The sequence below is a fragment of the Bacillus sp. ABR genome (assembly GCF_056172715.1).
The window spans coordinates 519,042-634,384 of the sequence record NZ_JAOYSL010000001.1 but is presented as its reverse complement, the minus strand read 5'-3'; the positions used below and the strand labels follow the sequence as shown (position 1 = coordinate 634,384).

105 protein-coding genes and 1 other annotated feature (1 of these 106 only partly in view) are annotated in these 115,343 nt (G+C 40.5%); of the genes, 23 read left to right on the top strand and 82 right to left on the bottom strand.

What is annotated here, in order from left to right; genetic code table 11:
- Nucleotides 1–142 precede the first annotated feature (142 nt).
- The 10 genes from OIT90_RS03105 to OIT90_RS03060 all read right to left on the bottom strand — a co-directional run bounded on the left by OIT90_RS03105 (nt 143) and on the right by OIT90_RS03060 (nt 9,928).
- Nucleotides 143–1,537 (bottom strand): C40 family peptidase, encoded by a 1,395-nt coding sequence (locus tag OIT90_RS03105; RefSeq protein ID WP_058837575.1) that lies wholly within the window; start codon nt 1,535–1,537, stop codon nt 143–145.
- A gap of 363 nt (nt 1,538–1,900) precedes the next feature.
- Entirely contained in the window at nt 1,901–3,361 is a 1,461-nt protein-coding gene (locus OIT90_RS03100; RefSeq protein WP_144490035.1) for a tetratricopeptide repeat protein, read from the bottom strand.
- Nucleotides 3,362–3,492: 131 nt separating this feature from the next.
- A complete protein-coding gene (gene hisIE / locus OIT90_RS03095) occupies nt 3,493–4,122 on the bottom strand; it encodes a bifunctional phosphoribosyl-AMP cyclohydrolase/phosphoribosyl-ATP diphosphatase HisIE (protein ID WP_058837573.1) in 630 nt (209 codons plus the stop codon).
- Nucleotides 4,119–4,877: an imidazole glycerol phosphate synthase subunit HisF gene (gene hisF / locus OIT90_RS03090; protein ID WP_047201833.1), complete on the bottom strand. Its 759-nt coding sequence runs from the start codon at nt 4,875–4,877 to the stop codon at nt 4,119–4,121. Before hisF ends, hisIE begins: the two co-directional genes overlap by 4 nt.
- On the bottom strand, nt 4,874–5,611 hold the full coding sequence (gene hisA / locus OIT90_RS03085; protein ID WP_058837572.1) for a 1-(5-phosphoribosyl)-5-[(5-phosphoribosylamino)methylideneamino]imidazole-4-carboxamide isomerase: 738 nt from the start codon (nt 5,609–5,611) through the stop codon (nt 4,874–4,876). Before hisA ends, hisF begins: the two co-directional genes overlap by 4 nt.
- Nucleotides 5,608–6,246, bottom strand: a complete 639-nt coding sequence (gene hisH / locus OIT90_RS03080; protein WP_058837571.1) for an imidazole glycerol phosphate synthase subunit HisH — start codon at nt 6,244–6,246, stop codon at nt 5,608–5,610. Before hisH ends, hisA begins: the two co-directional genes overlap by 4 nt.
- Nucleotides 6,246–6,830 (bottom strand): imidazoleglycerol-phosphate dehydratase HisB, encoded by a 585-nt coding sequence (hisB, locus tag OIT90_RS03075; protein WP_024423560.1) that lies wholly within the window; start codon nt 6,828–6,830, stop codon nt 6,246–6,248. The genes hisH and hisB overlap by 1 nt, the downstream gene beginning before the upstream one ends.
- Nucleotides 6,830–8,116, bottom strand: coding sequence for a histidinol dehydrogenase (hisD, locus tag OIT90_RS03070; RefSeq protein ID WP_126682339.1), 1,287 nt, complete (start codon nt 8,114–8,116; stop codon nt 6,830–6,832). The genes hisB and hisD overlap by 1 nt, the downstream gene beginning before the upstream one ends.
- Nucleotides 8,113–8,760, bottom strand: coding sequence for an ATP phosphoribosyltransferase (gene hisG, locus OIT90_RS03065; RefSeq protein WP_058837569.1), 648 nt, complete (start codon nt 8,758–8,760; stop codon nt 8,113–8,115). The genes hisD and hisG overlap by 4 nt, the downstream gene beginning before the upstream one ends.
- Nucleotides 8,753–9,928, bottom strand: a complete 1,176-nt coding sequence (locus OIT90_RS03060; RefSeq protein WP_474892240.1) for an ATP phosphoribosyltransferase regulatory subunit — start codon at nt 9,926–9,928, stop codon at nt 8,753–8,755. Before OIT90_RS03060 ends, hisG begins: the two co-directional genes overlap by 8 nt.
- A 233-nt stretch (nt 9,929–10,161) precedes the next feature.
- Between OIT90_RS03060 and OIT90_RS03055 the strand changes: the two genes are divergently transcribed.
- A complete protein-coding gene (locus tag OIT90_RS03055; protein WP_058837567.1) occupies nt 10,162–10,953 on the top strand; it encodes a C39 family peptidase in 792 nt (263 codons plus the stop codon).
- Nucleotides 10,954–10,993: 40 nt separating this feature from the next.
- Here the strand turns inward: OIT90_RS03055 and OIT90_RS03050 are convergent, their stop codons facing one another.
- From OIT90_RS03050 to hprK, 8 genes are all read right to left on the bottom strand, one after another.
- On the bottom strand, nt 10,994–11,626 hold the full coding sequence (locus tag OIT90_RS03050) for a DsbA family protein (protein WP_106025585.1): 633 nt from the start codon (nt 11,624–11,626) through the stop codon (nt 10,994–10,996).
- 45 nt (nt 11,627–11,671) lie between these two features.
- Nucleotides 11,672–12,313, bottom strand: a complete 642-nt coding sequence (locus tag OIT90_RS03045) for an NAD(P)-dependent oxidoreductase (RefSeq protein ID WP_474892239.1) — start codon at nt 12,311–12,313, stop codon at nt 11,672–11,674.
- Between the two features lie 87 nt (nt 12,314–12,400).
- Nucleotides 12,401–12,829 carry an Rrf2 family transcriptional regulator gene (locus OIT90_RS03040; protein WP_024423567.1) on the bottom strand — a complete coding sequence of 143 codons (429 nt, stop codon included), beginning with the start codon at nt 12,827–12,829 and terminating at the stop codon, nt 12,401–12,403.
- A 69-nt stretch (nt 12,830–12,898) separates the two neighbouring features.
- Complete coding sequence (locus tag OIT90_RS03035; RefSeq protein ID WP_039181684.1) at nt 12,899–13,417, bottom strand: acyltransferase; 519 nt, start codon at nt 13,415–13,417, stop codon at nt 12,899–12,901.
- A gap of 1 nt (nt 13,418) precedes the next feature.
- A complete protein-coding gene (gene ppaX / locus OIT90_RS03030; protein WP_106025583.1) occupies nt 13,419–14,069 on the bottom strand; it encodes a pyrophosphatase PpaX in 651 nt (216 codons plus the stop codon).
- Complete coding sequence (locus OIT90_RS03025; RefSeq protein ID WP_039181688.1) at nt 14,066–15,010, bottom strand: nucleoside recognition domain-containing protein; 945 nt, start codon at nt 15,008–15,010, stop codon at nt 14,066–14,068. The genes ppaX and OIT90_RS03025 overlap by 4 nt, the downstream gene beginning before the upstream one ends.
- 19 nt (nt 15,011–15,029) lie before the next feature.
- On the bottom strand, nt 15,030–15,854 hold the full coding sequence (gene lgt, locus OIT90_RS03020) for a prolipoprotein diacylglyceryl transferase (RefSeq protein WP_039181691.1): 825 nt from the start codon (nt 15,852–15,854) through the stop codon (nt 15,030–15,032).
- Nucleotides 15,855–15,865: 11 nt separating this feature from the next.
- A complete protein-coding gene (gene hprK, locus OIT90_RS03015; RefSeq protein WP_024423572.1) occupies nt 15,866–16,798 on the bottom strand; it encodes an HPr(Ser) kinase/phosphatase in 933 nt (310 codons plus the stop codon).
- A 177-nt stretch (nt 16,799–16,975) separates the two neighbouring features.
- Here hprK and nagA point away from each other — a divergent pair, with 177 nt between their 5' ends.
- From nagA to OIT90_RS03000, 3 genes are read left to right on the top strand one after another with little or no spacing between them, the layout of a single operon-like run.
- Complete coding sequence (gene nagA / locus OIT90_RS03010; RefSeq protein WP_247543797.1) at nt 16,976–18,166, top strand: N-acetylglucosamine-6-phosphate deacetylase; 1,191 nt, start codon at nt 16,976–16,978, stop codon at nt 18,164–18,166.
- The gene (gene nagB / locus OIT90_RS03005) at nt 18,166–18,891 is read left to right on the top strand and encodes a glucosamine-6-phosphate deaminase (protein ID WP_216431242.1); all 726 of its coding nucleotides are present in this window, start codon (nt 18,166–18,168) and stop codon (nt 18,889–18,891) included. Before nagA ends, nagB begins: the two co-directional genes overlap by 1 nt.
- An 18-nt stretch (nt 18,892–18,909) precedes the next feature.
- The gene (locus OIT90_RS03000) at nt 18,910–19,635 is read left to right on the top strand and encodes a GntR family transcriptional regulator (protein ID WP_144490021.1); all 726 of its coding nucleotides are present in this window, start codon (nt 18,910–18,912) and stop codon (nt 19,633–19,635) included.
- A 30-nt stretch (nt 19,636–19,665) separates the two neighbouring features.
- Here OIT90_RS03000 and OIT90_RS02995 read toward each other — a convergent pair whose 3' ends face one another.
- The 5 genes from OIT90_RS02995 to OIT90_RS02975 all read right to left on the bottom strand — a co-directional run bounded on the left by OIT90_RS02995 (nt 19,666) and on the right by OIT90_RS02975 (nt 25,641).
- Complete coding sequence (locus tag OIT90_RS02995; RefSeq protein WP_474892238.1) at nt 19,666–23,520, bottom strand: lamin tail domain-containing metallophosphoesterase family protein; 3,855 nt, start codon at nt 23,518–23,520, stop codon at nt 19,666–19,668.
- Between the two features lie 94 nt (nt 23,521–23,614).
- The gene (locus tag OIT90_RS02990; protein WP_024423577.1) at nt 23,615–24,001 is read right to left on the bottom strand and encodes a phage holin family protein; all 387 of its coding nucleotides are present in this window, start codon (nt 23,999–24,001) and stop codon (nt 23,615–23,617) included.
- A complete protein-coding gene (locus OIT90_RS02985; protein ID WP_024423578.1) occupies nt 24,002–24,196 on the bottom strand; it encodes a PspC domain-containing protein in 195 nt (64 codons plus the stop codon).
- Between the two features lie 6 nt (nt 24,197–24,202).
- Nucleotides 24,203–25,294: a DUF4097 family beta strand repeat-containing protein gene (locus tag OIT90_RS02980; protein WP_474892237.1), complete on the bottom strand. Its 1,092-nt coding sequence runs from the start codon at nt 25,292–25,294 to the stop codon at nt 24,203–24,205.
- Between the two features lie 11 nt (nt 25,295–25,305).
- Nucleotides 25,306–25,641, bottom strand: a complete 336-nt coding sequence (locus OIT90_RS02975) for a membrane protein (protein WP_041088094.1) — start codon at nt 25,639–25,641, stop codon at nt 25,306–25,308.
- A gap of 197 nt (nt 25,642–25,838) precedes the next feature.
- Between OIT90_RS02975 and OIT90_RS02970 the strand changes: the two genes are divergently transcribed.
- Nucleotides 25,839–26,069, top strand: a complete 231-nt coding sequence (locus OIT90_RS02970) for a hypothetical protein (protein WP_034281058.1) — start codon at nt 25,839–25,841, stop codon at nt 26,067–26,069.
- Nucleotides 26,070–26,103: 34 nt separating this feature from the next.
- Here OIT90_RS02970 and uvrA read toward each other — a convergent pair whose 3' ends face one another.
- From uvrA to OIT90_RS02955, 3 genes are all read right to left on the bottom strand, one after another.
- Nucleotides 26,104–28,980, bottom strand: a complete 2,877-nt coding sequence (gene uvrA / locus OIT90_RS02965) for an excinuclease ABC subunit UvrA (protein WP_341084669.1) — start codon at nt 28,978–28,980, stop codon at nt 26,104–26,106.
- Nucleotides 28,981–28,987: 7 nt separating this feature from the next.
- A complete protein-coding gene (uvrB, locus tag OIT90_RS02960; protein WP_058837556.1) occupies nt 28,988–30,973 on the bottom strand; it encodes an excinuclease ABC subunit UvrB in 1,986 nt (661 codons plus the stop codon).
- 279 nt (nt 30,974–31,252) lie between these two features.
- Nucleotides 31,253–31,498 carry a CsbA family protein gene (locus OIT90_RS02955; protein WP_025093987.1) on the bottom strand — a complete coding sequence of 82 codons (246 nt, stop codon included), beginning with the start codon at nt 31,496–31,498 and terminating at the stop codon, nt 31,253–31,255.
- A 281-nt stretch (nt 31,499–31,779) separates the two neighbouring features.
- Here OIT90_RS02955 and OIT90_RS02950 point away from each other — a divergent pair, with 281 nt between their 5' ends.
- The 8 genes from OIT90_RS02950 to OIT90_RS02915 all read left to right on the top strand — a co-directional run bounded on the left by OIT90_RS02950 (nt 31,780) and on the right by OIT90_RS02915 (nt 43,048).
- The gene (locus tag OIT90_RS02950; protein WP_474892236.1) at nt 31,780–34,311 is read left to right on the top strand and encodes a PEP/pyruvate-binding domain-containing protein; all 2,532 of its coding nucleotides are present in this window, start codon (nt 31,780–31,782) and stop codon (nt 34,309–34,311) included.
- Nucleotides 34,312–34,401: 90 nt separating this feature from the next.
- On the top strand, nt 34,402–34,974 hold the full coding sequence (locus OIT90_RS02945) for a TetR/AcrR family transcriptional regulator (protein ID WP_126682352.1): 573 nt from the start codon (nt 34,402–34,404) through the stop codon (nt 34,972–34,974).
- 40 nt (nt 34,975–35,014) lie between these two features.
- Complete coding sequence (locus OIT90_RS02940; protein ID WP_260774906.1) at nt 35,015–36,349, top strand: MFS transporter; 1,335 nt, start codon at nt 35,015–35,017, stop codon at nt 36,347–36,349.
- 276 nt (nt 36,350–36,625) lie between these two features.
- The gene (locus OIT90_RS02935; protein ID WP_039181725.1) at nt 36,626–37,609 is read left to right on the top strand and encodes a YncE family protein; all 984 of its coding nucleotides are present in this window, start codon (nt 36,626–36,628) and stop codon (nt 37,607–37,609) included.
- Entirely contained in the window at nt 37,606–38,292 is a 687-nt protein-coding gene (locus OIT90_RS02930; protein ID WP_251181040.1) for a response regulator transcription factor, read from the top strand. The genes OIT90_RS02935 and OIT90_RS02930 overlap by 4 nt, the downstream gene beginning before the upstream one ends.
- Nucleotides 38,289–39,704: a HAMP domain-containing sensor histidine kinase gene (locus OIT90_RS02925; RefSeq protein WP_059377554.1), complete on the top strand. Its 1,416-nt coding sequence runs from the start codon at nt 38,289–38,291 to the stop codon at nt 39,702–39,704. Before OIT90_RS02930 ends, OIT90_RS02925 begins: the two co-directional genes overlap by 4 nt.
- A 205-nt stretch (nt 39,705–39,909) precedes the next feature.
- Complete coding sequence (locus OIT90_RS02920) at nt 39,910–42,024, top strand: ArnT family glycosyltransferase (protein WP_474892235.1); 2,115 nt, start codon at nt 39,910–39,912, stop codon at nt 42,022–42,024.
- 31 nt (nt 42,025–42,055) lie between these two features.
- A complete protein-coding gene (locus OIT90_RS02915; RefSeq protein WP_039181735.1) occupies nt 42,056–43,048 on the top strand; it encodes a glycosyltransferase family 2 protein in 993 nt (330 codons plus the stop codon).
- A gap of 44 nt (nt 43,049–43,092) precedes the next feature.
- Here OIT90_RS02915 and OIT90_RS02910 read toward each other — a convergent pair whose 3' ends face one another.
- Nucleotides 43,093–44,442 carry an amino acid permease gene (locus tag OIT90_RS02910; protein WP_059377561.1) on the bottom strand — a complete coding sequence of 450 codons (1,350 nt, stop codon included), beginning with the start codon at nt 44,440–44,442 and terminating at the stop codon, nt 43,093–43,095.
- 74 nt (nt 44,443–44,516) lie between these two features.
- Nucleotides 44,517–44,741: a binding site (T-box leader), on the bottom strand.
- Between the two features lie 89 nt (nt 44,742–44,830).
- On the bottom strand, nt 44,831–45,505 hold the full coding sequence (locus tag OIT90_RS02905) for an NAD(P)H-dependent oxidoreductase (RefSeq protein WP_126682356.1): 675 nt from the start codon (nt 45,503–45,505) through the stop codon (nt 44,831–44,833).
- Nucleotides 45,506–45,736: 231 nt separating this feature from the next.
- Between OIT90_RS02905 and OIT90_RS02900 the strand changes: the two genes are divergently transcribed.
- On the top strand, nt 45,737–46,102 hold the full coding sequence (locus tag OIT90_RS02900; protein WP_474892234.1) for a winged helix-turn-helix transcriptional regulator: 366 nt from the start codon (nt 45,737–45,739) through the stop codon (nt 46,100–46,102).
- Between the two features lie 10 nt (nt 46,103–46,112).
- On the opposite strand, the gene OIT90_RS02895 is transcribed toward OIT90_RS02900, so the two are convergent.
- The 3 genes from OIT90_RS02895 to ctpB form a co-directional block, all read right to left on the bottom strand.
- A complete protein-coding gene (locus OIT90_RS02895) occupies nt 46,113–47,300 on the bottom strand; it encodes a PDZ domain-containing protein (protein WP_474892233.1) in 1,188 nt (395 codons plus the stop codon).
- A 68-nt stretch (nt 47,301–47,368) separates the two neighbouring features.
- A complete protein-coding gene (locus OIT90_RS02890) occupies nt 47,369–47,722 on the bottom strand; it encodes a swarming motility protein SwrAA (RefSeq protein WP_003212923.1) in 354 nt (117 codons plus the stop codon).
- Between the two features lie 344 nt (nt 47,723–48,066).
- A complete protein-coding gene (gene ctpB / locus OIT90_RS02885) occupies nt 48,067–49,515 on the bottom strand; it encodes a carboxy-terminal processing protease CtpB (protein ID WP_039181746.1) in 1,449 nt (482 codons plus the stop codon).
- A gap of 153 nt (nt 49,516–49,668) precedes the next feature.
- Between ctpB and OIT90_RS02880 the strand changes: the two genes are divergently transcribed.
- On the top strand, nt 49,669–50,409 hold the full coding sequence (locus OIT90_RS02880) for a sulfite exporter TauE/SafE family protein (protein WP_024423598.1): 741 nt from the start codon (nt 49,669–49,671) through the stop codon (nt 50,407–50,409).
- A 49-nt stretch (nt 50,410–50,458) separates the two neighbouring features.
- On the opposite strand, the gene OIT90_RS02875 is transcribed toward OIT90_RS02880, so the two are convergent.
- From OIT90_RS02875 to OIT90_RS02855, 5 genes are all read right to left on the bottom strand, one after another.
- Nucleotides 50,459–51,721, bottom strand: a complete 1,263-nt coding sequence (locus OIT90_RS02875; RefSeq protein ID WP_474892232.1) for a murein hydrolase activator EnvC family protein — start codon at nt 51,719–51,721, stop codon at nt 50,459–50,461.
- Between the two features lie 110 nt (nt 51,722–51,831).
- On the bottom strand, nt 51,832–52,722 hold the full coding sequence (gene ftsX / locus OIT90_RS02870) for a permease-like cell division protein FtsX (RefSeq protein ID WP_039181755.1): 891 nt from the start codon (nt 52,720–52,722) through the stop codon (nt 51,832–51,834).
- Nucleotides 52,715–53,401: a cell division ATP-binding protein FtsE gene (gene ftsE, locus OIT90_RS02865; protein ID WP_024423601.1), complete on the bottom strand. Its 687-nt coding sequence runs from the start codon at nt 53,399–53,401 to the stop codon at nt 52,715–52,717. Before ftsE ends, ftsX begins: the two co-directional genes overlap by 8 nt.
- 382 nt (nt 53,402–53,783) lie before the next feature.
- On the bottom strand, nt 53,784–54,113 hold the full coding sequence (cccB, locus tag OIT90_RS02860) for a cytochrome c551 (RefSeq protein WP_058837547.1): 330 nt from the start codon (nt 54,111–54,113) through the stop codon (nt 53,784–53,786).
- 48 nt (nt 54,114–54,161) lie between these two features.
- Nucleotides 54,162–55,010 carry a YitT family protein gene (locus OIT90_RS02855; protein WP_024426245.1) on the bottom strand — a complete coding sequence of 283 codons (849 nt, stop codon included), beginning with the start codon at nt 55,008–55,010 and terminating at the stop codon, nt 54,162–54,164.
- A 189-nt stretch (nt 55,011–55,199) separates the two neighbouring features.
- Between OIT90_RS02855 and OIT90_RS02850 the strand changes: the two genes are divergently transcribed.
- A complete protein-coding gene (locus OIT90_RS02850) occupies nt 55,200–55,934 on the top strand; it encodes an alpha/beta fold hydrolase (RefSeq protein ID WP_268464342.1) in 735 nt (244 codons plus the stop codon).
- A gap of 16 nt (nt 55,935–55,950) precedes the next feature.
- Here the strand turns inward: OIT90_RS02850 and OIT90_RS02845 are convergent, their stop codons facing one another.
- From OIT90_RS02845 to degS, 24 genes are all read right to left on the bottom strand, one after another.
- Nucleotides 55,951–57,744, bottom strand: coding sequence for a M3 family oligoendopeptidase (locus tag OIT90_RS02845; RefSeq protein WP_369879976.1), 1,794 nt, complete (start codon nt 57,742–57,744; stop codon nt 55,951–55,953).
- A gap of 124 nt (nt 57,745–57,868) precedes the next feature.
- A protein-coding gene (gene prfB, locus OIT90_RS02840) for a peptide chain release factor 2 (protein WP_098677688.1) occupies nt 57,869–58,970 on the bottom strand; the annotation gives its coding sequence in 2 pieces (ribosomal slippage) (nt 57,869–58,897 and nt 58,899–58,970; 1,101 coding nt in all).
- Between the two features lie 67 nt (nt 58,971–59,037).
- Nucleotides 59,038–61,563, bottom strand: coding sequence for a preprotein translocase subunit SecA (gene secA, locus OIT90_RS02835; protein WP_034281086.1), 2,526 nt, complete (start codon nt 61,561–61,563; stop codon nt 59,038–59,040).
- 198 nt (nt 61,564–61,761) lie between these two features.
- Nucleotides 61,762–62,325 carry a ribosome hibernation-promoting factor, HPF/YfiA family gene (gene hpf / locus OIT90_RS02830; protein ID WP_024423608.1) on the bottom strand — a complete coding sequence of 188 codons (564 nt, stop codon included), beginning with the start codon at nt 62,323–62,325 and terminating at the stop codon, nt 61,762–61,764.
- Nucleotides 62,326–62,513: 188 nt separating this feature from the next.
- Nucleotides 62,514–64,199, bottom strand: a complete 1,686-nt coding sequence (locus OIT90_RS02825) for a methyl-accepting chemotaxis protein (RefSeq protein ID WP_047201869.1) — start codon at nt 64,197–64,199, stop codon at nt 62,514–62,516.
- Between the two features lie 33 nt (nt 64,200–64,232).
- Entirely contained in the window at nt 64,233–64,613 is a 381-nt protein-coding gene (locus OIT90_RS02820) for a DUF8042 domain-containing protein (protein ID WP_039181775.1), read from the bottom strand.
- Between the two features lie 13 nt (nt 64,614–64,626).
- Complete coding sequence (fliT, locus tag OIT90_RS02815; protein WP_126682362.1) at nt 64,627–64,968, bottom strand: flagellar protein FliT; 342 nt, start codon at nt 64,966–64,968, stop codon at nt 64,627–64,629.
- Complete coding sequence (gene fliS, locus OIT90_RS02810; protein WP_024423612.1) at nt 64,965–65,369, bottom strand: flagellar export chaperone FliS; 405 nt, start codon at nt 65,367–65,369, stop codon at nt 64,965–64,967. The genes fliT and fliS overlap by 4 nt, the downstream gene beginning before the upstream one ends.
- 17 nt (nt 65,370–65,386) lie before the next feature.
- Nucleotides 65,387–66,916, bottom strand: a complete 1,530-nt coding sequence (locus OIT90_RS02805; RefSeq protein ID WP_126682363.1) for a flagellar hook-associated protein 2 — start codon at nt 66,914–66,916, stop codon at nt 65,387–65,389.
- Between the two features lie 20 nt (nt 66,917–66,936).
- Complete coding sequence (gene flaG, locus OIT90_RS02800; protein WP_039181788.1) at nt 66,937–67,278, bottom strand: flagellar protein FlaG; 342 nt, start codon at nt 67,276–67,278, stop codon at nt 66,937–66,939.
- A 161-nt stretch (nt 67,279–67,439) separates the two neighbouring features.
- On the bottom strand, nt 67,440–67,664 hold the full coding sequence (gene csrA, locus OIT90_RS02795) for a carbon storage regulator CsrA (RefSeq protein WP_060698451.1): 225 nt from the start codon (nt 67,662–67,664) through the stop codon (nt 67,440–67,442).
- Nucleotides 67,658–68,092 (bottom strand): flagellar assembly protein FliW, encoded by a 435-nt coding sequence (gene fliW, locus OIT90_RS02790; RefSeq protein ID WP_041088051.1) that lies wholly within the window; start codon nt 68,090–68,092, stop codon nt 67,658–67,660. Before fliW ends, csrA begins: the two co-directional genes overlap by 7 nt.
- A 27-nt stretch (nt 68,093–68,119) precedes the next feature.
- The gene (locus tag OIT90_RS02785) at nt 68,120–68,698 is read right to left on the bottom strand and encodes a DUF6470 family protein (protein ID WP_095409672.1); all 579 of its coding nucleotides are present in this window, start codon (nt 68,696–68,698) and stop codon (nt 68,120–68,122) included.
- Nucleotides 68,699–68,744: 46 nt separating this feature from the next.
- Complete coding sequence (gene flgL / locus OIT90_RS02780; RefSeq protein ID WP_041088047.1) at nt 68,745–69,653, bottom strand: flagellar hook-associated protein FlgL; 909 nt, start codon at nt 69,651–69,653, stop codon at nt 68,745–68,747.
- Nucleotides 69,654–69,662: 9 nt separating this feature from the next.
- Nucleotides 69,663–71,183 (bottom strand): flagellar hook-associated protein FlgK, encoded by a 1,521-nt coding sequence (flgK, locus tag OIT90_RS02775; RefSeq protein WP_126682364.1) that lies wholly within the window; start codon nt 71,181–71,183, stop codon nt 69,663–69,665.
- 15 nt (nt 71,184–71,198) lie between these two features.
- Nucleotides 71,199–71,681 (bottom strand): flagellar protein FlgN, encoded by a 483-nt coding sequence (locus OIT90_RS02770; RefSeq protein WP_024423619.1) that lies wholly within the window; start codon nt 71,679–71,681, stop codon nt 71,199–71,201.
- Nucleotides 71,682–71,699: 18 nt separating this feature from the next.
- A complete protein-coding gene (flgM, locus tag OIT90_RS02765) occupies nt 71,700–71,963 on the bottom strand; it encodes a flagellar biosynthesis anti-sigma factor FlgM (protein WP_024423620.1) in 264 nt (87 codons plus the stop codon).
- Nucleotides 71,964–72,042: 79 nt separating this feature from the next.
- Nucleotides 72,043–72,462, bottom strand: coding sequence for a TIGR03826 family flagellar region protein (locus OIT90_RS02760; protein WP_039181808.1), 420 nt, complete (start codon nt 72,460–72,462; stop codon nt 72,043–72,045).
- A gap of 56 nt (nt 72,463–72,518) precedes the next feature.
- A complete protein-coding gene (locus tag OIT90_RS02755) occupies nt 72,519–73,175 on the bottom strand; it encodes a ComF family protein (RefSeq protein ID WP_323128416.1) in 657 nt (218 codons plus the stop codon).
- 26 nt (nt 73,176–73,201) lie between these two features.
- Nucleotides 73,202–73,495, bottom strand: coding sequence for a late competence protein ComFB (gene comFB, locus OIT90_RS02750; RefSeq protein WP_039181811.1), 294 nt, complete (start codon nt 73,493–73,495; stop codon nt 73,202–73,204).
- 49 nt (nt 73,496–73,544) lie between these two features.
- Nucleotides 73,545–74,942, bottom strand: a complete 1,398-nt coding sequence (locus tag OIT90_RS02745; protein ID WP_143252282.1) for an ATP-dependent helicase ComFA — start codon at nt 74,940–74,942, stop codon at nt 73,545–73,547.
- A gap of 120 nt (nt 74,943–75,062) precedes the next feature.
- Nucleotides 75,063–75,905 (bottom strand): DegV family protein, encoded by an 843-nt coding sequence (locus OIT90_RS02740; protein WP_039181815.1) that lies wholly within the window; start codon nt 75,903–75,905, stop codon nt 75,063–75,065.
- Nucleotides 75,906–76,121: 216 nt separating this feature from the next.
- On the bottom strand, nt 76,122–76,811 hold the full coding sequence (degU, locus tag OIT90_RS02735) for a two-component system response regulator DegU (RefSeq protein WP_008348273.1): 690 nt from the start codon (nt 76,809–76,811) through the stop codon (nt 76,122–76,124).
- Nucleotides 76,812–76,875: 64 nt separating this feature from the next.
- Nucleotides 76,876–78,051 (bottom strand): two-component sensor histidine kinase DegS, encoded by a 1,176-nt coding sequence (gene degS, locus OIT90_RS02730; protein WP_003213166.1) that lies wholly within the window; start codon nt 78,049–78,051, stop codon nt 76,876–76,878.
- A gap of 221 nt (nt 78,052–78,272) precedes the next feature.
- Between degS and OIT90_RS02725 the strand changes: the two genes are divergently transcribed.
- Together OIT90_RS02725 and OIT90_RS02720 are read left to right on the top strand one after the other, a co-directional pair.
- Complete coding sequence (locus OIT90_RS02725; RefSeq protein WP_012011434.1) at nt 78,273–78,941, top strand: YigZ family protein; 669 nt, start codon at nt 78,273–78,275, stop codon at nt 78,939–78,941.
- On the top strand, nt 78,926–80,017 hold the full coding sequence (locus tag OIT90_RS02720) for an LCP family protein (protein WP_034623744.1): 1,092 nt from the start codon (nt 78,926–78,928) through the stop codon (nt 80,015–80,017). The genes OIT90_RS02725 and OIT90_RS02720 overlap by 16 nt, the downstream gene beginning before the upstream one ends.
- Before the next feature lie 35 nt (nt 80,018–80,052).
- Here OIT90_RS02720 and OIT90_RS02715 read toward each other — a convergent pair whose 3' ends face one another.
- The 14 genes from OIT90_RS02715 to OIT90_RS02650 form a co-directional block, all read right to left on the bottom strand.
- Nucleotides 80,053–81,120, bottom strand: a complete 1,068-nt coding sequence (locus OIT90_RS02715; protein WP_034660156.1) for a glycosyltransferase family 4 protein — start codon at nt 81,118–81,120, stop codon at nt 80,053–80,055.
- Nucleotides 81,121–81,254: 134 nt separating this feature from the next.
- The gene (gene tuaH / locus OIT90_RS02710) at nt 81,255–82,454 is read right to left on the bottom strand and encodes a teichuronic acid biosynthesis protein TuaH (RefSeq protein WP_099663648.1); all 1,200 of its coding nucleotides are present in this window, start codon (nt 82,452–82,454) and stop codon (nt 81,255–81,257) included.
- A gap of 17 nt (nt 82,455–82,471) precedes the next feature.
- Nucleotides 82,472–83,227 carry a teichuronic acid biosynthesis protein TuaG gene (gene tuaG / locus OIT90_RS02705; RefSeq protein ID WP_144490005.1) on the bottom strand — a complete coding sequence of 252 codons (756 nt, stop codon included), beginning with the start codon at nt 83,225–83,227 and terminating at the stop codon, nt 82,472–82,474.
- Nucleotides 83,228–83,251: 24 nt separating this feature from the next.
- Nucleotides 83,252–83,929: a teichuronic acid biosynthesis protein TuaF gene (gene tuaF / locus OIT90_RS02700; protein WP_047201880.1), complete on the bottom strand. Its 678-nt coding sequence runs from the start codon at nt 83,927–83,929 to the stop codon at nt 83,252–83,254.
- Nucleotides 83,930–84,001: 72 nt separating this feature from the next.
- Nucleotides 84,002–85,459: a teichuronic acid biosynthesis protein TuaE gene (gene tuaE, locus OIT90_RS02695; protein WP_106025565.1), complete on the bottom strand. Its 1,458-nt coding sequence runs from the start codon at nt 85,457–85,459 to the stop codon at nt 84,002–84,004.
- Nucleotides 85,460–85,498: 39 nt separating this feature from the next.
- Nucleotides 85,499–86,428 (bottom strand): NAD-dependent epimerase/dehydratase family protein, encoded by a 930-nt coding sequence (locus tag OIT90_RS02690; RefSeq protein WP_144494044.1) that lies wholly within the window; start codon nt 86,426–86,428, stop codon nt 85,499–85,501.
- 14 nt (nt 86,429–86,442) lie between these two features.
- On the bottom strand, nt 86,443–87,780 hold the full coding sequence (gene tuaD, locus OIT90_RS02685; RefSeq protein ID WP_058837530.1) for a UDP-glucose 6-dehydrogenase TuaD: 1,338 nt from the start codon (nt 87,778–87,780) through the stop codon (nt 86,443–86,445).
- A 79-nt stretch (nt 87,781–87,859) separates the two neighbouring features.
- Nucleotides 87,860–89,044 (bottom strand): teichuronic acid biosynthesis protein TuaC, encoded by a 1,185-nt coding sequence (tuaC, locus tag OIT90_RS02680; protein ID WP_474892231.1) that lies wholly within the window; start codon nt 89,042–89,044, stop codon nt 87,860–87,862.
- Nucleotides 89,041–90,492 carry a teichuronic acid biosynthesis protein TuaB gene (gene tuaB / locus OIT90_RS02675; protein ID WP_474892230.1) on the bottom strand — a complete coding sequence of 484 codons (1,452 nt, stop codon included), beginning with the start codon at nt 90,490–90,492 and terminating at the stop codon, nt 89,041–89,043. Before tuaB ends, tuaC begins: the two co-directional genes overlap by 4 nt.
- A gap of 18 nt (nt 90,493–90,510) precedes the next feature.
- Nucleotides 90,511–91,170, bottom strand: coding sequence for a sugar transferase (locus OIT90_RS02670; protein ID WP_034281119.1), 660 nt, complete (start codon nt 91,168–91,170; stop codon nt 90,511–90,513).
- A 199-nt stretch (nt 91,171–91,369) separates the two neighbouring features.
- Nucleotides 91,370–91,969 (bottom strand): prolipoprotein diacylglyceryl transferase, encoded by a 600-nt coding sequence (locus OIT90_RS02665; protein WP_228280141.1) that lies wholly within the window; start codon nt 91,967–91,969, stop codon nt 91,370–91,372.
- Between the two features lie 202 nt (nt 91,970–92,171).
- Entirely contained in the window at nt 92,172–93,662 is a 1,491-nt protein-coding gene (locus tag OIT90_RS02660) for an N-acetylmuramoyl-L-alanine amidase (RefSeq protein ID WP_474892229.1), read from the bottom strand.
- A gap of 23 nt (nt 93,663–93,685) precedes the next feature.
- Nucleotides 93,686–95,794 carry a SpoIID/LytB domain-containing protein gene (locus tag OIT90_RS02655; protein ID WP_474892228.1) on the bottom strand — a complete coding sequence of 703 codons (2,109 nt, stop codon included), beginning with the start codon at nt 95,792–95,794 and terminating at the stop codon, nt 93,686–93,688.
- 24 nt (nt 95,795–95,818) lie between these two features.
- Nucleotides 95,819–96,142: a hypothetical protein gene (locus OIT90_RS02650; RefSeq protein ID WP_058837525.1), complete on the bottom strand. Its 324-nt coding sequence runs from the start codon at nt 96,140–96,142 to the stop codon at nt 95,819–95,821.
- Between the two features lie 182 nt (nt 96,143–96,324).
- Here OIT90_RS02650 and tagU point away from each other — a divergent pair, with 182 nt between their 5' ends.
- On the top strand, nt 96,325–97,245 hold the full coding sequence (tagU, locus tag OIT90_RS02645; RefSeq protein ID WP_039181856.1) for a polyisoprenyl-teichoic acid--peptidoglycan teichoic acid transferase TagU: 921 nt from the start codon (nt 96,325–96,327) through the stop codon (nt 97,243–97,245).
- Between the two features lie 33 nt (nt 97,246–97,278).
- Here the strand turns inward: tagU and wecB are convergent, their stop codons facing one another.
- On the bottom strand, nt 97,279–98,418 hold the full coding sequence (gene wecB / locus OIT90_RS02640) for a non-hydrolyzing UDP-N-acetylglucosamine 2-epimerase (RefSeq protein WP_474892227.1): 1,140 nt from the start codon (nt 98,416–98,418) through the stop codon (nt 97,279–97,281).
- Between the two features lie 264 nt (nt 98,419–98,682).
- Here wecB and galU point away from each other — a divergent pair, with 264 nt between their 5' ends.
- Nucleotides 98,683–99,564, top strand: a complete 882-nt coding sequence (gene galU, locus OIT90_RS02635; protein ID WP_008343198.1) for a UTP--glucose-1-phosphate uridylyltransferase GalU — start codon at nt 98,683–98,685, stop codon at nt 99,562–99,564.
- Nucleotides 99,565–99,789: 225 nt separating this feature from the next.
- Here galU and tagH read toward each other — a convergent pair whose 3' ends face one another.
- Nucleotides 99,790–101,391, bottom strand: a complete 1,602-nt coding sequence (gene tagH, locus OIT90_RS02630) for a teichoic acids export ABC transporter ATP-binding subunit TagH (RefSeq protein ID WP_461198699.1) — start codon at nt 101,389–101,391, stop codon at nt 99,790–99,792.
- 19 nt (nt 101,392–101,410) lie between these two features.
- Nucleotides 101,411–102,238, bottom strand: a complete 828-nt coding sequence (locus OIT90_RS02625) for an ABC transporter permease (RefSeq protein WP_059376465.1) — start codon at nt 102,236–102,238, stop codon at nt 101,411–101,413.
- 309 nt (nt 102,239–102,547) lie between these two features.
- Here OIT90_RS02625 and OIT90_RS02620 point away from each other — a divergent pair, with 309 nt between their 5' ends.
- On the top strand, nt 102,548–105,553 hold the full coding sequence (locus OIT90_RS02620; protein WP_474892226.1) for a CDP-glycerol glycerophosphotransferase family protein: 3,006 nt from the start codon (nt 102,548–102,550) through the stop codon (nt 105,551–105,553).
- Between the two features lie 146 nt (nt 105,554–105,699).
- Here OIT90_RS02620 and OIT90_RS02615 read toward each other — a convergent pair whose 3' ends face one another.
- From OIT90_RS02615 to tagD, 3 genes are all read right to left on the bottom strand, one after another.
- On the bottom strand, nt 105,700–107,982 hold the full coding sequence (locus OIT90_RS02615) for a CDP-glycerol glycerophosphotransferase family protein (RefSeq protein ID WP_474892225.1): 2,283 nt from the start codon (nt 107,980–107,982) through the stop codon (nt 105,700–105,702).
- 43 nt (nt 107,983–108,025) lie between these two features.
- The gene (locus OIT90_RS02610) at nt 108,026–109,492 is read right to left on the bottom strand and encodes an alpha-glucosyltransferase N-terminal domain-containing protein (RefSeq protein WP_474892224.1); all 1,467 of its coding nucleotides are present in this window, start codon (nt 109,490–109,492) and stop codon (nt 108,026–108,028) included.
- A gap of 97 nt (nt 109,493–109,589) precedes the next feature.
- Nucleotides 109,590–109,979, bottom strand: coding sequence for a glycerol-3-phosphate cytidylyltransferase (gene tagD / locus OIT90_RS02605; RefSeq protein ID WP_008343212.1), 390 nt, complete (start codon nt 109,977–109,979; stop codon nt 109,590–109,592).
- Between the two features lie 359 nt (nt 109,980–110,338).
- Between tagD and OIT90_RS02600 the strand changes: the two genes are divergently transcribed.
- Nucleotides 110,339–111,109, top strand: a complete 771-nt coding sequence (locus tag OIT90_RS02600; protein WP_039181899.1) for a WecB/TagA/CpsF family glycosyltransferase — start codon at nt 110,339–110,341, stop codon at nt 111,107–111,109.
- A gap of 11 nt (nt 111,110–111,120) precedes the next feature.
- Nucleotides 111,121–112,311, top strand: a complete 1,191-nt coding sequence (locus OIT90_RS02595) for a CDP-glycerol glycerophosphotransferase family protein (protein WP_126682379.1) — start codon at nt 111,121–111,123, stop codon at nt 112,309–112,311.
- A gap of 17 nt (nt 112,312–112,328) precedes the next feature.
- Here the strand turns inward: OIT90_RS02595 and OIT90_RS02590 are convergent, their stop codons facing one another.
- Nucleotides 112,329–114,959, bottom strand: coding sequence for an N-acetylglucosaminidase (locus OIT90_RS02590; RefSeq protein WP_144494034.1), 2,631 nt, complete (start codon nt 114,957–114,959; stop codon nt 112,329–112,331).
- Nucleotides 114,960–115,083: 124 nt separating this feature from the next.
- Nucleotides 115,084–115,343: the 3' portion of a mannose-6-phosphate isomerase, class I gene (manA, locus tag OIT90_RS02585; protein WP_144494032.1), read on the bottom strand. It continues 691 nt past the right edge of the window; only the last 260 of its 951 coding nucleotides appear in the window; the start codon falls outside the window, past its right edge; its stop codon occupies nt 115,084–115,086.

Genomic DNA, 115,343 nt, shown 5'->3' with positions numbered 1-115,343 from the left:
TCTTAGCTTTTATTCCTTACCCATATCCTATTAAATCTGCGGGGAATAAGCGAATCATTTGCTCATATCTTCAAAAAAAGAAAAAGCTTCCTTAAACTGCTGTTTAAGGAAGCCTGTTTACGGTTATATAAAAAGTAATGATTTATTCAACGACTCTTCTTACAACGCCTTTGAATGCTTTTTTCCAGTATACGTTGCTCATCGAGTCAACTGAAACACCGCGAGAGCTGTTATCGTTCAAGAATGTACCGTTTCCTAAGTAAATACCAACGTGTCCATTTACTTTATACGTATCAAAGAACACAAGGTCTCCGCGTTTCATGTCAGATGCACTTACAGCTCTTCCTTTACCTACAAGCGAATCTGTTGTTGTACCGCCAACTGGTCCAAGGTTGATACCTGCTGATGCAAATGCCCAGCGAACGAATGAAGAACAGTCAAAACGACGTGCGTCAATATCGGCTTGTGATCTGCCGCCGCCCCATTTATATGGAGATTGTCCAACAATAGTAGAACCTGTGCTGATTGCACCTTCAATTCCGCCTACGTTACTGCTGACAGGTGATCCACCGCCAGTAGATGGCTTCTTGCTTGGTGAACTGCTGTTGCTGTTATTATTGTTATTGTTGTTATTAGATGACCCGCTGTTACTTGAAGACGGGCTGCTATCGTTATTTGAGCTGTTGTCTTCCGCTTGAACACTAGCTTGACGCTGCTGCTGTTGTCTTTGCGCTTTTTCTTCTTTTGCTTTTTGAGCTGCTTCTCTAGCTTCTTTTTCAGCTTGTTTTTGTGCAGCTACTGTTGCGTCCTTTTCAGATGCAATGCTGTTAGCCTCACTGTTTAACTCGCTGATTTCAGAAAAAGCACTTCCTTTTTGCTTTTTCACTTGCTTGAATAGCTTGTCTTTTTCATCAAGCTGTTTATTCAAGTCTGATTGAAGTGTTTCAAGCTTTGCAAGTGTGCTTTGCACATTTTCAAGCTTTGTGTTTAATTCGTTTTCAGACTTTTGAAGCTCTGCTTTGTCTTTTTCCTGCTCTTTAATGATTTCACTGTCTGCGTTGATTAGTGTAGAAACTGCACCTGCACGGCTGATGAAATCGCTAAAGCTTTTTGCTCCTAGTAATACATCTATGTATTTCGTAGAACCGCCGCTCTCTTGAAGGGCACGTACACGCTTTTTCAAGAACTCGTTTCTTTCTTCAATACGTTTTTCTGTATCAGCAATTTCTTTTTTCAGTGCTTTGATTTCTTTTTTTGTTTTTTCATTTTCTTTTTGTTTTTCTTCGATTTGATCACTTGTTTTTAAAGCTTTCTCATCAATATCTTTAAGCTTTTGTGCAAGTGCCTCTTGTTTTGCTTCAAGCTTTGAAAGCTCTTCTTTTTTCTTTTGAAGATTCTTGTTTACCTCAGATTGCTTGCTGTCTAGTTCTTGTTTCTTTTGTTCAAAGTTCTGTGCGTTTGCTTCATGTGTAAATGGAATAAATAAACCGCTCGCTCCGATCACCGAAGCTAAACCGAAAGTAATAAACTTTTTCACAAATAGTTCCTCCTTTGACAATTTCCCAAGCGACATTAGAAAGCAGCAAATTCTCTGCGACCAATCTGTGCTCTCTATGTCTTTCTTCCTGATTGTTCAGTCAGATGTTGACCAGATTGTTTCATCACTGGGTGTTTCATTATGTATAGTAAAATATTTAAATATCTATCTTTGTTTTAATCCACGATTTTCATTATACATGAGACATCGACAAAATGAGCTAATATTTTTATTACATTTATGTTTCAAAAACATGTCGTGATTGTCATACTTCGCCAATTCCTTGCAAATCCCACCTTTTTATCCAAGAAAAAAGCATGACCTTTTCGGCCATGCTGGGATGTTCTGAATCTATTTACCTATTTAATCAATTAACGTACAGATTTCTCGTTCGTATTTTGACAGTGTTTGAACACTGATTTGAAAAGCAGACGCAATGTCTTTTTTGCTGACAGCTGATTCTTCTTGTTCATTCATCCATAGATAATAAGATGCTGCTGCCCAGGCAGGCGCATTTTTCTTATCAATACCAGAAGCACGTGCCTGCTGAATAATATGGAATAACCAAAAATAAGGCATATGGCTGTCAGGCTGAACGGCTTCCTCTAAACTGGATGCCGCCTGTTTTGCAAAAACTGCATCTTCTGAAAAAGACTTTTCTTTCATTTCATCTTCATACAAAAGCAGTTCTATGAATTGCTGTTCAAAGGCCGTTTTCGCTGCACGTGCATCAAGGACAGACTGCAGAACGTCACGTTCTCCTTTTTGTTTGCTGACATAGTACGCAGTCAGACGTTCCTCAATCGAGACCATTGGCTCAGTCTCCTCAGGTTTATCCTGCCACGGCTTGATCTCATCTGCGTCGATATCTTCTTCGACCATCTTATCCCAAACCGTTTGGGCGAGCGTTTTGTGGCCTGTATGATAGGCTGCGCTTGCAAGCCAGTATAAAAATGTACTATCTCCCTGAAAACCTGTTTTGTACAAAGAATAAAGCCATTTAAAGGCCCATTCAAATTCTCCTACAAGGGCAAATGTTGCACCAAGCTTATAACGCTGTTCACTTAGTATTGGATACACGTGCGTTAATTGCTTCGCTAACTTGTTGACCTTCTCTTCTTCTTTTTCATAATGGTAGAAGACTAGCTGATTGCAAAGGGCATGCAGATTACCGGGATTTTCATGAAGGACCCGGTTCAACATTTCTTTCGCCTGATGGATTCGGCCAGAATAAAAATAGGCCAAAGCGAGATTGTTATACGCTGACCAAAATTCTGGATACTCAACAATCATCTGTTCCAGCATCTCAATGGCTTCATCGAGTCTGCCGCTTTCAAGCAAATGGTTTGCTTGATCCTGCTTCACAATCAGGTCATCCTGATCATAAGGAAAATCTTCGTCCTCTTCGTCGCTCATATCGAGCAGGTCCAGGAGATCGTCATTTTCATCCGCAAATTCCCCGTTCTCTTCCAGTGCGGCATAAGCAGTAGCTGATTTATATGCCTCTTGAAATAGTCCGAGATTGGCATAATTATTGGCTTTAAAGTAGTGACACTCAGACATGTTTTCATCGATGTGTTCGAGGATGAAATCAAGCAGTTCGTTTGATTGCTGGTAATGACCCATTTCAGTATAAATAATGGCAAGCTGTGACAGCATTTCTACATTTTCAGGCTCAAGTACGATGGCCCGCTGTATTAGCTTACTTGCCCTAGACAAATTTCTTTCTCTATATGCTTTAAGACCTTTATGAAAAAAGTAATGCCCATCTTGAAAAAGCTGGACGACTTGTGTGTGATTATTTTGAGAAGTGTATTTACTCACCGATACCCTCCATTTCGAACAGTGTACCGTGTGTAGTATAACATACTTCACCAGTCGTCACATAGAACAAAAGGAAAGGAAGGATTTGTTTTTCATTTAAAAATAAAAAGCCTGGGATATCCCCCGGCTTTTCATTCACCTTGATGACGCTTTTTTAATACCTTTAATACATCATCAAGCGGTAATTGCTGTTCACGTAATAGCACAAGAAGATGATAGAGGAGGTCCGCTGTTTCCCATTTCAATTCTTCTTGATCCCGGTTTTTCGCTGCAATGATCACCTCAGACGCTTCTTCCCCTACCTTTTTCAGGATTTTATCGACCCCTTTTTCAAATAGATAGGTAGTATAAGCACCTTCAGGCATTTCCGCCTGACGCTTTGCAATGACCTGTTCAAGTTCATTTAATATCGCAAAACGATCCTGCTCTTCGCTTTGACGCTTTACGCCTTCTTCCGAAAAACAGCTATAGCTGCCAGTATGACAGGCTGGGCCGCTTGGCGCGACAAGGACAAGCAAAGCGTCCTTGTCGCAGTCATATCGGATAGAACTCACTTGCTGGGTATGTCCGGAGGTGGCGCCTTTGTGCCAAAGCTCGTTTCTCGACCGGCTATAAAACCATGTTTCACCTGTCTCCAGCGTTTTTTCATAGGATTCTTGATTCATATATGCCAGCGTCAGTACTTCCTTACTTTGAGCATCCTGTACAATCGCAGGAATCAGGCCTGCTTCATTAAAAGTTAATTCATTTGCCTGTTTCATCTGACCTTCACCCCGTGTTCTCTCAAATATGTCTTTACCTCGTGAATGGAGGTTTCTTTGTAATGGAAAATGGAGGCTGCTAATGCTGCATCAGCTTCTCCTTTTGTAAATGCCTCCAGCATATGCTGGGCATTGCCAGCGCCGCCAGAAGCGATAACTGGCACAGTGACTGCCTCTGATACAAGCTTTGTCAATCGATGATCAAAGCCTGTCTTTTCACCATCGGCATCCATACTTGTCAGTAAAATCTCTCCTGCACCTCTTTGCACAGCTTCCTTCGCCCAGTCGCTAACCTCTAAATCTGTTTGACGGCGTCCCCCGTGTGTATAGACCATATATGCTTTTTTCTCTTCATCGTATTTTGCATCAATTGCGACAACGATACACTGGGAGCCAAAAAAGTCAGCACCTTCTGAAATCAGTTCTGGCCTTAACACAGCTGCTGTATTGACAGATACTTTGTCTGCACCCGCTCTTAATATACGCTTCATGTCATCAAGGTGGTTAATCCCGCCTCCTACCGTAAATGGTATGGCAAGAGTGGACGCGACTTGTTTAACCACATCCACCATCGTTTTCCGGCCTTCATGCGACGCAGAAATATCTAGAAAGACAAGTTCATCCGCCCCTGCCTCATCATAGATCTGCGCTAATTCTACCGGATCACCAGCATCCTTTAAGCCTAGGAATTGCACTCCTTTGACAACACGCCCTTCCTTCACATCAAGACATGGGATGATTCGTTTTGTCATCATATGCGGTCAAGCCCTTCAAATGCTTCCGCTAAAGTAAACTGCTTCGTGTAAAGTGCTTTTCCAATGATCGCACCAGACACACCAGTTTCTTTTTGCGCTGACAGCTTTTGAAGATCAGCTACCGCGCTGACACCGCCTGAAGCAATCACTTGTTTGCCGGTTGCTTCTGCTAAGCGAACCGTGCTTTCCACATTGGGACCAGACAGCATGCCATCCATTTGAATATCGGTGAAAATAAAGACCTCTGCGCCTTCCTTTGCCAATTCCCTGCCGAGCTCCTCTGCCTTCACTTTAGACGTTTCAAGCCACCCTTCAGTCGATACAAAGCCATTTCGCGCATCAATCCCAATTGCGATTTTCTCTCCATATTGCGCCAGCATTTTTTTCACAAAGGCTGGGTTAGATACAGCTGAGCTGCCAAGTATCACTCTATCGACGCCGCTCTTTAAATAAAAAGCAACGTCTTCTTCTGTCCGAATACCGCCGCCGATTTGTACCTTCACATCTAAAGAAGATGCAATCGCCAGCACATGCTCATGATTGACACGTTTCCCTGCTTTTGCACCATCTAGATCCACAAGATGAATCCACGTTGCTCCATCCTTCGCAAATTTCGCGGCCATGTCGAGCGGTGAATCTCCATAAATGGTTTCTTGATCATAATCACCTTGTACAAGACGTACACATTTGCCATTTCTCATATCAATCGCTGGATATAATGTAAACTCACTCATTTGCTCACCCTCTGTTCGTTTGCTAATTGAATAAATTGTTTGAGCAGCGCCATTCCCGTTGTACTGCTTTTTTCAGGGTGAAACTGTGCACCAAGCACATTTCCCTTGCCAACGATTGCTGGTACTTGAACACCATAGTCCGCGCTTGCTAATTGCTCATCTGGGTTCATATCACTCACATAATAAGAGTGAACAAAGTATGCAAATCCTTCTGGTACACCGTCAAACAATGGGGAGGGCTGATGAAATGTGAGCTCATTCCACCCCATATGAGGTACCTTCAGCCTTTTCCCGTCCTGATCACGATCTTTTAAAAGAACGACACGCCCTTTTAACAGCCCCAATCCTTTTGTGCGGCCTGCCTCTTCGCTTTCTTCAAATAACAGCTGCATGCCAAGGCAAATGCCGAATAACAGCTTTCCTTCCTGCACAACTTGATGAATAAACGCCTCAAGTCCAGTCTCTTTTAACAGCTGCATTGCATCACGAAACGAACCAACTCCGGGCAAAATATAAGCATCTGCTTTTTTCAGCTCCTCCACATCAGAGGAAACGATATAACGGGCACCTGCTCGTTCCAGTGCTTTTGATACGCTGAACAAATTTCCCATTCCGTAATCAATGACTCCGATCATTAGAGCATCCCCTTTGTCGAAGGAATTCCTTTCACACGTGGATCAATGGTTGTTGCTTCATCTAAGGCACGTGCCATCGCTTTAAAAATGGCTTCAATCATATGGTGTGTATTCGTTCCGTAGTGAACAATGACATGAAGGTTGATCCGGGCTTCAAGTGCAAATTTCCACAGAAACTCATGTACTAGCTCTGTATCAAAGGTACCTACCTTTTGACTTGGAAAGGCCGCTCTCATTTCCAAATGAGGACGATTGCTTAAATCGACCACGACCTGGGCAAGAGTTTCGTCCATCGGAACAAAGCTTGAACCATACCGCTTAATTCCCTTTTTATCGCCTAACGCTTCCTTAAACATTTGCCCGAGCACAATGCCGATATCTTCTGTTGTGTGGTGATCATCAACATCCGTATCTCCTTTCGCATCGACGGTCAAATTAAAGTGTCCATGCTTCGTAAATAAATCAAGCATGTGCGTCATAAAAGGGACGTCTGTTTGAATATCCGCTTTTCCTTCTCCATCAATTTCTAGCGCTAATGAAATGTTCGTTTCATTTGTTTTTCTCGCTGTTTTCGCCTGTCTCATTACGATTCCTCCCGCTTTCTCGCTTCAATCGACCTTGCATGTGCTTCAAGCCCTTCTAATCTGGCAAAAGCGGCAATGCTTTCCCGGTGTGTTTCAAAGGCCTCTTGACTATATGAAATAATGCTCGTTTTCTTTTGAAAATCAGTCACACCAAGCGGGCTGGAGAATCGAGCTGTTCCGTTTGTTGGCAGCACATGATTCGGCCCTGCAAAATAATCGCCCACCGGCTCTGGACTATAGCGTCCTAAGAAAATCGCACCCGCATGCTTGATTTGACCAAGAAGTGATTCTGGATATGCTGTCAGCACCTCTAAGTGCTCTGGTGCTAATTGATTGACGACGTCTACTGCACGATCAATTGATTCTGTCACGTAAATATGGCCATGATCTTGAATGGATTGTGCTGCGATTGATTTTCTCGGCAAAGTATCAAGCTGCTTTCTGACTTCAGCCTGCACGCTTTCAGCAAGTGTCTTAGACGGTGTTACCAAAATACTAGATGCAAGGGCATCATGCTCTGCCTGCGAAAGTAAATCCGCCGCTACCTCATGTGCGACTGCTGTTTCGTCTGCTAGAACTGCAATTTCACTTGGACCTGCAATCATATCAATATCTACCTGACCAAATACTTCCCTCTTTGCCAGCGCTACATAAATGTTCCCTGGACCTGTGATTTTATCAACAGGCTTGATGCTTTCCGTTCCATAGGCAAGTGCCGCAATCGCCTGTGCACCGCCCATTTTATACATCTCAGAAATACCAAGCTCCTTCGCCGCAGCCAAGACAGCGTCAGAGAGACGTCCATCTTTCCCAGGAGGTGTCACAAGAACGATTCGTTCAACGCCAGCGACTAGCGCAGGGATCACATTCATTAAGACGGATGATGGATAGGCAGCTGTTCCACCCGGGACATACACACCTACCGCATCAAGCGGTGTCACCTTTTGACCAAGCATTGAGCCGTCCTTTTGGTGATAAAACCAAGAAGAGGTCAGCTGGCGCTCGTGGTATGTGCGAATATGCTTGATAGCCGTTTGGATAATCTGAACCATCTCTTTATCCAAACGTTCGTAAGCTTCTTCCATTTCACCTTCTGTGACAAGCGGATGTTCAATCAACACGCCATCGAATTGCTTTGTAAAAGACCGTACAGCTTCATCACCATTTGTTCTCACTTCTTGTATAATGCGCTGAACAGCCTGACGCTGCTCTTCTGTTCCTGTATCTAAAGTCCGTTTGAGTGAGAGAGTATCTGTCTCACCTTCTTGTATGCAGGTGATGTTCATGATGATTCCTCCTCTTCTCCTTCAATAATTCTTGCAAGACGCTGTGCCATTTCATCGATCACCGTATCCTTCATCCTGTAGCTCACAGGATTGACAATAAAACGTGACGTGATATCACAAATATGCTCCGTTTCCACAAGTCCATTTTCCTTTAGTGTTTGACCTGTAGAGACAATGTCAACAATGCGATCGGCAAGCCCAATGAGCGGTGCTAATTCAATGGAACCATTCAGCTTAATGATCTCCACCTGCTCCCCTTGCTCTCTAAAATAGGACGATGCGACATTTGGGTACTTTGTTGCCACACGCGGTGCGACACCACCCCAGCTCGCTCCTGGCAAACCAGCAACAGCTAAATGACATTTACTAATGTTTAAATCGAGCACTTCGTACACATCACGAGCTTCTTCGAGCATGACATCCTTCCCTGCAATGCCAACATCCGCCACACCGTGCTCTACATAGGTGGTCACATCCATTGGCTTAGCTAAAATAAAGCGGAGGTTTTCTTCTGGTACATCTATGATTAATTTTCTTGAATCCTCGAATTCCTCTGGCAGCTGGTACCCCGCCTGTCTTAACAGCCCGGCTGCTTCTTCAAATATCCGGCCCTTTGGCATCGCCATCGTCAACACTTTACCCATTTCGCTCTTCCTTTCTAGCGCCGATAAAATAAGTCACCTGTTCAAATGCCTTGGTCATCGCGTCAATATTTTCAATCCCCGCTAAGTCTTGCAGGACGATCTTTTTCCCTTTTGACCGCTCCTTTTCTGCAAAAGCAAAAGCTTCAAGTCTTTGTTCTTTGCTAAAAATCACAGCTTCCTGCGGCTCATTGATCTCTTTCGCATCCAGCGCTTCAAGAAGACGGTCTAGTCGAAGCCCGAACCCTGTAGCTGGTGCGGGTGCATTAAAATGAGCAAGTAATTGATCATATCTACCGCCACTTCCGATGACCGATCCAACATGATCAGCAAATACTTCAAACAAAATACCCGTATAATAGCTCATATGACTCACCATGCTTAAATCTAAACGGATATATTCTGTACAGCCGTAATCTTCAAGTGTCTCCCATAGCGACTTTAGCTGTGCGAGCACCTCTTTTCCTTCTTGTGAAACGACGATTTCCTCTGCCCGCTCTATCACTTCTTGGCCGCCTCTTAACTCTAAAAGCTGTAACAGCCTCATTTTATCGATGGAGGAAAGCGGTAATTGTTTCACATGCTGTCGGTATCCTACATAATTCTTTTCATATAAGAAGCGGCGAAGGACGTTTGCACGCTCTGTATTTCCGAGTACATCGACAAATAACGTCTCTGCTAAAGCGACATGCCCGATCGCGATTTTGAAGAACCTTAGCCCGGCATTTTTTAAGGCAAATACGGCAAGTGCGATGACTTCAGCATCTGCACTAATCGAACCATCACCAATCAATTCAATTCCGACCTGCTCAAATTCTGATGGTCTTCCGCCTTCTCTTTCCTGCGCACGAAACACACTCGCTGCATACCCGACACGAAGCGGATACGCCTGTTCATGAAGCTTAGAAGCCGCCACCCTTGCAATCGGACCTGTCATATCAGGTCTCAGTACAAGGGTTTGCCCGTTTTGATCAAGAAGTTTAAAAAGTTGTGTATCAGTAATCGCCGATTGCACACCGACTGTATCGTAAAATTCAAGCGTTGGTGTCTCCATTAAACGGAAACCCCAACCATTCATAACATCTGTTAAAGAATGTCTCACTTTTTTCTTCGTCTCATACAATCCAGGTAATGAATCCCGCATACCATATGGTTTCTCAAACATAAACATGTTCTTCCGCACCTCCAACACATTAAAACAAAAAATTCCGAATCCTTTAGTTCGCTAATATGATAATATGCTAACAAAATAAAGTGATTAAATCAATCATTTTTATTTCTCTCTATTTTCATCAACATATTCTGGAATTATTACATTCAAGTGACACCTGTGCCTTTTCTGCATGTTCGGTGAAGGAACGTGCTATAATACTTAAAAATATTGAATAACACAGGAGATTAACAGTGAAGTTCATCCAGACATTAATCTTAACTTTGTTGTGCGCATGTCTTGTTTATTTCGGCTTTATATACGTTTCACAAATCGACCAAGTCAAGAAAACAGCTTCGCCGCAAGAAGCAGCAAAAAAAGAAAACGATACGGCACTCGCGGCTGAAGAAACTCGTTCAACAAAAAAAGCAGAAACCACACATCATTCACTAAAAGGAAGCAAAAAAGCCATGGACGTCATTCTCTACAATCAAATGGATGCACCAAGGCTTTATAATGGATGCGAAGTCACGAGCTTAGCGATGCTGCTTCATTACAGCGGCTATGAGCACGTAACGAAAAACGCATTGGCAAATGAAATCAAACGTGTTCCGCTCAATTATGAAAATGGCTTAAAAGGTGACCCTCATGACGGATTTGTAGGCGATATGGAGAATGGACCGGGTCTTGGGGTTTACCACGAACCGATTTATCAGCTTGCGAAAAAATACGCGGGCGATCAAGTTGTCGACTTAACCGGAAAGCCTGTTAAAAAGGCCATCTATCAGTCACTTGAAAAGGGCTATCCTGTCTGGGTGATTACGACATCCACCTTCGACAAAACCGATAACATCGAAACTTGGAATACACCAAATGGCAAAATAGATGTAAGCTTTAATGTGCATAGCGTAGTCATCACAGGCTATGACAAGGAGCATGTCTACTTGAATAACCCATATGGAGAAAAGAATCAAAAGGTCGACCGTGATCAATTTGAAGATTCTTGGGAACAGATGGGCAGTCAGGCGATTATCATTAAAGCGTAAAAAACAACCTCTATCCGCATAGAGGTTGTTTTTAAATGATTTATTTTTCTAGAAATTCCTTTAGGCGGTCTTCAAGCTTTTCAGCCGTCATTGCACCTCCGCCCAAGCTGAAGTATTCATCCCCTCTTTTTAATAAAAGTGTAGGATAGCCATTCACATGAAGTTGATGAACCTTCGCAAAGTCAGCATATGCATCATTGAACACTTCTTTTGTTTTCATACGTTCAATGACTGCGTCAGGATCAAGATCATGCGCCAAAGCGATCTCCCGATACGTTTCCTCATCACTCAGACTTTTTCCGTCTTGATAAAAAGCCTTTTGCATCGATGAAGCCAAGTACAATGAACGCTCAGGTGCGATGGATCTTAATGCAGAAAAACCAATGGCCGCAGCCTCAGAGTCTAAAAGAAACGTTCCGTTTGCTAGCAGCTTCTGATAACGTTCACCAAACTCGACACCAGTCAGCTGACTAATACGCTGATTTGCTTCTGGGATGTGTGGATAATCTTTTATCGGTAGACTCCTTTCCCCTACAAATAAACCACCCGACACAAGTGTTAGTGATATCTCCGGATGATTTTCATGCAAAGTGCGGATACTGTTTGAAAATCCATAACACCAGCCACAATACGCATCCCATACATAAATGAAAGACAATTCTTGCTCGTTCATACGTTAGATTCCCCATTTATCATTTTTAGGCGGCCATGAAACTGCTTATTCAGCTTCAGATACAACGGTAAAACGTTCTCCAACATGGGCTGCCTGCTCCACTTCATCAACCAGTGCAATGGCGTAGTCAGCATAGCTTACATAGCTGTCACCTTTAGAATTGACAATTAGATTGTCTTTCCCTTTCACGTATGAACCTGTACGTTTGCCAGCTGGATTAAAGAATGCGGCAGGGCTGAGGAATGTCCATTTTAATCCCTCTGACTGTTGAAGATCTTTTAGATTTTCTCTTTGCTGAGAAGCAGTAGGCACATACTCCTTCGGAAATTCTGGTGTGTCCACAAGTCTTGTTGTTTTCGCCTCATCTACAAATAGACTTCCTGCTCCGCCCACAACGATTAAACGAGTCTCAGGTGTTTCTTTTAAAATATCAATCAGCTTTTTCCCAGCTTCTACGTGAAGATGCTCCTGTCCAGGGGGTGCGCCAAATGCATTCACAATCACATCAAATCCTTTGATGTCATCTGCTTGCAAGTGAAACACATCCTTCTCAAGAACAGCTAGTGATGAATCAGTCATTTTTTGTGCATCTCGGACGATTGCCGTTACTTCATGTCCTCTTGATTGAGCCTCTTTCACAATTTCTTGTCCTGCTTTTCCTGTTGCGCCAATAATTCCAATTTTCATGTTAACTCCTCCTACAATATGGTTTTATGTTGATAAAGAAAGGTGTAACTATTTCGGTTACAACAGAGGTAAAAAAAATTGAATTGATCATCCAATTTTTTTGATTAGCACATGCGTTAGTTCACTTAATTTGATCTCAGCAAGTACTTGCTCCATCGCACTTTGAGCGCGGCATAAAATTAATTCAAGCACCGCTTGAATATTTGCACCGATCGGACAGTCAGGATTTGGGCTTTCATGAATTTGAAACAATTCACCCTCATCTACGACTTCAACCGCTTTATACACATCGAGCAATGTGATGTCGTCTTCACTGCGGTTCAGCTGCGAACCACCTTTGCCAAGACTCGTTGAGATTAGGCCTGCTTTTTTCAATTTACTCATAATGCGGCGGATGACCACTGGGTTTGTATTCACACTTCCTGCGATATCCTCCGATGTCTGTAAAGATCCTTTTTCAAGTGATAGCAAGGCCAGAATATGGACAGCGACAGTAAATCTGCTGCTGATTTTCATGTTTTCTCACCTCTGTTGTAATCATTATAGTTACACCATGTCACATTGTCAACAAAAAAGTCTGCCGAGCTACTCAGCAGACTTAGATTGACGTGCTTCCATTTCTTCCTTCGTATAAATCATACGCATTGGATTTCCTCCAACAAATGAGCCTGCTGGCACATCCTTATGAACAAGTGTACCAGCCGATACGATTGCTCCATCCCCAATGGTCACACCAGGTAAAATAGTGGAATTAGCTCCAATTAAGACTTCATCACCAATATAGACTTCCCCAAGTCTGTACTCTTTAATCAAATACTCATGGGATAAGATGGTTGTGTTATAACCGATTACACTATTTCGACCGACGGTGATTTTCTCAGGAAACATCAGATCAACCATCACCATTAAGGCAAACGCAGTATCCTCGCCGACCTTCATACGAAGAAAAGTTCGGTATATCCAATTTTTCATTCCCATAAACGGCGTGTACCTTGCCATTTGAATAAAAATGAAATTTTTCACCACTTTGAAAAAGGGAACTGTCCGATAGACTTGCCGCAGCGAATTGACCCCTTTTACTGGATATCGATCTGTTTTTCTCAACTTAATCAGCTCCAACAATCGCCAGGAGATCACTCATTTTCTTCAGCATGAAGTCAGGGCGATGCTTTAAAAGGGCCTCTTCTCCTTTAATAGACCAAGCCACACCTGCCGTTTTTGTCCCTGCCGCTTGACCAGACAAAATGTCATGATAATTATCACCAACCATCACCGCTTCATGCGGATCACTGCCAAGCTTTGATAATGCAAGCTGAACAGGCTCCGGATGCGGCTTCTCATTTTGTACATCATCGAGCGTCACAATGACCTCAAAGAACGGCTCTAAACCGGTCAGCTTCAATCCCATTAAAACCGTATCCCGTATCTTCGTTGTGACAATACCGAGCTTAAATCCTCGATCCTGCAGGACTTTCAATGTGTCTAAAACGGTCTCATATTCAGTCACAAGCAGATCATGCTGCTTATGATTAAACGTGCGGTACATCTGAATCATGTCATCCGTCAACTCAGGATCCATCGCAGAGAATGTATCAAACAAGGACGGACCAATGAAATGAAGAATATCCTCACGGCTGTACTGACCAGGGTAATAATGGTCCAGCGTATGCTGAAATGAAGCAATAATTAATTCATTTGTATTGATTAATGTGCCATCTAAATCAAATAGCACTGTGTTGATCGTCGATTCGTTCATATGGCTTCCTTTCTAACAGCTGCATGTTCCCGCTTCCGCCAAATATAGCTAATGGCAGCTGTCAATAAAATTGCAGAAATCAGGCGGATCACAAGAAGCGGCCATACTGGAATACCAAGTGGAATAAAAACCAGCGTATCTTCGACCACCGCATGGCAGGCAACGAGGAAAATAAAAGCTAGGGTTAAGTCCTTTTTACTCACACCGTCCTCTTCCACTGCCTTCATCATCACGCCGGCTCCATACGCCAGACCAATCGTTAATCCAGCCACCATTGTCATAGACGTATTTTCTTTCATCCCAAGCATTCTAGTAAAAGGTGACAGCCACTTAGACAGTGTATGAAGCCAGCCTAAATCTCTCATGAATTGAATGATGATCATGAGCGGGATAACGATACAGGCAAGCTGCAGCACACCGAGTACTGCTTTTTGTATAGCAAGAAGAACGATCATGTACCAGCTGGAAGGCACATCAGCCGCCTGAGCTGCACTCAAAAGTCCATATTGCGCCGGCTCCTCGCCTCCCTGCCAAACGAGATGAATGACAATAGCAGAAATAACAGCAAGACTGATTCTAACCAGCAAAATCACAGATACTCTCAGTCCAACCTTTGCCGCCACTGTCGATTCGATGATCAGGTTATGGCAAAAGGACAGCATCACTGCCAAAATAAACACTTCCTTCACAGGAAGCTCTAATGTCAAAATGGCTGCAATTCCCGCATACAAATTCAGCATGTTTCCTAATACAAGCGGAATCGCTGCTTCCCCCGAAAGACCAAACAGCCCCATAAATGGCTGAATGAATCGGATAATCCAATCCATGACAGGCGTATGCTGCAAGATACTGACGAGAATAGTTACTGGAAAGATAACTTTGCCAAGAGTCCAAGTTGTCGATAGCCCTGCTTTCAAGCCGTTTTTCCATGTCTCTCTCATCTCTTCTCATCCCCCCTGCTTAATTCGATGAATTGTTCTCTTTATACGGAATTGATGCGTATCCTTTCATTCTTCTAAAGAAAATCAGTAGAACAGCCACTGCGAATATCGCAATCGAAATCATCTGTGCGATTCGAAGATGTTCTGTCAGCATTAAGCTGTCTGTTCTCATCCCTTCAATGAAGAAACGGCCGATTGAATACCAAATTAAATAAGACAAGAAAATTTCGCCTCTCCGCAGCGAAGTTCTCCGTAATAAAATCAATATGACAACACCGGCAAGATTCCATAATGATTCGTATAAGAACGTCGGGTGATAATAGGTACCATCAATATACATTTGATTAATGATAAACTCAGGCAGATGCAAATTTTCTAAAAAGGCTCTTGAAACCGCCTCACCATGCGCTTCTTGGTTAATAAAGTTCCCCCAGCGCCCAATTGCCTGCCCTAGTAAAATACTAGGTGCTGCGACATCAGCTATTTTCCAAAACGATACCTTTCTCACTTTTGTAAAAACGATGGCTGTCAGCACAGCACCAATCAGCCCGCCGTGAATCGCAATTCCACCATTCCAGATTTTAATGATTTCGTTTGGATGCTGCTGATAGTAATCCCATTCGAAGGATACATAATAAATTCGGGCACAAATAATCGCGATTGGAATGGCGAATAAGATTAAGTCAATAAACAGATCTTTATTGATTCCTCTTTTTTCACATTCTCTCAGTGCGAGCCAGAGTCCAAGCAAGGCTCCGACCCCAATAATCACACCATACCAATGAACCGAAATAGGTCCGAGCTGAAAAGCGATCGGATCAATTGGCTGAATTGCTTCGTTCATATAGTCAACTCCTATTCATCTTGGCCATTGTCTTCAATGACATCGGCAAGTTTACTTGTAAATTGTTCTGCTGCATTATGCCCCATACGTTTCAGCCTGAAGTTCATCGCAGCCACTTCAATGATAACCGCTAAGTTTCGACCTGGCCGCACAGGGATCGTCAGCTTCGGCACATCTGTATCAATAATTCTCATTTTCTCTTCTTCAAGTCCTAAACGATCATACTGTTTGCCTTGTTCCCAAAGCTCCAGATTCATCACAATCGTAATTCTCTTATAACTTCTGACAGCGCCTGCTCCAAATAAGGTCATCACATTAATAATGCCTAACCCGCGGATTTCTAAAAGATGTTCAATCAGCTCTGGTGCACTTCCGACTAACGTATCCTGATCCTCTTGACGGATTTCTACGCAATCGTCTGCAACAAGGCGATGTCCCCTCTTCACTAATTCTAAGGCTGTTTCACTTTTTCCTACTCCGCTTTTCCCAATTAATAATACACCTACACCATATACATCGACGAGCACACCATGAATGGCAGTCGTTGGTGCCAGCTTACTTTCTAAAAAGTTGGTCAATCGACTTGAAAGTCTTGTCGTTTTTAGGCTAGATCGTAAAACGGGCACGCCATTTTCATTTGATGCTTCGATTAATTCCTTCGGCACATCACGATCTCGAGACAAAATAATGGCAGGGGTAATATCTGTACAAAGAGACATCATTCTCTGCTTTCGTTCGCGTTCTGGGAGCTGTTCAAAAAAAGAAAGCTCTGTTTTCCCTAAAAGTTGAACTCTTTCTTTTGGGTAATATGTAAAATAACCAGCCATTTCAATACCTGGTCTGGAAAGATCACTGATTGTAATGGGACGATTAATCCCTTCTTCCCCACTTACCAGTTCAAGATGAAATTGTTCCATTATGTCCTTCGTACGAACTTTCGGCACGCTTCTTCCTCCTTTTATCACAGGCGATTCAGAAATACAGCTCTATTTTATCACTTTCAATGATGAACCCAAAACAGTATTTTATCCTGTTCCTGTTTCACCGCCCTCACTGGTATAGACAACTATACTTAAAAAGAGTAAACTTAAATGAAAGATAACGAATAAGGGGGCTCAAACATGAGCGGTTCTTTATTGCTCTCCAATATTCATATTGTGACTAAGACAAAGATCATTGAAAACGGTTTTGTCGGTTTACGCGATGGCAAGATTGACTATATTTCAACATCACCACCGACAGGAAATTATGAAAAAGTATATATTTCCCGGGAAAACTTTTATTTACTCCCTGGAATGATTGATATTCACATCCATGGTGGATATGGTGCAGACATGATGGATGCGACAGCAGAAGCGATGAATACACTCGCTGACAACCTTCCATCAGAAGGAACGACAAGTTTTTTAGCGACAACCATTACACAAAACCATCATGAGATTGAGCAGGCACTTAAAAATGTCGCTCAGTGGAAACAAAGTAATGAAGAACAAGCAGGAAGTCAGGCACAATGTCTAGGAATCCACCTAGAAGGTCCATTTATTTCTAAAGATAAGGCAGGGGCACAGCCTGTTCAATGGATTAAACAGCCCGATATTCCGCTTTTTAAAAAATGGCTGGATGCAGCTGAACAGCTAATTCGAATAGTCACGTTTGCGCCTGAGGAAGACACACATTTTGCTTTTCTGTCCCTGTTACAGGAAAAGAACATGATCCCTTCTATTGGACATACGAATGCCCATCACGACATGATAAATTTAGCAGCTAAGCATGGTGCACGCCATGTAACGCACCTTTATAATGCACTGAGTTCGTTTCAGCATCGTGAACCGAACGCTGTAGGTGCTGCTCTTACGAATGAGAACCTTTATACCGAGCTGATCACAGATGGGATTCACTCCCATCCTCTTTCCATCAAGCTTGCGTATTTGGCAAAAGGAAGTGATCGTTTAATCATGATCACAGACTCGATGCGTGCAAAAGGGCTCGGTAATGGAACGTACGAATTTGGCGGTCAGACGGTCACAGTCAGCGGCGAAAAAGCATTGCTGGAAGATGGTACACTTGCAGGATCGATTTTGCGAATGAAAGATGGCGTCAAACGGATGAAACAGCTCACAAATTGTGAGTGGACAGAGATTGCGAAGATGACCTCAACCAATGCAGCCGCTCAGCTGGGACTTGATCAACAGCTCGGTTCCATCGAAATTGGAAAACTAGCAGATTTGGTGATTTGGGATGAATCTGGTGAACTGATGATGACGATCTGCCGTGGACAAATCGTCTTTGAAAAAAAGGAGGCCAACCACTAATGAACATCATCGAATTTGAAAGCAAGGAGCAATTAGGAAAAGAAGCAGCCGCCATTATTGCACATGCAATAGCTGCTAAACCCGATGCCGTACTCGGCCTAGCAACGGGCGGTACACCTATTGATACTTACAAAGAGTTAATTAAACTTCATCAAGCACATCAATTGTCTTTCAAGCAAACAAAAACAATCAATTTAGATGAATATGCAGGGCTTGATCCAGAACACGAAAATAGTTATATGACCTATATGAAACGTCATTTATTTGACTATATTGATCTCCCTCAGAGTCAGTATTTTCTTCCAAATGGCAATGCAGCTCACTTAGAAAAGGAATGCTTAAGATATGACCAGCTTATTGAGGATGTAGGTGGCATCGATCTTCAGCTCCTTGGAATTGGTCAAAATGGACATATCGGTTTTAACGAACCTGGTACCCCTTTCAACTCAAAGACTCATGTCGTGCAATTAGATGAGAACACGAGACAGGCTAACGCAAGATACTTTTCTTCTATTGATGAGGTACCTACTCATGCGATCACAATGGGAATTGCGAGCATTCTTTCAAGTAAAAAGATTCTCCTTCTTGCTTCGGGAAAATCAAAAGCGAAAGTGATACAATATTTAGAACAGGCAGAGATTCATCCAGACTTCCCAGCATCTGCACTGAAACTCCATGAAGATGTAACAGTTTTGATTGATCGAGAAGCTGGATCACTACGCTAAAAACGAGAGGATTTTCACATGTTTATTGATAAGCAGTCACCTATTCCGATGTACCATCAGATTATGGAGAACTTGAAAAAGCAGATTGAGGATGGAACATTAGCACCTGATACACTCATTCCTTCTGAAAGAGAATATGCCGAACGCTTTGGTATTAGTCGAATGACTGTCAGACAAGCCTTATCGAATCTTGTGAACGAAGGATATTTGTATCGACAAAAAGGTAAAGGCACCTTTGTTAGCCGAAAAAAATTTGAACAGCCGCTTCAAGGCTTAACAAGCTTTTCAGAGGATATGCGGCAGCGAGGGCTCAAAGCATCAAGCCAGCTGATTGACTTCAAAAAAACCGCATGTCCAGAGCACTTGCTGACAGCCTTACAACTGTCAACTAGTGATGATGTCTTTGAACTAAAACGGATACGCCTTGCAAATGATGAACCGATGGCGATTGAAACGAGCTATATCCCTGAAAGATTTGCAGGAGATTTAACAAAGGAACATTTAACTGGCTCTTTATATGAATATATAGAAACTCACACTGGTCATGTCATTGCTCATGCCAAACAGGAGCTTGAAGCCAATGTTGCCTCAAAGGAAGAAGCACACTTGCTGTCTATTTCAACAGGCGATCCTGTACTGTCCATAACAAGAACGACTTTTTTTCAACAAGACGTTCCATTTGAGTATGTAGTTTCCGTTTATAGAGGGGATCGTTACAAGCTCATTCATACAATGGAAAGATAAACAGTGCCCCTGACACGGAGCACTGTTTTTTTATTTCCTAAGAAATTTTGTTTCGTCATCATCTTTTGTATGAATTTTCCATATTGGTGAAATGGCTTTTCCTTGGAAACGATCTTTTGCTACAGTGTACCAATAATAATCTTCATTTGGCTTTAAGCCCTTCCACTCAAAGCTCGCTTTTTTGCCGCTTTTTACGCCGCGCGCTTCTCCTAAAAGAACATTCGTGTACACATTGAGTTCAAAATAATTGGTTTTGACAGATTTCATTTTCGGTGTCAAATCCACATCGATTGAAAATTCATCTTGATCTCCATACGTTTTAGGATCGTAAAAATGCTCTTTATTCAAGTAAGGTGAATATGTTGTAAAATGAAGTTGATTTTTTTCTTGATCCGCTGTTATGACCCTCATAAACCCTTGCCCACCTTCAGGTCCTGACTGATAATCGGCAAGTATTTGATATACTTTCCTGTCTGCTTTTCCATCATGGTCATCATCAAGCTCATCTACTTTCCTGCTGGCTCCATGGTAGTGGCCGCTAAATACTGCCACAATATTAGGATGGCGTTTCACCACTTGGTGGAAGATGAGCTCGCCAATCGGGCTTCGGTTGCCGCTCACTAACAAATACTCATGGAAATTTAAAATGACAATACGATCTGGATGCTCAGAAATCACGCGGTTTAACCAATCAATTTCATCCTGCTTAATCCCCCAGCCCATGTACACCATCATATAATCATTGCCGCCGGCAGAGATGAGATCATAATGACCTTTATTGTTTCGATAGGATTCACCATAGTAAGGCTTATCAGCAAAGCGTTTTTCCCCGAAATATTTCCCGTATTCCGCATATAAACCGTCCTTGTGTCTAACATCATGATTTCCTGCTAAAACACCATAGGGAATGTGATTCTCATCTAATACACGCATAAATGTATCAGCACGGTGCCATTGCTTATCCTTTGAATCATCCACAATATCGCCTGTATGGAACACATATTGAATGTTTAATTTCTCCCTCTGATCTCTGATCCATTCGACCATTTGTTTAAAGATATGAGGATAGCTCTTTGCATAATATTGAGTGTCAGACATCCACACCATCTTATACGGCTTTTGCGATTTGCTGATTTCATCCTGTACTAGCAAATCAAACGTTTGATTCCTCATGTACTGTCTCACTGACAGCAGCCCTTTTAGGTAAAATTCCTTTTGATCCTTCGCAAAGTGATGAGTGATTTTATCCCACTTTTCCTGCTGGTGATTCCATGCGTACATTGTCACCTTTCTCCCCGACAATGAACTCCCTTTCCATACAGCTTCGACGACATCCTTTTCGCGCACATCATGATGAACCTTAATTTGAAAACGATGATAAGGAAAACGTTGTAAATCCTTCGTTTCAACTGCCTTCCCATCAACAAATGCAATGCGGTTCCTTTCTTGATCAGAAAAAATCATTTCTCCTTTTTGAAGAAAACTCTTTGGCGGCTCTGTCTCTGCTGCATACTTAAAAATCTTCATTGAAGGATGCAGCGATGTATATTGATAGGCACGATAAAAAGAGTAATCTAACTTATCATTGGTTGGATCCTTGGTTAGCACAGTTTGCTTTGATGATTTCATTTTCGTCTTATCTGCCACCCGTTCTGGTGTTTCTGGATGCTCATGTACGGTCTTGAACTCTTTTTTCAACGTCGACATGTTCCCAGCAGCGTCTTTTGCTTTGATCATAAACGTGTGCTTCCCAGGCTTTAATTCACTAGAGGACGTCTGATATGGCAAAGAAACTGGTTTGCCATCTACATACGCCTTCAACTCCTCTATGTCACTCCAGCGATCCGTTACTTTTGCTTTTAATGTAAAGGCGCCTTTATATTGATCCTTTGCTTGTACGTTGGTCTTAATTCTCGGCCCAGTGTTATCAACTTTCACACGTACTGAAGCATGCTCGTCTGAGGTTTTGGCCTCAATTAGGTGTGGCCCTTCTTTCAGCCTTTTTGTATCCCACTTTATATAGGTTGAGACATAAGCCTCTTTTGGAATCTCAAATTGAAACGTTCTAACCTTTTTTGCGTTCCCGCTGTCTCCCATTCTCCATTCCTTTTGCGGCTTCGCATTGATTGGCTGAATTTGTGTTCCATTCGATAAGATCATCCTGACGTTTTTCAATTCAAAATCATCATGATTCTCTCCAGGGAGCCTGTCTATCGGAGAAGACTTTGTGCCAGCGTGGAATGAGATCGTTTGGAGACCTGCCTTTTTTATCTCTTCTTCTGGTATTGGCATTGTATAGGTACGGTACACTTTTGTCGAATCATCAAAAACAGAAAGTAAACGCTTACCTATAGACACCCCATTTTTAAAATATAAATTTGTTCCTTTGACATCAAATGCGATATATGGATCTGCTTCAAGGGCAGCGGATACTTGCTGATTCCGTTTTCCATCAATCCGTAATTCGATGCTTTTTTTCTGATCAGACGTTGCCTTTAATGAAAATAACCCTGAAACCGTATCTCCCTCTTCTACATTGAATCGGAGACCGTGGGCTTTGCTAACCTGCTCAACATCAACCGTTTTTTTCAACGTTTTGGCTTCATTTTCGCCATCTGACGCTTCAAGCTGATATTCCAATTGTTCCTTCCCAATCAACTCAGGTGAATAAATAATATGATGAAATAACCGGTCATTTTGGTCTTTTTGCAGCAGTATTTCCTTGAACGCTTCTTTTCGATTCGTTCGATAACGCAGCTTGACGGTTTTCACGGCCTGATCATCCTGGACATCTGCTTTAATCTCTACGCTTTCAGTTGGTTTCACCGGTTTCCTTATCGTCATATCTTCAATCACAGGTTTATGGATATCTTGAGAAATTTCCTTTTTCTCAGATGGAATTTGTGCTTTTAGCACTTTACCTGGAGTGGGCTCTTCCTCAATTTTCGAAATCAGCTTCGTCTGCGTCGTACCATCCATTGGATACTTAAACAGCAAGGATTTATGCTCGCTAAACCATGATGGCTTCAAACGAAATGCGGCAGAAGAAATCTCTTCACCTATATTTGTTGTGATCGAAACAAGACGAGATTTAGAGTTGGACAGCCCTTTGCTCTCGATAATGGTTAGATGCTCGCCCTCTTTTAATTGGCTTTTGTACATGGCATTAAAGTCCGCTACAGTTAAATGCTCCTGCCCTTTTTTTCTCAGCCAAAAAACATAAGGTTTTCCAGGTGAAATGGTGATTGGATTTTTATGAAAGGAATATACATCATCCAATTCGATACCCTGTGTGGGATTGCGGTAGCGGAGCTGATAATGTTTAAGTGAGATAGGCGCATGTGTCGTGTTATACACTTCGATAAACTCAAAAGCATCTTTGCCTTTTCGGTTTTTTGAATTAACGACAATTTCTGTGATGAATAAGTCCGGAATATGCGAAAGATCCTCTTCAAATCCATTTAAATGAACCGATTTCTCTGCTGTTTTGATCACTGATTTTTGCGTAAGGAACTCAGTATAGTAATGAACGGTTGGATTCCATAATTGATCTGGCGGAATTTTCGCTGTAAATTCTGGCTTCATTCCGGGCAGCCGTTCCATTGGAATCAAGCGATACCCCAGTTCATCACTTTGTTTATAATACAAGTTCGCAGACAAAATCTGTTCTTGGTCACTAATGGACGCACGAAACTGAAGGTCATGGCTTTTTCCTTGAACCGGGCGGACATCCACATGAAATTGATCAAAGATAAAAGGCGAAAAAGGCTTGTCCGGTACATTCACTTCTGTTTGAAGAAAAGGCCTTGCTGAAGCAGGCTGACTGAAACAAAAAAGAATGATAAAAAAACATAAAAGCATGATTTGTCTGCTCACGTTCACCATCTTGCACCGCCTCCCTTCGGATATTGTGTCTCCTGAAGGTGGTTTTTATGTCAGATGGAACGGAGAAACGATACAAATTTGCACAAAAAAACCGTTAGCTTTTTTTCGCTAACGGCTCTACGATTCCTTTTTGTATCAACAGATGGAAAATGGACAAAATAACAGCCATCCAAATGGCCGTTCCGAATCCATCAATGTTAAAGCTATCTCCCATAAAGCTCGATGTCATCATGAGTGTAATGGCATTGATGACAAATAAGAACAATCCTAGAGAAAGGACGGTCACTGGAAGCGTTAAAATGATCAAAAACGGCTTCACTAAAATATTGAGCAAGGACAAAATGATACTTGCCACAATGGCTGCGCCAAACCCTTCAATATACACGCTCCCGAGCCCAGGCAGAATGCCTGAATCAAAATATCCAGCAATGACGATTAAAAGTAATGCATTTACTAAAATACTGACGATCCATCTAAGCATTTATTTAGTGCCTTCTTCCGGAACAACAAAATACCAAATGAAGTAGATCAGAAAGATCGGCATAAATGCTGTCAAAAATCCGATGATGACTGTTAAAATGCGAAGCAGCGATGCATCAACACTTAAATATTCCGCAAGTCCACCAACAACACCCGCTATTTTTTTATCTGTTGCTGAACGATAAAGCTTCTTCATGTAGAATCACTCCTTGTCTGATTGGTGCTTTACTTGTATTGAGCCTGTTTTTGTTTCTGCAAAAATGGATATACTGTGTGCCGCTTGTTGATTGGCTTTGATCATTTTCTCTTTTTGTAATGTTTCATTTTTTTCTTTAATCATCTCTACATCAAGTAAATCGTGAGAGATAGACCCGAGATTGCTTTTCAGCTCAGCGGTCACTGCACATGCGCGCGGGATCTGAACGTCCACACTGCCTGTTGTCGTTTTCGCATAGATGGAACGGCACTTTTCATCTGACAGCTGAACCGCAATATTTCCGTTAAAGCTTTGGGCATCAATTGATTCACTTTTCCCGCGCAGGTCTATGAGCCCATTGATGGTTTCTACTTCAATCATACCACACTCGTGATCTGCCAGTTTGATTTGTCCGTTTGCTGTTTCAATTCCGACTTTTTCTGCCTGTAACGAGGCAAAAGAGACAACACCATTTGTGGTTTTCGCGGCAAGTTCTTTTGTCTTTAGCTTTTCCCCGCGAATCGGCCCATTAAACAGCTTGACCTTGATCTTATCGTATTGGATACGCGGTACGTATAAAGTAACATTGACTTTCATCGTCTTCTTTTCGGTTCGAATAAAAAATTTATCCCCTTCAAGCCCGCAGTCCAATTGATTGAGAAATTGCTGCCTTGCCTGCTCTCCATCCTCTGCACGGTAGATTTTCGCATGACACTCTGCTCGAATATCTCGATCGTCCCAAGGCATCACGTTGAGGCTGCCGTTCGCTAATTGAATATCTAAATGAGAGAGCGATGCGTCTTTGAACTGAAAAATATGCTCAACATCAACGGACTGTCCAAAGTTCAAATCAAGATCCACGTCTTTTACCTTTTTCACCGCAGTATCTAACCAGCCAAACAGCTTTGCCCCAAGATTTTCGGTGCCGTTTCCTTTACTCTCTGCTCCAGCTTTTTCTTCATGAAAGGTGTGATCATCCGTAGACTTTTCTAATGAGACGGACTGACCTTCTTCTAATTTTTCTAACAGCGTAATTGCTTCTTTTGCTGATAATACCCCGTCTTCTACTAATTTTAAAATTCGTTCTTTTTCATTCATACAAAGCCCTCCTAAGATTTGATGGATTGAAGTACTTTAATACCTTGAATGATATTCCAAATGACAGAGATCAAAAAGCCAATGGCTACTAAAAAAGACAAGATGAACACCGTCATGACTGGAATGAGCGAGTCGCCTGCCTGTGTCGCCAATAAAAACGGGATAGACCCAAAAACCAATAGAATGCATGCTGCGACCGGCAAAAGATGTGACCATAATGCCCGCATCGCATGCCGTTTCGTTTCCTTTTGGTCTACTACAAAAACCGCCACGATCGGTACGATAAACGGCATAAAAAATACACTAAAGTAACAAATAGAAGCAATAATCGACTGATCTCTATTCATATATATTCGCTCCTTCATAACGAAAATTCCTTTCTAACTCATACGTTTATTGCGTATAAAAAGTTTCAAAATCATTCGATTTACATATGACCTTAGACACAAATTATTTCTTTTTGCACCTAAGAGTAGATTCTTCACAGATTACCCTTTAAAATATGTTGAAAAGATGGTGATTATCATTATAGGGGGTAATTATTTTGACAGATCATCATAATTCAAACCACACGGCTCAAACGCTTTTAGACCTTATACAGAAACAGAAAAGCATGAACAGCGATATGATCAAGGAGCTTGAGACCATTCATCCGTCTCATCCAAAGTATGGTGATATCCGTTATTTAAAGGTACTGCTCGACAGCAGCAGCACGCATATTTTAAAGGATTTAACGCACCTCAGTAATTTAATGCCGAAGGAAGATGTGCAATAAAAGAAAAACCCCTCGATAAAAAGAGGGGTTTTCTTTATGAAGAAGTCACACTTTCTGTTTCTTTGACCAGCTGTTTCATACGCTTACGGTCACGCTCTAAAATAGGCTTCAAGTATTGGCCTGTGTAAGATGCTTCTTCTTTTGCAATGTCCTCAGGAGTGCCAGAGGCAATGATCGTTCCGCCGCCTGCACCGCCTTCTGGTCCGAGATCAACGAGGTAATCAGCAGCCTTGATAATGTCAAGGTTGTGCTCAATGACCAGCACCGTATCACCGTTCTCAACCAAACGCTGAAGCACTTTTAATAAACGGGCAATATCATCCACATGCAGACCTGTTGTCGGCTCGTCCAAAATGTAAAGAGACCTTCCGTTTGAACGGCGGTGAAGCTCAGATGCCAATTTCACGCGCTGCGCCTCTCCTCCGGACAATGTCGTTGCAGGCTGTCCAAGTGTAATGTATCCAAGCCCCACATCATAAATCGTTTGAAGCTTCCGCTTAATTTTCGGGATATTCTCGAAAAATTGGAGTGCGTCCTCCACCGTCATTTCCAGCACATCAGCAATGTTCTTCCCTTTATATGTGACCTCAAGAGTTTCACGGTTATAACGTTTCCCGTGACACACTTCACAAGGTACATACACATCTGGCAAAAAGTGCATTTCAATTTTAATGATGCCATCCCCGCGGCACGCCTCACAGCGCCCGCCTTTGACGTTAAAACTGAATCTGCCTTTTTTATAACCTCTTACCTTTGCTTCGTTGGTTTGTGCAAACACATCCCGCACATCATCAAAGACACCTGTATACGTGGCAGGGTTCGATCTCGGTGTACGGCCAATTGGAGATTGATCAATATCAATGACCTTATCCAAATGATCCATTCCTTTGATTTCTTTGTGCTGCCCTGGCTTCGCCTTCGCTCTGTGCAATTTTTGTGAAAGTGATTTTAATAGAATTTCATTCACAAGCGTACTTTTCCCTGAGCCGGATACTCCAGTCACAGCTGTAAAGACGCCAAGAGGAAACTTCGCATTCACGTTTTTCAGGTTGTTTTCTTTTGCACCTTTTATCTCAATATAGCGGCCGTCAGGCTTTCTTCTCTCGATTGGCAGCGGAATAAATTTCTCACCTGATAAATATTGTCCTGTTAATGATTTCGGATCCTTCATGACTTCTTCTGGCGTTCCAGCTGAAATCACTTCTCCTCCATGAACTCCTGCTCCAGGTCCAATATCTATTAAATAATCAGCGGCAAGCATGGTATCTTCATCATGCTCGACGACAATCAGTGTGTTCCCGATGTCGCGCATGTTTTTCAACGTCCCAATCAACCGGTCATTATCGCGCTGATGCAGACCAATGGATGGTTCATCTAATATATAAAGAACACCTGTCAGCCTTGACCCGATTTGAGTGGCCAGACGAATCCGCTGCGCTTCTCCACCTGATAGTGTGCCAGCTGACCGGCTCAAATTCAGATAATCTAATCCCACATTATTTAAGAAAGACAAGCGCTCTTTGATTTCACGCAAAATGAGCTGGGCAATCTGCAAATCTTTCTCAGACAACTCGATTTTTTCATAGAAATCAAGGGCATCAGAGACAGACAAATCGGTGATTTCTCCGATATGCTTGCCATTGATGAGAACCGCCAGCGTTTCTTTTTTCAGACGATATCCTTTACATGTCGGACATGGCTGATTCGCCATATATTTTTCCATTTGCTCACGAATATAATCAGAGCTGGTTTCTTTATAGCGTCGTTCAATATTACGAAGAACACCTTCAAACTCAATTTCATTTTCACGTACCTGTCCAAAATCATTTTCGTATTTAAAATAAATCCGTTCAGATCCGCTTCCATATAAAATTTTATCGAATAAATGCGATGGGATATCTTTCACAGGAATGTCCATGTCGATGCCATAATGTGTACATACGGCCTCAAGAAGCTGAGGATAGTATTGCGAGCTTTGCGGCTCCCATGGTGCAATGGCATGCTGACGTAAAGTCAGATCCTTATTAGGAATGACAAGCTCAGGGTCGACTTCTAGTTTGGAACCGAGCCCATCACAGCTCGGGCAGGCACCAAAAGGACTATTAAATGAAAACATTCTCGGCTCAAGTTCACCAATAGAGAACCCGCAATGCGGACAAGCATGATGTTCGCTGAATAACAGCTCTTCTTGTCCAATCACATCAATCATCACTCGGCCTTCACCTAGCCGCAGCGCGGTTTCAAGTGAGTCAGACAGACGAGCAGCCACGCCTTCCTTCACCACGATACGATCAATAACCACTTCAATGGAATGCTTCTTGTTCTTTTCAAGCTCGATATCTTCTGAAAGGTCTTCCATCTCTCCATCGACTCTCACTCGCACATAGCCCTGCTTCCGAATTTGATCAAGTACTTTCACATGTGTTCCTTTGCGGCCGGAAACAACTGGGGCAAGCACTTGTAATTTCGTTCTTTCAGGATAATCTAAAATACGATCTGTCATCTGCTCAATCGTTTGTGACGTAATTTCAATCCCATGTATAGGACAAATCGGTTTTCCGACTCGAGCATACAAGAGACGCAAATAATCATAAATTTCAGTAACAGTACCAACTGTTGATCTAGGGTTTCGGCTCGTCGTTTTCTGATCAATACTAATCGCCGGAGAAAGACCTTCAATGGCATCTACATCCGGTTTATCCATTTGCCCAAGAAATTGGCGTGCGTACGCTGAAAGAGATTCAACGTACCTGCGCTGACCTTCTGCATAAATGGTATCAAAGGCAAGCGACGATTTTCCTGAACCAGATAACCCCGTAATGACCACTAGCTGGTCACGCGGGATATTCACATCAATATTTTTAAGGTTGTGGGCTCTAGCACCTTTCACCTCTATTCGTTCCATAGCCATCAGGCAATCATCCTTCCGCTTTTAGCTCTAGCAATAGATCTCTTAATTCTGCTGCTTTTTCAAAATCAAGCGCTTTTGCTGCATCTTTCATTTCCATCTCGACTTTTTCGATCACTTTTTCTCTTTCTTTTTTGCTCATTTTCGAAAGCTTTGGTGCTGCTTTTGTTTCGTATTCTTCCGAATCCTCATGTATCTTTGTTGCCTTAATAACATCTCGAATTTTCTTATGGATGGTTTGTGGGGTAATCCCAAATTTCTCGTTATATGCTTCTTGCTGTTCTCGTCTTCGCTTCGTTTCTTGAATCGCAATGTCCATCGATTTCGTCATATTGTCTGCATACATAATGACCCGGCCTTCTGCATTTCTCGCTGCACGGCCAATCGTCTGGATGAGGGATCTTTCAGAGCGCAAAAAGCCTTCTTTATCCGCATCTAAAATGGCCACGAGCGACACCTCTGGAATATCCAGTCCTTCACGAAGAAGATTGATTCCAACAAGCACATCATATTTACCGAGACGCAAATCACGGATAATCTCAATCCGCTCAAGGGTCTTAATTTCTGAATGCAGGTAATTCACCTTGATTCCGATTTCTTTTAAGTAATCTGTGAGATCCTCAGACATTTTCTTCGTTAGTGTGGTCACAAGCACACGCTCATTTTTCTCAATTCGTGCATGAATTTCTCCAATTAAGTCATCAATTTGTCCTTCAATTGGGCGCACCTCAATAATTGGATCAAGTAATCCTGTTGGACGAATAATTTGTTCCACAACCTCAGGCGTTTTCTCAAGCTCGTATGGACCAGGCGTTGCTGATACATGCACGATATGATTGATATGCTTTTCAAACTCATCAAAGGTGAGCGGTCTGTTATCAAGTGCTGATGGCAGGCGGAATCCGTGATCAACCAACACTTGTTTTCTCGCTTGGTCTCCGTTGTACATGGCGCGGATTTGCGGAATCGTCACATGCGACTCATCGACAACAATCATAAAATCATCTGGGAAATAATCAAGCAGTGTGTAAGGTGTTGAACCAGGAGGACGCAAGGTCAGATGTCTTGAATAATTCTCGATCCCTGAACAAAAGCCCATCTCTCTCATCATCTCAAGGTCATATCTTGTCCGCTGCTCAAGGCGCTGCGCCTCAAGTAATTTTCCATTTTCGCGAAGCTTTTCAAGCTGTTCTTCTAGCTCTTCTTCAATATTGATAATGGCTTTTTCCATTTTTTCTTCTCTTGTGACGAAGTGAGATGCTGGGAAAATGGCCACGTGGTCACGATCACCAAGTATTTCTCCGGTCAGCGCATCCACTTCACGAATACGTTCAATTTCATCACCGAAAAACTCCACTCTGATACAATGCTCATCTCGTGAAGCAGGAAAAATCTCAACGACGTCTCCTCTGACTCGGAAGGTTCCGCGCTGAAAATCTATATCATTACGAGAATACTGAATATCCACCAGCTTACGAAGGAGCTGATTGCGTTCAATCTCCATTTCAGTGCGCAAAGACAGTACAAGCTCTCTGTATTCCTCTGGCGAACCTAAGCCATAAATACAGGACACACTGGCAATGATGATGACATCCCTTCTCTCAAATAACGAGGACGTAGCCGAGTGTCTCAGCTTATCAATCTCATCATTGATGCTGGCATCTTTCTCAATAAATGTATCGGTCTGAGGTACATATGCCTCTGGCTGATAATAATCATAGTAACTCACAAAATATTCAACAGCATTATTCGGGAAAAATTCCTTGAATTCGCTGTATAACTGACCGGCAAGTGTCTTATTATGCGCAATGACAAGAGTCGGTTTGTTCACTTCTTTGATCAGGTTGGAGACAGTAAAGGTCTTTCCCGTACCTGTAGCACCTAACAGCGTTTGATGCTGTTTCCCCTGATGGATCCCCTCAACAAGCTTTTCAATCGCCTTTGGCTGATCTCCTTGGGGCTGATAGTTAGAAACTAATTCAAAGCGGTCACTCACATCAAAGCCTCCGTTTCGTTACGAAATCTATCTAATGAATATATTATCATAAAAGAACACAAAAATACGAACTAAAGTTCGGCTCTCACTTGATTTTTATTTCCAATACAGTCATACCCTCTCTCCCTTGGCAAATAACCCTCTTAAGAAAACCTTCCTTTCAGTATGGAACATTTTGGAGTGAGATATTCGATGAGCAGAAAAAGAAAGCTGTGCTTACTAGAAATCGTAAGCACAGCTCTTGTTTAAAACATGTCAGCTTTCAGCATTGAGATAACATCATTGATGTTTTTCAGCTTTTTCTCTCTTTTCGATTTCTTTTTTAGCCATAAACAAAGCCCCAGCTACTAAAGAAATAATATCTAATCCCACAATAAAGTAGGTTTCTGTATAGCCTTTCATATACGAAGCAAATAAAAGCGCTGCTGTTAACGCAATGCCTACGTAATGATTATAAGTAACCTTTGAAAATAAAATAACGAGCAGGAAAGGAAAAACTAGTGCAAATATGGCTTTTGTAATCACAAAAACCCTCCCTCTTCATGGTCTACTTCCTTGATTATAGTAAAGATTGGCATATTGAACAATTCACAGTTTTCAATTTTGCCTTTTTTCTTCATGTTCGGAGACTTTTGTTTTAGAAATAGAAGAAAATTAGTGAGATTGTCCCCTTTGTAAAGATAGGTCTTTCCGTCTTTGACAATAACATCCAATCAATTCTATGATTAAAATGATAGTGCGCACTATCATTTTGAAAAATAGAGAGACATACAAATCATTGGCTATTTGGATAAGGGGGCATTCCCATGTATTCAGTTTTATTTCATGCGGCTGAAGAATCCGCATCACTCACAGGGGCAAAAGGCCTGAATTTAATCAAATTAAACAATCACGGCCTGCCAGTCCCAGATGGATTTATTATTAAAACCAACAGCTTTGAAAGCTTTCTTTCATATCACAATCTGCAGTCAGCAGAACAAAACCTTTCTCAAAAAATCAAAGAAGCATCGTTTCCTTCACAAATGGAAGCAGAGCTGATTTCGTCCTTTCAATCCTTGCGGAAGACTTATCCCTCAGTTGCAGTACGATCCTCTTCTGTTGCTGAAGATCTCGAAGGCGCCTCGTTTGCAGGACAGTACGAGACCTATTTAAATATCAAAACTAATGAAGAATTTTTACAGGCGGTCAAAGAATGCTGGTCTTCTTATTTTGCAGCGAGAGTCACAGAATATAAGGAAGAGATGAATGAAAACGAGGAAGAGATGCCGCTTATGGCCGTTGTCGTTCAAGGATTGATCCATTCTGACGTCTCCGGTGTCATCTTTAGTGAGAACCCCATATCGGGGAAACCAAATGAAATGATGCTGACCGCAAGCTACGGATTGGGAGAAGCAATTGTCTCCGGTCTTGTGACACCAGACACGTTTATTGTAGATAAAGAGAACTTTTCGATTGAAAAAACACTTGGGGCGAAAGAGCTACAAATTGTTCCTTTCCAAGAGGGTGTCATCGAGGAACCAGTAGCGGAGGAAATGGCTGGCCAGTTTTGCTTAAACGATGATCAATTGATAGAAATCGCACAAATCACAAAACAAGTAGAAGAACTTTTCGGACATGGAGTCGATATCGAATTTGGAATTGCAGATGGGTCGTTTTATTTACTTCAAGCGAGGCCGATTACTACAGCTCTCCCAAAAGCAGTAAATGAAACAGCGGGTGCTTCTTTTCAAATGAAGCCAGATGAGCTTCAGGAATTCTGGATTTCAATGGATGATCATATGCCTGGTCCAACGAGCCCTCTTTTCTCAAGCCTGATCATACCAGCCTTAAAAAGCGGGATGAAGAAAAATGGAGAAAAGTATCAAGTACCTGATATGAACATCAAAGATATTAAGCTTTACAGAGGCCACTTATACTCAGCACCGTCACTGCCAGAAGCGCAAGAGGGAGCTGCACCCGTTTTTGATGAACGTATATTTGAGCTATTTCCGCATTTAAGTGAACGGATGTATGAGATTCTAGAGAAAAATTTCTTTCCATTTTACGAAAAACTCGATCGCCAAATGAATGAACCTATGACCATTGAAAAAGCCATCATCGGCTTTGAAGAATTAAAGGATTTTTACATTCAAGCATATGATGATCATTTTGATATCGTCACACCGCAAGTCATACTATCATCTATCATTGAAGACATGCTTGTAACATATACCGGTGATCAAACACAAGTCGTCTTGCTGCACGAAATGATGATAGGCGTGATGAACAAATCTCTTGAAACAGACAAGCTGCTATCTGATATAGCAAAGGATGTCCTTCAAAATCCAGAACTTCATCAGGCATTTATTCATCATGAAAAGAACCCGGACCTGTTATACGCACTCAATCACTTCGAAAAAGGGAAACATTTCATTTCGAAATTGGAGGATTTTCTCCAAGTTTACGGCTGGCGATCTGTTAAAAGTCATGACCTTACGGATGAGACTTGGGTAGAAAACCCGGAGTTTATATTAGATATCATCAGAAATAACATCCAGTCCCAATGTGATTTTGATGAAGAATTTGCAAAAGCAGTGATTAAAAGACAAGAGACGTATAAACATTTTATGAGTCAAGTGAAGGATGAGTCGTTTAAAACAAAATTTGAGACGCTGTATCAATTTGCCCTTCAAGCAGCGAATATCCGAGATGACCACCACTTCTACATTGATGCAATGTTAGATGCAAAAGCCCGGGTATATCTATTAAAAATTGGTGAGCTTCTCGCAAAAAAAGGAGCCATTCCTCATCAAGAAGATCTTTGGTATCTCTACGATGAAGAGGTACAAAAAGCGCTCACAACGTCTATCTCATTCGATTCGGTTATCCAGCAAAGAAAAATGGAAATGAAAGAAAATGAAGCCATTCAACCACCTGCTTACACCGGCACTCCAACTGAAGCTGAATTGCAGCAAGTGGAAAGAATGCTTGGTTCATTAAGAGAAAATGAACACAACACACACGATGTGATCCATGGAATTGGTGCATCCAGCGGTATTGTTTCTGGAAGAGTAAAAGTCATTACATGTGCTGATGAATTTTCACAATTTCAAAAGGATGATATTTTAGTTTGTAAAACGACCACACCTTTATGGACGAGCTTATTTAGAGATGCGAAAGCAGTCATCACCGATGCTGGAGGCATTTTATCTCATTCAGCTATTATTGCAAGAGAGTATATGATGCCAGCTGTCTTAGGTACTAGAATAGCAACTGAAACACTTCAATCCGGTGACCTTGTGACAGTAGATGGCAGCAATGGGCGCATTCAGATATTAAAGCAGCATTCGCGTTCATAAACTTATCATTTTGGATGATATTGGCGCTCATAGATTTTATCGGTATACTTACTTTGTTGCAAACACATTCATAACCTGAGGTGAGTATGCTTGTTAAAATCTACAAATCAACGAATCATTCGCGCAACAATGGATTTATTAACTGAAAAGGGCTATCAAAAAACAACAACCAAAGAAATAGCAACAAAAGCGAATGTGAGTGAAGCAACTATTTTTCGCAACTTTAAAAACAAACGCGGCGTCATTGCTGCCATTATGAAAATGAAATCAACACCGACAAAAACCCTAGAAGCAGAATTTAAAGGCGATTTATACACCGATTTAAAGTTTCTCGGCACCTATTTCCTTGAAGATTTGACTTCCAAAAAAGAATTTATTTATATCAGCATGCGAGAACCGGCTATGTTTAAGGATTTAACCAGTCATGAAAAGATATATCCTCAAGAACTAAGAGAAATGCTGATACAATATTTCAAAAAGATGGGTGCCGAGCATCTTGTATTAAAAGGAAAAGAAGACATTTATGCAGACATCTTCATTAGTACGTATTTTGGATTTTTCATTCAGCAGCTAGAGCAAGATCTACAACTCGTGCTCACACAAAAAGAAGATTTTATTGAGACATGCACACACATTTTCATGAGAGGAATTTCTCCCGCTTAAAGGGTGAAATTCTTCTTTTTTACAAAAGGTGGTATACACATTGAGGTTAAAAAAAGAGAGTTTGGTCATCTATTCTTTGTTGCTTGGAGCTATACTAGTTCCAGTCAACTCAACGATGATCGCTGTCGCTCTATCATCCATATCAACTTATTATAATCAATCCCTTTCAAACATCACTTGGGTTGTCACAATTTATCTTATTGTCATGGCAGTCACTCAGCCTATCGCTGGTAAGTTAGGAGATATATATGGACACCGGCGAATGTATTTAATTGGGGTCATGCTCTTTTTAATTGGCTCGATTGGATGTGCTTTAGCACCTAATCTAGCTTTTCTTATCACTTTTCGTTCCATTCAAGCAGCTGGTGGTGCTATTTTAACACCGAATAGCATTGCATTGATTCGTGCAACAGTATCCCCCGAAAAACTGTCTAAAACAATGGGATACTTTGGGTTTGGAGCCGGTATTGGTGCCGCACTTGGACCTTTTATTGGTTCGATTCTTATTCAGAGTTTTGATTGGCACTCTATATTCTTTGTAAATATCCCATTCTTGTTCCTTACACTTGTGACCGGCGTATTACTCATTCCAAAAATAAACCATACACGCTTACAAGCAAATGTGGACATCATTGGTTCATTGTACTTAACCATCGGGATTGCCACACTCATTCTATGCACAAAAAGCCATTTGCTAAATGAATACTTGATCTATGGAATTCTAGCGTTGATCGTCATTCCATTATTCTTTATACATGTACGGAAAGTAAAGAATCCGATCATCGATTTATCGCTTTTTAAAAACAGTTCATTTACAAATGCAAACCTGTCGATCATGCTAAGTAATTTTGTTATGTATGCCATCCTTCTAATTATGCCGCTGTTTATGGAGCAACAACTTTCACTGTCTCATACACAAAGCGGTATCATTCTATCGGTATTTTCTCTTTGCATGTCTATTAGTGGCTTGCTAGGGGCAAGACTCCATCCGAAAAAAGGCGCGAAAAAAATGATTGGCTTTTCATTTATCTGTCTCACTTTATCAGGGATCATGTTAATCACACTCAGTCAGTATCCTACCTTACCACTGCTTATCGTGACACTTATCGCGGGTGGAATTTCATCAGGGATTGGAATGACTAGTATGCAGATGGCTTCTTTAACGTCTGTTGATCAAAGCTTATCCGGTTCAGCATCTGGTATTTTCTCTACCTTTCGATATTTTGGCAGTATCATTTCGTCTACATTGATTGGGATCATGAGTGGTTTTCAATCTTTATTTATTGTATTAATGGGCGCAGGCATTCTTGGTTTCTTTTTATCTCAACGTGTAAAAACAAAATCAACCTCCCCATCATCTGAACATTCCGCCTAATGGCTCCCTTGCTCTATGTCTATTTAGAGCGGGGGAGTTTTTCATCATTTGTATCACTGTAAGCTATAGCAAGTGCATCTATCAAATCCTGAAAATCATCTTTTAAAGAAGGAAAAATGGCATTTGGACAGACAAAAAAGGAACTTCAGGTGCAAATTGTCTCCCCTCACTCACCTAAAAACTCTTTTTCATTCTTTTCAGCATAGATAACTTCAATTTTTTTTCACAATTTTTGTGGTATGATTTTGAAAATAGAGAACGCAAAGGAGCGGAAGAATGGAACGTATGAAATATGTTTTAATCTGTTTATCAGCTCTACTTTTATTCTTGACAGGCTGTGGAAAAGAACAGCAATTTACACCGCCAGGCAGCTCTCAATCGATCGCTGTCATCTCTCAATTAAAAAAAGCCTCCTTTTCAATAGTTGATATACAAAAAAATAAAATGCTCTCTTCTGTGGATTTAAAACACCCACTTACTGATCTTATTCAAATCAATAAAGACGTCATCATCGCTACAAGTAAAGAGGGAGAATCCCTTATCGAAATCAATCTAAAAAATGGGACAGCAACAGATTATATGAATGTGGATAAAGGGCTGACTTCCCTTACATATGATGCAGCTTCTCATACATTAATTGCTGCAAATTCGCAGAAAAATGTCGTTTATTTTATTGATACGAAGAGTAAAAAAATAAAATCAACTGTGAAAACCGGAAAATTACCTTCTTCTATGACACTTTCTTCATCAGGTGTTTTATTTGTTTTAAATGCAGAAAGTCATACTGTCTCAGTCATAGATATTAAAAAGGAAAAAAATATACGTACGTTTTCTGTACTTGAACGGCCTTCTGGGATTCATTTTGATGGACAGTCCATTTGGATCGGCGGCCATGGTAAACAAGGTACCTTAAATAAGAGTATTCTTGCTTATGACCCTAAAACTGGCAAAAAACAGCGAGAAATAAAGCTAGGCGTTATGCCTGTTGCATTTTTTCCAGAGAAAAATTCTTCTACTTTATATGTACTATGTCATGGAGATCATACGCTATACAAAGTAGATACCAAAACAAATAAGCAGCTTGCTTCTGTTGAAACTGGTCAAAATCCGAATTATATCACCGCTGATACGACATCAATTTATGTGAGTAACTTGGATGACAACTCAGTATCCATCATCGATAAACACTCACTTATTATGAAAAATCAACTAAATGTCCCATCAGGACCTTATGCTATCGTGTTGGAGGAAAAGAAATGAAGGAACAAATGCGTATTTTAATCGTAGATGATGAGCTTGATATGCTTGAGTTAATCGGGTCTTTTTTAAAGAGACATGGCTTTCACATTACTACTGCGAATAATGGAAAAGATGCCTTGTATCAGCTTGAAAAGGAATCTATTGACCTTGTTGTATTAGATATCATGATGCCTGACATGGATGGATTTGAAGTCTGTCAGCGTATTCGACAAACATCTCAAATTCCAATTTTATTTTTAACAGCAAGGAGTTATGAGGAGGACCGAATTAGAGGACTTGAAATTGGAGCAGATGACTACATCATGAAACCTTTCAGTCTACGTGAGCTAGCAGCAAGAATTGAAACAACCCTGAGACGAATTAGAGGTCTTTCACTAAAGCGCAGCCGAATACAGATTGGTGACATGGAGATTGATCAAGATGGCAGACAAGTTTACCTCCATCAACAGCCCGTTAATTTAACAAGAAGAGAATTTGATTTACTCATGTTTCTTTTGCTCAACCAAGGACAAGTGTTTTCAAGAGAACACCTTTATCAAAAATTGTGGGAATCACATTCAACGAGCGGCTCTTTAAGAACAGTCGATACACATATCAAAACGCTGCGACTGAAATTAAAGGAAGCAGAACGATATATTAAAACCGTTTGGGGTGTCGGCTATAAGTTTGAGGAGGAAGGATGAAGCCATTATCGATTAAAAAGAAAGTACTCTTCTTAATCCTTGCAGTGATCGGAATCGTTGCAGCCTCAGCGCTTGCCCTTACTTTTTACTTATACCAGCATTTATATATTGATAAACAGATCGATTCCTTAAGTTTGCAAGGTAAGAAGCTGGCAGAAATCTATCACACACACGGGAAAGACAAGTATTTTACCGACAGAATGAAATGGGCAAATGACTCAAGTCAGGCGAACGTTATTTTTACAGATGATCCAATGGAACTTTCAAGTGGACTTCCTTTTGATACGGACACAAATGACAATCTCATTACGTTCAAGGAACGCCAAAAGCTCCTTCAAGGTGAAACCGTCGTGTTAATTAGAGAACACCCGAAGTTTCACCAAGATATTCTTGGCATCGCCATTCCTGTTTTCTCAAGCAATGATGATCTATCGGGAACTATTTTCCTCTCCATGCCCTTATCAGATGTATATGAACCCTTTGTTCAAATTAGATTGACGCTTGGTATATCCATCTTATTGATTATGCTCCTGATATTCTTGATCGGATATAAGAGCTCCAATAAAATTGTGCAGACCATTAATAAAATGAAAGAAATTGCAATAGAAATGGAATCTGGTGATTTTTCAAAACGAATGGCCGTAACCAAAAAAGGAGATGAGTTAAACCAGCTTAGCCGCTCCTTTAATAAACTGTCTTCAACTCTCGAAAAAGTTGAACAGCACCGCAGAGAATTTCTTGCGAATGTCTCTCACGAACTTAGAACGCCTTTAAGTTATATGAAAGGCTATGCAGAAGGAATTGAAGAAGGGATCATTGATCAAAAGAAAGGGATGCAAATCATCCAAGATGAGGCCTCACGTTTAAGCCGTCTTGTGCACGATCTTTTAGATCTTGCACAGTTAGAAGGAGACTCTTATCCACTAACGATGGAGCCAATTGTCTTTGCACAGCTGATCCACGATGTTCTTGATCAAATGGCATTCGTCGCTGATAAGAAAAGCATTACTTTCAAACGAACGCTTGAAGAGGATTGTATTGTTTATGGTGATAGCGACCGTCTCCAACAAGTGATACGTAATTTACTGGACAATGCCATTCATTACACGCCATCTGGGAAATCAATATCAATTGAATTACAAGTTCACCAAAGTGTTGCTGAATTAAGAGTGACTGACGAAGGCAATGGTATTCCAAAAGAAGATCTTCCACATGTTTCTGAGCGATTTTATCGTGTCAATAAAGCACGAACAAGAAAAGATGGCGGCTCTGGCCTTGGACTAGCCATTGTCTATCAAATCATCAAAAAACATCATGGGACATTCGACATTCAATCTGAGCCTGGGTTTGGTACAACAGCTATCATTCAACTTCCCAATGCTCCATTCAATGAGAGCTCACCTACTCTATAGCTACTCACATATTTTACTCTCATTGGAATCACTATTTTATCTGATAAATTCAGTATCCATAGAACTTTCTACAACTTGAACAGCTCTTTTCATTAAGAGCTGTTTTTATTTCTAAAAAATAAAAAAATGGCCTTTTTTTATTAACATTTTATTCATATTTGCTTGTTACACTTTTTTCAAGTGAAGAAAAAGGAGTGACATGCTTTTGATCAGACGTTTTCAGAAATTTGATATTTATTTATTTTTCATATTGATCTTATCTGCCATCTTAAACATTTATAACATTTGGGAAGATGATACGGTGAATGCGTATTATACTGCGGCTGTCACAAGTATGATGCAAAGCTGGCATAATTTCTTCTTTGCTTCATTTGATCCAGCAGGATATGTCACGGTGGATAAACCCCCGCTCACCTTCTGGCTGCAAACGATGAGTGCCAAAATTTTTGGTCTCCATGGATGGAGCGTCATCTTGCCTCAAGCTTTAGCAGGCATTGGATCTGTTTATCTGATCTATCGTCTTGTCAAACCAACTTTTGGTCAAGCAGCGGCAAGATTAGCGGCACTTATCATGGCGTGTACACCTATTGCGGTTGCTGTATCTCGAACAAATAATATTGACAGCTTACTTGTCTTTATACTTTTACTAGCAACAGGAATGATGTTCAAGGCTGTAAAACAGCAAAAGGTTCTTTGGGCGATTGTTTCGTTTGCGATGATTGGCGTCGGCTTTAATACAAAAATGCTACAAGCCTATATGATCGTACCAGCACTCATTCTTTTTTACATCATTGCCTACCGAACGACATGGAAGAAAAAGTTGTTATCACTGATGATTTCAATGATTGTTCTTTTAGGTGTATCTGCTTCTTGGTCTATCGCTGTTGATCTCACTTATAAAGACAATCGCCCTTATATGGGATCAAGTCAATCGAACTCAGCACTAGAATTAGCCTTTGGTTACAACGGTCTTCAGCGGTTGACTGGTCAACAGTCTGGCGGGGGAGGTGGCACAAATCAGGGTGAGGGACAGCCACCTTCACAGCAGGGTGATCAGCAAAATGACAATGATTCATCCACCATGCCTCAGCCGCCATCTAATGGAAATCAAAACAACTCAGACAATTCAAACCAATCATCCAGTCAGGAACAGCCTTCAATGCAAGGACCACCAAGCAGTGCAAACGGCACAACACCACCTGATATGCCATTTGGCGGTAATGGTGATGTACCGCCAAATGGCGTGGGCGGAAAAATGGGAAATGGCTCCGGCATGTTTGGTACAGGAACCAAGGGACCGCTACGTCTGTTCCAATCTGAACTATCCGATCAAATCAGCTGGCTGCTTCCATTTGCAATCTTCGGTGCGATTGGTATCTTCTTCTCGACTGCCTTTGAAAGAAGACGTCTCAATACAAAACAAAAAGAAACTCTATTTTGGTTAGCTTGGCTTATACCTGTTGCTGCATTTTTCAGTGTAGCAGGATTTTTCCATCATTATTATTTGATCATGCTGGCACCACCAATTGCTGTATTAGCAGGAGCCGGATGGGTTTCGATGACACAATTGCTTCAAACAGGAACTGGGTTTAAAAAATGGCTGCTTCCATTTGCGATATTCGTTACAACAGCATTTGAAATCTTTATCCTATCCACTTTTACAAGCACGATCGGTCTTGGACTAAGCATTGCAGTCGGTATCATTGGTGTTGGAACAATCCTTTCTCTGCTTTTGATAAAAGGGAAAGAAAAACGAAAACAATTCGTGTCTCTCATCGCCATCCTCGGCATGCTGGTTGCACCACTATACTGGGCAAGCACACCTCTTCTTTATGGAGGAAATAGTATGCTTCCAGAGGCTGGTCCTCAGCTTGCCACTTCAAGTGGCAGCATGAGTTCACAAGTCAATGAAAAGTTGATCAGCTATCTTGAGAAAAACAATACGGGAGAAGAGTTCCTATTCGGAACAACAGATGCAACCACTGCTTCACCTTACATTATTAAAACAGGAAAAGCTGTTATGGCATTAGGTGGATTTAGTGGATCTGATAACATTCTCACACTTAGTGAATTCAAACAGCTCGTCAAAGACGGCAAAATCAAATACTTCTATCTTTCTGGTATGAGAGGCGGCAGCTCTGACATTCTAACCTGGATTCAAAAAAATGGCAAAGAAGTATCTGCTTCTAAATGGCAGTACAGCTCTACATCCAAAACGAACCAGCAAACAGACAGACAACAATCAGAACAAAATGATCAGTCAAATGGACGAATGGGCGGAATGGAGAGCGGCACTCTTTATGAACTATCCGTTGATTAATTCATCTATTAAAAGGGAGGAACGATCACTGATGGAAAAGAACATACAATATTCTATTGTAGTCCCAGTCTATAATGAAGAACTTGTGATCCATGAATCCTATCAGCGACTGAAAACAGTCATGGATTCGACGGGAGAAGCATACGAGCTTCTCTTCGTTAATGACGGTAGTATGGATCGAACAGCTGAACTAATTAAAGGGTATTCCCAAAACGATCCGAAGGTAAGACTCATTGATTTCTCACGTAACTTCGGACACCAAATTGCAATTACAGCTGGGATGGATTATGCAAAGGGTGAAGCTGTCATCGTGATAGATGCAGACCTACAAGATCCGCCTGAATTGATATTAGAGATGATCGCAAAATGGAAAGAAGGCTATGAAGTCGTATACGCCGTGCGCACCAAACGAAAAGGTGAAACTTTTTTCAAAAAGCAAACCGCTTCTCTTTTCTATCGCGTTTTACGTCAGATCACCGAAGTAGATATCCCAATCGACACCGGTGACTTCAGGTTAATGGATCGTAGAGTGTGCCATGAAATGAGAAAAATACGAGAAAAAAATCCATTTGTTCGCGGTCTAGTCAGCTGGGTAGGTTTCAAACAAATTGCAGTAGAGTACGTTCGAGATGAACGTCTAGCAGGAGAAACAAAATATCCGCTCAAAAAGATGCTTAAGCTCTCGATGGATGGAATCACTTCCTTTTCCTATAAACCTTTGAAGCTAGCAAGTATAGCAGGAATTGCCCTTTCCGCTATCGGATTCATTTCAATGTTTCTTGTACTTTACTTAAAGCTTTTTACAAACAGCACCATTACAGGATGGAGTTCATTAATTGTCATACAGCTGTTCTTTAGCGGCATTATCCTCTTTATGCTCGGAATGATTGGGGAATACATCGGCCGAATCTACGACGAGGCAAAAGATCGACCACTTTACATCGTAAGAGAGAGTTACGGGCTTCAGTCAAAGCCACATCCTGTTCAACCCCCTGTTCATTTCAAGCAATACAAACAGCATTAAAAAAGCGTGTGAGACCTGTTTCAAGGTCCCGCACGCTTTTTGTATTAAGCAGCAGTTTCAAACCGCTTTCTGTTAATGAAGAAAGAAAGAGTAATCATCAGATAAATGCCCATTGTGACCATTGTTTGGACAATTGGAGTTGTTGACACAACGCCGATGAAAATGGCAATGATCGCAATCACAGAAAACCATGTTGTAAAAGGATACAGCTTCACGCGATATCCTCCTGGTTCTGCTACACTTCGAGATTTTAAATGCCCGACAGCAATAATAAACCAGATGAATAAGACCGTATAGCTTAAAGATCCCATTAAATAATTAAAGGTTTGACTTCCTACAAAAAGAGAAATCAATACAGCGGCATACAATGTAGATGTACACACTAGGATTGCTCTAACAGGCACCTGCTGTTTTGATAGCTTTGAAAAGCCCTTCCATACTCGTCCATCCATCGCTTGCGTATAAAGTACCCTTGAGGATGCGTACAGCCCAGAGTTCATAGAAGACAAGATCGCTAGTAAAATGATACCGTTCATGATGTCACTTGCATATGGCACGCCAATCGTTGCAAACACGGTGACGAATGGACTCACTTGCTCATTGTTTACTTGATTCCAAGGAATCAAGCTGACGATGATGAAGAACGGCAGTACATAGAAACCGATGATTCGTACAAATGTACTTTGAATAGCCTTTGGGATGACTTTTTCAGGGTTTTTTGTTTCTGCTAATGTGACCCCAATCATTTCCGTCCCGCCATATGAATACACCACAACAAGCATAGCCGCAATTAAGCCGCCCGTTCCATTCGGGAAGAATCCTCCGTGGCCGGTTAAGTTGGATAATCCCGGTGCTGCATGCTGACCAAATGAGACAAAAAGCATGGTTAACCCAATGATAATAAATAAAATAATGACAGCAATTTTAATAGAAGCTAACCAGTACTCCGTCTCAGCAAACATTTTAACGGAACAAACATTGATCAATGTCACAACAAGTGAAATGATTAACACAAGTATCCAAATCGGCACCTGTGGGAACCAGTACTGAATAAAGATCGCAGATACGATCGCTTCTGCTGCAATGTTCAGCACCCACATTTTCCAGTATATCCAATCTAAGAAATAGGCCGGATATTTGCCTAACACAGGTTCAATTAAATCACGAAATGTTCTTGCACCAGGTCGTGCAACCGTCATTTCAGCAAGTCCTTGCATAATAAATAATAAAATAAGACCACCAATCATATATGCCAAAATGACAGCAGGACCTGCGATATCAATAGCAGAGCTGCTTCCTTTAAAAAGACCAGCACCAATTGCACCGCCAAGTGCGAGCATCATAATATGCCTTGACGTCATTGTTCGTTTTAACTGCACATGTTCCTTTTCCATTTTCTTTAGCTCCTTTAAATTTGAATCTTCAGACAAATATAAGATAAAAGCATATAAAAAGGCCAGTCATCTCCTGAAGAGACGACTGACCTTGCAACCGCGTTACCACTCTAATTGATTCAACCCTAGCTGAATCCAACTTAAAACCCGTTAACGGAGGTCACACGTAAAGACTTACTATTCATTCAGTCTTACCGCTCTTTGAGCGAGTTCAATGATTCGTTTTACTGCGTTGCACCAACCCGCAGCTCTCTTAAAAAACGGATGTTCATCTACTATTCTCAAGTCAAAGCGTTTATAGTCCATTTGTATATTCATCAAAGATTTTATTTTTTAAATATACTGACTAACCACGCAATTGTCAACATCCTTTTTCAGACATTCTCTTTTAACGAATCCAAACAGCTACTTCTTCCATCGGACGGCGCGTTTTGCCGCGCTTCGGCTCGGTCACACGATAACCAAAGGCTGCCATGACAGAAATATCATACTGACCATCCTCAAGCAGCCCTTCTTCATCTAGAATGCGATGAATCTCATCGTAGCTGAATCCCTCGACTGGGCATGAATCAATGCCAATTTGTGCAGCGGCTGTCATCATGTTTCCAAGGGCAATATACGTTTGTTTTGAAGCCCAATCAAAGAGCGTACGTTCATTTTCTAACAAATGAAGATCATTCTCTTGGAATTCTTGGTAGCGTCCCTTCACCATCTCGAACGTTTCGTCTGTCATTCCTTTGATTTGCTTGTTGATGTATTCTGCATATGCTGAATCATAACGGGCGTCTGTTCTTGCCAAGATGATCACAAAATGGCTCGCAGTCGGAAGCTGCTTTTGCGCTCCCCATGTATACTCTTTTAATTTTTCTCTAAATGCTTCATTTTGAACAACGAGGAACTTCCAAGGCTCAAACCCTACAGAGCTTGGGGAAAGTCTTCCTGTTTCTAAAATAAACGCAAAATCATCCTCTGATATTTTTTTCGCTGGATCAAACTCTTTTGTCGCATGGCGGAACTCATACGCCTCAATGATTTCTTTTTTTAATTGTTCTTTGTCTCGCATTGTATTCATCCTTTCTATTAATAACCAATTAGGGTGTGTGTTTCATCAATCCATTTTCTTTCCATTCACATATAGAAATTGTTATGATAAGAAAACAAACAGCCCGAATGTGTGATGTGATATCTCTATGGTATAAGAAAAGCTTCGGGTGATTCAAGTACGCACATTTTTGTTCGTTAGGTACCATCTTGTTCGTATATCACCAAATTTGCCTTAGAAAGGAGTCTTAAGATGAGTGCACCATCCAATCCAGTCAGTATTGTTAATTATGGCTGTCCCGTTTCAGTGACGACAAGTGTCATCGGAGGGAAATGGAAAGGAGTGATCCTTTATCATTTGACTTGCGGACCAAAACGCTACAATGAATTGCGCCGGCTTCTGCCAAGAATTTCTCAGCGTGTCCTCACACTGCAATTGCGTGAGCTTGAACAAGACGGCGTCGTTCATAGAGAAGTCTATGAGGAGGTCCCCCCTCGTGTCGAATATTCACTCACTTCTCTCGGAAATACCTTAAAGCCTATCATCTTCGCCATGCGTGAATGGGGCGAATCCTATGGGAAAGAAGCGCGCCCAAAAGAAAAAAGCTGCCATCTCTAGCAGCTTTTTTTTAAGATGAAATTGCCGTTTGTTCTTGCTGTGGATCATCCTTTACAAACAGGATGCCAAGCTGATGATGCTCCCCTTCATAAGAAGCCCGTTTCTCAAATCTTGTCTGACCATTTAAGCCAATGATCTCGAGCTTTGTTAGAGCACGATTGGTTTGAAGGGCTTCATAAAATTCCGAAACGGTTTTTACCTCAATTCCATTCACTTTTGTAATGACCTCTCCGATCTCAAGCTTTAAATCAGCCGCTGGTGTATTTGGAATAATTCCTAGCACCATCAGCCCTTGATTACGCTTAGAGAAGTAGAACGGGGCAGCATTGTCATTGACCCTCTGCTTCCATGAGAGAAAGGCTCTTCCTATCACCGCAATCAATACAGCTCCCCAAGCAATCGGTTCAAACCAAATACTTGCAGCACCTAATAAGGCGACAGCGAGTCCGAGCATGAGAATACGCCGCGCTGTAATTTGAATACTAACAATTGGCAGTGAGCCTTGAATTCTCTGACCGAATCCGATGATATAAGGAATCAAAATAAATGAAAAGCTTTGATCATGCACTTGAAGCACCGGCCACCATGGCAGAGAAGAAGTGAATTCACCTGCCGGCATCAGCAAAACAAGCGGTAAAAGCCACAGACGGTTTGCCCGCTGCTGACCAATTAAAAGTCCTCTCGCACTCATCACCATAGCAGGCGATGTACGTAAATGCGCCGTTCGATAGGCTAGGATCCCCTCGGTCATTAATAAAAGTCCTAGCAGAATGACAACGGCTGATGCATTCATCATTGAGAGCTGCGGCAGCCAAGAATGACTCACTTGGAAATGCATCAGTCCAAGTGCCACAATAAAACTGAAACCGAGTGTGTATGCAGACGAAAGCGCACTCGCCTTAAAGAATAAAGAGAAAACGATGGTCATCGCTGCAATCAGCACGATGAATCCAGGGGGGAGGGCAATCCCTAAGCCTACTGAAATGACGGATAGGCATATCCCTAGAATCCATCCCTTTGAATATGTAAATTTAAGTTCATCGTATACATCTTCTATTCTTGTTTGAAACGCTTTTCTCTCCCGCTTTACGCGGATGTAGCCATGCAATAGGCTGATTAATATCATGAAATAAAAAAGAGGATGGATTAAAAACAGACCGACCGCTTTTAATCCGGCTCCCATCCACTCCGAGCTCATTATCGTTCACCGCCCAAGTCAAGCATTTTCTCTTATTCTATCAAATAAATCGATGCTTGACATCAGGTTTATTTCTCCTGATTCATCCAAAGTGTGACATTCGACAGTGAAAAATCTTTTAAGTAGTGATTGACATCTACATCTAGTATGCCGCCGAGCAGCTGCATCGACCTCTTGATGTCGGTTAAGTTTATACCAAGTCTCTTATGATTATCCATTAAATAATTGAAGTATATCTCAGCACAGTCTTCATCGATTTCGTCGACTGATTCTACCGTTGTGTAATTGACCAAGTACCTGCTTAACAGCATGAGCAGACTTAATGCCTTTGTAGCGGAAAACGTCACATCTTTCGAACGACTCTTAAGTTCCTCTACCAACTCGTAATATTTTTTCTCTCTCACAATACTTGCCCTTTTCAATTGTGTACCCCCATTTACTAGTTCTTTTAAGAAAAGCGCAAACCTCGGTACAGCTTAATGCTCAAGCTGAATATCCGCAAAAAATAAAATATTTAAAATGAGTGCTACTTTTTATTGTAAGAATTATTTATGTAACATACAACTTTCAAAAGTTTCATTTTCATGACATGTTTAAATCAACAGAAAGTCTCTTATATACATATGTTATCGGGTAAAATCGAAGGAATGTTATGTTTTTTGTAAAATAAATGAATATATTTCTCGATATAATTTATTTTTAATCATAAATTATTACATGTTCATGACACTTATGAACCAAAAAAAAGAGGCTATTATTCGCCTCTTTATTTTTTAAGATATAGTGCTTTTAGTGCAGTCTGTAATTGAAGGTCATTTTTTTCGTATGATTTCACTTCATCCACCATTTTGTTCATCATTTCCGCTGTTTTCAAATCAATGACACCTGATTTATCGAGATTGTATGTGCTTTGGAAGGCAAGTACGGCCTTTTTCGTTTCTTCATCAAAGTATCCATCTACTCTGCCAGGGTCAAATGACAATCCCTTTAACAGCGTCTGGGCTTGTCTCACTTCCTCATTGTTCATATCAAGCTGAAGCGGTTCTTTTAGCTGAAGCGGACCTGCGGTAAAGTAATCTGGCTGATGAATTGCAATTGTCGGTACGACGCCTTTTTTGTGAATCCAATTGCCTTTTGGGGTGAGCCATTTATACAGCGTTAATTTAATATTACTTCCATCTCCCATCGGAACCGCCTGCTGCACAGTTCCTTTTCCAAAGGAGACATCACCGACGACTTCATACTTTCCGGCTTCTTTCATGGCTCCAGCAAGTATTTCCGAAGCGGAAGCACTGCCTTTATCAATTAAGACGTTGACTGGGTAAGGCTTTTGTTCTTTCAGTTTTGAAAAATATCGCTTCCGGTCGCCATTCCGTTCTGCGATTTGAATATAGGGCTGATCCTTCGTAATAAAATGCTTCAAAATATCTTCCACACTTTGCAGATAGCCGCCAGGGTTTCCTCTCACATCCAGTACAAGGCCTTCTATGCCCTTTTTCTCGAGCTGTTTCAGGCTTGACGTGAAATCCTTCGCCGTATCTTCAGAGAAGCTGGAGATCGCAATATAGCCTGTTTTATGCCCATTGACCTCTTTTACAGAGGAAGTCACTGTTTCCAGCGGGATTTCCTCTCGTTTGATATGGAACGTTAGCTCTTTTTCAATCCCATTTCGTTTGATTGTTAAGGCGACAGACGTTCCTTTTTTCCCTCTTATTTTCAGCACAGCATCGTTTAAGCTTTTTTCTTTCATCGGTTCACCGTCAATGCTGATGACTTCATCTTTCGGCTTTAGACCCGCTTTTGCCGCAGGGGATTTTTTAAAGGCTGAGACGATAATGATTTTTCCTTCATCCATCCCCACTTCTGCCCCAATTCCCTCAAAGGAAGAATCAAGCGAATCAGAAAATTGCTTTGCGGTTTGCTTGTCCATGTATACTGAATATGGATCGTTTAACGTCGAAAGCATTCCTTGGATCGCGCCTTCAAGTAGCTTTTGCCGATCCACTTCCTCTACATATTCATTCGAAATAAGGTCATAGGCTTTCTCGATCTTTTCCATCCCATTCTCTTTCGCCTTATCACTTGATTGAGCTTGTCCAGCCATTGCAGCAGCTGCTTGCGGTGACTCCGCATGAGTTCCTTCTTTATGCGTCATCACACCTGCACTTATTAAGAGAACGACACTTGCCATAATAGATGCGATTTGTTTTTTCATATTTGGCCTCCTTCTTCAACTCTTCCTGATGACCTGAGTTATTATATGCCAGAAGAAGGGATTTCATGTAAAGACATTCTCCCGTGAAGGCTTGACGAATCATTTTATTAGGTGTAATTTTTATTTTGTTATGATTGAGAAGGAGTCTTCGCTATGTATATTATCTTGACGATGCTTTTATTAGGAATTTTATTAGGTTTTGTAGGAGCAGGCGGGGCGGGATTTGTCATCGCATTGCTTACATTAATTTTTGATATCCCTATCCATACAGCACTCGGGACGTCATTAGCCGCTATGGCATTTACGACACTATCAGGTGCATATAGCCACTACAGGGAAGGGAACATTCAGTTGAAATCTGGTTTGATTGTCGGGGCTCTGGCTTGTATTGCTTCTTTTGCCGGGGCTAAGGTCGCTCCTTTTATTCCAGAAGAGAGTCTGCACTATTTAACAGCAGGGATGCTTTTTTTATCCGCTGTTTTTATGATGATCAAACTATTTGTTCTTAATGAAGAGGCTGAGCAGCAGCCGCTTTCTTCACGCCAGCTGATGACAAGAGGCATTATTTTAGGCCTTGTGTCTGGAATGCTGTCAGGCATGTTTGGTATCGGGTCTGCACCGTTTATTCAAGTAGGACTTTTGATTTTACTGAAGCTGTCGATTCGGCAAGCTGTTGGCACGACGATGCTTGTCATTATTCCGATTTCCATCGGCGGTGGAATTGGATATATTTCAGAGGGCTATGTTGATTTTATCTTGCTGATCCAAATATTAATTGGAACCGTCTTAGGCGCATTTATAGGCGCGAAATTCACACGCCTTGCACCGAAGCTCTTATTGAAATCAGCTGTTCTGTTAACACCTATTATTGCCGGGTTACTGCTGTTATTTTAATTCTATCTATACAAAAAAAGCCGATAACGTCATGTTATCGGCTTTTTGATTAGCGGATATATTGCGCTGGATTGACTGCATTTGATTTCGCGCCATTCCATAATCCTTTATGAATTTCAAAATGAAGATGCTGACCATACGATTGGCCGGTATTTCCCATATAGCCAAGGAATTGTCCTTGTTCAACTCTCTGTCCTGTTGACACACTTCTTGTAGACAGGTGGGCGTATACAGTTTGATATGTCTGTCCATTGATATTGTGCGTAATGAACACAACATTTCCGTAGCTCGATGAGTAGCTTGAGTTTGTGACGGTTCCAGATGCTGCTGCATAGACAGGAACTGTGCCTTTTGCTGCAATATCTAATCCGAAGTGGTTTCCGCCAGAACGTCCGCCAAAGCCAGATGAGAAACGCCCTGCAGCTGGTTTAATAAAGCCTGAGCTGCTTGCTGGTGTATCAGATACTTGATCTGAGCCGCCGCTACGAGGTGCAGGTGCATTTTTTTCAGCTGCTTGTTTTGCTTTCGCCGCTTCTTCCTTTTGACGGTGTGCTTCCTCAGACTTCACAGCCGCTTTTTGGTTCGCTAGAATTTCTTGTTCATTCTCAAGCTTGCCTAGTTCATCATGTGCATGATTTTTTTTATCTGTCACATCACCTAAAATGTGTTCTTTTTCTTTGTGCTTCTTAGATAAATCTTTTTTCAGTGCTTCTAACTCTTTCAGAGATGTTTCAAGTCCACTTAGCTGATTATTTAGCTCTGCTTCTTTTTGCTCCACCAGCTTTAAATCATTTTCATGTTCTGTAATCATGTCTTTGTCTGCTTCGACAATCGTTGTGACAGCCCCAACACGACCGACAAAATCACTAAAGCTGTGAGCACCTAGCAGCACATCTAAATAGTTGATCGTACCGCCGCTTTTTTGCATAGAACGAATTCGGTCTTTGAAAATGGCTTTTCTTTTTTCAATTCGCTCATTGATGACTTGAATGTCTTTTTTCAGCTGTTTGATCTCTTGCTTCGTTTTTTTAACTTCTTTCTCTTTTTCAGCGACTTTTTCAGTTGCAGTACTTACCTTTTGGTCAATTTGTTCAATTTCTTTCTTGAGCTTTGATTCTTTCTTTTCAAGCTTTGCCAGCTCTGACTTCTTCTTCTTCAAGTTTGATTCAGTCTTCGATGTTTTCTCTTCGATTTGTTGACGTTTTTGATCTAGGTCTTCGTATGCGAATGCACGATTCTCGTTCCCTGGAATGTATAGCCACGTTGTTCCAATAAACGCTGCCATTCCAGCCATCATCAGCTTTCTTTTCAAAACGATATTCCCCTCCCATGACAACTGTCGACATGAAGAGCCGACCGGATGAATCGGATCAACCGGTCACATCTTCTATAGAATCCTCGAATGCTGCCATCAAAATATATTTATACTTTTAAGAATTTACGGATAGACGTTAAGCTTCCCCATACCCCAATGATTGCACCGATCACTAGCAGGATCAGTGATACTTGATAGACAAATGGGTTGTATGGAAGCATTGAAATAAATGAGCCCTGTACTCTCGGTGCGACCCAGCCCACTGCATATTGATACGTGCCAAGCAATAGAGCAATAGGTATAATGGAGCCAAATACACCAAGCAATAATCCTTCAATGAAGAATGGCCAGCGGATAAACCAGTTCGTTGCACCTACCAGCTTCATAATCTCAATTTCTTTACGTCTAGCAAAGATCGTAATTTTGATCGTATTGGAGATTAAGAACATAGCTGTAAATAACAGCCCAATAATGAGCACAATGCCGACATTACGCGCTACTCCGACTACATTAAAGAGTCGGCTGACCTCTTCTTTCCCATAGGTTACTTTATATGTACCCTTTAGGTTTTCTAATTTCTTCGCTACTTTTGGTGTATCGTGAGGATCTGTTGTTTTCACAATGAACGCATCGTTTAATGGATTTTCTTGATCAACAAGTCCCATGGATTGTCCATTTTCTCCGAAGCTTTTAATCAAAGCTTTCAGTTCGTCATCCTTAGATGAGTACTTCACATTACTGATTTCAGGAATCTTTTCAATTTCTGCTTTTAATTCATCCTGCTGCTTTTGATTCGCCGTTAATTCGATTAATACTTTTACTTCTACTTCTTTTTCAGCGTTCGATGCCATGTTATTCAAGTTGAGCATAATCACAAGGAAAACCCCAACTAAAATCAATGTGACAGTAACCGCACTAATTGATGCAAAAGTCATCCACGTGTTTCTTCCTAGTGAACGGAAGCTCTCACGTAAATGCCGCGAGAGAGTTTTAATCATAAATTCCGTACTCCCCTCTTGCTTCGTCACGCACAATCATTCCATCTTCGATTGCGATGACGCGTTTCTTCATGGTGTTTACAATTTCTTTGTTGTGTGTCGCCATAACCACTGTTGTTCCGCGGTTATTAATCTCTTCGAGCGTCTTCATGATTTCCCAGGAAGTGTCTGGATCAAGGTTTCCTGTCGGCTCATCTGCAATGACGACCTCAGGGCTATTGACGATCGACCGAGCGATAGATACCCGCTGCTGTTCACCGCCGGACAGCTGGTCAGGAAATTGGCGCGCTCTGTGCTTTAGCTGGACTAGATCGAGAACGTCAAGCACTTTTTTCTTAATGATATGAGGCTGTTCACCAATCACTTCAAGAGCAAATGCAACGTTCTCAAACACTGTAAGAGTTGGAAGCAGCTTGAAATCTTGGAATACTACGCCAATTTCTCTTCTTACGTAAGGAATTTCTTTTTCCTTCATTGAACCTAAATCTTTGTTATTAATTAAGATTTGCCCTTTGGTTGGCTTCTCTTCACGATACATCATTTTGATGAAAGTGGATTTACCAGCACCACTGGGACCAACAACATACACAAACTCTCCTGGATGGATAGAGACATTGATTCCATTGATCGCCTTTACGCCATTAGGATAGATCTTGTAGACTTCCTTCATTTGAATCATGTAATCACCTAATCTTTTCTTATTCGCTGACTAACAGCTTATCATGATGTTTTGACACTTCTCGTCAAAAAACGTTATGTATGGTTACGCACATACCCTTCGATACTTACTAGCAATTTATGTCCTTTTCATCCAAAAAGATGAAAAAATTGAATCGTCTCATTTTCAACAACTCCAATTATACGTCATGAATCGACGCAATGGTATTACATTTATATTTCAAAACTTATAAATAAAAGGTAAATAGAACAACCAAAACCGAAAAACGTGCCTTTATACCCTTATTTTTTAAATAAAATTTAATATAATGCGCTTTCATACTATTCAAAAGTCTTTTTCTACATATAAAAAACAAAAAAACCTTGTCGATTAGACAAAGGTTTTATTTTTTCTCTGCAAGCCATTTTGCTACTTCTTTTGCTTGCTTCTCATCTACCATTCCGCTTGGCATAGAGCCTTTACCGTTTTGCGCAATATCTGCGATTTGGCTTTCATTATATTTCTTCCCTACTTCTTTCAGGCTTGGTCCGCCTCCGCCAGATAGGTCTTTCCCATGACAGCCAATACAGTTTTGCTGATAGATTTCCTCACCACTGCTCACAGATGAAGCACTTTTGCTGCCTTCTTTTTCGCTGCTGCTTGAATTTCCTCCACAAGCCGCGAGAACAAGAAGCATTGCTGCAAATAGCATCGTTAATCCGCTTTTTTTCATCTATTTCCCTCCCTTACAATCATTTGGTCAACGCTATTATATCCTTGTTTATGCCCTTTTAAAACCCTCACCAAGCACCTCTTTTGCATCCATTACAATGACAAATGCTGATGCATCGATTGCTTTCACCACTTGTTTCAACTTTGTGAATTGTGACTGCCCAACGACACACATCAAAATTGGGCGGTCATGATCGGTATATCCTCCGACTGCTGAGATCTTCGTCACACCGCGGTCAATTTGATCAAAAACCGCCTGTCTGACCTCATCTTCATGCCCGGTAATGATCATCGCCATTTTCGAATGACTGAAGCCAGCCTGTACCACATCAATCGTTTTACTCGAAATAAACACACCAATAACCGCGTACAGCCCCTCTTCGATTCCAAAGACTGTCATTGCAGCCAGAACAATCAAACCATCCATCATCGCTAAGCATGTGCCTAGCGTGAGTCCGGTGTACTTATTGATGATTTTGGCAGCGAGTGCCGTTCCACCTGTTGATCCATTCCCAAGGAACACGAGCCCTATACCGATTCCAATGACCACACCGCCAAAAATAGCTGCCAGCAGCGCTTCATGTGTGACAGGTGCAATATGTCTTGTGACAAACACCATGAAAGGTAAAAAAATCGAGCCGACGAGTGTTTTCACTCCAAATGTACCGCCTAATAAATAAAAGCCAGCAATAAACAACGGAATATTGAGCCCCCATTGCACATACGCTGCTTCAAAGCCGAATGACTGCATAATGGTACTAATTCCGCTCACACCGCCTGCTGCAATCTGATTCGGCAATAATAACGTATTAAATCCAATCGCCACAATGGCAGATCCGATTAAAATGAACAAATAATTTTTCACTTCGATCCAAAATTGTGAATGTCCCTGCTTCATGTCTTTCTTCCTCCGTTACTTCTGAATGCACACCTATTTTAAGCCCTCTTAAAACGATTGTAAATAACAGCCAAATGCAGTGCTAATGGATTAATACTTTATCACACAGACGGATCAGCGTACTTGCCGGTTGGCATAGGAGTAAATGATGGTATATTTAATATGTACATGAGAAAGAAGGGGCATGCGATGAAGAAAATACTGAAGATAACAGGTATGACATTACTTGCACTGATCATCTTAGCTTTTGGTGCTTTCTATATATGGAGCCGCTTTACATACGGACCATCAGAAGCATTAAAAAAACAGGTGAACATGGAGCAAGTGGAACATAAAAACGATGTTTATACTTTTAAAGCATCAAAAAGTGATACTGGCATCATTCTCTATCCTGGGGCAAAGGTGGAACCACTTGCGTATGCCTATATTGGGGATACGCTGATGAAAAAAGGCTACTCTGTCTTTATCCCTGACATGCCATTTTCTTTTGCGATCTTCAATACAAACAAAGCGCAGGACATCATCAAAGATCATCAAACGATCAAACACTGGTATATTGGCGGACATTCACTTGGCGGAGCAGCTGCCGCTATGTTTGCAGAAAAAAATCAGAGCAAGCTAGATGGACTCTTTTTCCTAGCATCTTATCCAGCATCAGATGACCTGAAACAATCGTCACTAAAAGTCCTCTCTATTTCAGGTGAAAAGGATGGGCTGGCAACACAAGAGAAAATCAAGAAATCGAAAGCAAATCTGCCGTCTCAAACCGTTTATCATGAAATAAAAGGCGGGAATCATGCGCAATTTGGCATGTATGGCAAACAAAAAGGGGATCAGCCGGCGGACATTCCAGCCCTGTCGCAGCAAAATGATCTCATTCAGACAATGCTGGATTGGCTGAAGCCAGCAAAAAAGCTCCCATAACGGGAGCTTTTCATTTTTATTTTTTCGTCACTTCTAAAAATTCTTCAGCATCTGCTACAGCCAAACGAATGGCTTCTTCCCAAAATGCTTTTTGGGTAAGGTCAACGCCTAGATGCTTTTTAGCTAAATCTTCCACTGTCATTGAAGCAGTATCTTTTAATAATGCAATGTATTTCTCTTCAAACGATGTACCAGCCTGCAATGCTTTTGCATAAATTCCTAACGAGAACATGTATCCAAAGGTGTATGGGAAATTATAAAATGGAACATTCGTGATATGGAAATGCAGCTTAGACGCCCAGAAATGAGGATGGTATTCATCTAATGAGTCACCAAACGCTTCCTTCTGCGCTTCGACCATCAATTCATTCAATCGGTCAGCCGGCACTTCTCCTTGTTTACGCTCTTCATAAAATCGCTGTTCAAACAAGAAACGAGATTGAATGTTCATGAAGAATGCTACACTGCGCTGCAGCTTATCCTCTAACAAGCTGAGACGCTCCTCTTCATTTGCCGCTTCTTTTAATGAAGCATCAGCTACAATCATTTCCGCGAAGGTGGACGCTGTTTCAGCTACATTCATTGCGTATTTGCGATTCAGAATGCGAACATCCTGCATCACGTCCTGATGGAACGAATGACCAAGCTCATGCGCTAGTGTCGCCACATTGGATGGACTACCTGAGAAGGTCATAAAAATGCGTGATTCTCCGCTGTCAGGGAAATTTGTACAAAAGCCGCCTACCCGTTTGTTTGGACGGTCCTCAGCTTCTACCCAGCGTTCGTTAAAGGCTTTTTCTGTAAAAGCAGCGAGCTCTTCTCCAAATCCAGCGAAATGTTTCACAATAAAAGCAGCTGCTTCTTGATAAGGATAGATTTTGGTCTCACTGCCGATAGGAGCCCCAACATCGAACCAGCTCAGCTTATCCACTCCAAGCATCTCAGCTTTTCGGTGTAAATAATCAATGAATGGCTGCTTATGTTCATCAATCACAGACCACATTGTATCAAGGGTTTCTTGTTTCATACGGCAAATTTCAAGCGGCTCTTTTAAAATGTGATCCCAGCCTCTTGCTTCATACACTTGCAAACGAAAACCAGCAAGGTGATTGAGCGTACTAGCAAATAAATGTTCATCCTGTGTCCATGCATGCTCTAGGTTGTGGTAAACGGCCTTTCTGACTTCACGATCGGAATCATCCATTGCATTTTCCGCTTGGCCTACAGAGATCATCTGCGTTTCACCATGCTGTTCAAACGGAATGGTAATTTTATTCACTAAGCTGGAATAAAGCTCATCCCACGCATGGTACCCATCTACAGCCAGCTTTTGGATCAGTGTTTCTTGTTCAACAGGTAATTGATCCTTCACACGGTCTCTTCGCTCATTTAATATGTAGTGGACATCTGAAAAGGCTGCTGAATTCATCAGTTCTTCCCACTTGTTTGCAGGAATAGCAGCAAGCGCTTGATCAAACAGTGCAAGGATGGTTCCTAAATCCGCTTCTAGCTTGGCAATCGTACCTCGAAGGCTGCCTGCTTTCATATCCTTCGTATTTTGAGCTTGGAGGCAGGATACAAATGAACCTGCTTGAGACAATTTTTTATATGTAGTTTCATACGTGTCAAGGACAGACGTTAATTTGCTTTCAATGTGTGTATCTTCTTTTGAAAAGGCATCCACCTTTTGTCGTAATTCATCTAATAGCTGCTGAATGGTTTGCAGGTATGTCTTAAATTCTGGTGAAGAACTGCCTCCTTTAAAAAAGGCATCTAAATCCCACGTTTCTTGCAATGGTGTTAATCCCAAAATATTTCCCCCTTTATTTGCTAATTTCATCATACAAAGGATATAGAATCAGTATGTCGTAAGTATTCCTTTATATTCATTATATTTTCTCACAATTAAAAAAACCCGGCAAGAAGCCGAGTTTTTATGATAATTTCGAACGTAGGTATGCATCGATAAATGAATCTAAATCTCCATCCATCACCGCTTGAACATTTCCCATCTCCGTATTGGTTCGATGGTCTTTCACAAGAGAATAAGGGTGGAATACATAAGAGCGAATCTGGCTGCCCCAGCCAATTTCTTTCTGCTCTCCTCTGATTTCATCCAATTCTGCCTGCTGTTCTTCGATCCGTTTTTGATAAAGTTTCGATTTCAACATTTTCATCGCACGTTCTCTGTTTTTGATTTGTGATCTTTCTGTTTGGCACGTCACGACGACATTGGTTGGAATGTGTGTAATACGAACAGCAGAGTCCGTCGTATTAACGTGCTGTCCGCCTGCACCGCTTGCACGATACGTATCTACCTTGATATCCTCTGTGCGAATATCAATATCAATTTCTTCATTGAATTCCGGCATAACATCACATGAAACGAAGGATGTATGTCTACGGCCAGATGAATCAAAAGGAGAAATACGGACCAAACGATGGACACCTTTTTCTGCTTTTAAATAACCGTACGCATTATGCCCTTTGATCAGCAATGTCACCGACTTAATTCCTGCCTCATCACCTGGAAGGTAATCAAGCGTTTCGACCTTAAAGCCTCTGCGCTCTGCCCAGCGAGTGTACATTCTCAGAAGCATAGAACCCCAGTCCTGTGATTCGGTACCGCCTGCACCTGGGTGAAGCTCCAGAATGGCATTGTTTTTATCATAAGGTTCGCTTAAGAGAAGCTGCAGCTCAAATTCGTTAAATTGCTTCGTTAAGTTCTTCAGCTCTTTTTCAAGCTCTGCATGAAGCTCTTCGTCATAATCTTCCTTTAATAAGTCATGCGTCATTTGCAGCTCTTCATGCGATTCACTGAGCTCATGATAGGAATTCACAGAATCCTTCAGTGCATTGGCTTCATTGATAACGCCTTGAGCCTTTTGCTGATCATTCCAAAAATCAGCCTCTGACATCGTCGCTTCAAGCTCTGCGATTTTAGCTTCTTTTGTTTCTAAGTCAAAGAGACCCCCTAAAATCAGCTAGCCTGCTAGCCATATTTTCAAGCTCTTGTCTAATTTCTACTAATTCCATATCCTTCACCTCATAGATGTATGGGGGCTGACATGAATAGAAAGAGGTTTTCACCTCTTTCCATTACTTATTCTGTCTTCCCATGACAATTTTTATATTTCTTGCCGCTTCCGCAGTGACATGGAGAGTTTCGTCCAATGTCTACGACTTTACGTACCGGCTTTTTCTTCACTGTCTTCTCCTCATCGCCCTCTTGTGGCTGATGAGCCGTTGTTTGACCTTGAACCACTTCTTCGCGTTCTAGGTTGTTTTGGATTTCTGATTTCAAGACATACTTGGCCACATCATCTTCAATTGAAGCAACCATATGCTCAAACATCGCAAATCCTTCCATTTGGTATTCACGTAGCGGATTCGTTTGTGCATACGCACGTAAATGAATACCTTGACGCAGCTGATCCATTGCATCGATATGGTCCATCCACTTCGAATCCACCGCACGAAGAACGATGACTTTTTCAAATTCACGCATTTGTTCTTCGCCAAATGTTTCTTCTTTTGCATCGTATTTTTCTTTAATACGATCCATGATGAAAGTTGTGATTTCATCTGCTTCTTTACCGAAGATATCTTTGACCGTGATGGCACCTTCGTCTAAATAGTTCGTGTTGATTAATTCAACAAGACCATCTAGTTTCCATTCTTCAGGCAGCTCTTCTTTTGGCGTATAAGATCCCACAGCACGCTCAATTGAAGATTGGATCATATTGATGACAATTGATTTTAAGTTGTCGGAATCGATGACTTCAAAACGCTGTTTGTAGATCACTTCACGCTGTTGACGAAGCACATCGTCATATTGCAGAAGCTGCTTACGGGAATCAAAGTTGTTCCCCTCTACACGTTTTTGCGATGATTCAACGGCTTTAGACACCATTTTACTTTGGATTGGTGTAGAGTCATCCATGCCAAAGCGGTCAAGCATTGCCATCGTTCGCTCTGCACCAAATCGGCGCATCAATTCATCTTCCATGGATAGATAGAATTGGGTAATCCCTGGGTCTCCTTGACGTCCAGAACGTCCGCGAAGCTGGTTATCAATCCGACGTGATTCATGACGCTCTGTCCCGATAACAGCCAGACCTCCAAGTTCTTTTACACCTTCGCCAAGCTTGATGTCTGTACCACGTCCTGCCATGTTTGTCGCAATGGTCACAGCACCTTTTTGACCAGCCTCTTCAATAATTTGTGCTTCACGCTCATGGTTTTTCGCGTTTAACACTTGATGAGGAATGCCTTTATTTTTAAGCAGCTTAGAAATAAGCTCAGATGTCTCAACTGCTACTGTTCCGACAAGAACTGGCTGTCCTGTCATATAGCGCTGCGCAACATCCTCAGCCACTGCTTTAAATTTACCATCCATTGTGCGGTAAATTAAATCAGGTCGGTCATCACGAACTACTGGTTGATTGGTCGGGATTGACACAACCTGCATGTTGTAAATGTTACGGAATTCTTCTTCTTCCGTTTTTGCTGTACCAGTCATACCAGATAACTTTTCATACATACGGAAGTAGTTCTGGAACGTAATTGTTGCTAGTGTCATGCTTTCGTTCTGCACTTCAAGACCTTCTTTTGCTTCGATGGCTTGATGCAGACCTTCACTATAACGGCGTCCTTTCATTAAACGTCCTGTGAAGGAGTCAACGATGACTACTTGGCCTTCTTCTACCACGTAATCCACGTCTTTTTGCATCGCAACATGTGCTTTCAGCGCCTGAGCGATGTGATGGTTGAGCGCGACATGTTTGACATCAAACAGGTTCTCGATGCCGAATGCTTTTTCCGCTTTCGTCATTCCGCTTTCAGTCAGCTGCACACTTTTTGTTTTAATATCATACGTGAAATCATCTTCAATTTTTAAAGTGCGGACAAATGCATTGGCTTGTACGTAAAGCTTTGTTGATTTCGCAGCTTGTCCAGAAATAATAAGAGGTGTTCTCGCTTCATCAATTAAAATGGAGTCAACCTCATCGATCACAGCATAATGAAGTGGTCTCTGAACCATCTGCTCTTTGTAGAGCACCATGTTATCTCGTAAATAGTCAAAGCCGAGTTCATTGTTTGTTGAATACGTGATATCAGCGGCGTACGCTTCTCTTTTTTCATCTTTGTCTAAGCTGTTTAAGTTTAAACCGACCGTTAAACCAAGGAATTCAAAAATTTTGCCCATTTCCTGCGCATCACGGCTTGCCAAATATTCGTTGACTGTCACGATGTGGACGCCTTTTCCAGAAAGAGCATTTAAGTAAACAGGCATCGTGGATGTCAATGTTTTCCCTTCACCTGTTTTCATTTCAGCGATGTTGCCTTCGTGAAGCGCGATCCCCCCCATAAGCTGCACCTTAAATGGGAACATTCCTGTTACGCGGCGGGAAGCCTCGCGAACCGTAGCAAATGCTTCAACCAACAGGTCATCCACGGATTGTCCTTTTTCAAGTTTTTCTTTAAATTCAATCGTTTTATTTCGTAAAGCCTCGTCAGATAATTTTTCAAAATCTTGAGCGAGAGCTTCGATTTCATTTGCCTTTTTTTCATATCGGCTGATCGTACGTTTCGTAGGATCAAACACTTTGTTTAAGATTCCAAGCATATAATAACGCTCCTCTATTTCATGCAATTTTTCGGCATGTCCAAAAGTTTGACAGGTCCATATTTACCTGCATTTATCATACCATACCTTCTTTCATTTCCAAAGAATTTGCCATAATTTCGCACAAAAAACCCGCCCCTTATGAAAGGAACGGGTTTACTTTATTTAGGTTGTTTTTGAATCAGCATAAACTGATATTTAAGCGTTTGGCTCAATGAGTCCATATTTACCGTCATTTCGGCGATAAACCACATTGGTCAAATTTGTCTCAGCATTTGTGAAAACGAAGAAACTATGACCTAACATGTTCATTTGGAGAATGGCCTCTTCGCTATCCATCGGCTTTAAGTTGAAACGTTTTTGTCTGACGATTTCTGTTTCATCAATCTCTTCGTCATCTTGAACTGCTACTTCAGCCGTACCATTTCCTCCAGCAAATAAGTGCTTTTTGGCACCTTGCTCGCGGAATTTACGGTTTACTTTTGTTTTGTGCTTTCTAATTTGACGTTCTAATTTACTGGCTGCTAGGTCTACTGCATTGTACATATCCTCATTATGCACCTCAGCTCGAAGTGCTAGATCAGTCATTGGAATGGTAACCTCAACTTTAGATTCTTGATCGTTGTAAAACTTCAAGTTCACGTTGACTGAAGCATCAACATCTGTCTCAAAATAACGCTCCAGCTTTCCAATTTTTTTCTCGACATGATCTCTTAGTGCAGGTGTTACGTCGATGTTTTCTCCTCTGACATTGTAATTCATGTAAAGAACGCCTCCTTTAAAATTAAGGATATGTAAACCTATTTCTACTTTTCCCTCCTTTTCTCCTGCTCAAACGTAAAAAAAATGTGAATATTTATTGAAATTTGTCGAATTTTGCGGTGCTTCAACTGTTTCTTGATAGGTGATGAATATATATTCGTCTGATTCTTGAAAAAGACCAGCGCACATTAAATGGTAAAAGATGAAATCGATGTTTTCAGCGATTGAGACAAGGATTTTAAATCCTCCGCAGCGGCTTTCATCTCTTCATTGGCCGCTAATGATTCTTCAACAGCAGCAGACATGTATTCTGTTTCTTCTGAGTTTCGTTTCGCACCTTCTTCAATGACACCAACCGTTTGAGAAATTTCCTCTGTACTAGCAGAAATTTGTTCTGCAGTGGCTGACAGCTCTTCGGCTTTCATTGAAATATCACGAATAGATTCCAGGATTTCATGGAAGCTCTGTTCAGATAATTGTGATACTTTTACACCCTCTGCTACATCCCGCTCAACCTTCGTCATCGATTGCGATGACCTTTCTGTATCTTTGTTCACGTTCTCGAGTAATTGACTAATTTGATCTGTCAGCTGACTAGATTCTTCTGCCAGCTTCCTCACTTCATCTGCTACAACTGCAAAACCTCTTCCATGTTCTCCCGCTCTTGCTGCTTCTATGGCTGCGTTTAAAGCAAGTAAATTCGTCTGGTCAGCAATGGCATGGATATGACCTAACAGACCTTGAATGCCTGTAAACTGCGCTTGTACATTGGCCATTGTGGAATGGTGTTCATTCACAGACTCTTTAATAGAACTCATTTGTTTCACAAATTGTTGAATAAGAGCGGCACCCTCTTCAGCCTTTTCAGTCACTGAAATTGAGTGACCCGAAACATCGGACGTGTGTACAGCTGCGTTTTGCATGCCAGTCGATACTTCTTGAATGGCAGAGGCGACTTTTCCGACCGCATCTGATTGTTCACGTGAAGCTTCACTGACCTGTTCGATCGAGCTAGATGTCTGCTCACTAGCCGATATCGTTTGACTGATGGTTTCCTCAAATTGAGCAGCAGAATCAGCAAGCTGTCTTGATCCGCTTTGCACCTGCAAAATAAGCTGACGCAAATGAGCCGTCATTTGATTAAAGGCTGTGCCGAGCTGACCAATCTCATTTTTAGAGGTCACTTCAATCTCTTCAAGGGTCAGGTCACCATCTGCCATCCTTCTTGCGGCATTTGTGACAGAAACAATTGGTTTTGTCATGCGATGAACGAATCTGACACCAATCACCAGAAAGCCAACAATAATCGCTGCACTGACCAAAATGAGTGTAAGCAATAATTGATTACTATCTTGATTGAGCTGATTGATTTTTTGATCACGTTGTTTTAGCTGGTTTTGAGCGAATTCTTTTGTAAAGGTATGTATTTCTTGTTCGATAGGTTGTAATTCTTGAGTGAGGCGGGTGTTGAATTCTTTTTGATTTTGCATATTTAATGAATTAAATAATCGATTCGTTGAGGTGTAGTAGAGATAATTTTTTTCTGAGATTTGATCTAATAGATTTTTTGCTTGTTTGACCGTACTTAATTTTGAAGCTTCTGTTGTTTTCTTATTAATATCTTCATATGTTTGCTCAATTTTCTGCAAATTTTCAGCATCTTGGACGACGACATATGTTTTGATCTGTGCTTCCTGCTTTTGCAGAAGCGCCTCTAATTCCAGCGAGGTCTGATAAAGCTTCACTTCCTTGCTTAATAACGCTTTATAGGATTGATCTGTTTTGTAATAGAGAAAGCTTGAGAATCCTAACATACTGACAAACAATACACATATGACAATAAGCCCAAATAAAAATTGATTTTTTAGTCTCATAATTTCCTCCGAATGGTCTGAATTGGACAAAAATTAATGAATGACATACGGCCTCATACAGGCATGTATTTCATCCATCCACTTTCTATATTCAGGTATAAAATATGATTTCAGGAATGATTGGAAGTGATTTGAAGGGAATGTATAGAAAGCTAGTATATCAAAACTTAAAAATATTTGATCAAACGAACGAATCGTTTTGGCAAAGTGTTCATTTTCAATAATTGAAAGCAGAAGGGGGTGTGTTGTGTCTAAATGAAAGAAGGCATGGATCAGATCATTAAAGATCCGATCCCCTTCTGTTTTGTCAAAATCCTTCTCAATTTCATCTAAATATTTTAGACTCTCTTCTATCGTGTATAGAAGTTCATAATATGTGGTTAATAAAATATAGTCATTTGAACGATACGCCACAGGTCTCACCTATTTATTTCCGTTTATCGTAATATACGCCGTCACTTGTTATGGGCTGGTATGGATTTTGATAATTCAGCTGTTTTGTTTTCTTTTTTTGAATGGCTTGAATATCTGCTTTTATCCCATTTTGGATAACCGTTAATTGCTTCGCCATCTGTTGATCTGTTTGTATGATTTCTCGGATTTTCTCTTTTTCTTGATCCGTCAATTCATGCTTTATATCTCTCATTAATTCGTCTCTCTCAATTAAAAAGGCATCAAAGTCTTCAACCAGTGTCTCACTTTGTGGATTTTCCGCTATTTCTGCTGCCATTTTTAATGTTTGATCACGCAGCTGGTCCACAATACTCATAGAGAGCCCCCGATAGAGTGGTGACGGCCTTTTCGATCGGTTTGAATGACTTCCTTCCACGCATCACGGAAATCAGTTACGTACTCTTCTACTTCATTCAATATCTCTTCGTCATTTTGAAGATTAGCTTCTATCAGTCTGCGATAAATGTAATCATACATACTTGCCATACTCTTTGATACGTCATAGGAACGATTTAAGGTGACATTTAATTCTTGAATGATGTTTTGAGCCTTTTTCAGGTTCAAGTTTCTCGTTTCTGCATCCTCTTTTTGAATGGCATGCTTCGCTATTCTGATGAACTTTAAGCAGCCTTCATAAAGCATAAGCGTCAACTCGGCAGGTGTTGCGGTCTCAATAGAATTTTTCTGATAGGCGGCATAAGGGTTCTGTATTGCCATATGTTATAAACCTCCAATTATTGTCCAAGCAGTTGAGAAAGGTAGCCAGATTGGTTGTTTAGCTTTTGAATTGCACTATCCATGGCGTTAAACTTTTTGTAGTAACGGGCTTCAACCATTTTTAAACGATCTTGGAATGTACTCATTCGTTTTGTCAAAGAATCAAGGTCCTTACCAAGTCCGTATTCCTTTAATTCCATTGTTGTGCTTCCCGCCTTTGTTTGAATGCTCTTCGTGAAGGCAGTTAAGGAATTTTTGACACGATAAATGATTCCTTGTTCTTGATATTGCTGCTGTGCTTTGTCTTTATCTTTTGAATCCACATTTAAACTACCCGAGATAAACATTTGTCTGACTTTCTCCGGGTCTTCTTCAATGGCTTTTCTTAATTTCTCTACTCCATTTATATCTTTACTAAATTCCAGCTTTCCGCCATCTTTATACTTGGATGATGTCTCAATACCGATTTGTGTGAGTTGGATTTTATTCGCATCACTTGTCGTAATATTAGCATACAAATCACTTCTTATTTTAGAGGCACCAGATCGTAAAATGGAATCACTTCTCAGCAAGCCAGACTTCGCAGTCGTTTCCCATAGCTCTATTTCTTTTTCAGACATCCCTTTTTTCTCTTCAGCCGTTAATGGTTGATAGTCTCTGTTTTTCTTTTCATTGACTTTACCATTAATCTGCTCAACGAGCTCATTGTATTTATCAACAAATTGTTTAATTTTGTCATAGATTGCATCCACATCTGTTGAAACGTTTAAGCTGACAGGCTGATCCGTTGTTCCTTTAAGTTCGTACGTAATATCAGCCTGTGTGAATGTATTGTTGTTATTTTCCATTTTCAGACCATTAATCTCGTATTGCGCTTTCTGTCCTTGAGTGGTCGCAACTAATTTGTTATCTCCATCTACTTGGAAGCCTAATTGCGTTAAAAATGAAGCTGAATTGCCATCAGCTGCTTTAATACTGACACCCTCACCAGTTGTCCGAGAAGTAAGAGCAATTGTATCCACGTAGTTAGTGCCATCAGAGATTTGGCCTTTGTAAGCCGTCACACCTAATTGCGCGCTGTTCAGCTTTTTCACGATGTCATCGATTGTATCGGAATCAGAGGTATTGATCGTCACCATTTTCGGTTTTGTTGAATCTGGTGTCGTCACTTCAAACGTAAACGTGCCATTTGCTGGTGTAAATCCAGATGTACCAGAGGATTTGAAGACAGAAGCTGTCGCTAGTTGAGTGACATGAATAGAGCCAGAGGTCGCATTTGTTGACCCAGTTGCTGTGACAGCAGATTCATTAGAGCTTGTTACCTTTTTTGCGCCATATGTACTTGGACGCGTTAAGTTTAAACTGTTGATCAAATCATCTAATTCTTTGATTTTCGAGTTAACCTCGCGATAGCTGTCTCTTTGCCATTCAAGTGTTTGTTTCTGGCGTGTCATTTTATCAAGTGGTGCCTGCTCCGTTTTCATCAGCTTTGATACGATTTCATCAATATCGAACACATTTGAAAATCCAGTAATACGATTGACCATTGTTTATGTTCTCCCTTCATTTACATTCTTTTATCTACAAATAAACCGACAATTTCTGTCATTGCCGCATAGAAATCAAGCCATTCCTTGGAAGGAATTTCTCTAATAACTTCTTCTGTTTGGTTATCTACGACTTTGACATAATATTCATTGAGTTTTTCATGTAATTCAAATTGAAGATGAAATTGAGTAGGTTCAATCAGCTTGTTTGCGCCTTGAAGCGTTTTTTCAATTTCTTCTTTTGAAACAGCCCTGCCATTTGCTTGTGAGTCAGAGTTTACATTGTCATTCTGGTTATTAGAAACACGGGTTTGAAATGCATCGATAATTGGCTCTAGTGATGTCAACTTACCAACAGACATAGTTATTCAGCTCCTGTGCTTTAATCTATCTTTTATATCGGCTTTGAATTTGCAAATTAAATATAGATGGACCGATTTGTTAAAGTTTCCTATAGATCATGAACATCTGTATCGGAACGCTTTCACACGGAGAAGGACAGCTGAATGCAATAAAAAAATCCTCACTTTTTTTGTGAGGATAATTGAGAGAGGATATCTAAGGATAAGCTCGCAGCACGATTGTTCTCTTCTTGAATAGACAGGTACACTTCTTTCCTGTGAATATCAATGTGCTTAGGAGCCTCAATCCCGACTTTCACTTGATCGCCCTCGATTGAAATAATCTTGACTTCAATATCATCGCCTATTTGAATTGACTGGTTTAATTTACGAGACAGCACTAACATGAGGATGCCACCTCTAACAAATGTTTTGTATGATAGGCTGAATCATGCAAAATCACCTGCTTGGCTTTCATGTTTTTCCGGTTCACAATAATAGGCGCTCTTAAATTAGCTGTTGTTTTTTCAATAGATGATTCCATTGTTAAAATAACCATTACTTCCACATCATTGGCATCTTCTACTTCCAGAATGTCTACAACCGTTTCGTCTAAATCAAATTCGTATTGATTGAAGAATAAAAACGGACTGCTGACGATAAAGCCTAATGCTGCGTTTTTCAATGATTGAAGAACTAAAAACGGAGATTCTTCTGATAAAGGCAAAATGACAAACTGTTTTTGATCCAGAAATCCTGGTATCCCGTTAGAGAAGTTGATGATTTGCTCCTCTTTGATTGTCACTTCACCATGGTATTTTGTTTGAATGATCATAATTCACGACCTTTTCGTTTTTCTTAACTATACCTTATCACCATTTTGGCCCGTTTCGTCAACTTCTATTTTTAATTCTGGGTATTGTAACATATCAATATTGACCTTACCTGGCTGGTAGTTAACGATTGGTTTATGAGGTGTTGCCTCTATGATAGCTTTTTGCGGCTCCACATCAATTTGAAGCTCAGAAGGCTGATAGTGAATTTTCACACTAAAGAATGAAGGTATCACACCAATGGTGAATTGTTTTGCTGGAGGACTGCCGTTGATCTTGGCAAATTCAGCAATCGCATTTCCACCATTCTCGATCTTGATAAGTTCACTTCCTTCTTCCGCTCTTCGGCCCATTCCTTCTCCAACAGCCCGCTTCCCCTCAGCTGCCCATTCCTCAGAACGTCTAAAAATCGACTTGATGTCCATATCGGCAAATGCCTCGGTTTGATCAATGGTTAATTTCGACGGTGTCCTTTTGATATCCATGACAGCGCGCGGCTGCTGAATCTCAAGGTCCGCTCGTGGCTGCTCTACTTCTTGCCTAGAAGGAGTTGTCGACATTTGAAGCTTTGCATAGGTTTGCTGCATTAACAATCTAGGGATTTGCATATATTCACCTCCATGATGCAAAAAAGCACCCTACGGATGCTTTTTATTATCTTAAGAAATCAACAAGGGATGGCTGAATGACTTTAGCTGTTGTCGCTAAAGCAGCTCTATTCACCGTCTCTTGTTGAAGAAGATCAAGAATTGCCTTTTCACTTTCAACATCTTCATTATCTGATTTAGCATTTTTCAATACTTGGTATTGTGAAGTCAAACGACTTCCTACTAAGTCAACACGATTCGAACGCGCTCCTAGGTCAGATCGCTCAGCACTCATCACTTCTTTAAACTGATCGATACTTCCTAATGCATCATCAGAATTCGCGAATGTTCCATTTTTCAATGAATTTTCTAAATCAGTCAGCATTTCAATGACATTTTGACCGTTGGCCTGTCCACCAAACGCTGAGATTGGATTTGAGTTTACATTTAAAGTAATCCCATCAGAAATATTCGCTTGAACAGCATTCGCATCTGTATAATTTTCGAAGTTAAATGTATACGTTCCGTCTGCATTCTCAACAACTGGTTTAACATTTGTATTTGTCCCATTAAATACGAACTTACCTAGCATTTGAGTGTTCATTGCATCGATGATTTGATTCTTCATCTGACCAATTTCCACTCCGATAGCTGCTAAATCTTCTGGCTGCTTTGTTCCGTTTGCCGCATCAAGCACTTTATCTCGTATATTTGACATAATATCAATAATTTCAGTGACACTTGTTTCAGATGTATCAATCCAGTTTTGTGCTTCATTTAAGTTATTTTTATACTGTTCATTTCGAAACAAGGCAGTACTATATTGAAGGCTTTTTACTGCTGCAACAGGATCATCAGACGTATTCGTGAAACGTCTTCCTGTTTGTGCCTGCTCATTAATTTTAGAAAGTTTTTCGTAACTTTTACTAATATTTCGAAGTGAGTTTTGAGAAATCATACCTTGTGTGACTCGCATCCGTTATCCCTACCTTCCTACGACACCCATGCCGTTTATTACCTTATCCAGTACTTCATCTTGTAATGTCATAATTCTCGCAGCCGCATTATATGCATGCTGGAATTGGATCATATTCGTCATTTCTTCATCGATGGAGACAGCGCTAGTCGACATTCTACGTTCATTGGCTGAATTGACAAGAGCAGCTGAACTGCTTTCAAGCGTCATGTTCTTTTTCCCTTGTACCCCCATCTCAGCAATAACATTTTGGTAATAATCCTGAATGGTCGTTGTATTTCCGCCGATTGGTAATTTTAAGTCTTGTATATTAGCTAATTTCGTAGCATTCGAACCGTCACCTTGAGTTTGATTGAGAGATGCTGCAATATTATCTGTTGATGCTAAAATGACATCGCTCACTTTAATACGAGCTGCCAAACCTTTATTCAACTCATTGTTATTCTCGATATCAAAAAAGTCTTGTCCACTTGCACCAGTTAACGTGTACCCCTGCTTATGTACATCGTTAAATGTATCCATGAATACTTTTGCTACTTCATCCAGTTCTGCAAGCATATCTGGATACATGCCTTTTTCAGCACCGTTTGACATGTAGCCATAAGCCTCAACAAGTGCTTTTACTTTACCGTTTACTTGTAATTGATCCGCTGCAATAGTTGTTGTTCCGAATTGAAGTGAGTTAACAAGTCCCGTAGTATTATCGTAAGAGATTTGCAGTTCAGACTTTTCATTTGTAATACCATTCAAAATGTTTCCAGCAGATTGTCCATTTGCACCGATAATGTCGATATTGACAGTTCCTTCAGCAATTTTAAGTGCATTACCGCCAGGTGGATTGTAGCTGACCTTAATATCAACAAGTGAGGATAATTGATCTACCAAAGTATCACGTGTATCATAAAGATCATTTGGAAGATATCCATTTGGCTCAACTGCTGCAATCTGTTTGTTCACTTCATCTATTTGAGATAATAGAGTGTTCACATCTTTGGCTGTTGAATCGAGTTCCGTTTTCAAATTCTTTTGTACCGTTGTTAAAGAAGAATTGAGCAGACGGAATTGGTCAACTAGAGCCTGTGCACTTGTTTTAACAACTGTACGTGCAGAAGCTGTATCAGCATTTTTTGTTTCTGATAAGACCTGTAATGATTTCCATAGGTTATCAAAAGCTCTGTTCAAGCCTTCATCCGTCAAATCATTCATAACCCCTTCCATCTGTGAAAGGGCATCTGACTTCGTTGAGTAGTAAGACAAGTTGTTGTTATGATCTCTATATTGTAGATCTAAAAAGCTATCTCGAATTCTTTCAACCGTTCCAACTTGTACACCTGTCCCCATTTGACCATACGTCTTTCCATCATAAACAGAAAGGACTGGATAAGGATTTTCTGCTTTAAAGGTCACTCTTTGTCTTGAGTAGCCTTCCGTATTTGCATTGGAGACGTTGTTTGATGTGACATAAAGCCCTGCACGCTGGGCTGTGATTCCTCTTTTTGCCGTTTCTAGTCCCATGAATGTAGAACCCATTGGTATCCTCCTTGTTTACGCCTTTGAATCAAACAAAGCCCTTTGCTGTTTAGGCTTTGAACTCTCAAGACCATTTTGTCCGTAATTCATATTTTCTTTATTGGGGTTAACGAGATCGAATGTCAGTGAAATAAATTGAAGTGACTGCTGAATAAGCTGCTTGTTCAGTTCATTTACATCTTTTAGTTCCACCATGATGTCATTTAGTTTCTCATATAATGAAATGAGCTCTTCTTGATCTGTACCTTCAGCCTTTTCGATACATGCAGTGATGGTTGGTGATTGATCACTTTGTAAAAATTGAACGGTCGCTTCAATTCGTTTTTCTTCTAATTGAGAAATGGCCTGAATATACTTTTGCTCTAAATTCAGAACCTCTGAAAGAGCATCAATCTCATTGCTTTTCAGCATTTCTGTTTTATCCTTAGACAACTTTAATAGCTGTTCATGCAATCCATAGAGACGATGCAGTTCTTCAATAATTATTTTAACTGACATTCACGCTGCTCCCTTTTGTTATTGTTGTTTATAAAAATTCAGCATTTTATCTGCAATGCCTTTTGTATCTACTTGATATGTTCCGGCTTCAATGCTTTTTTTAATTTGGTCAATTTTATCTTGACGTTCTCTCATAATATTCGGCACCTTTTGCATTTCGATTGCCTTTTTAGAAATTTCGACTTTATCAGTTGATTTCGCTTGATTCGATTGCAACGTTTGTTTCTCATATGTTTTCTTGTAAGGATTTACTGGTTGTGTTCCATATCGATTAATTTTCACGGGATTCCTCTCGCTTTCCGTTACAGTCTGTCTTGATTCTATCCATTTTATCGACCAAACTGCAACTTAGTTTAGGGAATCAGTCGTTTTTAGGATTAATGGCATAATAGGTGTCTTTTTTCCTAGATTCAATCTCCCTTTTACGCTCTTCTTCTTGGTTCATTTGGCTGATTTGCGAATGAATATCCTGTTCACATTGGCTACATAGCTTGTTTTTCCTGATCGCTTTGCCACATCTTTCACAAGGATAATTAATATTCGGAAATTGACTAATTTGCAGTCTTTTCAAACGAATAAATTTCAAGATTAATTCTTCATCAACCTCAGTTGCATCTACTATTTCAGCGATGGTTGATTGTCTATTACTTTGTTTTCTTAAGAATTTATATACGATATCAAAAGAACGTTCTTCTTCTTCATAGCATTTGTTACAAACCGTTTGGATGGTGGTTTTTAAAAATAGCTGATTACATTGTGGACAGTTTGCCAATTGATTCATAACCAAAACCCCTTACGTTATTTTCTTTTCTTATTATCGGTTAATTATCATGATTTTTAACTACGTATCAACGTAAAAGAAGAAACACTTTTGGCACCTGCGTCTTTTAAAATTCTTGCTGCATCATAAATGGTTGCTCCCGTTGTATAGATATCATCAACTAATATAATATCCCTTTGAACAATCACATCTGTATGCTTTATTTGAAACAATCCTTTTTGATCTAGGCGTTCATTTTTCTTTTTTTTGGACTGCTTACTTTGATGTATTTTCACGAGTGGCTGCAATATTGGCTTACCTATCAAGGAAGCGATGATGACGGACTGATTAAATCCTCTTTCTGTTAGTCTTTCATGACTTAAAGGGATCGGAATCAGCAGTGGTTCTTTTATGCTGAAGGAATGTTTAAATGCTGCTTGTACATCTCGTTTAAACAGCTCAACTAAAGCCGTATCACCCCGAAATTTAAAGCGGGCAAGGACATCTTTCATCAACTCATTGTAAGTATAAACTGACCTATTTTTCACAAGAACTTTAGTAGAATCAGGGCGTTCATTCCATCTATCGCAGTCCTGGCACATTTGGTCATTTGACTGCGCCCTTCCACACGTTGGACAAATAGGACGCTCAATCTTTACTAAGTCATTCTTACATGCTACACAAAGACGATCATCATTTAATAGTAGGAATGATTTCCAGGTAAAAGCCGGCACAAAATGTCCCTCACAAATTTGGCAATTCAATTGTTTTTCTTGTTCAGCAGCAGACGATTTTCACACCTTGGAAATGCGGAGACCTTGGAAGCTGCTTCTGTCAGAATAACTAGCATAGCAGTATTCTTCTGTTTATCCACCATCTCAGATTTACTGTAAGATATTTTATCGATGTCTGTTATATATTGTGGTTTCACTTGATTCAGTGAAATTGCTAATACATCTTCCATACACTTTTCACAATGACAAATCATGTTTAATTGGTTGAGATATTGATAGAGAATTTCCTTGAGTAGTATTTCTTTTGCATTGAGTAGCATATTTTGTCTCTCCTGCCATTTGTGTATTGTGAATATAATGTACCATGATTTAGTTGAACCCACACTGTTTTTCAGAAAACTCATTTGCAGCCGTATCATTCATTTTAACGATATGCTTCTTTGCTTGTTTCATACTTCTCGTTAAACCAAAATGAAAAAGGAAAACGTCTCCTGTACAATAATCCGGGTGTCTGCCTACTCTTCCAGAAATCTGAACAAGTGCACTCTCTGTAAAAATAGTAGATTCCGAACCTAATACCCCCACTTGAACATTTGGAATGGTTACGCCTCTTTCTAGAATAGTGGTTGTAACTAGTACATCGTATACGTAATCTCTAAAGTGCTGAACCTTTTGTTTCCTATCTGGATCATCGGCAGACACTCCCTCCACGTTTAAGGAGTGTTCTCGAAGAATTTTCGTTACCTTCTTCATGGTAGCAATTGAAGGAACAAAAAGTAATACTCTTCTTTTATTTGCAATATGTCTCTGCATCCAATTCATCACTTTACGGGGCAGCTGATTCTTTTTTAATTTCTTTTTCCAATGTCCAATCCAATGAAAGGTCGGTACGGGTAATGGTTGTTTATGAAAACGCAGAGGAATTTTTATCGCTTCCAGTTTTCCACTAGAAACCTCTCTCGTCATTTTTTTAGAGGGTGTCGCACTTAAATAAATCCTAACCCCTCCGTTCTTTCTCATCGCCTTTAGAACAGCAAATTGGAGACGTTCATCCATTGAATAAGGAAAGGCATCGACTTCATCTACAATGACCACATCAAATGCATTTTTGTACCTCATCAGCTGATGGGTTGTGGCGATCACTAGCGGTGCAATCTGAAACCTTTGAGAACTGCCTCCATAAAGTACGGCTATTGTCATCCCTTGAAATGCTTTTCTAAGTCGTGGTTCGAGTTCAAGCACAACATCTGTTCTAGGGGTCGCAATACAGACACTCATTCCTTGATTTAACGCATATTCGATTCCGTGAAAAAGCACCTCCGTTTTCCCTGCCCCGCAAACCGCCCAAACAAGCAGATCAAATTTGCTTTTGATAGCTTCAATCATTTTTTCTGACGCTCTTTTTTGTCCTTTAGACAGCTCTCCCTGCCATGTTAATTCAGCTCGATATGTTTCTACTTTTTGTGGACCTGTCCATTCATAAAGAAACCCACATTCAGTTGCTTTTCCCATCATGATGCATGACCTACAGTACACACAATCCTTTTGACACACTTCACATGGAGAGTGAGCAAAGTACCGCTTGTGTGATACACCGCACCGGCAGCATGTAAAACCATTTGCTTTCCTCTCAATCGCAGGTGTTCGATTGACTAAGCCCTTCTCCTCCAGCCAATCCAATTTGTACTGTGGGCACCTTGTTTCGGCGGTGAGCAAATGGCGTGAATGCAGCTGCCGCATTAGTTCCATTGCTTTGTCCATATTCAACTTAACCAAACACCTTTCAATTGATGTTTGCCTATTATGCGCAAAGACATGACCTTTCGTCCAACGGGTAAAATAGAAAAACAAAACCCCTTTTCCATAAGAAAAGAGGTTTTTTAGGAATTATCTAATCACCCAGCCAAGAGCTAAAGAGCCTTCACCTAGATGGGTGCCGATCACGGCACCAAAGTAGCTTTTATAAAATTCAACATGAGGATATTTTTCTGATAAGTGCGCAATTAATTCTTCTGCTTCTTCTTCTCTATTACCATGTATCAGTGTTGCTCTCATCGGAACACCACGTGATGCATCTTCATCAAATAATTCAAAAATACGTGAAATGGCTTTTTTACGTGTGCGAATCTTCTCAAAAGGGACAATTAGCTTGTTGTCAAAATGCAGAATAGGCTTTACCTTTAAGAGGCTTCCAATAAAAGCCTGTGCACCATTTAATCTGCCGCCTCTTTGCAAATGAGTTAAATCGTCTACCATAAAATACGCCCGCTGACTTTCTTTCAGGTAATTTAGATGTGCTAACACTTCTTCTAAAGAAGCACCTTCTTGGATTTTTTCAGCAGCTTCTAACACATAAAAACCTTGTGCCATACAGCTTGTTTCTGTATCAAACGGGTAAATATCAATCCCTTCAACTAGATCATTCGCTGAGGCAGCACTATTATACGTTCCACTAATTCCACTTGAAAGGTGAATACTAATCACGGCGTCGTATGTTTCACTTAGTTTTTCATATAAGGCTATTAATTCACCAAAAGCAGGCTGAGAGGTTGTTGGAAGATCTTTGTGTTTTTTGATTTCTTCATAATATGTCTTCCAGTCCATTTCTATTTCTTCACGGTATGATTCACTGCCAAAGATGACGTTGAGGGGGATCATATGAATATTATATTTATCACGTAGCTCTTGTGGTAGATAAGCAGTACTGTCTGTTACAACGGCTATTTTCATTCTTAAATACCTTCCTTATTCGTTAAGTTACTCTTTTTTATTTTAAAAGAATGATCATTTTTTCATTAGATTTATAATAGTAATCAAAAAAGCCTGCCTAATCAATAGGCAAGCCCGCTATATCCGAAAAAGACTCCTTACCCTGTCTATCATTTCCCTCCAGCTAAAATGTGAGAGAACAAAAAACAGGCGAAAAAGGAGTACTTGTCCGGAACATTATCTCATTTCTACCCAGCCGTTTTTAATTGCTACAACAACAGCTTGTGTACGGTCGTTTACATTCATTTTTTGCAAAATGTTACTCACGTGGTTTTTGACTGTTTTCTCACTAATAAAGAGCGATTCACCAATTCCTCTGTTGCTCTTTCCGTCAGCTAACATTTGAAGAACTTCGCATTCACGTCTAGTTAAGATATGAAGTGGTCTGCGAATTTCAGGATATACCTCGTGCTGTGGATGTGCTGAAACGCCGCTAGTTGCTAGGCGTCGGAATTCATTTACTAAATTATGAGTGACTTTCGGATGTAAATAAGAGCCTCCGTCAGCTACAACTTTCACTGCTTCGATGAGTGTGTCTGCATCCATTTCTTTTAACAGGTAGCCTCTCGCTCCTGTTTTCAATGCATGTGTTACATAGTTTTCATCATCATGAATAGATAGAATAATGACTTTTGATTCGGGATAAAGCTCAACAAGCTGCTTTGTAGCTTCAACACCATTTACATTCGGCATATTAATGTCCATAATGACAACATCCGGATGATAGTGTTCTACGATACGTGCAGCTTCGTCACCGTCGTCTCCTTCTGCAACTACTTCAAAAGTAGGTTCAAAATCTAAAATCCGTTTGACACCTTCACGGAATAATTGGTGGTCATCAATAATTACAATATTTACTTTAGTCACAAGCTACGCCTCCCCATGTTTATTGTTCTACACCTGAACTTTATGGTCAATATGTCTTTTGACTCTATTTTACAATTTTATTTTGCAATGTTAGTGGCACGCGAATCATGATGAATGTCCCTAGACCTATTTTTGAGTCTATGGTCATTTTACCTTCCAGTAAGTCTACGCGTTCTTTCATGCCAAGTAAACCGAAGGATTTGTTTTTGTTTGTTTTCACATCTTTCATATCAAAGCCTTTTCCATCGTCTTTAATAATTAAGGTCACAAAGTCTTTCGTTACTTCTACTTTGACAGAGATTTCTTCGGCTTCTGAATGCTTTAATGAATTTGTGACAGCTTCTTGGGCTAGTCTAAACAGTGCTACTTCAAATTGAGAAGCAATTCTTTCGCTTTCTGTATCACCTAGGCATTGGAACGTAATTTTGGTTTTCCCATCATATTCTTCAATTGTGTTTAAGTATTTTCTTAGTGTTGGAATCAGACCCAAATCATCTAAAGCCATCGGTCTTAAATCATAAATGATTCTTCTTACTTCGTACAGTGCATTTCGCACATTTTGTCTGAGACTTCTAATTTCTTTAAAGCCTTCTTCTGTACCGCGGTCTCTAAAAATCCGTTCAATTAATTCGGAACGCATCATCACGTTTGCCAGCATTTGAGCAGGGCCGTCATGAATTTCCCGAGACACTCTTTTGCGTTCTTCTTCTTGGGCTTCAATAATTCTGAGCCCAAAATCTTGTTTTGCCTGAGCATCTTCAAGTAAAACGCCGACCTGGCGTAAATCCTGGTTGAGATAGTTGAGAACAACTGTAATCTGACTCACAAGGGTTTCAGAGCGTTCTATGACGTCTTGCAAGCTTAGTAATCGTCTTTCCAGATCGTCTCTTCTTTCTCTCAGCTGCTTCTCGCGCTGCTGAATCATGGTGAGTTCCACCTGCAAGTTATGTGCTTTTTCGTAGGCCTCCCGTATTTCTTCTTCGCTGAATTTGTTGAAGTTTCTGCTGACCTCAGATAAGCGATTTCTAGCATGTCTTGTATGGACTTCCAGCTTATCCCCAAAATCAATTACTTCGTTTACTTGTTGCTTGATTTGCTTCAGCTCTTCTACTAGGCTTTCATATTGTTGACGGGACTGTTCGCCTATTCTAAATACTTCGTCCTTGCTGCCATCAACTGTACTTAGCATTTTCATGATGATTGAATCCAATAATTTCGGATCCATTTTGGGTGTTGTCATGGCTTTTCCCTCCCGTAACAGTGATGTCATCTTTTTTTATTATAAATGTCATTGATCTGCATTTTATGTCGAATTATAATGAAAGAATGCGTATAAATCTTGAAGTTTTTATGACGACCCTTTTTCCGCTCCTATCATCATAACAAAATACGCTGTAAAATTCTAAAACCAATGCAAATTTTCACTAGTCTTACAATTTGCTTGTCAGGAGGGTATGTCTTTTGCTGAATCGCTATCTTACAGTAAAAAGTCGTGGCGAGCATGAGATCGTCATTGAAAAATCACGTTTTATTTGTCATATACAGCGTGCTGTCTCAGAAGAAGAAGCACAAGCATTTATACAATCCATTAAAAAACAACATTGGAATGCTACACATAACTGTTCAGCCTATCTCATTGGTGAACATGACCTCATTCAAAAAGCGAATGATGATGGTGAACCAAGTGGTACAGCAGGTGTCCCAATGCTTGAAGTGCTAAAAAAACGGAAGCTGAAAGATACAGTCGTTGTGGTCACTCGTTATTTCGGCGGTATCAAGCTAGGTGCCGGTGGATTGATTCGTGCCTACGGAAAATCTGTATCAGAAGCTATCAACCATGTTGGAATGGTAGAGCGCTGTTTAATGCGTACAATGCACACAACAATAGATTATACATGGCTTGGAAAGGTAGAGAATGAGCTTAGAGCCTCATCTTTTCAGCTAAAAGAAATCCATTATGCAGAAGATGTTATTTTTGAGACATATGTCGAAGAAACACAAACAGAGCAGTTCATTGAGTGGATGACTGAGCTGACAAATGGAAAGAGTGTTACAAAAGAAGGCGAATTGATTTATTTAGAAAAGGACATTGGTCCGATAAAGGAGACAGATGAATGGCACAACGAGTAAAAGTGCGTGTACGAAAGAAAAAGAGTAAGAAGAAGAGAATTATCAAACGTATTCTGGTCTTATTTTTGCTACTTATCATCTGCATGGGCGGATTCGCAGTATATAAAATCGTCAATACTCTTCAAGCTGCTGACAAAACATATGATGAACTAAACCGTGGAGAGAAATCGAATCTTCGTGATGCTGTCATTGATATTAAGAAAAAACCTTTCTCTGTATTATTTGTCGGAATTGAGGATTATGCCACAAAGGGTGATCATGGCCGTTCAGATTCACTCATTGTCGCAACGATTAACCCTCAAGACAAAACGATGAAAATGGTTAGTATTCCTCGTGACACACGCGTACAGCTTGCAAGTGATACAACAGGAAGTAAAGAAAAGATTAATGCAGCATTTGCTAAAGGTGGTAAAGACGAAACGATCGAAACTGTCGAACAATTCTTGCATATTCCGATTGATAAGTATGCAACCGTTGATTTCGACGGATTCAAGGATGTCATTGATGAAGTCGGCGGAATTGATATCGATGTTCCATTTGACTTCAATGAAAAAAGTGATGTTAAAAAATCGAAAAAGATTTACTTCAAAAAAGGCAATATGCATTTAAACGGGGAAGAAGCACTTGCTTACGCACGGATGAGAAAACAAGATCCACGCGGTGATTTCGGACGTAACGATCGTCAGAAACAAATTTTACGTGCAATGATTGATCAAATGGCGAAGCCAAATAACATTGCGAACGTCGATAACATCGCTAAAGAGGTCAGTGATCACATTACGACCAATTTCCGTATCACAGAAGGTCTTGCGCTTCAGCAAATCTACAGCGGATTTAAAGGAGACGACACAGAAACACTTTCTATTAAGGGATCAGACCTTTATTTAGGGCCAAATCGCACGTATTACTTTGAGCCAGATCCGACCAATTTAGCTAACGTCCAAAATGAATTACGGACGCATTTAAAGCTTCCTACTGAATCTTCAACTGAAACAGATTCACAAACCAATCCATCCTCTGGTGAAACAGGGTCAAGTGATACAACTAACTCATCGACCAGCACACCTGGACAATAATAAAAACAGCCCAGTTCCTAGGAACGGGCTGTTTTTTACTGCCTTTTGACCATTCGTTTATAAAATTTCGTAAATGGTTTAAATTCTTCATTCACTAAGCCTGTGACTTCTGCAATCACTTGCATGAACATGACCAGTAAAAAGATAATAATCAGTGATAACCAAATGGTGGCGCTTGTCAGCAAAATTGCACTTAGACTAAAGACTAATCCAATCATATAAATCACGATGACAGCCATGCGATGGGACAAGCCAAAGGCCATCAGTCTATGGTGAATATGAGATTTGTCGGGTGCTGAGATCGGCTGTTTGTTTAATATTCGCCTAATAATGGCAAAGGTGGTATCGAAAATAGGGACACCTAAGATGATCACTGGAACAACAACACTAAACAAAGTGACACTTTTGTATAGCCCTAATAGTGACAGTACCGAAATCATATAGCCTAAAAAAAGCGAACCGGTGTCACCCATAAAAATTTTCGCCGGATGAAAGTTGTAAAAAAGAAAGCCGATGGTACTACCAATGACAACAAGGGATAAAGAAAGAATCAAAATTTTATCAGCTGAAAATGCCATCACGGCAATGGTTGATAAACCGATGACAGAAATACCGGCAGCCAGTCCATCAAGGCCGTCAATTAAATTAATGGCATTTGTGATTCCGACAATCCATAACACGGTTAGGGGATATGCCATCCAGCCTAACTCAATTCGATCTGTTAAGAAAGGAACAGAGAAAAAGTCCATTTTTAAGCCTGTGCTTACAATCAGACAAGCAACAAGAACTTGTACGAGAAATTTGAATTTTGCACTTAAATTATATTTATCATCAAATATACCTAGAATGACGATAAGTACGGCACCAACTGAAATTGCTGTAATTTTATTATGTAGAAACAGCCCGCCTGCTAATGCTCCAGCCGCTACCCCAATAAAAATTGCCAAACCGCCCATTCGAGGCATTACTTTATCATGAACTTTTCGTTTATTCGGCTGGTCCACTGCACCAATCTTAATTGCAAACTTTTTGACGATTGGTGTCACAATTAAAACTGTAGCCAGAGAGACAAAAAACGCTAATAAGGCGCGTTCGTAATCCATAGGTCAGTCTCCTTCTAAATTGAAATCTGTATTTTGTATATTGGCCGCTCTTTCCATTATACAATTGAATAGAGGATGATCACAAGCTTCCCCTGTGAAGAAGAAACAAATAAAAACGCACAATCCCTGATGAATTATGCGTTTTCTTTAATATTCGTTAGTTCCACCATGTTTGTGAACAGCGCGTGCCAATCTTTTTTCTTCGCACGGCTTTGTCTTAGATGTCTATAATCCATATCGTCTTTTTTGCTGATCACTTTTTGGCAGGCTTCTACGAAGAGTGCAGGATCTTCGCCCTCTAAATATTCATACACATCATTCTCTTTTAGCCTTTCCGTTGACGGAAGATTTAAACCGACAACCGGTATTCCTGCGGCTAAAAATTCATATAGCTTGAGCGGGAACACGGCTTGATTGTAAGGAGATTGTTTGTATGGCATCATGCCTACATCAATCAGCTTCATATACGCAGGCACTTCTTCTGGTGCAACAGCACCTGTCCAAATCACATTTGGCAGTTTAAGTGCATGCTGAAAAGATGGATCACCATTTGTTCCATCCGGACCGACAAATAAAAATGTCCAATCAGGCTGCATGCGGGCAGCTTCTGCTATCATGTCAAAATCCAGCTTCGGCTTGATGCCTCCAATAAAACCAAGAACAGTTCCTTCTCTTCCTCCCAGCACATCCTCCTTACATGGAAGATTGCTTTTGGCAAACACATCGTACTCAACGCCATTTTCCACTGTAAAGACATCTTTCGGTTCACCCATGAGACGTTTTTTAATTTGATCGTGCAAGTATTGAGAAGAGCATGTAATGCTGTGTGCGTATTTGATGATTCGATTTTCTGCTTTCACAATGACACGCTGCCTCATATAAGAAAGCAAATTATTTTTGCCGCTTATCGGCTCTCCCCACAGGTCACTGCAGTCATAGACAATATGTTTCCATTCAAATAAAGAAGATAAGAGCGGAAAGCCCGGAAACGTATACCATAAGCAAACAGCGATTCCCTTCTTTTCCTCCTGCCGTAAATGCTCAAGAAGTGGGGACAATTTATGAATATAGAACATGTCTTGATATCGGCCAAAGCGAAAAAATTTGTTCTTAAGCACATCAGGAATGGTCAATTGCTTCATTCGATCGGTTATGGGCTGAAAGGGAGCTTTATGACGGGATGCAGATGGGCATACCCAGATGACCTCTTTCGTTTCTGGATCAGATGCTAGAAATTCCGCCAGTCGATGCCGTCTGTACCTCAAGCCGTCCTGTCCCCATTCTCCCGTCGCTACGATAACATGTATGATCGAGTCTGCTTTCACCTTTATCACCTTTTTTCCCTTCTGTTTTATAAGCGCTTCTTCACAGCATTTGTCGCATAGTGTATAAAACACCAAGATGCTTTGACAAAATGAAGCTGCTCAATTTCTCTGTAGACGAACCACGTTTTTTTCGCTGCTTTCCACTTGTTACTAGAGATCGAGTTCCCAACGATGCGGTATTCACTGAGCGGTTCACTCATACCATAGGCTGTAAATCCTCTTTTTAATATGGACAGCCACGTTGCTAAATCCTGTCTTGTGCGGATGTTCGGCATTTCTATATGTCCGATCTTCTGTACATCAAGCATCACCGTTAAACAGCCGATAATGGTATTTTTCAAAGCTTCATCATAAGTTAATCTTGCTGGTGCAGTGACGGTTTTTTCTAATGGTTCTCCATTTTCTGCGATAATATCATATGCCGTGAATGTAAAGGCATAATCGTTTGTCAGCATGAAGTCTACCTGCTTTTCGAGCTTCATCTCTTTCCACTTATCATCGCTGTCTAAAAAAGCAATAAAGCGGCCTTTTGCCTTTTTGATGGCTGTATTTCTAGCGATGGCGGCTCCCCCATTTTTCTCTAAATAAATGACGTTGATTCTGTCGTCTGCTTCACTTAAGTCCCCAAGCAGCTTCCTTGTTCCATCTGTTGAACAATCATCTGCGATGATCAGTTCCCAATTGGAATAAGTTTGGGCAAGGACGGAATGAACTGTATCCGTTAAATAACGTTCCGCATTATAGGCCGGTGTAATGATTGATACTAACGGTTGATTGTTCACCTAAGACTCATCTCCAGTTCATCATTAAGATTCTTTGAACACTTCGGGCAAGACCACAAACATGAGCGAGATACTAAAGCCAATGACAAGTCCAAGCAGTGCACGTTTTTTCGCTGACATGCCTTTATTGCCTTCATCAAGAACTTGAGCAGGATCCACAATCTTCGCCTGCTTCATTCCAAGCTTTGTAGACTCCAATTCATATAGGAATCGTTCTTTATCTACTTTGGAATCGTTGCTGACAGATTCGTCTTTTAAAGCAGATAATCTACTTTCAATCACCTGCTGCCTTTTTGTAAATAATGCTTTGTCTTGCTTCAGAAATGTATCTGACACCTGCTTCACGACAGCTAAAGCATGATCCTTCTCAGCATCTGTGAAGGACAGCTGTAATTGTGTATCTGATTGATTGGTGAGGATGAGGCGGCTTTTCACATCCTGCCTTTCTTCTTCTTTGATGTCACTGAGTGCTTCATTCAAAAATGCATCGCTTTTTAATAGAGATGTCACTTCAGCTATATTGTTATACACTCCGTCATCATATTTACCAAGCGTGAGAGTAACAGCAGCTGTGTAACTAGACTGCTGCGTTGTTCCTTTGGCAAAAAAGAATCCAAAAGCGCCTAATACGACAGGCAGCAGCACAAGCCATACGATATACTTTTTGATTCGCTTCCCTATTCTAGATATGAAACCAGACATGTTCATTCTCCCAACATTGACGTATTTGCTTTTTCACTAGTGTAGCCATACCAGCGCAGCATCACACACGGTTTACCAAGTCTTAAAACGCTGTTTGTTTTTCAACATATTCACCGCTGCGATCACGAGTCCTAAAAAGACCCAGTGGAAATATAAATTCGAGACAGAACTAGGACTGATACTTGAAACGAGAAAGCTCAGCATGGCAGCGAACAAACCTTCAATGATCATTTTTGCTGATCTTGTGTCAGCCCATTGATATTGTTTATACAGCGTGAACATGAGATAAGCGTAGACGGAGATATAGCCCAGCATGACCGCAAATCCAAAGTTCGTCATCACTTCCAGCAGCCAATTGTGCACTTCAACCACTTGATCTGTATCAAAGATTGAAAAGTGGGCTAAGTAGTAAGACACATTCCCCGCTCCGACACCAAATCCGTATGAATCCGTAAAGAAATGCCATGCATTTTTGATCAAATTCGCTCTCGCAATGTTGGATGGGAGTGGTTCACTAAAAGAATGCGCGACCTGAGAAGCGAGAAACAAGTCATAAAAGACTGAATAAATCTTGGCTGAAAAAACAACGATACAGATGACACCAAGTCCGCCTGCTGCGATGAGTGACCACTTTCTGAGAAAGCGCGGCATGAGCAGCCACACATAGATGGCGACTCCTGCAAATATGCCAAGCAGGCTCGCGCGGGATTCTGTTAACAAAATGAGATACAGTGCTGCAATGGCGCCAAATAATCCAAATGCTTTGATATAACCATTTTTCATTTGTCGCATACACGCTAAATATAAGAAAAAGCTAATCGATAAAAACGTCGCAAAATCATTTTGATTAAAAAAGACAGCTGTAGGATAGTGCTGTTTATACGCCGGCCCAAGATATAATGAAGTATTCGGTAAATGGTTCAAAGTAAAGTGATTATAAAACCCTATCCCCATGACAAATACAGTCATGACGAGCCAAATGCTATAAAAGGTGACCACTTGATCCATTCGCTGGATGTACATGACCACAAGAAAGACAAACCCCATCCCCATCGCAAGCAGGGACATATATTTGAGACCGTCTGTCACCGAATGAGCCCACAGCAGTGAGATGAGCCCATAAAGAAACCATGCAGCGAAAAAACCAAGAATCCCTTTTACACGAATCTGCTGCCACTGCGATATGTACGTCCCCTTATCTCTCATCCGCCATATGAATATAGCAAAAGCAGCAATGAGCATAATACGGTAGAGAAAAAGACTAAAGAACCCAGCACTAATTGAAAAGAAAGCGTTGTTGAGAAAGGTCAATGCAATTAAAAGATAAATGGCTGACATGAACACTTGCTCACCGTTCATGTATAGCTTCATTAACACGAGAAAAGCCGTCAGGATCAAAAGCAGGACCGGAATGGCGACGATCTTTTTTAACCCGATGGGCTGCGCAAACGCCATTTGTACAAGTCCTAGCCCTGCTGCAAATAATATACATCCGATCATGATTTGCCATGCTGTTTGTTTCACGCTCATACCCATTTTCCTCCTAAGCAACCCATCCGATTTGAGGGATTAAGCCTTGACTTCCTGTTTATAGTAGGAAATGGTACGAGCCAAACCTTCCTGTAAACTCACAACAGGCTCCCAAGCTAAGACTTGTTTCGTTTCCTCATTTGCTAATGTACTATGCACGATATCTCCTGCACGCTGCGGCTTGTAAATCGGTTCAAGCTGTGATCTCGTTACCCGTTTCATCGTTTGAAACAGTTCATTCACAGTGATGGAATGACCACACGAAATATTTAAACAAACGTTTGATTGGGCTGTTAATGCCGCAACATTCGCTGCTGCTAGATCACCCACATAGATAAAGTCCCTTGTTTGTTCCCCATCTCCAAAGATAAAAGGGGCCTCATCCTTTGCAAACTTATCAGAGAAAATAGAGACAACACCACCTTCGCCAAGTGCGTCTTGGCGCGGACCATATACATTGCTGTACCTGAGAATACAATAGTCCACATCATAAAGTGATTTTGCCATTTCTAAATACCGCTCTACTGTCAGTTTTGCTAAGCCATAAGGTGAACCAGGCTTCAGCCGGTGAGCGGTGTCTACTGGCAGATACACCGGGTCTCCATAGACAGCTGCTGATGAGGCAAAGATGACTTTTTCCACCCCTGCTTCAGCCGCAGCTTTCATGACGTGCAGAGATCCTTTGATATTGACCTCTTCGTCAAAAACGAAATCCTGAACGGAAATGGCTACACTTACTTGTGCTGCAAGATGAATGATATAATCCGGTGCGATTTGTTTGATCAAATCAATCGTCGCTGGCTTTGTGACATCTGCCTCTATGCATTGCACGGAAAGATGGGCAATATTTTCTCGAGATCCAGTTGAAAAGTTATCAAGAATGATGGGCTCATAGCCTTTTTCTAGTAAAGCCTCTACCGTATGTGATCCAATAAATCCGCTTCCCCCAGTAACCAATACTTTCTTCATCCAAGCTCCCCCTGTTATTGTGCCTTCGATACCAATTCTGCTTCCCATACACTTGGGCGGCCGATAGACTGGTAAATAAATCCTCTCTCTTTCATTTCTGCTGGATCAAACAAATTCCTTCCATCAATTACAATTGGCGAACGAAGCAGCTGCTTGATCTGGTCTTTATCCATCTTCTGTACGTCATCCCATTCTGTTAGGATGAGACAGGCATCGGTATCTTTTACTGTTTCATACAGGTCATTGCTGAAAACCGCCTGCGGACCAAGCTCCCGCTCAGCTTCCATATAAGCAATCGGATCATAGGCTTTTACAAAAGCACCTAGCTCTCTCAGCATTGGGATAATATCTAATGCAGGTGCGGAACGCATATCATTCGTATTCGGTTTGAATGCAAGGCCTAAGACAGAAATGGTTTTTCCTTTAATATCACCGAACACACTCATCAGTTTGCTGACAAGGTGGGCTCTTTGGTTGTTGTTCGTTTCAATGACAGATTCGATCAGCTTGAACCGGTACCCGGATGTTTCGGCAATTTTGAGAAGAGCCATCGTGTCTTTAGGGAAACAAGAACCCCCAAATCCAATGCCTGCTTTTAAAAATTTATGCCCGATGCGGCTGTCTAATCCAACTCCTTCACTGACTTTTTCAACGTCAGCGCCTACCCTTTCGCAAATATTTGCAATGTCATTAATGAAAGAGATTTTTGTGGCAAGCATGGCATTTGCAGCATACTTAATCATTTCAGCACTTTCTAAGTTGGTCTCCACAACTTCTGTTTGAAACGGATCATGCAGCCTTTTGATGATGGTGGAAGCATGAGTGCTTGTTGAACCAATGACCGCCCGCTCCATATTCATCGTGTCTTGAATTGCAGAGCCTTCTCGGAGAAACTCTGGATTGGATACGACGTCAAAGGGATATTTGCTGCGCGATGCCTTTTCCACAATGGCTTGAACGAGACGGCCTGTTCCAACGGGCACTGTGCTTTTATTGACGATGATTTTATAGCCATTCAGGTGTTCACCGATCGTTTGAGCGACGGCTTTCACATACGTTAAATCTGCTTCCCCTTGTGGTGTCATCGGTGTCCCTACAGCAATATAGATAATCTCTGATTCCCTAATAGCGGCAGGAATATTCGTTGTAAAAAACAGTCTTCCTTCTTCTGTATTCTTTTCAATCAATTCCTTTAAACCTGGTTCATAAATGGGAACGACACCACTTTTTAAGCTGTTGATTTTTGATTCATCGATGTCACAGCAGATGACACGATTTCCGATATCAGCAAAACAAGTACCCGATACTAACCCGACATACCCTGTTCCAATCACAGCAATTTTCTTCAACATTTTTCATCCTCTCAGTAAAAGCATATTGTCCGTTCCAAGCTGTTTATCTATCTATCATTCTTTGCACATTTCATCTTGTTTAAACGATGGATGTTGATTGATTGAACACCTTCTCATATTGCTGAATGAGATGCTTCGCATTATGTTCTGATGAATATTCTGTATGAACCATTTCATGGAGATCGCTTTTCACTTGCTCATTCCATCTGTTTTCATAAAGGCAGGCGTGAATCGCCTCTTTCAACTGACTCGTCGAACGTGGTTCAACGAGCAGGTGTTGATAGGTTGAAAATAAGGATGGGAGACCGCCAACCCGTGTTGCAATGACAGGTACTTTTAAAGCGAGCGCTTCTAGTACGACGGTTGGCATTCCTTCACTGTAGGACGGGAGTGCAAACAGATCAGCTGCCATTAAGTAGTCTCTCACCTGCTCATTCGGCACCTGCCCTGGGAGTATAATAGATGCTCCCGCCCGTTCCGTGAGCTCCTTTGCAAGGGGGCCTTTTCCGACAAAGACTGCTTTCACACCCTCCATGCTGCTGACAGCATCAGCTAATTCAAGCAAGCCCTTCTCTTTCACTAAACGCCCGACGAAAACAACGAGCTTATCTTGAAGCGGTAAACCTAAGTGCTTTCTGATGCCTTTTTGATCTTCATCCGTTCTGGAAAATGATTGGAGCGGAATACCAAGCGGAAGACATTTTGCTTCTACCTTCGTCATATCATTTGTCTTTTTAGCGAGCTCCTCACTCACTGTCAGAACAACAGATGCCTGCTTCACCGCCGTTTCAAAGGCTGCCTGTGCCCCTTTGCTATAGCTCGGATATACGTTCACATCACTGCCGTGTAAGGTCAGAAGATAAGGGATTTGCGTTTCTTTCTGAATGACAGCCGCCGCTCCGCCAGACGGCATGGCAAAATGCGCATGGATGAAATCTGGTGACAGCTGATGATGCTGCATTGCCCGGAGAACAGAAGCCGCTATTCGTTTACTCGGCTGTGCCCATTTCAGCTGTCCAGGGAGCGCTCGATAAGACGGTCTGTAAACCTTCACTCCGTTCCGCACTTCCTGTTCAGGCAGCTCTTTTTTCTGCCGATAGGATGACTTGAGCATCCGTAAAACCGGCGGATTCACTGGATTAGGACAAATGACAGTCACTTCTATTCCTTGTTTGAGCAGCTCCTGGACTTGCGTTTCATGAAATACGCCCTCACTTGGATGTTTTTCACTAGGATATACACTTGTGAGCCATAGTACCTTCATGACGAACGACCTCTTCTCAATAATTTGCCTGCAGCCTGCGGATACATTTTGATGAGCAGCAAGCCATACAATGCAGCACTGACACAAACAGTCAGAAGTAATTGAAATGAAATATCTGCTGATGTCAGCTTCATCCCTTGATGTAAAGCTACCGCACAGACAGCCATGAGCAGCGTCATGACAGCGGGCTTTCCAAGTGATTTTAAATACACCTTCATATCAAGCTGAATGACATATGCCATGAGCCATCTGCCGACAATAAAGTTGAGCAGGCTGACACCTGAGTAAATCCAAGCTACTGTAAGCAGACTGCCTGTCATGACACCTGCATATAATGCGCAGCCATACACGATGAGCATCCCCGTATCCCAATAAAAGGCTAAGTCCGCTCTCCCTTTTGCAAGAAGTATGGAACCGTTTGGATTCATCAGCACACGCAGCAGGCCGACAATGCACAATATATTTAAAACCGGAACCGCTACTAGCCATTTCTCTCCAAACACGACTTCTATAAAACTGTCTGATACGGCAACAAGGCCGATTAATAATGGAAAACTAACCAATGCGAGCATATTCGTCATACTTAGGAAGCCCTCACGCAGCATGGAGTGATCACGTTGACTTTTTGCGAAAACTGGGAAAGCCACTCTCGTCACAATCGGATTTAGCTTCAGTACGGGTATCGTCACAATTTGATACGCCAAGCTGTAAATACCTAACGCCTCCGCTCCAAGAAATCGGCCGATTAAAATCATGTCGATGTTTGATCCTGCTCGGTTGACCAGTCTTGATGCGAGCTGGAATGCACCGAATGAGAAAAATTCTTTCACCTCTCCTAATGCAAAAACAGGTGCTGGACGCCACTTCTTCCAATAAGCCGCTGCATACATGAGACCTTTTCCTGATTGCAGCAACACTTGAGAAATGACATAGGCGATAATCGGATTCATGAAGAAGGCGAAAACGAGTAAAACGAGCAGCGATATGATGGTCGCAATGGTTTCAATAGTGCTTAATGTTTTAAAGGCTAAGTCTTTTTGCATCATATACTGGTACTGCTGGCCAATCGGTGCGATTAGAAACATGATCGATAATAGCTTGAGCAGACCCTCTAGCTCTGGCCGGTTATAAAAAGCGGCTATCATTGGGCTTAGCAGGATGAGCAGACAAAACAAGATAATCCCTGTGAGCAAGTTGATCCAATATAATGTAGATAATTGACGTTCTGTCGTTTGTTCCTTTTGAATGATCGCTGCCCCAATTCCTAGATCAAGTAAAATTTGCATAAATATTGTGACAGTTGTGATCATGCCAACGAGTCCAAACTCCTTGAGTGACATCACATTCCCTAAAAAGGCGAACTGTGCAATTTGGATAATGGTGATGATCAATGCGGACAAGCTTGTCCATTTTGCCCCGCCTAGCATGCGTTTTTTCATACTTGCCATTTCTCTTCCCTACTTTACTTATCTGGCTCCGTCACCAGTCATGATGACTTTTAACGTTTTTACCATAATCTTCGTGTCGAGAGAAAATGTCAAGTTTTGAATATACTGTAAGTCATGTGTTAATTTTTCACTTGGACTCATTTCATATCCGCCATTTACTTGAGCAAGACCTGTCAGCCCCGGCTTTACTGCCAATCTTTTTGTGAAGCCTGGAATCGTCCGATTAAATTCTGCGGTAAACATCGGTCTTTCCGGACGAGGACCTACGATACTCATTTCTCCTTTTAACACGTTGATAAATTGCGGAAGTTCATCAATTCTTGTTTTACGAATGAATGCCCCCACTTTGGTGATACGCGGGTCATTTTTTTGAGCCCATTTCGCCCCTCCACTTTCTGCGTCAGTTCTCATCGATCTGAGCTTCCATAATTTAAAGTAAACACCGTCTTTCCCCACCCTTTCCTGCATATAAAAGGCTGGCCCTGGTGTTTCCAGCTTAATCAAAAGAGCAAACAGCAAAATGATTGGCGTACTCAACATCAATCCGATGAACGAGAACATTAAATCTATGAAACGTTTTGCAAATAAATAACGAACCATATGTTCTGTTAAGGCAAAAGAGTGATTTCGTCTCACTTCATATTCTCTGTAAAGGTTCATCGCTTTCTCTGCACTCACTGACCTGCACCTCACCATTCAAAGTAGTTGTTGTGTAAAGAGATGTTCTATGAAAGTCAGTTTAGCAGAGCAACATTAAGCAAATGTAAATGCGCTGTTAAGTCTTGTAAAACTGTGTTAAGAATGTGCACTTATATCAAGTTATGCCCTTTTCAACGTAAAAAAGACCCGCAATTCTGCGGGTCTCCGGGTCTTTTCTTTATTTTGCTTTTACAGATTCGATCGTTTTCAATCGAAGTGTTCCATTTGCATCTTTTGTATAGGTTACTTTTACTTTTGATTCTTCTTTTAAGCTGTTCACTTGTTTAGAAAAGGTATTTCCGAATTGAATCGCTACTTCTTTTCCATCAATGTTGACAGCAATTGTATGTCCATCAGCCAAACCGACATATGTGCCTTCTTTGGTGACTTCATTTTTCTTACTAGTTGTTGATTCTTTCTTTGTTTTAGAGTCAGATTTTGAGTCAGTTTTTGATTGGTCTTTAGCAGGTTCTTCTTTTGTAATTTCTTTGCTTGAGCTGTCTTTTGCTTCTTCATCAGATTGACCTGCTGGTTCTTCTGTTTGAGCAGCTGTTTCTTTGCTTTGATCATCTGATTTTTCATTTTTTGATGATTGATCATCTTCTGATTTTTCGTCTGCAGCCTTATCTTTGTTTTGATCGGTTGCTTCAGTTGTTTCTTTTTGACTGTCATCCTTTTTGTTATCGCTTGATTGATTTGTTGTGCCGCACGCTGTGAGCAATACTCCTAGAAGCAATACTAGAAACGGCATTGTGATTAATTTTTTCAAGATCGTCACCTCTTCATGATTTGTCGGTTTGCTGAAGATTTATGCGTAAACCATTCACCTTCTATGTTTCAATTATAACAAACATAGCCAAAAATGAAATGTATTTTTAACTTGACAATGTTTCTTCGTGGACTTTTAAAAAAAGGCTGCCGAGTTCTTACTCGAGCAGCCTAAGAGGAGTATCTGAGGCACCCCTCAGGTTTGTGTTTTCTTATCTAAAATAACCTGACACACCGCTTGAAATGCCTGACGCTAAACGATCTTTATACGTAGCAGATTTCAAGATGTTTGAATCAACTGGACTAGAAACAAAACCAGTTTCTAAAAGAACACTCGGCATCTTAGAATATTTAATGACGTAGAAGCCAGCTGTTTTCACACCACGGTCTCTTGTCCCTAGTGCACTAACCATTTTTGGCTGGATGTTTTGCGCCAGCTTCAGGCTGTTTGCAGCCGCATATGTTTTGTCATAGTATGTTTCTGTTCCATTTGCACTGCTGTTATCATTTGAGTTCGCATGGACACTAATGAAGATATCCGCTTTCGCATTGGCACCTTTGCTCACTCGTGTTTGAAGACTATCAAATGTGTCTGATGTTCTTGACATGGTCACAAGTGCACCAGCGTTGTTTAATTTCGTATTTAAACGCTTTGCTACGTCTAAATTCAAATTCTTTTCATATAATCCGTAACCTACAGCTCCTGAATCATGCGCGCCATGACCTGGATCAATGAATACTTTTTTCCCAACAGCCGGGTTTTTCAGCTGGTTTACAACAGTTGGAGTGACAGTATTTGTACTGCCTACAACAGTAAATTTAGTGATTTTCTTGCTGCTCACTGTTGCTCTTGTTACTTTTGGCAGCGTCTTTTCATTCGTTAGAAGCAATGCTTTGTTTTGCTTCGCCGCAATGCCAGCAGCAGAAGATGAAGTGGCATAGCCAAATCCTCTTCCTACATAGGTATTATTGACGCTCATATTATATTTTTTCACAATATTTGCCGCGACATCATAACGAGTCGATCCTTTGATTCGTGTTGGAGACTTCAATTGGTTATAAGCTGCTTTTGTGACGTAGTTCTCTCCGCCGACTACAATGGTTTGTTTCACATTGCTTGCTTTTGCAACAGAAGCGATTTCAGAACGAATTCCCTTTTTATCTGTGTATAGAATCGGGAATCCTTTTTGAGCGGCTACAGGTGCAATTGCAATCCCATGTGCATAGAAAGAACCCTCAACGACAACGACGCCTGCTGGCTTTTTCATTTTTTTCGCGATATTAGCAGATAGCTCATATCGGTTTTTTCCTGAAATACGCTGTGTGGAGATGCCCATTTTCTTCACTTGGTTGACCACGTTGTTTGACACACTTGATGTGCTGCCTAAAACGATCACCGTTTTTGTTTTTAATGAAGTTAAGGCTTTCTTTGTATCACCCGAAAGGCTTTTACTGTTTGTGTAAAGAACTGGTCCATTTTTTTGATGTGCAAGTGGAATTCCTGCTGTTGCATCTGCATACGCAGTTTTCCCTACTAAAACGACTGTACTTGCAGTTCCCCATCCTTTTTTCGCTACGTTTGCCGCTACAGCATATCTGCTACCGCCATCAATTCGTGAGACTGAATTGTCTGCCAAAGCTGTTGGAACGATAACGAAAATAGCGATGAGGCTGAGGATGGCTGTTTTCATCAATGAGCGCATCTTCTATGTCCTCCTTTTACCCTTTAATAGTTTGTTAGTTTTGTACCTGGATAGTAGAACGAGAGTATGGAAGAATATGAGTTTCCAGATTCAGCTCTCGCTTTGGCTCCGTATTGGCTCATACCAATGCCGTGGCCATATCCTTTTCCTGAAATCGTGAAGTCATTTGTGTTGTTTTTGACTGACGCAAACGTGCTTTTCACTTTTGTTGCGCCCATGACTGATCGAAACTCGGTCATCTTCATACTTGCCGTTGTGCTTTTGTTCACCGAATATGTGCCTGTTTTGTTTTTCAGATGGTATGTCAGTTTGATCGATACCGTCTTCGCACGCTGGCCTTTTGTTTTCCCTGAGAACGTCAGGCTTGAGATGGATGCGATTTTCATATCAGATGCAGCAGTTTCTTTGTTTTTAAGCAGCCATGATTTCAGGCCAGCAAGGTCAGCTGCATTTGTCTCTTTTGCCTTAGACCATTGAGATGCTGCTGTGCTAGCAGTCAATGTCGTGCTCAGTTGTTTTTTAGAGAGTTTCAGTGTCCATGGATTGACTGGATCTTTTGGATCCTTTTTGGCCACTAAGTATGGCAGTGCATTTCCCCATACTTCTTCACTTGCCTCTGTATAACCGCCATTGCTAGAGTAATAGGTTGCTGAAATGAGTTGATTGTTGTATTTCAGAACCTTTCCTTTTGTGGCATCGACAGCTTTTGTCGAATTTGTGTACCAGTTATATCCTCCATAGACTTGGAAGGCTGTTGTATCAGGGACGACTTTTCCAATACTTTTCACAGAATACGTTCTAGCGGCAACTGCCTGTGCTTTTAACGCTTCAACATTCCAGCTTGCAGGCATTTCATTTGGCACTACGCCTTTTAGATAGTCTTCAAATGGAATATTTTCGAGAGTCGGCCTGATATACCCTGATTCAATTGCAAAGTTTACGCTGCCTAAATACGGCTTTCCTGCAATTTGAAGGACATTTTTTGTTGAATATTTCTCAGGAACAACTCTTACTGTGTTATACGTTTTTATGCCTTTTAATGAAATTTTTCCGTTAGAAATATTCAATTGGTAGTTTTGATTTTTTTTCAGATAAACTTGTTTGGCTAAGGAATTTTTCAAGCTATCTTTAATCGCACTTGTGCTGCCCGCAAGATGATAAGCATATGTACCTTTTTCCTTCAACAGTGCTTTTAAAGACGCTGTAACAGATTCGGGTTTCACATACACAACGGTACTGTTAGATTTTGCAGCCAATTGCGACAGCGGCATAGCATAAATATAGCTCGAAGCTTTCGCCAAATAAACTTTATCTGCATTAATATTTAATTTCTTTATAATATTCACAGATAATTCATAGCGATTGGCACCGCTGATTCTTGTCACCTGTGAGGTTTTTTTGATTTGATTTTCAACTTTTTGTCCAGTACTTTTCGTACTGCCGATGATGATCACTTTACTTGGCATTCTATAAGACGGAATGGAATCTTTTTTTGTTAACAGGATAGGGTATCCCTTTCTCGATGCATAGGATGCAATGGCAATCCCATTCATAAATGAGTTCCCGCCGACAACGACAGCTTGCTTATAGTTACCCATTTCTTTAGCGATTTTTTGGGAGATTTCAAACTTGTCTTTTCCACTAATACGTCTGACTTTGCCATACTTTTTAATAGACTTCTCAGCAGCTGTTGAAATGCTTTTCGTATTTCCGACAATCAGAATGTTATCCGGCTTCATTTTCTTCAGCTGGTTTTCAGTTGTTTTCGTCAGTTTTTCAATATTCGTATACAAAATAGGCGCGCCCAGTTTGTATGCTAACGGTGATACAGAAATCGCATGATCAAATGCATCACGACTGACAATGACAACAGTTGAAGGATTTTTCCAGCCAGCAGATGCAATGCTATTGGCTACTTCATAGCGATTTTTGCCGTCATATCTTTTCGTCACAGCAACATTTGATCCTGATAGCTTGTATTCCCCAGTTGTTGAGATATCCATGCTTGTTTTATTTCCGATATAATTAGACAATTTCACTGAAATTGCCGAGCTTGCCATGGCAGACTGAAAGGGTGCGACTAGTAGAGTCAGTATCATGAGAACAATTAGTGTAACGCCTGTTTTCTTCAATTTTGTTCATCCCGCCCATCTTTTTTACTTCTGTTTTTCAATCTTCTGGATTTCCTTTTGACCACTGTCATTAATAAAGTAAGAGATTTCTACTGTGTCTCCTGGTTTAAATTCATTTAACACATCTTTAAAATTATCCGTAAATTCATAGCTTAAGGTCGTATTCACTTTTTTCACTTCGACTGTATGTGCATCAGCCATTCCAATAAATTCAGCTTTCTCTTCCAGCACCTGAGGAGTTGAACTGCTTGTCTTGTTTTCTCCTGTGGACTGCTCAGCCGTTCCACATGCTGCGAGCACGATACCTAGTAGCAGTATTAAGAACGGTAAAACGACGATTTTCTTCATTTTTTTCACCTCATGTCTTTGTATCGTCTTATAACTTATTATTTTAAGGTAAATTTAAGGTTTTTTGAAACCTTTTTTTTGTTACAACGTCTATATCTAGGTTCAGAGTAAAAAAATAACTTGTTTATCAAGATTCGTAAACCTATAATCATGGAAGAATCATAGAAAAGGTGAGGGACATTATGAGAGCTGAAAGAAAAAGAAAGAAGAAAAAGGTTCTTTGGATTGTTTTATCGATTATTGGCTTATTCGTATTAGCAACTGGCGGATACGCATATCATCTTTGGAACACAGCAGCATCGACCGTCGCAGGCATTCAGGAGAATTTAAAGAAGTCAGATAAGCGTGACAAAGATGTCGATTTAAATAAGAAAGACCCGATTTCTATTTTAGTCATGGGTGTCGATGAACGAAAAAATGACCGAGGCCGTGCAGACACATTAATATACATGACAGTAAATCCGAAAACGAAAACGACCGAAATGGTGAGCATCCCGCGTGATACGTATACGAAAATTGTCGGAAAAGGCACAATGGATAAAATTAACCATTCCTACGCATTCGGCGGTACACAAATGGCAGCAGATACTGTAGAGGAACTGCTTGATGTACCTGTTGATTACTTCGTTAAAGTCAATATGGAAAGCTTTAAGGATATTGTCGATACACTTGGCGGCATTACGGTGAACAGCACGTTTGCATTTAGCTATGATGGCCATTCATTTGGTACAGGAGAGATTAACCTGAATGGGGATCAAGCCCTTGCCTATACGAGAATGAGAAAGCAGGATCCAAAGGGTGACTTCGGACGTCAGCAAAGACAGCGCCAAGTCATTGAGGGCATCATTGCAAAAGGTGCCAACATTTCATCTATAACGAAATTCGGCGATATGTTCAAAGTCGTGGAAAATAATATGAAGACAAACATGTCATTTGACGATATGTGGACGATGATGAATGATTATCGCGATGCAAGACAGCATGTAAAACAGCACGAGCTGAAAGGATCAGGCGCACGTATCAATAACATTTATTACTACCAGCTTGATGACAGCAGTCTTGCGAATGTGAAGAAGGAATTGAAGGAAAGTCTAGAGCAGTAAAAAAGAAGACTACAGAAATGTAGTCTTCTTTTTTTATGATTGAAATGGAACTGGTTTTTCTTCGCTTAATCCAAAACGATGGAGAAGCTCTTCGACAATTCGTTTTGACGCTTGTCCATCACCATATGGATTAGACGCCTTCGACATGTTGTCGTACTCTTTCTGATCGACTAGCAGCTGTTTTGCCATATTGTAGATGGTCTCTTCATCTGTACCCGCGAGCTTAAGCGTACCAGCTTTCACACCTTCAGGGCGTTCTGTTGTATCGCGCAGCACTAGTACTGGCTTCCCTAGAGAAGGCGCCTCCTCTTGTACACCGCCAGAATCCGTTAATATAAAGTGTGAGGCAGCAGCGAAGTTATGGAAATCAACAACTTCAAGCGGCTCAATTAAGTGCACACGATCAAGATCACTGAATTCTGTCTGAGCCGCATCACGAACAGCAGGGTTTAAATGTACAGGATATACAACCTGAACATCTTCAAACTCTTCTACAATACGTCTAATCGCTCTAAACATGTTTTTCATCGGCTGGCCGAGATTTTCTCTGCGATGAGCCGTTAACAAAATCATTTTATCTGTTCCCATTTTCTCTAAAATAGGGTGTTGATACTGCTCTGTAACCGTTGTTTGCAATGCATCAATCGCTGTATTCCCCGTCACACAAATCGTCTCTTCTTTTTTATTTTCAATTAAAAGATTCTGTTTCGCCTCATTTGTTGGAGCAAAATGAATATCGGCAATCGTGCCTGTCATTTGTCGGTTCAATTCCTCAGGGAACGGCGAGTATTTATTGTGTGTTCTTAAACCCGCTTCAACGTGACCGACAGAAATTTGGTGGTAGAATGCGGCCAAGCTTCCTGCAAAGGTTGTAGTGGTGTCTCCATGAACAAGGACAATATCAGGCTTTTCCTCTTGGAATAATTGATCTAGTTTCAAAAGTGCATTTGATGTGATTTCAGATAATGTCTGGCGTTCTTTCATAATATTTAAATCATGATCTGGTTGAATGTTAAAGGCTTTCAACACTTGATCAAGCATTTGCCGATGCTGTGCAGTCACAGTGACTGAGGATTTGATTTGCGGATGTTTTTTTAGCTCAAGGACAAGGGGTGCCATTTTAATCGCTTCAGGCCTCGTCCCGAATACAGTCATTACATGTAATGTTTTCAATAGTCGATGCCTCTTTCCTTCTCATTTATAAGTGTATTATACAAAAGAATAGAAACGAATCCTAATCATTCTATTTCATTTTTACATCGCCTTTACTCTTTTCAACATAAAAATTTACACAAACTCTTTACAATAGATATTGAATCAGATCATGCATTTATCGTAAATCATTTGTCATTTCTATCATTTGTAAGTTACACTTTATGAAAGATGAAAAATGAAGCCAAATCATTTTTTCTATATGTAAGGAAGGTGCAAAGTTCATTGAAAAAAGTACGTAAAGCCATTATACCAGCTGCAGGTCTCGGAACACGTTTCCTCCCTGCAACAAAAGCAATGCCTAAAGAAATGCTCCCAATCGTTGATAAACCAACCATTCAATATATTATTGAAGAAGCTGTTGAATCAGGAATCGAAGACATTATTATCGTCACTGGAAAAGGGAAAAGAGCCATTGAGGATCATTTTGATTTTGCACCAGAGTTAGAGCGCAATCTTGAGGAAAAGGGAAAGAGTGAGCTTTTAGAGAAAGTGAGAAAATCCTCTAACATTGCTGACATCCATTACATACGTCAAAAAGAGCCAAAAGGACTCGGTCACGCCGTTTGGTGCGCACGTAACTTTATCGGTGATGAGCCTTTTGCTGTTTTATTAGGTGATGACATTGTTCAAGCCGAAACACCTGGGCTTCGCCAGCTGATGGATGAATACGAAAAAACCCTTTCATCTGTCATCGGGGTTCAGCAAGTAGCAGACAGCGATACGCATCGCTACGGGATCATCGACCCTCTAACACAAGAAGGGCGCCGCTATCAAGTCAAAAACTTTGTTGAAAAGCCGCCGCAAGGAACAGCACCATCGAACCTAGCCATCTTAGGGCGCTATATTTTCACACCAGAGATCTTTATGTACCTCGATCAGCAAGAAATTGGTGCAGGCGGAGAAATTCAGCTGACAGATGCCATTCAAAAGCTGAATGACATCCAGCGCGTATTTGCCTATGATTTCGAAGGGAAACGATACGATGTCGGCGAAAAGCAAGGCTTCATTGAAACAACGCTTGAGTTTGCTCTTCAGGATGAAGAATTAAAAAAGAAACTCATTCCATTTATGAAACAGCTTCTCGAAAAAGAAGAAGTGAACTAAAAAAGCTGCCGGTATCGGCAGCTTTCAAATTATTGACAAAGGGCTAAAATGATCTTTATTTTAGCCCTTTGTCTTCTTTTCAGCGTGATAGAAAACCTTTGCAGTCTAGGAAGGACGAGCACAGGAGCAGAGTGAATTTGACATTCGTGAGCACCGGAGCGCAGACCTGACACCGAATGCGAGGGTTTGCCTACACGCTGAAAGTTGCCGGCATCGGCAGCTTTTTTAATTCATGACTGAAATAGTCAGTGTATGCTGTTCATTATCAATGACAAACAGATTGTTTTCGCCCTTCACTGCGAATTTCGTTTGTTTCTCATTCATCCAGACATTCTGTTCTGTCAGCCCAAGTGTGGAAGGAGAGATGGACATCACCTCTCGAAACACAATGGTGTTTGCCTGACCATTTTGAATGACATAGTCAGTTTTCTCTGTGGTCAATCGTTCAATCGTATCTCCTTGATCACTTTTGATCGAGCTCAGCGTCTGCATTCTTTGTTTTAGCACAGATTCTTCTTTTCCAAGGAAAGAAAGTAGATACTCATATGAACCTGCTGATGCAGGCGATACATATGAATTAAACTGTCCTGGTCCAATGGATAATGACTTTAAATCCTCTGCATTTTGAAGCGCATCAGGTTTAACAAAATACTTTTCTGATGCTGTTTTAATTTGAACGGTTTTTTTATTTTCAGCCACAGCCTGTACTGCTTGTCCAAATGGCAAAGTGACATCAGCCTTTTTTTTCATGGCTTGGTCTTTGTAAACCTTAAGTGGGTCAGCCGTGACAATCATCTGTTGATCCACCTTTTTCATATCGGGCGCCCCCTTCGTCTGCGGGTTCTTTGACTGAGGCGCTTCTGCCTTATCTGATGAAATTGCACCAAATGTCGCAAGTGTACGAAGCGGGCGATCTGAAAACATTGATAAGGCAAGCAAAATCGTTAAGGCCGCTAAAACTGTCACTTGAAATGCGGGTCCGAACAATGAGCGCCGTTTTCCGTTCTCTTGATAACGAGACACCTTTTCTGTCTTTTGTACGCCTTTTCTGCCTTCCTTATGTTCCATTTGATATTTTTGTTTCTCTTTCTTGGAAAGCTTGTTAAACCAATCAACAAACTCCTTATACTCTTTCACGACCTTTTTCGTATCATCAAACATACGAAGTTCACCATAATGCATCCAAGCCACCCGATCACAAATTTTTTGGATTTGGCTAATAGAATGACTGACAAAAAAGATCGTCTTTCCTTGTTCTTTGAATTCTGTAATGCGGTCCACACATTTTTGATAGAAGGTTTGGTCTCCAACAGACAGTGCTTCATCAATAATAAGGATATCTGGATCGATATGTGCTGAAATGGCAAAACCAAGACGGGATTTCATTCCGCTTGAATAGCTCTTTACAGGCTGGTCAATAAAGTCACCAATATCCGCAAACTCTACGATTTTTTCATAAAGCTCGTCTATCTCTTTATTCGTCAGTCCCATCATTAAGCACTTTAAACGAATGTTGTCTTTTCCGCTTAATTGGTTGTTCAGCCCTGCAGCAATGGCAATTAACGAAGGCTGGCCATCCATATCAATTTCACCACTTGTCGGTGGAATGATTTTCGCTAGAAGGTTCGACATTGTCGATTTCCCAGATCCGTTAATCCCCACAAAACCAATCGTCTCGCCTTCATATACATCAAAGGACACATCACGGACAGCAAAAAAACCTTTTTCATTTTTATTAGGAAAAAACAGCCCTTTAATCTTATCTGACTGCTTTTTATATAGGACGTATTGCTTGGATACGTTTCGAAACGAAACCTTTAGTTTCATCGTATAATCTCCTTACTTTTTAAAGAAAATCGACAAATTTATCCCTAAATTTCATATGAAGCAATGAACCGGCTGTTAAAAGAAGAAGCGTGATCAGCCAAAAATAAAGTGTGTATTTGACATCATGGAAGAACCATTCTCCCTTTAACAAACTATTTCTAAATCCATCAATGATGTAGAAAAGAGGATTCAATCTTAATATGTCCCCAATCCACGCTTTGTCTCCAGTGAGCTTTTCTGAGATATTCCAAAAAATCGGCAGCAAAAAGAAAAGCAATCGTGTCACGGATTGTAAAAGAAATTGATAGTCTCTCACGAGTACGCTAATCGTGGAATTAAACAAACTAAACGAAAACATAAACGCGATCATACAAATAAAATAGTATATATATTGCAGCCAATGCGCGTCAGGGTAGATGCCATAGGAAATCAGCACGATTAAATAGACGCCCATCATGACAAAGTAGCTGAACAAGTTGGACATTATCACCACAGACGGCAGCGCACTAATCGGAAAATTCATTTTCGATACCATATTAATGCGTTTAAACACACTGTTTGATCCATCAAGAATGGTCGGACTAATGAAGAACCAAGGGATTAAACCGGCAAGCATCCAGATGATAAATGGAACCTCCACGCCGCCAATGACAATTGGCTGTCCTCCTCGAATACCCATACCAAAAACAAACCAGTAAGCCAGCATTTGAATCAATGGATTTAAAAACTGCCATAAAACACCTAAATAATTCATCTGATATTTTGATTTTGTTTCATAAACAGCAAGTCGCATAATCAGCGGAAATGAGCTGATTTGCTCCTTTAGTATCGTCAACATTGCGTTCATTGTTATCTTCCTTAACAAAAGTTTTGAGTACCAAAATTAAAAGCACCGCTCATAATTGTAACAGATGTTGTTTATTTTTTCACTTTAAAGACAAAACAAAGATGCTATCCTTCATAAGTATAGGAATTATTTGCTTGATCATAGGTTATAAGCAAATTTGGGATGATATTTACATTTCAGAATAATGTATGTTAAACTATCTTGACTATATAATCAGACTATATTAATTGAATATCCATATTATAGTTATTCAGTATTATTTTTACTCATTATAAATAGATTTTTAACTAGATTTTAAGGAGAGAGACTATGGTTTCTTTAGAAAGTATTTTAACTAGTAACTCTATCTTATCTTTGTTCATACATTCATATGATAAAAAAGACCTAAAAACAATAAATTTCATTCGTGATAATCAAACATTTGATTTTCCTCTACAGCAGAATAAAGATGGTTTTTACGTAGCAGAAATACGTGCTAAAGACATTCTCCCTCTAAAAGGTTCCTCTTTCAGTATCTTCGTAGCAGATCAAGTTGGAATACTCACTCCGCTACAATATGCCGTTCATCACAAATGGCAAAGAAAGATTCTGCATAGAGAATTGGCTGTACTAATTAAAAGAACAAGCAATGAAAACTTACAAACAAAAATAACATTCGAAATTTTAAATGCTAAAAAAAGAACAAACTTATACAAAACCAATTTGATTGATTTCATGCTTGAAAATTATACTCTCACAATAAATGGTGTTTCAAACATTTTAGACATTGATGCTCCATTAGATCAAAGGAAATTCTTTATTTCATTTCATAGAGTACCTTCAAAGGATAAAATATTATTTCCTGTTGATTCAATTTCAGAAGATGGAATTTGGTCTGCACACGTAGATTTAAGTTCACTTGGCCTTCATAATTTATATGAGGGTATCTGGCAAATTCATTTTTATGAAGAAGTAGAGGGTAAGTTACTAGGATCGTTTATAAAAGACAGAAAAAAATTGGTTTCTACAAATTCATTTAAGACTGCTGATCATCTCTTTCAATGTCAATTTAAAAAGAGGAATAGTGGATTGATATTAGATGTCAAACAAGAGAGTCTACTTGTTTCTTTTAAAGAGAGCTATATTCAAAATCAAACGATGACTGCAAAAATATCTATAGCAAGTGAACAATTAGCATTAATAGATCATCATGTTTCTGAAATTCACATGATGAATAACAAAGACACAGAGAGTACTGTGTTAACTAGAATGAAACGTATAAATGATGAAGATTTTATTTTAAAGATACCTTTTAAACGCATCATTGAAGCCTTACAAGAAGGTAGTCAGAAACAATCTGACTGGCTCTTTTTATTAACAAATAAAAAAAGCCAGAAGACTATTTTCGCCAAAGTCACAAATCACTCTTTGACTTTTGATGAAAATAACGTTCTTAATATATTTGAGAAAGTGCCTTTTGAAGTAGGACTACATCGAACCGCCAGTCAAAACTTGAGTTTTACAGTTAGAAAAGCTAGAACCGTAAGAAATCTCTATCAAGTCAAAAAAATACGCGGTCACTACTTAAAAGTTGAAGGCGCTGCTATCTTAAGAGGCTTAGAAATGCCTCATTCAGATTCTGTTAAGCGCTCATTAGTCCTAAAAGAACGCGCATCTTTAAAAGAAATAACCATTCCCGTACAAAATAAAAGAGACTTAACTTTTGCTTATCATTATAAACGGGACAAGAAAGACTATACGTACTGTGGGTTCAAAGTGTTATTTGATACATCAACACTTCCTGAAGAAAAAGGCGTTTGGGATTTCTTTATAAGATTCGATACAGAAAAATTTTCATTTAATAGACGTCTAGGATTTGTTAAGTATACTTATAAGAAAGACAAGTATCTTTCTATTATCAAATATAAAGGCAACGATAATAATAAGATTTTTAACTTTTCATCAACGACACCAAAGGGAAATTTGAAACTAGAAGTACTTCCCTTTAAATCTTCTATTTCTGAGGATCAAATTAGTGAAAGCAGAGAAGAAGTTTGGATTATAGGAGAAAGACCAGATACTGCTCAAGATACAGGATATCACTTTTTCAAATATTGCAGAGAAAAGCATCCTGATAAGGAAGTTTATTATGCTATTGAAGAAGGAAGTAAAGATATTCGAAATATCGAACATCTTGGAAACGTACTGATCATTGGCTCACCTGAACATATTGAAAAAACACTACAAGCTACACACTTTATCGGTTCTCATGATCTAGAATATTTCCTTCCATTTAAAATACCACAATATCAACATACGAAGAAAGCAAAAAGAATCTTTCTTCAACACGGTGTAATGGGAAGAAAATCAGCTGAATATCATCGATTTTTCTATCAATATCCTTTTCATATAGTTTGTGTCAGCTCGGTTTATGAAAAGAAAATGATGATGGATCATTTTGGTTACAAAGAATCAGAGGTTAAGGTGACTGGCTTATCAAGATTTGATCATTTAGCTAATTCTAAAACAACCGATCATAATGGTGATAGAGAGATTTTAATCATGCCAACATGGAGAGAATGGCTAAATACAGAAGAAACTTTCTTAAAATCGGATTATTACGAGAAATATATTTCGATTCTAAAGGATGAAAAATTGCTTCAAGAATTAAAAAAACATAGAGTGAAACTCTTATTTTATCCACATTATCGAATGCAGCCATATATCTCTTATTTCAACAAATATAAGAGTGATGTAGTGTCTATTTTGGAATTGGGTGAAGTAAACGTTCAAGAATTATTAATGAGAGCCTCTCTCCTTATTACCGATTATTCTAGTGTTTCATTTGATGTAAGTTTTATGAAAAAACCAGTTATATATTATCATTTTGATTTTGAAGAATTTTTCAATAAGGGTATTTTAAGAAGTAAGGAAGAAACTTTCCTAGGTGAAATTGTAGAAGATCAAACAAGCTTAGTGAATGAGATGATTCATACGATTCATAATGGTTTCCGGGAGAAATTATTTGTCGAAGAAAGAAGAGATTTAATTCTAACGTATACTGATAACAAAAACTGCGAAAGAATTTTCAATGAAATATCTTCTTTAAAAGATGATGATTTTTCACTCATTGCTTCCTTAGCAAGAATTTCTAAAGAAACTCTTCAAAATATAAAAATAGCGACCATTCAAACACTAGTCCGAAACTATATTTTCACAATCAGTGTTAAAAAAGTAAAAGTGTTAAAAAGTAAATCTCGAAAAACGCTCAAAGCTCTTAAGTCAATGAAAAGACATCTAAAAAGAAACATACACAAAAGAAACTTTTCTAATTAAATATTTATTTTTTGAAGATGCCAGTTCGAGACAATCGACTGGCTTTTTTGTTTACTAATCGAGATAAAAAAACACCTTTAAGTGAAATCAACTTAAAGGTGTTTGTCTCTTGATCAAAATCTTGTTCATACAATAATGCAAGATTTTTAAGCATTATGTTTTTTATCAAACACTACTTCAACGACCCGCTTCGAAGATTCTCCAGTCTCTAAGTAGCAGAATTTCTCATAAAACGGCGCAAATGAATCTGGTAGTGTAAAGGTCGGCTGTTCTGTTTCTCTGACCCAGTCAATCACACGTGCTGTCTCTTTTACAAGCGGTCCAGGTGCTTCTTGTTCAAAGTCGAAATAGAAGCCTCTTAGCTTATCTCGATATGTTTCAATGTCAGGCACATAGAACAGCATCGGACGTTTGAGGTTTGCATAGTCAAAGAAAACAGATGAGTAATCTGTGATGAGCAGATCTGAAATCATATAAAGGTCTCTAATGTCTTCGTAATGAGAGAAGTCATAGGCAAAGCCTTCATACGGCCCTAAATCAAAGTTTTCAGCAACTAGATAGTGCATACGCAGAATGATAATATATTCATCTCCGATAGCAGCTCTCAGCTCATGCAGATCAAGGTCTAAATCAAATTTGTACTGCCCTTTTTTATAAAATTGATCGTCTCTCCATGTCGGTGCATATAAGATCAATTTTTTATCGAGCGGCAGGTTCATTTTTTGTTTCAGTGCTCTCATCGTTTCTTCATTGTTTTGATTGTGAAGGAAGTCATTTCTCGGATATCCTGACTCAATCATGGTCTTTTGAAATTGGAACGCACGTGTAAAGATTTCAGTCGAGTAGGCATTAGGAGAGATGAGATAATCCCAATTCGATGCTTCTTTCGTGAAATTCTTTTTGTATTTCTTCGTGTTTGTTCCAGGCATATGCACCTCGTCCATGTCCATTGCCAGTCGTTTTAACGGCGTACCATGCCAAGTCTGCAAGTATGTTGTGTGATCTGGCTTTGGAACCCACAGCGGAAGACGGCTGTTTACGACCCAATACTCGGCTCTTGCCATCGCAAAAATCCATTTCAATGACAGACGATTGATATAATAGATGCCTTTTTCCTTAAACGGTGCTTCATGACCCTTTTTAACGCTCCAGATCAGCGTATATTCAGGGTGATTTTCTTTCATATATTCGTAAATACCACGCGGATTACAGCTGAATTGTTTTCCGTTAAAGCTTTCAAAAACAACGGTTTTCTTTTTCACAGACAGCTTACTCGCCAGTTTAAAGGTCGTTTTAAACGTTCTTGTCACAAGGCGGTTACGGACTTTTTTGATTTTACCGATCTTCTTTTTGAATTTCTTCCACTTGCTTTTGACGTAATACTTGGCACGTGTTTTCATGGTGTAGTCATTAATACGGATGCCAAGCGTTTGTCTTTTTTTCTTTCGGTACACTTCATATCGAATCGGTACATCGTTTCGCTTATGAATTTGAACAAGTCCTTTGAGTTTGTTCGAGCGGTCTCCAAGCACTAAAGAAGTGGTTGTTAATGTTTCCTCTACTCCGTTCACGTCGCAGATAAATTCAAGATAGAAGCGATATACAAGGCGCTTGTTCAAGGAATAGGTTAATTCAGATAAAGGAACTTCAGCTAAAAATTGATAAAGCTGTGGTACCTGTTGATCATCACGGTATTCGATCACTTCATCTTTTATATGGGTGATATTGACCGGAAAACGATGTTCAATTGGTTCTTCACCATTTTTCTTCAATAGAAGTTTTGCTTCTTTGATCTCATATGGATGTTCTGCACTTAGAACACCTGCATACCCGGATAAAGATAACATATATCCTTTGTTGAGCTCGATTTGATTGAATTTCACAACCTTTAGCTCACGCTTGATTTTCAAAGAAGCATTCCCTTTGTCTGTGCGGTATGGAATGATATACAGCATGGCGTCTTTATTTTCTAAAAAAGTCAGCTCAGGCTTTTCTACTTCCATTTTCAAACGGCGTTTATAGTTTGACGTTTTCTCTTCAGATTCATTATCTGTATTGATATCTGCTTCTTTTACTTCTTCTTCCTCTTCTTCGGAATCAGAATCATAAGCTGAGTCCTCAAGCTCGTCCTCATCCTCTTCTTGGTTTGTGCTTAAATAGTCCGTGACATACAAGTTATATGTCTGGCCTTGCTCTAACGCAAGCGGCAGCGATGATTCACTCAATACCAATTTGAATAGATTCTCTTCTTGATGAACAAGCGGAAGGAAAAGCTCTTGTTTTGATACTCTTTCCCTCATAAACAAATAAAATTCCCTATCTGTTAATGGCATGTCATCATCGATGCGAATCAGCATTTCTAGTTTCTCATGGTGATTTTTTAACCCTTCAACAACACTCTTCTTCTTATGAATTCCCTCTTCAATCATTAATCGTTAATCTCCTCTGTTCAGAAATCTTACCGTTATATGGCTATTTCACTTTCCAAGAATAGTTTCCTTGTTTCGTTTGATATGACCATCCATCGATGGACGATGGTTTATTCGTAAGCAGCTCGCCTTCTATTTCTAGACGCTGCAAAACCTCTTGAAGTTCTTCTGTTTTAAAACGAATGTAAAAATCCACAAATTTCGTTTGGTTGATTTCAATGTTTTTCTTTGTTTGAAAATGGCCAATTGGGAAGCTGACTAGATGGTTTTCATCGATTGTTTGAGAGATGATTTCAGCTCCATTCACTCGATCATATCCTGCAAAATCAATTTGCACATGATCCGCATGACTCATTTCATCTTTTACATCGAGTTGAAGGTGAAGAACATGATGCTCAGAGCTTAGATCACGCAGGACCCATTTCATGCTGTCAACGATCCCTCTCAGTTCATCTTTATGCTTACGATTTTCGAGCATATGATGAATGGCCGTATTCCAAACAGTCTCTTCGTCAGAAGGAACAAGATAAAAATAAGCTTGTTCTCCCAAGACTTTCTCGACATCTTCTTTATGCTCAGTATCCCCAAAAAAGACAGCATCCACTTGCTGTTTTCTTATTTGTTTAAATAATTCTCCATATTGAGAATTAACTTGATGCAGATCTTCTTCATAATGTGCGTGATGCACAAATGCAGCGTAATAGGTGGTTTCAGGCTGATCGATTTTAAACAGGTGGCGGTCTTGATCACGGTCCTCTGTGATCATCAGTTTCAAACGGTCATTTTGTGATTGAATGCTGGATAGCCATAATTGTTTAATATCCGTCTTCTTTGTAAATGTTTGAATTCCTGTTTTTTTATACCAATTGATATGCCGAACTGGATTCTTTTTTGCATCACCAGAATAAATGATCTCCATATAAATGCTTCCGTCGTCACTGATTAATTCTTCTAAGTATAGAGCACCTGTATGTGGAACAAAGCTTTGTACTCTGCACAAAACGCCCTGCCAATTGTATTCTTCCCTCTTCACTAGTTGCTGCTTTTCATTATATTGATCAATATAACAAATGGGGGAAGCAGGCAATTCATATCTCGTCACTTGAATCGTGGATTCATCTTCGGGAAAAATAGCTTCATTGATCTGATGTGGTGATTCACCGGCAATAAATTCTAAATAACGTCTTTTACTTCCGCTTAGCGGTAAGATATAGTGTTCAAATACATTCAAGATGTCCACTTGGTTAGGAATTGTCTCCTCCAAGCTGTGAATACGTTCTTTCACATTTGCATCGTAATTTAAAGTTAAAATTGCAGTACGCTTATGCTGATCAGCCAAGGGCTTAATTCTTGTCTTTAAAGATTTCGTTAAGCTCTCATCCTGTTTTGGCACATCACCCATAATAAAGTAGTAATCCATATCAGGCATGTCCACTGATGCCAGTGTTTCATGTTGTTCAGATTGATCCAATGTATCTTCAACTTTTTTCTTCATCCAATTTTGAAACAAAGGAAGCTCTCCTTAAAAATAATGATGACTTGCTCATTGTATTTTACATGAAAAAGTACTTCTCACCAAAAGATAAGAAGTACTTTTTTTCGATCTATTAAAGTCCCGCAATTTCTTCCTTAATTTGTGTTGTCGAGATGCCTTCTGTTCTCTTCAAGTATACGACTTCGCAATGTTCTTTTAAGAAATCGAATTTACCTTCCCAGTCATCTCCCATGACAAACACATCGATATCGTGCTCTTGCACGTCACGGACTTTTTGATCCCAGCTGTTTTCTGGAATGACTTCGTCTACATAACGAATGGTTTCAAGAATCAGCTTTCTATGCTCGTAGCTGTGATAAGCTTTTTTTGATTTTTGTAAATTAAACTCGTCTGTAGAGATGGCCACCACTAAGTAATCTCCGAGCTGCTTTGCACGCTCTAGCAGCTTAATGTGCCCCCAGTGTAATAAATCAAATGTACCGTAAGTAATAACTTTCTTCATTGCAAACATAAACTCCTTTCTTCAATCCTTATTCGACTGCATTCGTGCAGTAATTTATCCGTAATTCTGTGATATTCGATTCGCTCTTCGGAACCTCATTATATCACAGCGCCCACCAAACGTTAAGCGGATGTAAAGACAAACTATTTCCAATTTATTGGGCGTAGGAGGAAAAGTCCGAGGAATCAATGTTTCACAGAGGATCGTCCATTTGAATTGATGAAAATGTCATGAAATTTAAAGGTTTGTAAAGTTATTGTTAATATTTCATGGAGCATCTGTGATAAAATGATGAGTAGGCGAAGAATGAATTTACAATGAACGTTCATAGATAACAAGTTAAAAAGGAGGTCTAAACAATGCAAACAGAAGTGGTCTCAAACCTTTCTTATGTAAACGGCGACTTAGATGAATTTATCAGCTATATGAACCAGCATCATATTTCTCAGAAAAGAGGCGCCATGATTGCGACTGTCAATCCAGAGATAGGCTATGCCGTCATGAAGGATCATGCGTACCATCAAGTCGTCTCATCTGCGGATTATGTACTGCCGGATGGTGTTGGCGTCGTGTTGATGTCTCGCATGACCCAAAGTCCACTTAAGTCAAGAATTGCCGGCTTTGATGTCTTCATGTCTATGCTTGATCTAGCAAACAAGCAGTCTAAAAGAATCTTTTTATATGGTGCGAAAAAAGAAGTGCTTGAGGCTGTGAAACAGCGAATTGATACGGAATATCCAAATGTGGTCCTTGCCGGAAGCTGTGACGGCTATCAAGCAGATAAACGTTTCGTAGCGAAGCAAATCGCGCGCTCGAAACCTGATATGGTGTTCGTTGCATTAGGTTATCCAAACCAAGAGAACTTTATTTACGAATACCGCCATTTATTCCCGCAGGCTGTTTGCATCGGTTTAGGCGGAAGCTTTGATGTATTTAGCGGAACGGTGAAGCGTGCACCACGCTGGATGATTAAGACAAATACAGAATGGCTGTATAGATTGATTGTGAATCCATGGAGATGGAAACGAATGCTGAATATTCCTAAGTATGCTTTTGCCGTATTGAAGGAAAGCAAAGGAAAAAAACGTTACTATCCTGAGCAGGTAAAGGATCAGACGAAGCAGCTGTGAGAGACTGACAAATGATGAATATACGCTCAATGATGATTTCATGTTACGCAGCTTTTATTTCTTTCATTGGATGGCTGATGAGCGGCGTGAAACCGCGTGAAAACCAGGTGACGCTGCTTGTTTCGTTCCAAGAGAATGCGGCTGCTCTCATTCATACTTATCAACAACAGGCGAACATGACAATGAAGCTTACTGTCCTCTATACGAAGCATGCTTCTGCGATAGAAAAGGACGGGCCTCATCTGTCATTTCGCTATTTTCATGAAAAAAATCCTCTCCATCTCATTCAATGTATGTATACGATGTTTAAAAGCAAGGTTGTCGTGACGGATAATTACTTTCTCATGACGAGTGTGCTTAGAAAACGGCCTTCTACCACCTGTATTCAAGTATGGCATGCCAATGGCGCTTTGAAAAAGTTCGGGCTTGAAGATGCTTCAAATTCTGAACGAAGTCCCCGTGACATCGAGCGCTTCAAACGTGTCTATGCGTCTTTCGACTATATCGTGACAGGCTCAGATCACATGCGTGAGATTTTCAAGACCTCGTTTGGGGCCAATGATGAACGCTTTTTACCAACTGGTGTACCACTGACGGATCTGTACTATGAACAGCATCAGCCTTCCTTAAAGCTGAATGATATCCCAAAAGGGAAAAAGATCCTGCTCTATACACCGACCTATCGAGACTTTGCAATGGACAGTCTTGTCCTGCCTTTTTCAAAAGAGCAATTGCAAACTGAGCTGAATGGCGATTATATTCTGCTCGTCAAGCTTCATCCTGCAGTCAAACATTTAGCGAAAGCAGAAACAGACGGTGAATGGATATTTGATGTGTCCGATCAGCCGCTCTATCCATTGCTTTGTGCTTGTGATGTCCTAGTGACAGATTATTCGTCGATTGTGTTTGAATATGCACTGCTCGAAAAGCCTGTCTTGTTCTTCACTTATGACTTAGACACTTATCGGGAGAAACGCGGCTTAGTTGATCGGTATGAAGACATCATTCCTGGAAAGGCTTGCGTCACTCAAGACATGCTCTTGCAGGAGCTTTTACACCTAAACGGATCAACCAATAAAGAACGAATCAAAACCTTTGCTGAGGAATGGAACCAATATTCAAAGGGACAATCAAGTCAGCAGCTCCTTTCATTCATTGAACAGCAGCTGCTCTTACAAAAAAAACGTCCGGCTTCTCAATAGGAAGCACGGACGTTTTTTTATTTGTTATACACTGGGATATCGTAATACAGCGTATAGTCATCAAGCAGGTTATACAAACTATACATACGAGTGACTTGCTTAGAAGCCCAGCCAATATCTGTTGCATATTGATGAGTTGCTGTAGCAGACCAGCGCATTTTATAAATCGTATCTTGTTTGTATGTCGCATTATTGATGTAGCTGTTGCCAATGAATTTTGCCCCGCCAATAATCGCAGCCTCTGGTGTGAACCATTGCTGTTCATACGCATACTTTGCACCGAGATAATTCGGATTGCTGTCATATGCACCAATGCCATACATGTTATATACTTTCTTTCCATTAAACATTGTACCATTCGCTAAAATGGAACTTCCGTTACCCGTTTCAAGCAACGCATGAGAAATAAGATAAATTTCGTTGATATGATACGTTTTTGCTGCTGTAATAAAGGCTTGTCCTTTTCCAGCAAGAATCCCTTTGCCTGCTAAAATCTTTGTATTGACCTCTGCCGGATTGAGATTCGCAGCTTCAGAGAGTTTCAGAAATTGAAAATAAGATTGCGTGCCTTCTGCAATATTGGCTGGATCTACATATTTTTGCACCTCTGCTGCACTTGCATTTCTCCAGCCGAGGTTGATCCTGATCCAGTTTCCTTCTTTTCCAAGCTGTTTCACTTTTGCTCCTTTATTCAGCTGTGCGACAATGTTGCTTGCAGAGCTCGAATCAGGTGTTGAACGGACATTTAAGCCATCTGTATTCACTGTCGATGTTGCTTGGTCTACATATGCTGCATAGACATAGGCCGCACCATCTGTCTGTGGTGACACCTTCATTTGTTTGTTTACCATCTCATTGACAGTGAGGTTGTAGTTCGTTTGCATGACCATTGGGCCATTTTTAATTTTTACGGCTGTGGCAGTCCAGCCATATTGGCTTTTCACAAATGCAATGGCTTCATTTACAGTTGGTAATCCTGTAAATTGCTGCGTAATGTTAATTTTGTAAGTTGGTTTCGTTGTTGTTGTATACGCAGCATTTTCATTCCGTTTTTTGAAAAATGCCATGCCTTGGTCACGCAGTGCAGCTGTTGAGATAGCACCTGTTTTGATCTGATATTGAGCATAATCGACTGCACCTGTTTTTTGGGCAACAGCCTTCATTTTTTGTTTCGTCAAATAGCTGAGTGCTTGATTCAGTTTTGTCTGATTCACTGTCGGCTCTGTCGTGATACGGTATTGCTTGACCGCTTCAGTCAGCGTTTTTGTACTGCTGGCAATACCATTTTTCTTGATGATCTCTTGAGCCTGCTTCACTTTAGTTTGTTCATATACAGGTGTTGTCTTAAGACTATATGTTTTGCTGACAGCCTGTCCCTTACTTGTCTTGATGCTGCTTGTCACCTTCTGCGTTTTTAAGTATGCGGCACCTTTATTCACTTTCGCTTGGTCCACTGCTTGATTGACGACGAGTCGATATGTGCTGTCTGATACCTTGCCTGTTTTTTTCGTTGTCGCAGATACTTTTTTCTTTTGGAAGAAAGCCGCTGCTTTTTTCGCTTGTTCATCTCCTAAAAGGTTCCCCGTCACGACTTGATATGGCTGTGTAGAAGAAATCTTTTTAGATGTGTAGCGCCATTTCTTTTTCTTGAAAAAAGCTATCGTTTTTGCGTAAGCTGTATCGTTCAATTGATTGAGCTTTACGATATAATTTTTTGTTTTTCCCACTCGCTGCACAGTACCTGCAGCACCGGTTTGCTTCTTAATTTGAGCCGCAGCTGAAGCTGCTTGTTTGTTGTCTTTGAAATAGCCTGATTCCAAGCTGTAGACATTTTTTAAGGCTCCTGTCTTTTGAATCTTCCCGCTGATTTTTGCTTCTTTTTGCAGCTGAGTAAGGAGTGTCTGTGCTTTCGACTGGTTCGCTTGTGCAGCGGATGTGACGATGTAATACGGCTTACCCGGTGTTACCGTTTGAAGCACTGGTTTTAAACCGGATGCCTTCTGAAAACCTTGCAGAATGGTATTTGCCTTACTTTGTCCAACAATACCGCTTGAAATCAGCTGATATACAGTGCCAGCTTTGTTTTCGGTTTGGTATGTACTGGTGACGCCTGCCTGCTTTTGCAACTCGGTTTGAATATTTTTCACTTTCGTTTCAGAATCAATGGTTCCTGATATGACCTGATAAGAAGGCCTGCTTTGATTGATAACTTCATAGGAGCTATTGAGCCCAGATGTTTTTGTTAGCTCAAGTGAGAGCTTTTTCGCCTGATTTTCATCGTTAACTGGGTCAGATACGACCTTTTGTAAAGGAAGGCGGTCACCTACTGGAGACACCGTACCGCTCATGCCCACCTCTTTTTTTAATGCAGCTGCACTTGCACTCGCTGCTGCTTGTGACTCATACCCTGAGGCAGTGAGCTGATAGCTCGACGTATTTCCTGAGGTTTGGTAAGTGGCTGTCCACTTTTTGTCCTTCTTCAGTGTTTCCACTGCTTTTTTCACTTCTGCTTCTGTTGTAAATACCTTTGTGGTGTTCATCGTATAAATGGATTGGTCGACATAGGAGGCTGCTTGCGCTTCTTTACCCGTGTGTAATGTCATACCAAAGGCAGCTGCGAGTAACATAATCTTGATGGTTTTTTTCACGTTCCCTGTCCCTCTCTTAACTTTGCATAATAGTCTACTAATCTCTTTATCGACAAAAACAAGTACTCTTTCAAGTCATTTATGCAATAGAAAAATAGAGGACCCTCCTGAAGTCCTCTTTGCCTTATATATGCGACACAATCAGTTCACAAGATCCTTCAATTGAGAAGCTTCCTGTTTCAGCCGGCAGAATAAAATGAGCGCCCTTTGGCAGTGGATATGTGTTTCCGTCATGCTCTAAAGACCCTTCTCCATCAATCACACTGCATAGCAAAAACGGATAATCCTGCGAAATCTCTACTTTTTGATCAATTTCCCATTTATACACAGAGAAGTATTCTGCTTCAACAAATGTACGAATGGTCACTCCTCGGCGTGTTTCAA

Coding starts and splice junctions, on each gene's coding strand:
- hisIE (WP_058837573.1), bottom strand. CDS start 4,122: ATGAAACAGGCAAATGAATTAACTTTTAATGAAGCAGGCCTGATTCCT.
- hisF (WP_047201833.1), bottom strand. CDS start 4,877: ATGATGACAAAACGAATCATCCCATGTCTTGATGTGAAGGAAGGGCGT.
- hisA (WP_058837572.1), bottom strand. CDS start 5,611: ATGAGTGAGTTTACATTATATCCAGCGATTGATATGAGAAATGGCAAA.
- hisH (WP_058837571.1), bottom strand. CDS start 6,246: ATGATCGGAGTCATTGATTACGGAATGGGAAATTTGTTCAGCGTATCA.
- hisB (WP_024423560.1), bottom strand. CDS start 6,830: ATGAGACAGGCGAAAACAGCGAGAAAAACAAATGAAACGAACATTTCA.
- hisD (WP_126682339.1), bottom strand. CDS start 8,116: ATGAACATCACCTGCATACAAGAAGGTGAGACAGATACTCTCTCACTC.
- hisG (WP_058837569.1), bottom strand. CDS start 8,760: ATGGGTAAAGTGTTGACGATGGCGATGCCAAAGGGCCGGATATTTGAA.
- OIT90_RS03060 (WP_474892240.1), bottom strand. CDS start 9,928: ATGTTTATGTTTGAGAAACCATATGGTATGCGGGATTCATTACCTGGA.
- OIT90_RS03050 (WP_106025585.1), bottom strand. CDS start 11,626: ATGAACGAGCAAGAATTGTCTTTCATTTATGTATGGGATGCGTATTGT.
- OIT90_RS03045 (WP_474892239.1), bottom strand. CDS start 12,313: ATGAAAATTGGAATTATTGGCGCAACAGGAAAAGCAGGACAAGAAATT.
- OIT90_RS03040 (WP_024423567.1), bottom strand. CDS start 12,829: ATGAAAATCAGCAGCAGATTTACTGTCGCTGTCCATATTCTGGCCTTG.
- ppaX (WP_106025583.1), bottom strand. CDS start 14,069: ATGAACGAATCGACGATCAACACAGTGCTATTTGATTTAGATGGCACA.
- OIT90_RS03025 (WP_039181688.1), bottom strand. CDS start 15,010: ATGAGAGAGACATGGAAAAACGGCTTGAAAGCAGGGCTATCGACAACT.
- lgt (WP_039181691.1), bottom strand. CDS start 15,854: ATGAACGAAGCAATTCAGCCAATTGATCCGATCGCTTTTCAGCTCGGA.
- nagA (WP_247543797.1), top strand. CDS start 16,976: ATGAGCGGTTCTTTATTGCTCTCCAATATTCATATTGTGACTAAGACA.
- nagB (WP_216431242.1), top strand. CDS start 18,166: ATGAACATCATCGAATTTGAAAGCAAGGAGCAATTAGGAAAAGAAGCA.
- OIT90_RS03000 (WP_144490021.1), top strand. CDS start 18,910: ATGTTTATTGATAAGCAGTCACCTATTCCGATGTACCATCAGATTATG.
- OIT90_RS02995 (WP_474892238.1), bottom strand. CDS start 23,520: ATGGTGAACGTGAGCAGACAAATCATGCTTTTATGTTTTTTTATCATT.
- OIT90_RS02990 (WP_024423577.1), bottom strand. CDS start 24,001: ATGCTTAGATGGATCGTCAGTATTTTAGTAAATGCATTACTTTTAATC.
- OIT90_RS02985 (WP_024423578.1), bottom strand. CDS start 24,196: ATGAAGAAGCTTTATCGTTCAGCAACAGATAAAAAAATAGCGGGTGTT.
- OIT90_RS02980 (WP_474892237.1), bottom strand. CDS start 25,294: ATGAATGAAAAAGAACGAATTTTAAAATTAGTAGAAGACGGGGTATTA.
- OIT90_RS02975 (WP_041088094.1), bottom strand. CDS start 25,641: ATGAATAGAGATCAGTCGATTATTGCTTCTATTTGTTACTTTAGTGTA.
- uvrA (WP_341084669.1), bottom strand. CDS start 28,980: ATGGCTATGGAACGAATAGAGGTGAAAGGTGCTAGAGCCCACAACCTT.
- OIT90_RS02950 (WP_474892236.1), top strand. CDS start 31,780: ATGTATTCAGTTTTATTTCATGCGGCTGAAGAATCCGCATCACTCACA.
- OIT90_RS02935 (WP_039181725.1), top strand. CDS start 36,626: ATGGAACGTATGAAATATGTTTTAATCTGTTTATCAGCTCTACTTTTA.
- OIT90_RS02930 (WP_251181040.1), top strand. CDS start 37,606: ATGAAGGAACAAATGCGTATTTTAATCGTAGATGATGAGCTTGATATG.
- OIT90_RS02925 (WP_059377554.1), top strand. CDS start 38,289: ATGAAGCCATTATCGATTAAAAAGAAAGTACTCTTCTTAATCCTTGCA.
- OIT90_RS02915 (WP_039181735.1), top strand. CDS start 42,056: ATGGAAAAGAACATACAATATTCTATTGTAGTCCCAGTCTATAATGAA.
- OIT90_RS02910 (WP_059377561.1), bottom strand. CDS start 44,442: ATGGAAAAGGAACATGTGCAGTTAAAACGAACAATGACGTCAAGGCAT.
- OIT90_RS02905 (WP_126682356.1), bottom strand. CDS start 45,505: ATGCGAGACAAAGAACAATTAAAAAAAGAAATCATTGAGGCGTATGAG.
- OIT90_RS02900 (WP_474892234.1), top strand. CDS start 45,737: ATGAGTGCACCATCCAATCCAGTCAGTATTGTTAATTATGGCTGTCCC.
- OIT90_RS02895 (WP_474892233.1), bottom strand. CDS start 47,300: ATGAGCTCGGAGTGGATGGGAGCCGGATTAAAAGCGGTCGGTCTGTTT.
- ctpB (WP_039181746.1), bottom strand. CDS start 49,515: ATGAAAAAACAAATCGCATCTATTATGGCAAGTGTCGTTCTCTTAATA.
- OIT90_RS02880 (WP_024423598.1), top strand. CDS start 49,669: ATGTATATTATCTTGACGATGCTTTTATTAGGAATTTTATTAGGTTTT.
- ftsX (WP_039181755.1), bottom strand. CDS start 52,722: ATGATTAAAACTCTCTCGCGGCATTTACGTGAGAGCTTCCGTTCACTA.
- ftsE (WP_024423601.1), bottom strand. CDS start 53,401: ATGATTCAAATGAAGGAAGTCTACAAGATCTATCCTAATGGCGTAAAG.
- cccB (WP_058837547.1), bottom strand. CDS start 54,113: ATGAAAAAAAGCGGATTAACGATGCTATTTGCAGCAATGCTTCTTGTT.
- OIT90_RS02855 (WP_024426245.1), bottom strand. CDS start 55,010: ATGAAGCAGGGACATTCACAATTTTGGATCGAAGTGAAAAATTATTTG.
- OIT90_RS02850 (WP_268464342.1), top strand. CDS start 55,200: ATGAAGAAAATACTGAAGATAACAGGTATGACATTACTTGCACTGATC.
- secA (WP_034281086.1), bottom strand. CDS start 61,563: ATGCTTGGAATCTTAAACAAAGTGTTTGATCCTACGAAACGTACGATC.
- hpf (WP_024423608.1), bottom strand. CDS start 62,325: ATGAATTACAATGTCAGAGGAGAAAACATCGACGTAACACCTGCACTA.
- OIT90_RS02825 (WP_047201869.1), bottom strand. CDS start 64,199: ATGAGACTAAAAAATCAATTTTTATTTGGGCTTATTGTCATATGTGTA.
- fliT (WP_126682362.1), bottom strand. CDS start 64,968: ATGAGTATTGTGGACCAGCTGCGTGATCAAACATTAAAAATGGCAGCA.
- fliS (WP_024423612.1), bottom strand. CDS start 65,369: ATGGCAATACAGAACCCTTATGCCGCCTATCAGAAAAATTCTATTGAG.
- OIT90_RS02805 (WP_126682363.1), bottom strand. CDS start 66,916: ATGGTCAATCGTATTACTGGATTTTCAAATGTGTTCGATATTGATGAA.
- flaG (WP_039181788.1), bottom strand. CDS start 67,278: ATGTCTGTTGGTAAGTTGACATCACTAGAGCCAATTATCGATGCATTT.
- csrA (WP_060698451.1), bottom strand. CDS start 67,664: ATGTTAGTGCTGTCTCGTAAATTAAACCAGTCAATTCAAATAGGCGAT.
- fliW (WP_041088051.1), bottom strand. CDS start 68,092: ATGATCATTCAAACAAAATACCATGGTGAAGTGACAATCAAAGAGGAG.
- OIT90_RS02785 (WP_095409672.1), bottom strand. CDS start 68,698: ATGCAAATCCCTAGATTGTTAATGCAGCAAACCTATGCAAAGCTTCAA.
- flgL (WP_041088047.1), bottom strand. CDS start 69,653: ATGCGAGTCACACAAGGTATGATTTCTCAAAACTCACTTCGAAATATT.
- flgK (WP_126682364.1), bottom strand. CDS start 71,183: ATGGGTTCTACATTCATGGGACTAGAAACGGCAAAAAGAGGAATCACA.
- OIT90_RS02770 (WP_024423619.1), bottom strand. CDS start 71,681: ATGTCAGTTAAAATAATTATTGAAGAACTGCATCGTCTCTATGGATTG.
- OIT90_RS02760 (WP_039181808.1), bottom strand. CDS start 72,462: ATGAATCAATTGGCAAACTGTCCACAATGTAATCAGCTATTTTTAAAA.
- comFB (WP_039181811.1), bottom strand. CDS start 73,495: ATGCTACTCAATGCAAAAGAAATACTACTCAAGGAAATTCTCTATCAA.
- OIT90_RS02740 (WP_039181815.1), bottom strand. CDS start 75,905: ATGAAAATAGCCGTTGTAACAGACAGTACTGCTTATCTACCACAAGAG.
- degS (WP_003213166.1), bottom strand. CDS start 78,051: ATGACAACACCCAAAATGGATCCGAAATTATTGGATTCAATCATCATG.
- OIT90_RS02720 (WP_034623744.1), top strand. CDS start 78,926: ATGGCACAACGAGTAAAAGTGCGTGTACGAAAGAAAAAGAGTAAGAAG.
- OIT90_RS02715 (WP_034660156.1), bottom strand. CDS start 81,120: ATGGATTACGAACGCGCCTTATTAGCGTTTTTTGTCTCTCTGGCTACA.
- tuaF (WP_047201880.1), bottom strand. CDS start 83,929: ATGTCTGGTTTCATATCTAGAATAGGGAAGCGAATCAAAAAGTATATC.
- tuaE (WP_106025565.1), bottom strand. CDS start 85,459: ATGAGCGTGAAACAAACAGCATGGCAAATCATGATCGGATGTATATTA.
- OIT90_RS02690 (WP_144494044.1), bottom strand. CDS start 86,428: ATGAAGAAAGTATTGGTTACTGGGGGAAGCGGATTTATTGGATCACAT.
- tuaD (WP_058837530.1), bottom strand. CDS start 87,780: ATGTTGAAGAAAATTGCTGTGATTGGAACAGGGTATGTCGGGTTAGTA.
- tuaC (WP_474892231.1), bottom strand. CDS start 89,044: ATGAAGGTACTATGGCTCACAAGTGTATATCCTAGTGAAAAACATCCA.
- tuaB (WP_474892230.1), bottom strand. CDS start 90,492: ATGGCAAGTATGAAAAAACGCATGCTAGGCGGGGCAAAATGGACAAGC.
- OIT90_RS02660 (WP_474892229.1), bottom strand. CDS start 93,662: ATGCGCTCATTGATGAAAACAGCCATCCTCAGCCTCATCGCTATTTTC.
- OIT90_RS02650 (WP_058837525.1), bottom strand. CDS start 96,142: ATGAAGAAAATCGTCGTTTTACCGTTCTTAATACTGCTACTAGGTATC.
- tagU (WP_039181856.1), top strand. CDS start 96,325: ATGAGAGCTGAAAGAAAAAGAAAGAAGAAAAAGGTTCTTTGGATTGTT.
- tagH (WP_461198699.1), bottom strand. CDS start 101,391: ATGAAACTAAAGGTTTCGTTTCGAAACGTATCCAAGCAATACGTCCTA.
- OIT90_RS02625 (WP_059376465.1), bottom strand. CDS start 102,238: ATGAACGCAATGTTGACGATACTAAAGGAGCAAATCAGCTCATTTCCG.
- OIT90_RS02620 (WP_474892226.1), top strand. CDS start 102,548: ATGGTTTCTTTAGAAAGTATTTTAACTAGTAACTCTATCTTATCTTTG.
- OIT90_RS02615 (WP_474892225.1), bottom strand. CDS start 107,982: ATGATTGAAGAGGGAATTCATAAGAAGAAGAGTGTTGTTGAAGGGTTA.
- tagD (WP_008343212.1), bottom strand. CDS start 109,979: ATGAAGAAAGTTATTACTTACGGTACATTTGATTTATTACACTGGGGG.
- OIT90_RS02600 (WP_039181899.1), top strand. CDS start 110,339: ATGCAAACAGAAGTGGTCTCAAACCTTTCTTATGTAAACGGCGACTTA.
- OIT90_RS02595 (WP_126682379.1), top strand. CDS start 111,121: ATGATGAATATACGCTCAATGATGATTTCATGTTACGCAGCTTTTATT.